The 115,343-nt window shown below is 60.9% G+C and carries 76 protein-coding genes, 5 tRNA genes and 13 pseudogenes (1 of these 94 running past the window's edge); 57 read left to right on the forward strand and 37 right to left on the reverse strand.

The window, feature by feature from the left end; translation table 11 throughout:
* The first annotated feature begins 206 nt into the window (after positions 1-206).
* On the forward strand, positions 207-632 hold the full coding sequence (locus IPM54_32205; GenBank protein MBK9264451.1) for a hypothetical protein: 426 nt from the start codon (positions 207-209) through the stop codon (positions 630-632).
* An 82-nt stretch (positions 633-714) separates the two neighbouring features.
* The gene (locus IPM54_32210) at positions 715-882 is read left to right on the forward strand and encodes a hypothetical protein (GenBank protein ID MBK9264452.1); all 168 of its coding nucleotides are present in this window, start codon (positions 715-717) and stop codon (positions 880-882) included.
* A 624-nt stretch (positions 883-1,506) separates the two neighbouring features.
* On the opposite strand, the gene IPM54_32215 is transcribed toward IPM54_32210, so the two are convergent.
* Positions 1,507-2,190 carry a hypothetical protein gene (locus IPM54_32215; protein MBK9264453.1) on the reverse strand — a complete coding sequence of 228 codons (684 nt, stop codon included), beginning with the start codon at positions 2,188-2,190 and terminating at the stop codon, positions 1,507-1,509.
* Between the two features lie 394 nt (positions 2,191-2,584).
* Here IPM54_32215 and IPM54_32220 point away from each other — a divergent pair, with 394 nt between their 5' ends.
* Entirely contained in the window at positions 2,585-3,151 is a 567-nt protein-coding gene (locus IPM54_32220) for a Rieske 2Fe-2S domain-containing protein (protein MBK9264454.1), read from the forward strand.
* A complete protein-coding gene (locus IPM54_32225) occupies positions 3,148-4,905 on the forward strand; it encodes a cytochrome b N-terminal domain-containing protein (GenBank protein ID MBK9264455.1) in 1,758 nt (585 codons plus the stop codon). The genes IPM54_32220 and IPM54_32225 overlap by 4 nt, the downstream gene beginning before the upstream one ends.
* A gap of 41 nt (positions 4,906-4,946) precedes the next feature.
* Here IPM54_32225 and IPM54_32230 read toward each other — a convergent pair whose 3' ends face one another.
* The 3 genes from IPM54_32230 to IPM54_32240 all read right to left on the reverse strand — a co-directional run bounded on the left by IPM54_32230 (position 4,947) and on the right by IPM54_32240 (position 6,571).
* A complete protein-coding gene (locus IPM54_32230) occupies positions 4,947-5,342 on the reverse strand; it encodes a GFA family protein (GenBank protein ID MBK9264456.1) in 396 nt (131 codons plus the stop codon).
* A 484-nt stretch (positions 5,343-5,826) separates the two neighbouring features.
* On the reverse strand, positions 5,827-6,201 hold the full coding sequence (locus IPM54_32235; protein MBK9264457.1) for a hypothetical protein: 375 nt from the start codon (positions 6,199-6,201) through the stop codon (positions 5,827-5,829).
* Complete coding sequence (locus IPM54_32240; GenBank protein MBK9264458.1) at positions 6,188-6,571, reverse strand: hypothetical protein; 384 nt, start codon at positions 6,569-6,571, stop codon at positions 6,188-6,190. The genes IPM54_32235 and IPM54_32240 overlap by 14 nt, the downstream gene beginning before the upstream one ends.
* Positions 6,572-7,171: 600 nt before the next feature.
* Here IPM54_32240 and IPM54_32245 point away from each other — a divergent pair.
* The 13 genes and pseudogenes from IPM54_32245 (at position 7,172) to IPM54_32305 (ending at position 15,076) form a co-directional block, all read left to right on the forward strand.
* A pseudogene (locus IPM54_32245) lies at positions 7,172-8,785 on the forward strand (hypothetical protein).
* A gap of 66 nt (positions 8,786-8,851) precedes the next feature.
* Positions 8,852-9,439: pseudogene (locus IPM54_32250) on the forward strand (DUF4215 domain-containing protein).
* Between the two features lie 42 nt (positions 9,440-9,481).
* Positions 9,482-9,886, forward strand: a pseudogene (locus IPM54_32255) (proprotein convertase P-domain-containing protein).
* Between the two features lie 108 nt (positions 9,887-9,994).
* A pseudogene (locus IPM54_32260) lies at positions 9,995-10,654 on the forward strand (DUF4215 domain-containing protein).
* Positions 10,634-10,756, forward strand: a pseudogene (locus tag IPM54_32265) (DUF4215 domain-containing protein). Before IPM54_32260 ends, IPM54_32265 begins: the two co-directional pseudogenes overlap by 21 nt.
* A pseudogene (locus tag IPM54_32270) lies at positions 10,754-11,431 on the forward strand (DUF4215 domain-containing protein). The pseudogenes IPM54_32265 and IPM54_32270 overlap by 3 nt, the downstream one beginning before the upstream one ends.
* A 93-nt stretch (positions 11,432-11,524) precedes the next feature.
* Positions 11,525-11,878, forward strand: a pseudogene (locus tag IPM54_32275) (proprotein convertase P-domain-containing protein).
* A gap of 135 nt (positions 11,879-12,013) precedes the next feature.
* Positions 12,014-12,541: pseudogene (locus IPM54_32280) on the forward strand (proprotein convertase P-domain-containing protein).
* Positions 12,542-12,745: pseudogene (locus tag IPM54_32285) on the forward strand (DUF4215 domain-containing protein).
* A 30-nt stretch (positions 12,746-12,775) separates the two neighbouring features.
* Positions 12,776-13,192: pseudogene (locus tag IPM54_32290) on the forward strand (proprotein convertase P-domain-containing protein).
* A 564-nt stretch (positions 13,193-13,756) separates the two neighbouring features.
* Positions 13,757-14,047 (forward strand): annotated as a pseudogene (locus tag IPM54_32295) (DUF4215 domain-containing protein).
* Between the two features lie 108 nt (positions 14,048-14,155).
* A pseudogene (locus IPM54_32300) lies at positions 14,156-14,500 on the forward strand (proprotein convertase P-domain-containing protein).
* A gap of 150 nt (positions 14,501-14,650) precedes the next feature.
* The gene (locus IPM54_32305) at positions 14,651-15,076 is read left to right on the forward strand and encodes a proprotein convertase P-domain-containing protein (protein ID MBK9264459.1); all 426 of its coding nucleotides are present in this window, start codon (positions 14,651-14,653) and stop codon (positions 15,074-15,076) included.
* 32 nt (positions 15,077-15,108) lie between these two features.
* Here the strand turns inward: IPM54_32305 and IPM54_32310 are convergent, their stop codons facing one another.
* The 3 genes from IPM54_32310 to IPM54_32320 all read right to left on the reverse strand — a co-directional run bounded on the left by IPM54_32310 (position 15,109) and on the right by IPM54_32320 (position 18,924).
* A complete protein-coding gene (locus IPM54_32310; protein ID MBK9264460.1) occupies positions 15,109-16,062 on the reverse strand; it encodes a hypothetical protein in 954 nt (317 codons plus the stop codon).
* A gap of 54 nt (positions 16,063-16,116) precedes the next feature.
* Positions 16,117-16,593 (reverse strand): DoxX family protein, encoded by a 477-nt coding sequence (locus IPM54_32315; protein ID MBK9264461.1) that lies wholly within the window; start codon positions 16,591-16,593, stop codon positions 16,117-16,119.
* 180 nt (positions 16,594-16,773) lie between these two features.
* Positions 16,774-18,924, reverse strand: a complete 2,151-nt coding sequence (locus tag IPM54_32320) for a hypothetical protein (protein ID MBK9264462.1) — start codon at positions 18,922-18,924, stop codon at positions 16,774-16,776.
* A gap of 349 nt (positions 18,925-19,273) precedes the next feature.
* On the opposite strand from IPM54_32320, the gene IPM54_32325 reads away from it, so the two are divergent.
* The 6 genes from IPM54_32325 to IPM54_32350 all read left to right on the forward strand — a co-directional run bounded on the left by IPM54_32325 (position 19,274) and on the right by IPM54_32350 (position 29,450).
* The gene (locus IPM54_32325; protein MBK9264463.1) at positions 19,274-20,950 is read left to right on the forward strand and encodes a hypothetical protein; all 1,677 of its coding nucleotides are present in this window, start codon (positions 19,274-19,276) and stop codon (positions 20,948-20,950) included.
* 13 nt (positions 20,951-20,963) lie between these two features.
* Positions 20,964-21,875: a tetratricopeptide repeat protein gene (locus tag IPM54_32330; GenBank protein MBK9264464.1), complete on the forward strand. Its 912-nt coding sequence runs from the start codon at positions 20,964-20,966 to the stop codon at positions 21,873-21,875.
* Between the two features lie 7 nt (positions 21,876-21,882).
* Positions 21,883-24,195, forward strand: a complete 2,313-nt coding sequence (locus IPM54_32335; GenBank protein ID MBK9264465.1) for a metallophosphoesterase — start codon at positions 21,883-21,885, stop codon at positions 24,193-24,195.
* A 23-nt stretch (positions 24,196-24,218) separates the two neighbouring features.
* Complete coding sequence (locus IPM54_32340) at positions 24,219-27,074, forward strand: beta-propeller fold lactonase family protein (protein MBK9264466.1); 2,856 nt, start codon at positions 24,219-24,221, stop codon at positions 27,072-27,074.
* 112 nt (positions 27,075-27,186) lie between these two features.
* The gene (gene egtD, locus IPM54_32345; GenBank protein ID MBK9264467.1) at positions 27,187-28,182 is read left to right on the forward strand and encodes an L-histidine N(alpha)-methyltransferase; all 996 of its coding nucleotides are present in this window, start codon (positions 27,187-27,189) and stop codon (positions 28,180-28,182) included.
* The gene (locus IPM54_32350; protein MBK9264468.1) at positions 28,179-29,450 is read left to right on the forward strand and encodes an SUMF1/EgtB/PvdO family nonheme iron enzyme; all 1,272 of its coding nucleotides are present in this window, start codon (positions 28,179-28,181) and stop codon (positions 29,448-29,450) included. Before egtD ends, IPM54_32350 begins: the two co-directional genes overlap by 4 nt.
* Here the strand turns inward: IPM54_32350 and IPM54_32355 are convergent.
* Positions 29,443-31,728, reverse strand: coding sequence for a response regulator (locus IPM54_32355; protein ID MBK9264469.1), 2,286 nt, complete (start codon positions 31,726-31,728; stop codon positions 29,443-29,445). The genes IPM54_32350 and IPM54_32355 overlap by 8 nt on opposite strands.
* A 293-nt stretch (positions 31,729-32,021) precedes the next feature.
* Between IPM54_32355 and IPM54_32360 the strand changes: the two genes are divergently transcribed.
* Positions 32,022-33,221: an acetyl-CoA C-acyltransferase gene (locus IPM54_32360; GenBank protein ID MBK9264470.1), complete on the forward strand. Its 1,200-nt coding sequence runs from the start codon at positions 32,022-32,024 to the stop codon at positions 33,219-33,221.
* A gap of 77 nt (positions 33,222-33,298) precedes the next feature.
* On the opposite strand, the gene IPM54_32365 is transcribed toward IPM54_32360, so the two are convergent.
* Positions 33,299-33,979, reverse strand: coding sequence for a hypothetical protein (locus IPM54_32365; protein MBK9264471.1), 681 nt, complete (start codon positions 33,977-33,979; stop codon positions 33,299-33,301).
* Here IPM54_32365 and IPM54_32370 point away from each other — a divergent pair.
* Entirely contained in the window at positions 33,978-34,193 is a 216-nt protein-coding gene (locus IPM54_32370; GenBank protein ID MBK9264472.1) for a hypothetical protein, read from the forward strand. The genes IPM54_32365 and IPM54_32370 overlap by 2 nt on opposite strands.
* 135 nt (positions 34,194-34,328) lie before the next feature.
* Here IPM54_32370 and IPM54_32375 read toward each other — a convergent pair whose 3' ends face one another.
* A complete protein-coding gene (locus IPM54_32375; GenBank protein ID MBK9264473.1) occupies positions 34,329-35,261 on the reverse strand; it encodes a CHAD domain-containing protein in 933 nt (310 codons plus the stop codon).
* Positions 35,258-36,865, reverse strand: coding sequence for a ribonuclease J (locus IPM54_32380; protein ID MBK9264474.1), 1,608 nt, complete (start codon positions 36,863-36,865; stop codon positions 35,258-35,260). The genes IPM54_32375 and IPM54_32380 overlap by 4 nt, the downstream gene beginning before the upstream one ends.
* A 299-nt stretch (positions 36,866-37,164) precedes the next feature.
* On the opposite strand from IPM54_32380, the gene sppA reads away from it, so the two are divergent.
* The 3 genes from sppA (at position 37,165) to IPM54_32395 (ending at position 43,598) form a co-directional block, all read left to right on the forward strand.
* Positions 37,165-38,895 (forward strand): signal peptide peptidase SppA, encoded by a 1,731-nt coding sequence (sppA, locus tag IPM54_32385; GenBank protein ID MBK9264475.1) that lies wholly within the window; start codon positions 37,165-37,167, stop codon positions 38,893-38,895.
* Between the two features lie 728 nt (positions 38,896-39,623).
* Positions 39,624-42,965: a vitamin B12-dependent ribonucleotide reductase gene (locus IPM54_32390; GenBank protein MBK9264476.1), complete on the forward strand. Its 3,342-nt coding sequence runs from the start codon at positions 39,624-39,626 to the stop codon at positions 42,963-42,965.
* A 162-nt stretch (positions 42,966-43,127) separates the two neighbouring features.
* A complete protein-coding gene (locus tag IPM54_32395; protein MBK9264477.1) occupies positions 43,128-43,598 on the forward strand; it encodes a hypothetical protein in 471 nt (156 codons plus the stop codon).
* 11 nt (positions 43,599-43,609) lie between these two features.
* Here IPM54_32395 and thiL read toward each other — a convergent pair whose 3' ends face one another.
* Genes thiL through IPM54_32420 form a run of 5 tightly spaced genes read right to left on the reverse strand, consistent with a single transcriptional unit; the run spans position 43,610 to position 49,537 of the window.
* On the reverse strand, positions 43,610-44,590 hold the full coding sequence (thiL, locus tag IPM54_32400; GenBank protein ID MBK9264478.1) for a thiamine-phosphate kinase: 981 nt from the start codon (positions 44,588-44,590) through the stop codon (positions 43,610-43,612).
* Positions 44,591-44,597: 7 nt separating this feature from the next.
* Positions 44,598-46,046 carry a PocR ligand-binding domain-containing protein gene (locus IPM54_32405; protein MBK9264479.1) on the reverse strand — a complete coding sequence of 483 codons (1,449 nt, stop codon included), beginning with the start codon at positions 46,044-46,046 and terminating at the stop codon, positions 44,598-44,600.
* On the reverse strand, positions 46,043-46,774 hold the full coding sequence (locus IPM54_32410) for a gliding motility protein (protein ID MBK9264480.1): 732 nt from the start codon (positions 46,772-46,774) through the stop codon (positions 46,043-46,045). The genes IPM54_32405 and IPM54_32410 overlap by 4 nt, the downstream gene beginning before the upstream one ends.
* Before the next feature lie 59 nt (positions 46,775-46,833).
* Positions 46,834-48,618, reverse strand: coding sequence for a dynamin family protein (locus IPM54_32415; protein ID MBK9264481.1), 1,785 nt, complete (start codon positions 48,616-48,618; stop codon positions 46,834-46,836).
* A 25-nt stretch (positions 48,619-48,643) separates the two neighbouring features.
* Complete coding sequence (locus IPM54_32420) at positions 48,644-49,537, reverse strand: M48 family metallopeptidase (GenBank protein MBK9264482.1); 894 nt, start codon at positions 49,535-49,537, stop codon at positions 48,644-48,646.
* Positions 49,538-49,751: 214 nt separating this feature from the next.
* Here IPM54_32420 and hflX point away from each other — a divergent pair, with 214 nt between their 5' ends.
* Positions 49,752-51,581, forward strand: coding sequence for a GTPase HflX (gene hflX / locus IPM54_32425; GenBank protein ID MBK9264483.1), 1,830 nt, complete (start codon positions 49,752-49,754; stop codon positions 51,579-51,581).
* Positions 51,582-51,664: 83 nt separating this feature from the next.
* Here the strand turns inward: hflX and IPM54_32430 are convergent, their stop codons facing one another.
* Complete coding sequence (locus IPM54_32430; protein ID MBK9264484.1) at positions 51,665-52,903, reverse strand: PEGA domain-containing protein; 1,239 nt, start codon at positions 52,901-52,903, stop codon at positions 51,665-51,667.
* Positions 52,904-53,026: 123 nt separating this feature from the next.
* Positions 53,027-53,632, reverse strand: coding sequence for a bifunctional precorrin-2 dehydrogenase/sirohydrochlorin ferrochelatase (locus tag IPM54_32435; protein MBK9264485.1), 606 nt, complete (start codon positions 53,630-53,632; stop codon positions 53,027-53,029).
* 130 nt (positions 53,633-53,762) lie between these two features.
* On the opposite strand from IPM54_32435, the gene IPM54_32440 reads away from it, so the two are divergent.
* Positions 53,763-55,970 carry a sigma-70 family RNA polymerase sigma factor gene (locus IPM54_32440; protein ID MBK9264486.1) on the forward strand — a complete coding sequence of 736 codons (2,208 nt, stop codon included), beginning with the start codon at positions 53,763-53,765 and terminating at the stop codon, positions 55,968-55,970.
* 36 nt (positions 55,971-56,006) lie between these two features.
* Here IPM54_32440 and IPM54_32445 read toward each other — a convergent pair whose 3' ends face one another.
* The 5 genes from IPM54_32445 to IPM54_32465 all read right to left on the reverse strand — a co-directional run bounded on the left by IPM54_32445 (position 56,007) and on the right by IPM54_32465 (position 62,432).
* Positions 56,007-56,678, reverse strand: a complete 672-nt coding sequence (locus tag IPM54_32445) for a hypothetical protein (protein MBK9264487.1) — start codon at positions 56,676-56,678, stop codon at positions 56,007-56,009.
* On the reverse strand, positions 56,675-58,204 hold the full coding sequence (locus tag IPM54_32450) for a BamA/TamA family outer membrane protein (protein MBK9264488.1): 1,530 nt from the start codon (positions 58,202-58,204) through the stop codon (positions 56,675-56,677). Before IPM54_32450 ends, IPM54_32445 begins: the two co-directional genes overlap by 4 nt.
* A gap of 24 nt (positions 58,205-58,228) precedes the next feature.
* The gene (locus IPM54_32455) at positions 58,229-60,145 is read right to left on the reverse strand and encodes a hypothetical protein (GenBank protein ID MBK9264489.1); all 1,917 of its coding nucleotides are present in this window, start codon (positions 60,143-60,145) and stop codon (positions 58,229-58,231) included.
* An 89-nt stretch (positions 60,146-60,234) separates the two neighbouring features.
* Entirely contained in the window at positions 60,235-60,897 is a 663-nt protein-coding gene (locus tag IPM54_32460) for a bifunctional phosphoribosyl-AMP cyclohydrolase/phosphoribosyl-ATP diphosphatase HisIE (protein MBK9264490.1), read from the reverse strand.
* A 2-nt stretch (positions 60,898-60,899) separates the two neighbouring features.
* The gene (locus IPM54_32465) at positions 60,900-62,432 is read right to left on the reverse strand and encodes a prolipoprotein diacylglyceryl transferase (GenBank protein ID MBK9264491.1); all 1,533 of its coding nucleotides are present in this window, start codon (positions 62,430-62,432) and stop codon (positions 60,900-60,902) included.
* A gap of 170 nt (positions 62,433-62,602) precedes the next feature.
* Here IPM54_32465 and IPM54_32470 point away from each other — a divergent pair, with 170 nt between their 5' ends.
* Together IPM54_32470 and IPM54_32475 are read left to right on the forward strand one after the other, a co-directional pair.
* Positions 62,603-63,316, forward strand: coding sequence for a hypothetical protein (locus IPM54_32470; protein MBK9264492.1), 714 nt, complete (start codon positions 62,603-62,605; stop codon positions 63,314-63,316).
* A gap of 4 nt (positions 63,317-63,320) precedes the next feature.
* Positions 63,321-64,955 (forward strand): hypothetical protein, encoded by a 1,635-nt coding sequence (locus IPM54_32475; GenBank protein ID MBK9264493.1) that lies wholly within the window; start codon positions 63,321-63,323, stop codon positions 64,953-64,955.
* A 39-nt stretch (positions 64,956-64,994) separates the two neighbouring features.
* Here the strand turns inward: IPM54_32475 and IPM54_32480 are convergent, their stop codons facing one another.
* Together IPM54_32480 and IPM54_32485 are read right to left on the reverse strand one after the other, a co-directional pair.
* Positions 64,995-65,252 (reverse strand): hypothetical protein, encoded by a 258-nt coding sequence (locus IPM54_32480; protein ID MBK9264494.1) that lies wholly within the window; start codon positions 65,250-65,252, stop codon positions 64,995-64,997.
* Between the two features lie 343 nt (positions 65,253-65,595).
* Positions 65,596-67,503, reverse strand: a complete 1,908-nt coding sequence (locus IPM54_32485) for a protein kinase (protein MBK9264495.1) — start codon at positions 67,501-67,503, stop codon at positions 65,596-65,598.
* Between the two features lie 349 nt (positions 67,504-67,852).
* Between IPM54_32485 and IPM54_32490 the strand changes: the two genes are divergently transcribed.
* From IPM54_32490 to panB, 18 genes are all read left to right on the forward strand, one after another.
* Positions 67,853-67,925 (forward strand) — tRNA-Thr (locus IPM54_32490).
* A 145-nt stretch (positions 67,926-68,070) separates the two neighbouring features.
* Positions 68,071-68,152: transfer RNA gene (locus IPM54_32495), tRNA-Tyr, on the forward strand.
* A gap of 87 nt (positions 68,153-68,239) precedes the next feature.
* Positions 68,240-68,315: transfer RNA gene (locus IPM54_32500), tRNA-Gly, on the forward strand.
* Positions 68,316-68,325: 10 nt separating this feature from the next.
* Positions 68,326-68,401: transfer RNA gene (locus IPM54_32505), tRNA-Thr, on the forward strand.
* A 58-nt stretch (positions 68,402-68,459) separates the two neighbouring features.
* Entirely contained in the window at positions 68,460-69,650 is a 1,191-nt protein-coding gene (tuf, locus tag IPM54_32510; GenBank protein MBK9264496.1) for an elongation factor Tu, read from the forward strand.
* Positions 69,651-69,724: 74 nt separating this feature from the next.
* Positions 69,725-69,826 carry a 50S ribosomal protein L33 gene (gene rpmG / locus IPM54_32515; GenBank protein ID MBK9264497.1) on the forward strand — a complete coding sequence of 34 codons (102 nt, stop codon included), beginning with the start codon at positions 69,725-69,727 and terminating at the stop codon, positions 69,824-69,826.
* Between the two features lie 37 nt (positions 69,827-69,863).
* Positions 69,864-69,936 (forward strand) — tRNA-Trp (locus tag IPM54_32520).
* Between the two features lie 352 nt (positions 69,937-70,288).
* Positions 70,289-70,687: a preprotein translocase subunit SecE gene (gene secE / locus IPM54_32525; protein MBK9264498.1), complete on the forward strand. Its 399-nt coding sequence runs from the start codon at positions 70,289-70,291 to the stop codon at positions 70,685-70,687.
* Between the two features lie 21 nt (positions 70,688-70,708).
* On the forward strand, positions 70,709-71,239 hold the full coding sequence (nusG, locus tag IPM54_32530; protein ID MBK9264499.1) for a transcription termination/antitermination protein NusG: 531 nt from the start codon (positions 70,709-70,711) through the stop codon (positions 71,237-71,239).
* 57 nt (positions 71,240-71,296) lie between these two features.
* Positions 71,297-71,740 carry a 50S ribosomal protein L11 gene (rplK, locus tag IPM54_32535; GenBank protein MBK9264500.1) on the forward strand — a complete coding sequence of 148 codons (444 nt, stop codon included), beginning with the start codon at positions 71,297-71,299 and terminating at the stop codon, positions 71,738-71,740.
* A gap of 162 nt (positions 71,741-71,902) precedes the next feature.
* On the forward strand, positions 71,903-72,613 hold the full coding sequence (gene rplA, locus IPM54_32540) for a 50S ribosomal protein L1 (protein ID MBK9264501.1): 711 nt from the start codon (positions 71,903-71,905) through the stop codon (positions 72,611-72,613).
* 2 nt (positions 72,614-72,615) lie between these two features.
* The gene (locus IPM54_32545; GenBank protein MBK9264502.1) at positions 72,616-73,152 is read left to right on the forward strand and encodes a 50S ribosomal protein L10; all 537 of its coding nucleotides are present in this window, start codon (positions 72,616-72,618) and stop codon (positions 73,150-73,152) included.
* A 125-nt stretch (positions 73,153-73,277) separates the two neighbouring features.
* The gene (gene rplL, locus IPM54_32550; protein MBK9264503.1) at positions 73,278-73,664 is read left to right on the forward strand and encodes a 50S ribosomal protein L7/L12; all 387 of its coding nucleotides are present in this window, start codon (positions 73,278-73,280) and stop codon (positions 73,662-73,664) included.
* A 235-nt stretch (positions 73,665-73,899) separates the two neighbouring features.
* Positions 73,900-78,027, forward strand: a complete 4,128-nt coding sequence (gene rpoB / locus IPM54_32555) for a DNA-directed RNA polymerase subunit beta (GenBank protein MBK9264504.1) — start codon at positions 73,900-73,902, stop codon at positions 78,025-78,027.
* Between the two features lie 6 nt (positions 78,028-78,033).
* Positions 78,034-82,365: a DNA-directed RNA polymerase subunit beta' gene (rpoC, locus tag IPM54_32560; GenBank protein MBK9264505.1), complete on the forward strand. Its 4,332-nt coding sequence runs from the start codon at positions 78,034-78,036 to the stop codon at positions 82,363-82,365.
* Between the two features lie 213 nt (positions 82,366-82,578).
* Positions 82,579-84,780 (forward strand): DUF4388 domain-containing protein, encoded by a 2,202-nt coding sequence (locus tag IPM54_32565; GenBank protein ID MBK9264506.1) that lies wholly within the window; start codon positions 82,579-82,581, stop codon positions 84,778-84,780.
* Between the two features lie 90 nt (positions 84,781-84,870).
* Complete coding sequence (locus IPM54_32570; GenBank protein ID MBK9264507.1) at positions 84,871-86,259, forward strand: DUF2330 domain-containing protein; 1,389 nt, start codon at positions 84,871-84,873, stop codon at positions 86,257-86,259.
* A gap of 111 nt (positions 86,260-86,370) precedes the next feature.
* On the forward strand, positions 86,371-87,300 hold the full coding sequence (gene panB / locus IPM54_32575) for a 3-methyl-2-oxobutanoate hydroxymethyltransferase (GenBank protein ID MBK9264508.1): 930 nt from the start codon (positions 86,371-86,373) through the stop codon (positions 87,298-87,300).
* A gap of 101 nt (positions 87,301-87,401) precedes the next feature.
* On the opposite strand, the gene IPM54_32580 is transcribed toward panB, so the two are convergent.
* Positions 87,402-88,433: a hypothetical protein gene (locus tag IPM54_32580; protein ID MBK9264509.1), complete on the reverse strand. Its 1,032-nt coding sequence runs from the start codon at positions 88,431-88,433 to the stop codon at positions 87,402-87,404.
* Positions 88,434-89,079: 646 nt separating this feature from the next.
* Between IPM54_32580 and IPM54_32585 the strand changes: the two genes are divergently transcribed.
* Together IPM54_32585 and IPM54_32590 are read left to right on the forward strand one after the other, a co-directional pair.
* Complete coding sequence (locus tag IPM54_32585; GenBank protein ID MBK9264510.1) at positions 89,080-90,249, forward strand: hypothetical protein; 1,170 nt, start codon at positions 89,080-89,082, stop codon at positions 90,247-90,249.
* Positions 90,250-90,277: 28 nt separating this feature from the next.
* The gene (locus IPM54_32590; protein MBK9264511.1) at positions 90,278-90,658 is read left to right on the forward strand and encodes a hypothetical protein; all 381 of its coding nucleotides are present in this window, start codon (positions 90,278-90,280) and stop codon (positions 90,656-90,658) included.
* Positions 90,659-90,685: 27 nt separating this feature from the next.
* On the opposite strand, the gene IPM54_32595 is transcribed toward IPM54_32590, so the two are convergent.
* Both IPM54_32595 and IPM54_32600 read right to left on the reverse strand, forming a co-directional pair.
* The gene (locus tag IPM54_32595; protein MBK9264512.1) at positions 90,686-92,710 is read right to left on the reverse strand and encodes a VWA domain-containing protein; all 2,025 of its coding nucleotides are present in this window, start codon (positions 92,708-92,710) and stop codon (positions 90,686-90,688) included.
* Positions 92,707-93,645 carry a DUF58 domain-containing protein gene (locus IPM54_32600; GenBank protein ID MBK9264513.1) on the reverse strand — a complete coding sequence of 313 codons (939 nt, stop codon included), beginning with the start codon at positions 93,643-93,645 and terminating at the stop codon, positions 92,707-92,709. The genes IPM54_32595 and IPM54_32600 overlap by 4 nt, the downstream gene beginning before the upstream one ends.
* Positions 93,646-93,860: 215 nt before the next feature.
* On the opposite strand from IPM54_32600, the gene IPM54_32605 reads away from it, so the two are divergent.
* Positions 93,861-94,211 carry a hypothetical protein gene (locus tag IPM54_32605; protein MBK9264514.1) on the forward strand — a complete coding sequence of 117 codons (351 nt, stop codon included), beginning with the start codon at positions 93,861-93,863 and terminating at the stop codon, positions 94,209-94,211.
* A gap of 40 nt (positions 94,212-94,251) precedes the next feature.
* Here IPM54_32605 and IPM54_32610 read toward each other — a convergent pair whose 3' ends face one another.
* Positions 94,252-95,547: an MFS transporter gene (locus tag IPM54_32610; protein ID MBK9264515.1), complete on the reverse strand. Its 1,296-nt coding sequence runs from the start codon at positions 95,545-95,547 to the stop codon at positions 94,252-94,254.
* A 287-nt stretch (positions 95,548-95,834) separates the two neighbouring features.
* A complete protein-coding gene (gene lon, locus IPM54_32615) occupies positions 95,835-98,228 on the reverse strand; it encodes an endopeptidase La (GenBank protein MBK9264516.1) in 2,394 nt (797 codons plus the stop codon).
* A gap of 222 nt (positions 98,229-98,450) precedes the next feature.
* On the opposite strand from lon, the gene IPM54_32620 reads away from it, so the two are divergent.
* Together IPM54_32620 and IPM54_32625 are read left to right on the forward strand one after the other, a co-directional pair.
* On the forward strand, positions 98,451-102,311 hold the full coding sequence (locus IPM54_32620) for a protein kinase (GenBank protein MBK9264517.1): 3,861 nt from the start codon (positions 98,451-98,453) through the stop codon (positions 102,309-102,311).
* A gap of 260 nt (positions 102,312-102,571) precedes the next feature.
* Positions 102,572-103,411, forward strand: coding sequence for a hypothetical protein (locus IPM54_32625; protein ID MBK9264518.1), 840 nt, complete (start codon positions 102,572-102,574; stop codon positions 103,409-103,411).
* 65 nt (positions 103,412-103,476) lie between these two features.
* Here the strand turns inward: IPM54_32625 and IPM54_32630 are convergent, their stop codons facing one another.
* From IPM54_32630 to IPM54_32655, 6 genes are all read right to left on the reverse strand, one after another.
* Positions 103,477-104,088 (reverse strand): TetR/AcrR family transcriptional regulator, encoded by a 612-nt coding sequence (locus IPM54_32630; protein ID MBK9264519.1) that lies wholly within the window; start codon positions 104,086-104,088, stop codon positions 103,477-103,479.
* Between the two features lie 81 nt (positions 104,089-104,169).
* Positions 104,170-104,592 carry a hypothetical protein gene (locus IPM54_32635; GenBank protein ID MBK9264520.1) on the reverse strand — a complete coding sequence of 141 codons (423 nt, stop codon included), beginning with the start codon at positions 104,590-104,592 and terminating at the stop codon, positions 104,170-104,172.
* Positions 104,593-104,882: 290 nt separating this feature from the next.
* The gene (locus tag IPM54_32640; GenBank protein MBK9264521.1) at positions 104,883-105,896 is read right to left on the reverse strand and encodes a metallophosphoesterase; all 1,014 of its coding nucleotides are present in this window, start codon (positions 105,894-105,896) and stop codon (positions 104,883-104,885) included.
* 295 nt (positions 105,897-106,191) lie between these two features.
* Positions 106,192-108,984 carry a hypothetical protein gene (locus tag IPM54_32645; protein ID MBK9264522.1) on the reverse strand — a complete coding sequence of 931 codons (2,793 nt, stop codon included), beginning with the start codon at positions 108,982-108,984 and terminating at the stop codon, positions 106,192-106,194.
* A gap of 219 nt (positions 108,985-109,203) precedes the next feature.
* The gene (locus IPM54_32650; protein MBK9264523.1) at positions 109,204-110,937 is read right to left on the reverse strand and encodes a DNA mismatch repair protein; all 1,734 of its coding nucleotides are present in this window, start codon (positions 110,935-110,937) and stop codon (positions 109,204-109,206) included.
* 140 nt (positions 110,938-111,077) lie between these two features.
* On the reverse strand, positions 111,078-112,427 hold the full coding sequence (locus tag IPM54_32655) for a DUF418 domain-containing protein (GenBank protein ID MBK9264524.1): 1,350 nt from the start codon (positions 112,425-112,427) through the stop codon (positions 111,078-111,080).
* Positions 112,428-112,516: 89 nt separating this feature from the next.
* On the opposite strand from IPM54_32655, the gene IPM54_32660 reads away from it, so the two are divergent.
* Both IPM54_32660 and IPM54_32665 read left to right on the forward strand, forming a co-directional pair.
* Positions 112,517-113,260, forward strand: coding sequence for a hypothetical protein (locus tag IPM54_32660; protein ID MBK9264525.1), 744 nt, complete (start codon positions 112,517-112,519; stop codon positions 113,258-113,260).
* Between the two features lie 134 nt (positions 113,261-113,394).
* Positions 113,395-113,892: pseudogene (locus IPM54_32665) on the forward strand (DUF2330 domain-containing protein).
* Positions 113,893-114,822: 930 nt separating this feature from the next.
* Here IPM54_32665 and IPM54_32670 read toward each other — a convergent pair.
* A protein-coding gene (locus IPM54_32670; protein ID MBK9264526.1) for a protein kinase crosses the window boundary here: on the reverse strand, positions 114,823-115,343 show its 3' end. The gene runs 3,325 nt beyond the window's last position; only the last 521 of its 3,846 coding nucleotides appear in the window; its start codon lies off the right edge, out of view; its stop codon occupies positions 114,823-114,825.

Raw genomic sequence — 115,343 nt, forward strand, 5'->3', positions numbered from 1 at the left:
ACTTCACGACGCGGTCGCCCGTGACGAGCGATGCCGTCGCCAAAATCGACGCCCGTCAGGCTGTCCGGAGACCGATGCAATGAGCACATATCCGTCGCCCGCCGTGAAGGCCGGCCATTTCCGTGTCGTCGTAGGTACGCACCAACGAAGGCGCGTCCATTTGCGTAAGTGTGGATGGAATCGGAGCGCCGTGATACCAATGCACCGTGGCGACGATATCCGAATATCGTGCACGTGCACGCAAGTACGTGATCTGCGTTGTCCGCGTCGTTCAGGGGCCGCATCCTCGACGACGCTCGCAGCGCCGATGCATCGAAGGTGAACCACCAGGGTTGCGCCCTGCGAAGGACCCGAACCGGCATCCAACCATTGAGGTCGATGGGTATCTTGGTCCGCTGCCGGACGACGCCATCGTTTGCGAGCGGCGTGATCAGTTCGATGTCGTGATGCTGTCGACGGTGGGCGAAAGAATGGTGGCCCATTCGAAAGGAGCGTTCGGTGTGGCGACGGCAGCGCACACTTCGTCGTCGCAAACGTGGCTCGAGCATTCCTGTCTTCCGGATGTGCACGGCGCGCCGGCATTGGATTGGCAGTTGCCTTGTCCATCCCCTCGGCGGCACGCCGACGGGTGACGAATTCGAATCGCCTTGCCCATTGACCACGTTCGAGCAGGTTTCCGAGCCGGTCCGTTGCACGCCATGCACGTTCCGGTGCATGCCGTATCGCAACCAGACGCGTCGACGCAGAAACCGGACGAGCATTCGCGCTGGTCGCAAGTACGATCCATTGTCGACCATCGTGCAAGCGGCTGCGCCGCTGCACGTACCGCTGCCGCCGCATTCATCGTCGGGATCGGTTCCCGCCATGATCACGCCGCATTGACCATTGATGCCGCCACCCTTCTTGGCAGCCGAACATGCTCTGCATGTCTCCGTACACGCGCCGCCGCAGCAATATCCATCCACGCAATACCCGGACAAACATTGCGCTCGCGTCACATACGACGCCGTTGTAGCTTTGGCACGTGCCCGTTCCGCTGCACGCACCGGCCGCGCATTCATTGTCGGGATCCTTGCTCGCTGCAATGGGACCACACGTCCCGTCGGAACCTTGGCTCTTCTTTGTCGCCGTGCAAGCCTCGCACGTTCCCGAGCACGCCGTATGCGCACAGACGTTGTCGACTCAATTCCCCGACGCGCATTGCGGATCCCGCGCTGCGCAGCTTATTTTTCGAGGCCCACGGGCGCCGTGCCACCCTGCCCGCTCCGGCGCCTGCTCGCCGGTGCATTCGTCGTCGGGATCGGTTCCCGCCGAAATCGGTCCACATTACCCGTTGACGCCGCCTCCCTTTTTGGCAGCCGAACACGCCTACAGCTTCCCGTGCAAGCGTTGCCGCAACAATATCCGTCGGCGCAATACCCCGACAAACAGTCGCCCGCCGAACTGCAAACCGCGCCGTTGTACCCTTGGCGTCCCCGATCCATGGACACCCACGCAAAAGATTCGTTATCGGGGTCCTTGTTCGCCAACGATCGGACCGCACGTCCCATCGGCCCCTTGGGACTTCTTCGCCGCCGTGCACGCCTCGCATGTTCCCGTGCAAGCAGCGTCGCAACAGACGCCGTCGGCGCAATTCCCGGACGAACATTGCGCGCCCATCGAGCACGCGGCGCCATTGCCGAGCCCCGCCATCACGCATGCGCCCGCGCCGTTGCATTCGCCGCCCGTGCATTCGTCATCCGGATCGGTCCCCGATGCAATTGCCCCGCATTGCCCGTTGAATCCACCTCCCCGTTTCGCAGCCGAACATGCCCGACACGTCTCCGAGCACGGAGCGCCGCAGCAATACCCATCCGCGCAATTGCCCGACAAGCAATCCGTCGTCTCGCCGCACGTCGCGCCGTTGTACTTTTTGCAGCTCCCGGTACCATCGCACGAGCCGGATGCGCATTCGTTGTCAGGATCCCCGTAGAGCGCAATCGGGCCGCACGTTCCGTCGTCGCCTTGACCTTTTTTCGCCGCCGTACACGCCTCGCACGTCCCGCTGCACGCACTGTCACAGCACACGCCATCGACGCAAAACCCGCTCGCGCATTCCGCGCCCGTGCTGCACGTTTGCGCATTGCTCGGTGGAGGAAGCACCGACTCTGCAGATGCTTTTTCCGCGCACCCCCGGCCCGGCAACTTCATCGGGTCCCCAAGGCACCGCCTCTTCGCTCACGGTATCCGTACTGCGAACACTGCCGCTCGTTCCGCCAGCACCTTCCGTGCTGCCCTGGTCTTCGGCGCCGCATCCGGTCGCGGCGGTCATGAGTGCCAAACAAAGGACGCCAAGTGATCCTCGGGTGGGCCCAAAAGGCACCCGGTGCCAAGTCGAATTCATTGTCGTGTGCCCTTTCTTCGTGGCGCAACCGTGCTAGCGCCCCAGTTTTCGAAATGCGCGCATCCGCGGCTTCTGCGTAGGATGTTATCAAACCACTGCTTGGTCTTCAATTGATTGATGTTCCCCCGCGCGCACTTCTCGCTATCTTGCTCGCGCCGAGCGCACGCGCGGCAAGAGGAGTGCGACGAGATGGCGGAAGAGATGCAGAACGAGCTGGTCGAAGAGCCTCCCAGGGTGGAACCTCCAGCAGACCTAGGCCGGACGACGAACCGTCGAGGTGCCCTCAAGGCGCTCGCTGCCGCGTCGGGAGCGATTTATGCCGGCGCGCTCATCGTGCCCGTCACCCGCATGCTCGCCCCCTCCTCCAACGGCGAAGCGGGAAAGGCTCGATGGATCCGTGTCGGACGCCTCGCAGACGTCAAGCCCGACGAACCCAAACGCGTCGTCGTGATCGCTGACGAACGCGATGCGTACACCATCACGCGCGATCAACTCCTCGGCTCGCTCTGGCTCGTTCGCAAGGGCGATCAAGTCACCGCGCTCAGCGCGGTTTGCCCTCACCTCGGTTGCTCCATCGACCTCAACGCAGACAAGCAAAGCTACGCATGTCCGTGTCACGTCTCCAAGTTCTCGCTCGCCGGTGAAGCCCTCTCGGGCCCGTCACCTCGCGCGATGGATCCGCTCCAAGTACGCGTCGTGGACGGGTTTGTCGAAGTTGATTTCCGACGCTTTCGGCAAGGCATCCCCACGAAGGAGGAAGTCGGGTGAAACTCGGCGATTGGATTGACGAACGCACGGGCTACCGACAGCTCGTGAAAAGCTTCGTGGAAGCGACCGTGCCTGGAGGCGCTCGTTTCGCTTACGCGTGGGGCACGGCCCTCGGCCTGATGCTCGTGGTCGTCGCCGTCACCGGCGTGCTTCTCTCCACGGTGTATGCGCCGAGTGCCACGACGGCGTGGGCCAGCGTTGCATACATCCAGCAAAAGGTGCCCGCCGGCTGGATCGTCCGCGGCCTGCATCAGTTCGGTGCGCAAGCGCTCATCGTCCTCGGCGCCGTGCATCTCGTGCACGCCATCGTCCGAGGCGCGTACCGAAGGCCGCGCGAATTCACCTATTGGCTCGGCCTTTTGCTCTTCGGCCTCATCGTCGCCTTCGCGCTCACGGGCAACCCCTTGCGCTGGGATCAACGCGGATTCTGGGCGCTGCGCGTCGAAACCGGCATCATGGGCACCGTGCCCGTCGTCGGCACCATCATGCAAGAAGCGCTTCTCGGCGGCAGTTTGCCCGGGAACCTCACCCTCACGCGCCTCTACGCCGCGCACGCCATCGTCTTGCCGCTCGTGACGGGCCTGCTCTTCGCCATGCACGTCATGATCTCGCGAAAGCACGGCCCGGCGCTCGAAACGCCCGCGGATGCGGTCAAAGTCGAACGATATTTTCCATCGCAAGCTGCACGTGATCTCGTCGTCGCGCTGCTCGTCCTTGCCGTCGTCTTCGTTCTCACGTGGAAGCATCACGGCGCGCCGCTCGACGCTCCGGCCGACCCGACGAGCGATTATCCGGCGCGTCCCGAATGGTACTTCCTCGCGCTCTACGAAATGCGCAAGCCGTTTCCGGGACGCCTCGAGCTCATCGCGACGGTCGTGCTTCCATTTCTCGTCGTCGGGTATCTCCTTTTGCTTCCGCTCTTCGACAAGAAGGCCGATCGAGGTGTCATGAAGCGCCTCCCGGTGCTCGTTCCGGTGGCGCTTTTTGGCATTGGCGCGGGCGTTCTCACGGGCGCGTCGATTAGACACGACGCGGCGGATCCCGAATTCGTCAAGGCCGTTGCAAAAGCCGAGACACACGCCAAGAAATCGCTTGCGATTGCATTCGAGGGGGTACCTCCCGAGGGTGCATTGGCGATGATGCGCAATCATCCTGAAACGCGGCGCGTGTGGCTATACGAGCAGCATTGTGCGAGCTGTCATCGCATGGGCGAAATGGGACCTCCGGCCGGCGAGGACACGGCGCCGGACCTCACCGGGTTTGGCTCGGCGTCATGGGCTACGCGAGTGCTCATGGAGCCGGATCACGATTCGATGTTCGGCAAGACGGCATTCAAAGGCATGATGCCGAGCATGACGACGCCGCCTGACGACCCTGAAATGGCCAAGGAATTCTCGCCCATGAAGCAGGAGGACTTGAATGCCATCGTGGAATTCTTGGCGGCGCAAGCCGAGGGTGAGGGCGCGGGAATGCCGGGTGAAAAACTCGTGCGACAGCGGTGCACGGGTTGTCATCGATTCGATGGGAAAACCGACGACGAAGAATCGCTTGCACCGGAGCTTCGAGGTTGGGGATCTGTGGCGTGGATATTGGCGCAGATTGACAATCCTGGCAGTGGCAAGACGTATCCCAAGGGCGCGATGGATCCGAAGCTCGAGGGCCACATGCCGGCATTTGCGGAAAAACTGAGCGACGCCGATCGCAAGCTATTGGCGTCGTTCGTGCAAATGCAGGCGAAGAATAAAGTGAAGTAACTCTGCTCCGCAGATTTCCCCGCCCGCCGTATTGCTTCGAATCAATCCATGTGCTCGATGCTTTCGGGCACGTTCACCCAGCCATGTTTTCGAGCCTCATATACGGAGAACGTGGGCGCTGGGAAGTCCGGATCCGCAAAGGCACCCACCGGCACCGCAATGACATCGGGCATATCGGCGATATCGTAAAACACGGTCGATCCGCATGTAGGGCAGAACCGAAACGTGACCGTCCCGCCGGAATCACCGATACGGACGAAGCTCGTAGCGACGCCTTCGATTTTCACTTTGTCGGCTGGCCAGCGCGCTTGTTGCCCGAAGGGGCTTCCCGTTCGTCGCTGGCACGCGAGACAGTGGCACATCGATACGCGGATCGGGTCGCCGTCGCATGTGACCCGTAGCTGCCCGCAACTGCATTGGGCGTGTCGTGAACGTATGGTTGGTTTCATCTGCGGCTTGTGAGTACCTCGAGGATGTGAGCGAGCTTGGTGCGTACTGTAGGCACGTTGTTCGCGTTGTGAAAAGCACGAAGTTGCGCGTGCTCGACGATTTTCCGGGCCTCGCGCAGGTCGGATCAGCGCATTCGAGGGGTCACGGGGACGTGGGATCGACGTTGCGTCTTCGGTTTGCGCCTCACGACGGCGTGGTCGCGCGAGGATGACTGGCGCGACGGGGTCGCAGAGGCGTGGCCTGCGAGTGCGCTTGGAGGTGGCTCGCTACGGGACGTCGTGAGGTGCCTCGGCTGGCTGGGCGGGGCGGTTCATGGCGTCGTGAGGTGGTCGATGGATGCGGCGCGGGCGGCTCACGAAGGTGCGGCTGGTGCGGCGCATGCTGGGAAAACCGCGCCACGAGCAAGGGAATGCGTGCGCGAGCGGAGGGAGGCGATTGCACGAGGGTGTGGGGTGGGTGACATAGCGGCAATCATGCCGCTTCGGGCAAGATGTACTTGATCGGCCGTACGGGCGGCACGGTCGAGGCCGCTTTAGCGAGCTCGGTGTCTGCCTCGGCGCGCAAGGCATCGAGCTTGGCCGCCGCTTCTGGAGAGACCCCCTCCGCCAGATAGAGATCCACGAGCCAGAGGGCGCGGAGGGGATCGGCCGCGCTCAGTGCGGCAGTGACCGCTCCCAGGCGCGCGATTTCGCCTTCTAGGTCATGCGCCGACGTCAAGTCGGCGATCGACTCTTCGATGCGCCCGACCTCTCGGAAGGCTTCCCGCGCCTCGTCCGAGCCCGCTGCAAGACGCTCCGCACGGAGGATCGCCTCGGTCACACGAACGTTCAGCTCATTCAGTTCCATCGCTGCTCCAAAAGAGTGCCTTCGGTTCGACGAAGCGTACCACGCACGCCGCCCGCGCGGTTCCCTTCGGCCAAGAGGCCCCTTGCGCTTGGGTGACCTTCCGTTTGTACAGCATTTCGAGGTCGCCTTCGTCCGTACCGCCGACCTCGACGATGACGTTTTGGCCACCGCTCCCTATCAACCAATCGGCCCCTTCCGAAAGCCGAGATTGGAGCCGCCGCTTCACCTTCCACCCACCGCGCCTCCCGGTCAATGCGAGCGCGAGAGCTTCCGCGCCCTCCTCCGTGACCCTATTGAAGTCTTCCATTTGGGCGAGCTGCAGCGGAATTTCTTTCCACTTCAGGGCCTCACGAAGATCTTTGCCGCGCATGGTCCCCGAGAGATTTATGCCCGATTGATGACGGCGCTCCAATGCAATCACCGCACGAAACTGGACCGCAGGTCGGTGTATGCGGCGCGGGCGGCTCGCGGTGCTGCGGATGGTGCTGTGCGGGCCGGGAGTGCCGCGCCACGAGCAAGGGAGTGCGCGAGCAAAAGAAGGGAGGCGATTTCACGAGGGTGGGGGGTGGGGAGGGCGCTGATCGGAGGTGGCTCAGTGAGGGTAGCGCGCCCGTAGGGCAGCGAAGGGAAAGCGACGGGAACCTTGTGCACTGTCCCATACGTGTGGGCTTCCTTGGTTCGTTCTGCTGGTGTATTGCTCACGCGGCTTGGCAAATGTGGACGGTTTGTCTGGAGCAGTAGACAGCCAAAGCCCTAACGGTTTCGACGAGTCACGTCACGCGCACGCTGTCAAGAGGCGAATATGTCGTCGCAGAAAAATTTGATGCTGCCGATCATGGTGTTTGCGGTTCTCGCCGGTGCTGGCGGTTGCGAGCTGATCACTCGTGTGGATCGGTCCCAGATCGACGAGTTGTACCAAGGAGCCGGTGCGAGTGCTGGCGCGGGTGGTGCCGACGGCGGCAGTGGCGGCATGGGTGGCGGCGGCACTGGCGGCATGGGTGGCGGCGGCACTGGCGGCACTGGCGGCAGTGGCGGCATGGGTGGCGGCGGCACCGGCGGCGGTGGCGGCATGGGTGGCGGTGGTGGCGGCGGTGGTGGTGGCGGCAATGGTTGCGTGCCCACGGACGACATGAACGATTGCACGGACGACGTGTGCAACATGGATGGCACGACGGCGCATCTGCCCAAGTCGGTCGGCGAGCCGTGCTCGAGCGATGGAACCGTTTGCAATGGCGTTGGTCAATGCGTTCAGTGCCTCGTATCTGCTGATTGTCCCGGCACGGATGATGCGTGTGGACAGCGCACCTGTATCGACGGTGCTTGCGGGATGGATTTCACGGCATCCGATACGCCGCTTTCGACGCAAAACGCCGGCGATTGCAAGGTTGTCGTTTGTGATGGCAATGGCGGCACCGCGAGCAAAGACGACAACGCCGACGTCCCCGACGACAGCAACGCCTGCACAACCGACGCGTGCGTCATGGGCACGCCATCCAATACGAATCTCCCGCAAGGCAGCGACTGCACTCCATCGGGGGGCGCCGATCCTCTCGTATGCAATGGCATGGGTCAATGCGTGGGATGCAATGTTCCCGCCAATTGTCCCGGAGTGGACGACGAATGCGGGACGCGAACATGCCTCGCCGGCGTGTGCGGCATGGACTTCACGGCGGCCGATACGCCGGTTTCGATGCAGAGCGCGGGCGATTGCAAGGTCATCGTGTGCGACGGTAGCGGCGGCACGACGAGCAAAGACGACAATACCGACGTTTCAGACGACAACAATGCCTGCACGGCCGACGTATGCATTGCGGGTATCCCGTCGCATTCGAACCTTCCGCAAGGCACCCAATGCGCAGCGCCTGGCGGAGGCGATCCATTCGTGTGCAACGGGATGGGTCAATGCGTGGAATGCAATGCTCCCGCGGATTGTCCGGGAACGGACGACGAGTGCAAGACGCGGACATGTCTCGCCAGCACGTGCGGCGTCGATTTCACGGGTGCCAATACGCCGGTTTCCATCCAGATGCCAAACGATTGCCTCGTGCGCGTATGCGACGGCGCGGGCAATGATGTCGATATCCCCGACGATACGGACGTGCCGGTCGATGACGGAGAGACGTGCACGTACGAGGCGTGCGCGGGAGGCATGCCAATACATCCGAACGTCGCCGATGGAACATCGTGCAGTGACGGCGAAGAGTGCACGATGGCCGATACGTGCATGATGGGCGCGTGCCAGCCCGGCACGCTCATCGTGTGTCAACCTCCGGATCAATGCCACGAGCCTGGGATTTGCAATGCGATGTTGGGAGCGTGCACGTACGCGGCCAAGATCGATGGTTTTGCATGCGACGACGGCAATGGCTGTACCTTGATCGATCAATGCACGGCTGGCGTTTGTACCGGCACACCGGCTCCGGATGGCACAACGTGCATGTTGGGCGGCGTGATGGGGGCGTGTCAATCGGGCATGTGCAGCACGTGCGGCAATGGCGTCGTCGATCCACCGGAGGAATGTGATGACCTCAATGCCGTGAGTGGTGATGGTTGCAATGCATGCATCATCGAATTGACGTGCTCAGCCGGAGAATCGCGCGTCGTCGTCCTGAACAACAATCCATTGCCGATCCCCGACGTCGGTCCTTTCATGTACAGTCCGGCCGTCATCAATGCTACGGGCGGCGTGACCAAAGCAATCGTCGTCGTACATTCGTTGACACACGAATATGCGGCCGACATCGACATGTTCTTGAGGTCCCCGCACGGATTGTATCGCGAGCTTTCGACGGACAATGGGTTCGTTGGCAACAACTACACGCGTACGACGATCGACGATGCCGCGGCCATATCCATTACGGACATCACGGCGCCGTTTACGGGCAAGTATCGGCCCGAGCAATCCATGGCGACGCTTGGAGCGGGTCTTGATTTCCTGCATCTGAATGCGTCTGGTTTTTGGTATCTGCAATTGCAAGACGACGCATCGGGCTTCGAAGGCATGCTGAATGCGTGGAGCCTCGCGCTGTGCGTGAACCCTGCGTCGTATTGCGGCGACGGCGTCGTCGATGCCGACGAAGAATGCGACGACGGCAATACGAACGGTGGCGATTTGTGCAGCAACCTATGCCGCCTCAACGACGGCTGCGGCGACGGCAATTTCGACCTCGGCGAAGAGTGCGACGATGACAACTTGGTATCGGGAGACGGTTGTTCCTCGGCATGCCAAGTGGAGGTTACCTGCGCGGCGGGTGAGACTCCGGTCATCGTGACGAACGACATGACCGCCGCCGTTCCGGATGACAATGCATACCATGCCTTCCCGGTCAATGTGTCGACGCCCGGCGCCGTCGCGAAAGTCGTGGCGGTCATTGGCAGCATCGCGCACACGAACGTTCAGGAGCTCGACATTCAGCTTCAATCACCCACTGGCTTCATTCGCACATTGTCGAGCAACAATGGCGACACGGGCGACGATTACGCATCGACGTTTTTCGATGACGACGCCGCGACATACGTCACTGCGGGAAGCGCGCCATTTCGTGGGTACTTCAAGCCCGAACAAACGTTGTCGACGACCGGTGACGCCAACTTCCGTGGGAAAAATGCCAAGGGCACGTGGAATCTCCGGATACGCGACGTGCAAACGACCAATTTCGCCGTCTTCAATTCTTGGACCATGGCGCTTTGTTTGAGCCATGGCGAATATTGCGGTAATGGGGTGATCGAAGCGGGCGAGGAGTGCGATGATGCCAATACGAACGACGGCGACGCGTGCAGCAACCTGTGCTCGATGAACGACGGTTGCGGCGACAATAACTTCGATGCGGGCGAAGAATGTGACGACGACAATATCGTGTCGGGTGACGGTTGCTCGGCAACGTGTCAGGTCGAAATCACCTGCGATGCAGGGCAGATGCCGGTCAAGGTCACGAATGGAACGGCAGCGACCATCAATGGCTCGTCCACGTTGAACCAGTTTCCCGTGAACGTGGCCGCCGCGGGCGCCGTGAAAAAGGCCATCGCGGTCATTGGCAACGTGCCCGACGTGCGCAACGACCGCATCACGATCGACCTGCTGTCGCCCATTGGAACGAAGAGGCATTTGTCGAGCGCCAATGGTGGAACCTCCATCGGTGGTTATACATCGACGTTTTTCGACGATTCGGCCGCAGTGCCCATTACGAGCAGCACACATCCCATGAAGGGACGCTACCAGCCGGAGGAGTCGATATCGACGACGGTGGGCACGGATTTCAGCAACGAAAACCCGCTGGGCACGTGGAACCTGCAAATCAAGCTCACGGGGTCCGCGGCCGGAACGCTCCAAAGCTGGACGCTGGGCATGTGCCTGGATACCGTCACCTATTGCGGCAACGGAACGCTCGATCCGGGCGAGCAATGCGACGACGGCAATTACAACAACAACGATCTGTGCAGCAATGCCTGCAAGAATCTGGGATGCGGCGATGGCCTATACGACGTCGGCGAGCAGTGCGACGATGGAAATACGGTGTCGGGTGACGGGTGTTCGTCTACCTGTACGCTGGAAATGGATTGCGCCCCTGGTCAGACGGAAGTCACGGCATTGTTCGAAACGCCGACACCGATTCCCGTGGGTGGCAGCGTTTATCACGATTATCCCGTGAACGTGGCGCCGACGGGTGGAGTCAAGAAGGTCAAGGTCGCGCTTGGCTTCATCGACAAATCCGCGACGAAGGACCTCGATCTCCGATTGCAATCTCCTTTCGGGACGATCCGCAACCTCTCCATGCGCAATTCCGGCACGAACAGCACGGTAGGGTACGATTACTTGTCGACGATCTTCGATGAAGCGGCGACGTTTTCCATTGCCTCGGCCCCATATCCGTTCAGCGGCACGTTCCGGCCCGAGCATTCACTGTCCACGATTCAAGGGAAAGACTTTCTCGAAGAAGCAGCCAGTGGCACGTGGAATCTCCAGGCGCGGATCCAACTCGTGAGCTCCTCTTCGGGAACGGTGTATAGCTGGACCCTGGGGCTTTGCGTCGATACCGTCACGTATTGCGGCAATGGCACCGTGGATTCGGGCGAGGAATGCGACGACGGAAACATCACGAACAACGATGGATGTTCGGACATCTGCGGCTTGGAAACCGGTTGCGGCAACGGAACCATCGACGCGGGAGAAGAGTGCGACGATGATGGCTTTCTATCGGGCGACGGTTGTTCACCGACGTGTCAGGTTGAAATCGACTGTGCGCCAGGACAAACCCGGGTGGTCGTTGCGGATTTGTCGCCGTCGCCGATCATCGACAACACCACCACGTATACGTCGGTCAACATGCCGACGGACGGCGCCGTCAAGAAGGTCGTCGTCACCCTGGGCAAGATCAGCCATGCGAGCGTTGGGCAACTGTTGATCAACCTCCGATCTCCGGCGAATACGATTCGTTGGTTATCTACGTTGAATGGTGGCACTGGCGATGATTACATAGCGACGGTTTTCGATTCCAATGCAACGATGCCCGTCACCGCCGTTGGTGCGCCATTCACGGGCGTCTTCCGACCGGAATACACGTTGACGCAATACGAGGGAACCGATTTCCTGAATCAGAATGCGCTTGGTTCATGGAGCCTCGGAGTGGCCGATAACACGACCGGAACGTCGGGCACGGTCGAACGCTGGAGCTTGGCGTTGTGTTTGGACACCGTCGTATTTTGCGGCAATGGGGTCGTCGATCCCGGCGAAGAGTGCGACGACGCCAATACGAACGATGCCGACGCGTGCACGCGCTTCTGCACCGCCAACGAAGGGTGCGGTGACGGAAACATCGACCCCGGCGAACAATGTGACGACAGCAATGGTGCAGTGGGTAATGATTGTTCGCAGACGTGCGAAGTTGCAATCACGTGCGGCGCTGGAGAGACGTCGATCGCCGTGACGAATGAAACGCCGACGTCGATCCCCGACAATAACTTGACATTCACGAGCTTGCCCGTGAACGTGGCGACGACGGGCAAAGTGCGAAAGGTGATTGCCACGATTGGCGGCATCAACCACACGGCAGATGCCGACTTGGACATTCAGCTACGTTCACCGAGCGGCACGGTGCGCATCTTGTCCGATGACAATGGTGGCACCGGCGACAATTACAACACGACGATTTTCGACGACTCGGCAGGTGGAATGGTCGTCAATGCGAGTGCGCCATTCAGATCGAAGTACCGTCCCGAGCAATCGTTGTCGACGACACCCGGGACCGATTTCCTGAGCGAGCCTGCCGCTGGAGAATGGGCGCTCGAGGTGCGAGACGACGCGGCAACCAATGTCGGCACGTTCCTGAGCTGGACCCTCACGATGTGCGTTGCGACCGAGTGCGGAGATGGCAATCTGGGGCTCGGCGAAGAATGCGATGACGGCAATATGGTCGACAACGACCTTTGCTCCAACGGTTGTCAGCTCAATGGGGGCTGTGGCAATGGCAAGGTCGATGTCGGCGAAGCATGCGACGACGACAACTTGGTATCGGGTGACGGCTGTTCCCCGACGTGCGACGTCGAATTGACATGCGCCCCTGGACAAACGTCGATCATGGTTGCAAACGACACGCCGTTCGCCATGCCCGATGCGAATACGTTCGTCGATGCGCCCGTGAGCATTCCGACGGCGGGCGCCGTGAAGAAAGTCGTTGCGGTCGTCGGAGGCATCACGCATCCGAATGCGGCGGACGTGGACATCCAATTGCAATCGCCCATCGGCACGACACGCGGCCTGTCCAATGACCGAGGTGGCACGGACGACAATTACAGATCGACGATCTTCGACGACTCGGCAACGACGGGCATTGCGTTTGCCACGGCGCCATTCTCCGGAAGATACCGGCCCGAGCAGACGATGTCGACGACTGCGGGAACGGATTTTGCCCATCAAAACGCATTGGGCATCTGGAACTTGAAGGTCAGGGACGACGCCGTGGGTTTCCTCGGTACGTATGAAAGCTGGCGTTTGCTCATGTGCCTCGATACCGTCACGTATTGTGGCAATGGCATCGTCGATCCGGGCGAGGAATGCGACGACGGCAATCAAGTGGATGCCGATGCGTGCAGCAATGTGTGCAAAATGAATGAAGGTTGCGGTGATGGCAACATCGACGCTGGCGAATGGTGCGACGACAACAACGTGACCTCGGGCGATGGTTGTTCGTCGACCTGCGAAGTCGAAGTCACTTGCGCACCCGGTGAAACGCCGGTCATCGTCTCGGATGACCCCGCGAGCCCCATTCCGGACAACAATACGTTCGTCGACTTCCCCCTGACGGTTTCCACGATAGGCGGGGTAAAGAAAGCCATGGTGGTCATTCGCAGCATCGTTCATCCGAACGTCGCCGACTTGGACATCCAATTGCTCGGGCCGAATGGGATGGTGCGTAATTTGTCCGATGACAACGGCGGAGTGAACGACAACTACGCGTCGACGTTCATTGCAGACTCGTTCACGTCGGCCATCACCGGTGGCGCGGCGCCGTTCAGCGGCAAATACCGGCCCGAAGCATCGCTATCGGTCAATCCCAGTGTGGACTTCTCGTTGAAGAACGCAGCGGGCACCTGGACACTTCAAGTGCGCGACGACGCAGCGACGAATGCCGGCACTTTCCACGGCTTTACGCTGGCTCTCTGCGTCGATGCCGCGAGCTACTGCGGCGATGGAATCACCGGTGCCGGTGAAGAGTGCGACGACGGCAATACCGTCGATAACGACGCGTGTTCCAATGGCTGCCAGTTTACGGACGGTTGCGGCGATGGGAACCTCGACCCCGGCGAACAGTGCGACGACAATGACGTGGTATCGGGCGACGGTTGCTCGGCCACGTGCCAATTCGACATCGCATGCGGCAACGGTGAAGTACCCGTCCTGTTGTCGAATACGACGGCTACGTCCATTCCCGAAAATCCGAACGGCGTATTCAGCACGATGGACGTCGCCCAGCCTGGTGTCGTGCGAAAGGTCATTGCGTCGCTCGGTATCACCCATGCGTCGAATTCCCAAGTCTTCGCCTTCCTCGATTCTCCCTACGGCGTCCGGCGATTGCTCGCTTCGGGACTCGCAGGCAGCAACCAGACTGCCACGATATTCAGCGACGATGCGGCCATCGCCATCACCGGTGGAACAGCGCCGTACACAGGTCGCTTCAGGCCTGCACAGACCATTTCGAATGCGGCTGGTTTTGCAAATCAAACCGCCATGGGCACCTGGCGTTTGCACGTCGGCGATGGCACGACAGGGACGGTCGGGACGCTCAATTCGTGGCGCCTCGCCCTTTGCATCGACCCGAGCGTCACGACGGTCTGCGGCAATGGTTATGTGGAACCCGGAGAAACCTGTGACGATGGCAATACGACGAGCGCCGACGGTTGCTCATCGACCTGTCAGCTCGAATTCACGTGCCCACCGGGCCAAGTGACCATCATGCAATCGTCCACCGACGGCCCGTTGCTCATTCCCGATAACTTGTCGGCCGGTGTTCAAAGCGTCATCAACCTGGGCGATGCCTACACGGTGACCCGAGCGGTTGTCGTGGTCAACTCGATTACCCACTCGGTCGTCGGCGATCTCATCACGACACTCATCTCGCCTGCGGGCACGTCGGTCACGTTGAGCGCGAATGTCGGTTCGAGCGGCGATGATTATGTATCGACGGTTTTCGATGCTGGTGCAGCAACGCCGATTGCGTCGGGGACTGCTCCGTTCCGTGGAGTTTACGCGCCGACGGGGGTCCTCCCCAACGTGACTGCTCAAACGTCGAAGGGCACGTGGACGCTCAAGGTCGCGGACGACAACAGCGGCGCTGCCGGCTTGTTGAAATCGTGGACCATTGCGCTTTGCGGTAATTAGCCGACCTCACCCTGCAGCTCGCTTCATCGCCCTCACGACTCGAGCTGCGCTCGTCCCAATTCCACTTTCGCTTTCGGTGCAACGCTCGTCGTGTTCTCTTCGGCCCCAAGCAGCCCGTGCACGTTCCGCTCGATCGTCGCGGAAATGTCGTCGAGCGGCAAGTGGCTCAAGTTCCCCAGTGCAAACGGATTTTGCAGCTCCACCGCGATTTGATCGAGCGACGTCAATGGATACGCAACCAGCATCGTCACGACCGGCACCGCCCATTGAGAATCCATCTTGTGCAAGAGAGCGAAAGGCAAAGAGACCAGGAAAAATAGAATGAAACGCCTGATTTTGATGGCATACACGAGTGGCAAGGGCGTCTTCAGAATTCGTTCGCACGCGCCGATGTGATCGATGAGCTGCGCTCGCTCCTTGTCCGCCTGCATGAAAGCGAACGCATCCATTCCGTGTTTTTCACGCGCTTCTCGCAAGAGCTCGGCCAGCTTTTGCGCGACGAACGACGGCATGTGACCCGATGCCCCAAGCCGCCTCGTTTCTTCAGCGCCGACGAGCGCCTCGACTTCGCTGCCAGGACGTTCGCCCCGGAGGCTTGCACGCGCAATGTGCGGAAATACCGCCGCCCATTTCACCATGCGCCTGCGCCAGTCCAGATCGGCCGGGCCATACGAAAGCGCAGTGATCGCAAGATTGCGCGATTGATTGACGATCACACCCCATATCTTACGCGCCTCCCACCAGCGATCATGCCCCGCATTCGTGCGCAAAATGAGGAGCAACGCAAGCGCGGCACCCGCCATCTCGTGCGGCCCGACTTCGAGCGCGATGGCGACTTGGAACCGCGATTCGATGGCGTCGCTGACGAGGCAAATGATCGAGGCGATGAAGCCGCACGCAAGGACGTGCGGAATCACGTAGGGCGTAATCGAACCTTCGATCGCTATCGCTTGCCGAAGGAAGGTCGAAAGGGAACGATGACTCATGGCCTCGTGAGGATATCGCAATGCGCGAGGCTCGCAACGACAAACGCTGTGTTTTCACGACTTCGACGCAGGGGAAGACTTGGCCAGCATCGAGTCCAAGGCATAACGACCGCCGCCCCAAATTACGAGCGGAATCCCGAGCGCCAGGGTGAGTAGATGATATTCGAATCCCTCACCCGATTTCGCTCCATGCCAATTCATGAAAAAACCCATCGGAGCGTGCACCAAGACGATGGCGCCGAGCATGATCAAGGTAATGCCAAAAGCGGCCAGGCGCGTCGCGAGACCCAATATGAGCAGCAGCGCGCCAAAGAATTCCCCGATGATCACGAGAAACGCAATGGGCGCAGGAAACTGCATCATGGTAAAGGTTTCCATGGTCTTGCTGAATCCCTGACCTCCAAACCAGCCAAGGACCTTCTGCGCGCCATGAGGAAACATGACGACGCCCAGCACGACACGCTGAATGAGTAGTGCGGAATTCGATGCGTCGGTGGCGAAAAACCTGCGAAGCCAGCCGTCCGAATTCATGCTTAGCTCCTCCCGCTTCGGTGAAATCTATGTGTCTGCGGGCTGCGGCGGCATCCGGCATTGGGTGCAGAAGCGCTCGAAGGCGAGCATGATCGAGCGGGCAGACGTTGGCTCGAAACTCGGTCAGCGGTACTCATGCGACTGTCATTCGAGAGAATACCGGGCGGGTGTCTTTCAGGTTCACTGGTTCAGAATGAGCGCATTCAGCGCACCTTGAATGATGGAGGCATCGCCCGCGCTGACGAGGGCCCCGCCGGGTGCATTGACCGAACCCGCAAGCCTCGCTTGCACCTTGATGGTATGCGTTCCGGGCGCAAGGTTGACGACCTGTCCCATGCCCCAGAAAGCCGTGGGACTCTGCCAGTTGGCAGCATTGTTGAGGCAATACAGGCGCTGGAAACCACCGTGCGGGAGCGCGGCGCCATCCACGATGAGCTGGATGTCCACGACCACGCTGCAGCTCGTCACGGTGCAGGTCAATGCCGGGACGACCCCGCCGTCGGTCTCGATGTAGACGAAGCTGCCGCCCGCTGAGGCGGGGACGTTGATCGTGGTATTGAGGCCCGGGACATCCGCGAACGTGAACGTGGTGGTGGTCAATGACCCGGTGCCCCAGGCATACGCCGCGGCTTGGCCGGTCGTACCCGTTGCGCCCGTGGGACCGGCGGGACCTTGCGGCCCGGTAGGTCCGACGTTGCCCTGGGGACCTTGAGCGCCGGTAGCACCCGTGGGCCCAGCGGGACCTTGAGGCCCCTGCGCACCGGTAGCGCCCGTAGGTCCGACGGGACCTTGCGGCCCCATGGGGCCCACGTTTCCTTGTGGACCCTGAGCGCCGGTGGCCCCGGTGGGCCCGATGGGACCTTGAGGCCCCTGCGCACCGGTAGCGCCCGTAGGTCCGATGGGACCTTGAGGCCCCGTGGGGCCCACGTCGCCCTGGGGTCCGGTAGGTCCGACCTCCCCTTGAGGCCCTGTCGGACCCATAGGCCCGGCAGGTCCGACCTCCCCTTGAGGCCCCGTGGGGCCCATGTTTCCTTGTGGACCCTGAGCGCCGGTGGCCCCGGTGGGCCCGACGTCGCCCTGCGGTCCCTGCGCACCGGTAGCGCCCGTAGGTCCGATGGGACCTTGAGGCCCCGTGGGGCCCACGTCGCCCTGGGGTCCGGTAGGTCCGACCTCCCCCTGAGGCCCTGTCGGACCCATAGGCCCGGTAGGTCCGACCTCCCCTTGAGGCCCCGTGGGGCCCATGTTTCCTTGTGGACCCTGAGCGCCGGTGGCCCCGGTGGGCCCGACGTCGCCCTGCGGTCCCTGCGCACCGGTAGCGCCCGTAGGTCCGATGGGACCTTGAGGCCCCGTGGGGCCCACGTCGCCCTGGGGTCCGGTAGGTCCGACCTCCCCTTGAGGCCCTGTCGGACCCATAGGCCCGGTAGGTCCGACCTCCCCTTGAGGCCCCGTGGGGCCCATGGCTCCTTGTGGACCCTGAGCGCCGGTGGCCCCGGTGGGCCCCATGTCCCCCTGCGGTCCCATTGGCCCCATCGGACCCATCGGTCCGATGTCCCCTTGCGGTCCCATTGGCCCTGTCGGCCCCATCGGTCCGATGTCCCCTTGCGGACCCGTTGGCCCCATCGGACCCATCGGTCCCGTAGGGCCGGTCTCTCCCTGAGCGCCCGTTGCACCGGTTGGGCCCATCGGCCCCGGATCACCCTGCAGACCCATCGGTCCCATCGGTCCAATGTCCCCTTGCGGACCCGTTGGCCCAGGCAAACCGTCCGCACCGGTTGGTCCGGCGGGCCCTGCGGCACCCTCCGCACCCTGTGGACCCGTCGCACCCGTCGCGCCGGTCGGCCCCACGAGCCCCGTGGGCGGGCCAACCCATTCGCCATTGTTGTTGATGACTTCCGTGCCCCCGATGGAAACGCTCGTCGGATGAATGTCACCGTTGACATCCTGCGCGAGAAGCGCATAGGGCACGCTTTGTATCGGCGCGCGAGGCAGAAGCTCGGGTTCGCTGCCGACGGTGATTCCGAAATAGCGCAGCGATCCGTCGAATATTTTGTCCCCAAACGGGTTCTTCGAGCCGAGCGAAACCGAGTAGTAGCCTTCTTCGAAGGAGACCGAGTGCGTCTCGCTCCAAATGGGCACCGTGGCGTCCACCGTGTCGTAGATGGCGAACACCACTTCGAGCGATCCATCGATGGGCGCGCCATCGACATCGAAGAGCCGGCCTTGGTTGGTGATGGTTTGCGGAACGGCGGCGAGCGCATGATCAGCGACTGCAAAAATGCTGGTGGCCAGGATGGTCGCCGCAGCCCATTGCCGAAGTTTGCGAATCCTCATGTCGCGCTCCACGCTCGAATCGCCCAGGGCACAAAGTCCCATCCGAGCTTTCCACGAGGCTACGTGAAACGTTCACTGGCGGTCAATGCCGGTGCGCGTGCTCGACCGTGAGTCTCGGGCCCCCCATCGTAAACAAGCCTCGCGCAGCGCGCGTCCCACGTGCGCTGCGCGAGCGTACAAATCAAGGCCCGCTCTCGATCCCCCCAGATTGACAATCAGGCCCCTTTACGTCTCCGAAAAACCCTGAGAAGATGACAACGTTGTGCGCTCGGGTCGATGACGACGCGCGGCGCCATTTGGGGCTCGGCTGCTTCGGCGTGCTTCGCCCTTGATTCTATCGGAGGAAACCATGCGCTTGATTGTTTCTCCCACGTTGCTTGCCATTTCTTGCGTCGCACTGTTCACCGCGGGCTGTAGTCCGACGGTCGATTCGTCTCCCTTGGCAACGGGCGGCGCTGGGGGCGAAGGTGGAGCTGGCGGCGCAGGAGGGGAGGCCGGCCAAGGTGGCGGCGGCGGCCCTTCGTGCATTCCCGAAGCCGAACAATGTGACGGGATGGACAACGATTGCGACGAGCAAGTCGACGAGGACTGTCCGTGCATCGATGGTCAAACGCAAGACTGTTATTCGGGGCCGATGAACACGAGCGGCGTGGGCGCTTGCATCGGTGGGCAGCAGACATGTAACCTTGCCGGCGAATGGGGACCGTGCATGGGCGAAGTGCTTCCCGGCACCGAAACGTGCAACAACGTGGATGACGATTGCAATGGTCTCGTCGACGACATGGGGACGACGTCGTGCGGCGTGGGTGCTTGCGGCGCAACGGTATTGGTGTGCGAAAACGGGCAGATGAATAGCTGCGTCCCGGGCAATCCGTCTCCCGAGCTATGCGATGGGCTCGACAACGATTGCGATCAGCTCGTGGATGAAACGTATCCCGGCAAAGGAAGCGCGTGCGATACCGGCGTTCCCGGCGCATGCGCGGCAGGGAAAACCGATTGCCTCATGGGCGCACCCATGTGCGTGCAAGACGTCATGCCGACGACGGAGATCTGCAATGGCGTCGATGACGATTGCAATGGCATGGCGGACGACAACATCGCGGGCACGGGCACGGCTTGCGGGACCGGGCTTGCGGGTGTGTGTTCGCAAGGTACCTATTCGTGCAAGTTCAACGTCATCGATTGTCATCCGGACATTCCCGCATCGCCCGAAATGTGCAATGGTCTCGACGACGATTGCGACGGCGTGACGGACGAAGACGATCCTCAAGGTGGCGCCGTGTGCATGACGGGCATGCCCGGCATTTGCGCGACGGGCATCGAGCATTGCAATGGCGGCGCGATCGCGTGCGTGCCCGATTCGCTCGGGAATCCCGAGCTATGCAACGGCCTCGACGACAACTGCGATGGCATGGTCGATGAAAACAACCCGGGCGGCAACGCCGCGTGCGGATGCGGCGGCACGACGCAATGCCAAAGTGGAGCGCTCAATTGCATCGGCGGCCCGACGACGTACTTCATCGAAGACTTCGCGGACAACGAAGCCGGCTGGACGCTCGATACGGAATGGCAGATCGCGCCCGCCGTGTCGGGCTGCAGCGGTTACGATCCCGGTACGGATACGACGCCGACATCGGACAATGGCATCGCTGGCGTTGCCATCGGTGCATGCGCAGCGACGTCGAGCACGCACCCATACTATTACCTGACGAGCCCCGTCATCAATACGGCAAATGCGCCTGCAGTATTCCTGCAATTCCGACGGTGGCTCACGAGCGACTATACGCCGTACATGAAGAACGTGATCGAAGTGTACAACGGCTCGAGCTGGGTGGTCGTTTGGGAAACGTTCGGCTCACCTGGAGTGACCGACACGTCCTGGCAAACGCCGGTGTACGACATTACGGCGCACAAAAATGCAAATATGCGAGTTCGCTGGGGATTCAATGTCGGATCGACCGGCGCATTCTCTCGCGGCCAATGGAACATCGACGACGTGCTCGTTGCGTCCGCCGCGTGCCCCTGATTCGCGACGTGCCATGTTGAAGCATCTCGCTCCGTGCGTGGTCGCCATCGTATCGCTATCGGCGATACCAGCGGCTGCGCACGAGGGCGTGAGCGCCGAAATCGTGGCGCTCGATATCAAAATCCAAAAGCACCCCAAAGATGCGTCGCTCTACATCGAGCGCGCCGCGCTGTACCGTCGCGAGGGCAAGTTCGTCGTGGCGCTCGACGACCTCGCGGCTGCGCATAAACTCGATCCGACGCGACGTGAAATCGCTCTCGAACGAGGGCTCACGCTCGCCGCAAAAGGCGATTCGAAAGAAGCCGAGGCGGCCCTGGGTGTTTATCTCGCGTCGGGTCCACCATCGGTCAAAGCGCTCGAAGCGCGCGGGAAAATCCGCGAAAAGGCAAAACGATTCGCCGAAGCTCGGTCGGACTATGCGGCTGCAGTCGTCCTGAAACCCGATCCTGAATTGTTTTTGGCTCGCGGCCGCATGGATGAAGCGCTCGGGCATTGGGACGCTGCGGTTCGAGGCTATGAAGAGGGATTGCGGGTGTTGTCGGGTGCCATCGTCCTTCGATTGGCGCTCGTCCGAGCCGAAGGCAAACGAGGCCATTACGATCGAGCCATCGCGCTCATCGACGAAGTTTTACCGGCGCTTCCTGTCAAGACCGAATGGCTGCTCCTCCGAGCGCAGCAGCATGCGGCGGCGGGCCGTGCCGAACATGCCCGCAAAGATCGGGAAGAAGCATTGCGCGAAGTGGACGCGCGCCTGTCTCGCCGCCCTACGGATCTCGCTCGAATATCGCGCGCCAAAGCGCTCCTTGCGCTGGGGCGCAAACAAGAAGCCATCACCGAGCTGCAAGGCGTGATGGCTCGGTCGCCCAAACTCGAAGAAGCTCGCACGTTGCTCGATGAAATCAACAAAATAACGAATCGAAAGTGAACCGGACATGAAACGACGGTCGAGTCTTTGGGGTTTTGCTGCCGCCTTGTTGGCCATCACATCGCTGTCGAGCGAGACGCGCGCCGAAGTGCTCGAGAGAGCGCCTTATCTCCAGTCGACGACGCACGATTCGACCACCATCGTGTGGACGTCGGACGTCGGGGCGGCGAGCGAAGTTCGTTATGGCGCGAGCCCGGACAATTTGAGTCAAGTGGCAGCGGCCGCCGCTTCGGTGACGCAGCACGAAATCAAAATCTCGAACCTCAATCCCAATACCAGGTATTATTACTCGGTCGGTTCGCCCGGGAACGTGCTCGCTGGAGGCGATGCCGATCATTATTTCGAGACGAACCCGACCGTGGGAGCTCGAAAGAAGTTCCGCACGTGGATCGTCGGTGATTCCGGCAATGGTTCATCGCGGCAGAGGGCCGTACGTGACGCGATGTTTTCGTTCGTCGGAGCATATCGCCCGCATTTGTATTTGCACATGGGCGACATCGCCTACGATACGGGCACGACCAGCGAGTTCACGAATAACTTTTTCGGTATTTATCCGACGGTGCTGCGCAATACGACGTGCTGGCCGACGCTCGGCAATCACGAGGGGACGAATTCGGATTCTGGAACGCAGACGGGGCCATATTATACGGCCTACGTGCTCCCGAAAGCGGGTGAAGCTGGAGGGCTCCCGTCGGGCACGGAAGCCTATTATTCATTCGATTATGCCAACGTGCACTTCATCGTGCTCGATTCGCATGATTCGCCGCGTACGCCCGCGGGGGCCATGCTGACGTGGATGCAAGCGGATCTCGCGGCGACCAATCAGGAATGGATCATTGCATTTTGGCATCATCCTCCCTACACGAAGGGATCGCACGACTCGGACACCGAAGGGCGATTGATCGACATGCGGGAATACGCATTGCCCATTCTCGAAGCGGGTGGCGTGGACCTCGTGCTCGCTGGGCATTCGCATATTTACGAGCGTTCGTACTTGATCGACGGGGCGTACGACACGCCGACGATGGCGCCGGGGCATATCGTCGATTCGGGCGATGGCAAACCGCTCGGAAATGGGCCTTATGTGAAATCGGCTGGAAATGTGGCACATCAGGGCACGGTCTATGTCGTCGCGGGGCATGGTGGAGCGTCGGTGTCGGGGTCGGCGGACCATCCGGTGATGTATTTCAGCGAAGTGGATCATGGCTCGTGTATTTTGGACATTCAGGAAAACCGTTTGTCGCTCGTGAACATTCGTTGGGACGGCGCGCTGACGGATAGGTTTGCCTTGGTTAAAGGTACGGGCATCGTCATTGCAGCGCCCGATGGCGGCGAGACGTTGCAAAAAGGCACGACATACGACATTCAATGGGCGACCGTGGGGAGCATCCCCAACGTCAAGATCGAATACTCGATCGATGACGGAAAGACCTATTCGACGATCGTTGCATCGACGCCCAACACGGGCACACATGCGTGGACCGTGCCGGCCGTCGATACGGCAAAGGCGCTCGTGCGGGTATCGAACGCAGCCAACGAAGCCGTGTTCGATGAAAGCAATGCTGGATTCACGATGGCCGCTAGTGCTCCTGTCGAAGTCATCACGCTTGGCAGCGAATGGAAATACCATGACGACGGCACCGATCAGGGCTCGGCTTGGCTCGATGTTGCATTCGACGATGCTGCATGGAAATCGGGCAAGGGCCAATTCGGCTATGGTGAAGGTGACGAAGCGACGACGCTCATCGACGAATCGCCCAATCATCCATCTGCGTATTTTCGCAAAAAAATCGTGGTGAATGGGGACGTCACGAAAGCCGACTTGACCGTGCTGCATGACGACGGCGTCGTCGTCTGGGTCAATGGCGTGCAAGTATTCTCCGAATATGTTGGAGATACGTCGTACGGTGCATTTGCGAGCGGTCAAAGCCAGGACAACGAAGTGGACAACGCGTCCATTTCGCTTGCGCCGAATCCCTTCGTGATGGGGGAAAACGTCATTGCTGCCATGGTGAAACAAATCAGCCAATCGTCGAGCGACCTGTCGTTCGATTTATCGCTCACGCTCACGACCGCGGTGCCCAATGCATCGAGTGGCTCGGGTGCTTCCGGTGGTGCTGGGGGCAATCCCGGCACGGGTGGAGCCGGTGTTGGAGGCAATGGCCAGGGCGGCGCGAATGCCGGTGGCAATGGTCCGTCTGGAGAAACGGGCACGTGTGGGTGTCGAATCGTGGGAGAAAGTGGATCGGCTGCGGTATGGTCTGCCCTTGGCTTTCTGTGTGTTGCGTGGTTGCGCCGCAGGCGAAATGCGGCTATCTGATGATGCAGCAAGGAACTTGAATCATGCGCATAACTACGTTCGCTTCCATCGCAGCCACGTTCGCCATTCTTCCCATTGCTTGTTCGGATGATCCAAACCCCATCGCCGCGACTTCGGCCGGATCCACATCCAGCGGGATGGGCGGCACTGGAGGTATGGGCGGCTCGGGAGAAGCTTCGAGCTCGAGCTCGAGCGGCATAACGACGTCGTGTGCGGATGATCTTCTTCCGCTCTTGAATCCGCGTTCGTTCACATTGGGAGAGACGTTTTATCTGCCGCGTATCAAGAGCCATCCGGGGTGTTCCCCCGTCATCGAATGGAAGTCGGCGTCAGCGCCATTTGGAAGCAAAAACGTTCCATGGATGCGCGGTGCCCCCGAACCTCGATTCACCCCGGACCTTCCCGGTGATTACCTGCTCACGCTCAACGACCCGGCCAATACGGGTGTCGTGCTTCGCGTCGTTGCTCGGACGCCTGCCGAACGGTTTCGCAATCATCACTTGACGCCGCTTTATGGCGCGGCTGCGGTCGATGGGGAATTGTGGATTGCCAATGGCGCGTCGTACACCGTGACGACGTTGACTGCTGGCGCGAATGGCACGTGGAAAAAGCAAGACGAAATTCCCGTGGGCAGTTGGCCCGCCGCCATTGCCCATCATCCGCAAAGCAATTACGTGGTCGTCGCACATCGCGGCAGCGATACCGTTGGATTCATCGACCGCACGCGAAAAGTGCTCGAAGATGCATTGTGGGTCGGTGACGAGCCGGTGGGTCTTTCCATGTCGAAGGATGGCAAATTGCTTTACGTGTCGCTCGCGACGATGCGTCAAGTGGCCGTGGTCGATGTGGAAAAACGCGAAGTGTCGGCGCGGATCGACGTTGGGTTCGATCCGCGAGCGGTCGTGCTTTCCCCAGACGGCAGTCGGCTTTATGTCGCGTCGTATCGTTCGGGGAACAAAATCAAGGATACGCGCGGCACGTACGGGCCGAACGACGATCAAGACGTTTGGATCATCGATACGCAGACGAACAAAGTAACGGAGACGATCACGGGCATTTCGGCGGACCTGCGCGCGATGGCCATATCCGACGACGGCGCCGAGCTCTACATTGCAGCGACCGACGGGGATCCGGAGCCTTCGCAAGCGGACCCCATGGCCGTGCCGTTCGTGCACGAAGTGGTCGTCGTGGGGGCTGACCCGGGCAAACCCGGATATGCGACGGTGCTGCGTCGAGCGGATCTGACGCGTCAAATGGGATCCGGCGGGCCGGTCGTCAATCCTTCGGGCGTGCTCGCCGTGGGGGATACTTTGTGGGTGTCATCGGAATCGTCGGACATCGTGGTCGCGCTCGATCGTGCGACGCTTGCAGAAAAGGCGCGCACGGTCGTGGGGCAGGGTGCTCGCGCGCTCGTGGCCGTGGGCGATCGCATTGCGGTGCATTCCTACCAAAGTCACGACGTGACCATTCTCGATGCGGCGGGTGCGGTCGTTCAACAATTGCCCGTCGCCGAGGATCCTCGTCCCGCCGAAGTGGCGCTCGGCGAACGCGTGTTCACGCGGCCGGGCAATGGATTTGCGGCCAATCATTCTTGTTCGAGCTGCCATATCGAAACGCAGAACAACGGAATGGTTTGGCGTTTTGGTCCGCAGATTTGGCACAATGCGCGTCCATTGCAGTTGCTCGATGCGACGACGCCACTCGAATGGGGCGCGTACGTGTCGAGCACCGACAATTTTGGTTATCAGGGGCCAAGCTCCATCGTCGCACGTCCAGCGACGCCGGAAGAAGCATTGGGCCTGAAGGCTTTCTTGGGCTCGCTTCTTGGAGCGCCGCGTGAAACGGGCCGCACGCGCCTCGATGGGAGCCTCACGGAAGCCGGCCTGCGCGGAGAAGAATTGTTCAATGGGAAAGCGGGCTGCTACGCATGCCATCTGACGCCGCTTTACACGACACGCGAATTCATTCCGGAAGGCAAATCGGGGGAACCTGCGGACGTGCCTTCGCTTCTTGGCGCATATCGGCACGGCATTTACTTCGTAAAGGGTCAAGCTCGGTCGCTCGAAGCCGCAGCCGATGTTGCCCTGGACTACGTGAAAGTGGTGCTCACGCCCGAAGAAAAGGCGGACTTGGTGCAATTCCTTTACGAGCTCTCGCCGAAGGGTGCGCATCCATTGGGGATTTGGCCGGACATCGACAGCGCCGAGGGCGTGTATCCGAACGTTCGCCCGAGCGTCGCGTTTGCGGATCCCATCGATGATTCGGTGCCCGGAAAAACCGCCGCGCAAGTTGCGGCAGACTATGTCGTCCTCGAAACCGCGTCGGGTGATAAGGTCGCGGGATCCGTGGAGGTCGATGGAGGTCGGGTCGAATTCATCCCCGCCGCGCCGCTCTCTGCTGGGCAGTTTTACCGATTCCGAGCTCTTCCGGGATTGCCATTTCAATCGGGCGGCGCATTGTCAGCCGAACGCAAGTCGGAATTCCAGGTTGCGCAGCCGGCGATTGCTGCATGGCCGAAGAACATGAAGATGACGGTGACCGTGCCTGGCCCCGGCGGTATGCTCACGCCGCTCGATTACATGCTCGAAGCCGTCGATACACCACACCCCGGAGGCATGACGCTCATCATAAAACCTGTTCTCTTCGGCAGCCAGCAGCGTCAACAGGTATGGGCGCGCGTCGATGGCAGCAATTTCCTCATGCAGAGCTTTGCATTGCCCATCAGCCCGTCCGGCGTAGGGGACGCAGCATTGGTGATGGGAACCGTGAAAACGGTCGACCAGGCGACGCAAACCATTTCGCTCGTCGAAGGGACGCTGCGAATTGGAGGACCGGGAATCAACATTCCCGGCGTCGTGTTCAAGATCGTCCCCATGTGAGACAAACCCCCTGGACAAACCCTAAGGCAAACTCGATCGTTCGGTTCCGAACATTTGGCGTGCAAACAATTCTTGACACGCTGGACTCCGTGGGTGTTAAGTTCGCCGAGTCATGGACGGAACGACCACGGATGGGCTGACGTTTGTCGACGTTTTACGGGTTTCTACGGATGACGGACCGGACGAACGGGCGGTTCTGCGCGAATCGCTGCTGCGGCCGCTCCCTGAAGTGCCGCCGCTCTATTTTTACGACGACGTTGGTAGTGCGCTGTTCGAGCGAATCACCGAGCTTGACGCGTACTACCAAACGCGCACGGAAATATCCATTCTCGAGAAGTTTGGCGCGGCCATCATGCAGGTTGCGTCGCCGCGTCACATCATCGAGCTTGGCAGCGGAGCTGGGCGGAAAATTCGATTGTTGCTCGATGCGTGGGCCACGCGCGATGCCGAGCGGACGTGCACGATGCTCGACATCAACGAATTGTTTTTGCGGCAATCGATAACGCGGCTCGGGGCGGACTATCCGAACATCCGTTTTCGCGGCATCGTGGGCGATTTCGTGCAGGGTTTGGCCGATTTGGGTCCACCCGGCGGGCGGCTCGTGGTGTTTTTCGCCGGGACGATTGGCAACCTCGATCCGAACGAGCGGCGGCGGTTTTTGCGCGAGCTTTCCCGGGGAATGGATTCGACGGACACGTTTCTCGTGGGCATCGATTTGGTCAAAGACAAGGCGCGGCTCGAGGCTGCGTATGACGATCCCGAAGGGGTGACGGCGGCGTTCAACATCAACATGCTCGAGGTACTCAATCGTCGATTTGCGGGAAACTTCGACGTTGGGGCGTTTCGGCACCGAGCGTGTTACGACGCTGAAAATGCGTGGATCGAAATGCGTCTCGTGGCCACGCGTCCGAGCCGAGTTCGCCTGGAAAAATTGGATCTCGATTTGGATCTGTCCGAAGGTGCGGAAATCCGTACGGAAATCAGTTGCAAGTTCACGCGCCAGTCGCTCGAATCGAGCGCCCGCGATGCGGGTTTGTCCGTCGTCGGTTGGTATTCGGATCCCGAATTGCTTTTTGCCGTGGCACTTTTGCGGAGAACCGACGCATGAACGACGATGCATGTTCGAGCTTCGAGCGCGCCTTCGATGCTGCATGGTCTCGCTCGGACGAGATTTTTAACTTGATTCCCACGGACAGGCTGCTCGAGCGGCCCATATCGCTACGACACCCTTTTCTTTTTTATCTCGGGCATTTGCCCGCGTTCGCGTGGAACCAAGTGGGAAACGCATTTCTGGGCGAAGGACAGCTCGACCCGTCGTTCGATACGCTTTTCGAGCGCGGAATCGATCCTGCCGACGACGATCGAGCGCGCGAGCAATCGATATCGAGTTGGCCCGGGATTGGCGAAGTCATAACGTATCGCGATCGCGTGAGGAGCGCCATTCGGCAGCGTATCCCCGAAGTCTTGCGAGCTGTGGACGACGTGTTGGGGCAGCATGGGCGCATTTTGCACGTGGCGATCGAGCACGAGCTGATGCACCACGAGACGCTCATGTACATGTTGGCCCAGTGTCCCGAAGGGACGCTCGTTCGTCCAAAATGGGCGTTGCCACCCGAAGATGGTCCGGGAAAAAAACCGGAATTGCGGGAAGTGCCTGCTGGAATGGCGGCGGTTGGCGCTGAATTCAATGATGTCGAATTTGGTTGGGACAATGAATTTGGCAAAGAAGAAATTTTCGTTCCAGCCTTTCGGATCGACTCTTTGCCCGTTCGTAATCGGGACTGGTTGGAATTCATCAAATCAAATCAGCTCGACGAACGATGGTTGCCGGCAGGGTGGTTGAAGCAATGGCGAGAGCTATTCGTGAGGACCGTGTTTGGTCTGGTTCCATTCGAGCTGGCCGAGGGGTGGCCCGTGCAAGTATCTCGCGAGCAGGCATGGGCGTATTGTGCTTGGCGCGGAGGTCGTTTGCCGACGGAGGCGGACCTGCATCGAGCAGCTTACGGAGATGATCACGAGAGAATGCGGCCATGGAGTGATGTTTCGCGCGATCGAGAGGCCGGCGATTTTGGTTTTTCGCGCTGGTACCCGTCACCCACGGGTCGTCATCCTGCGAGTGCGAGCGTATTCGGTGTCGAGGAGCTCGTGGGCAATGGCTGGGAATGGACGTGTACGCCGTTTTTGCCGCGGCCTGGGTTCAAGCCGTACATTCGATCGTATCCAGGTTATTCCGCGGACTTTTTCGATGGTGAGCACGACGTCGTGTTCGGTGCATCGTGGGCGACCGACCCCGTTTTTCTGCGGCGCAGTTTTCGTAATTGGTATCGGAGCAACTATCCGTATGCGTTTACGAAGTTCCGCGTTTGTTTCACGTAATCAGCGTGCGCAAACTCGCGACGGTCGCGACGAGCTCGGTGGGATCGACCGGCTTTGGCACGTGCAGTTGAAAGCCTGCATTGAGCGCTAGAACGCGGTCTTCGGTGCGCGTGTACGCAGTGAGCGCAATGGCGGGGACGCTCGCTACGCGGTCGGGCGCTCGAGCGCGTATCTTGCGCATGAGTGACAAACCATCTTCACCGGGCATGGCCAAATCGGAAATGATGACGTCCGGCGTGAAATCATTCAAAATGCGAATGGCTTCGGCTGCGTCGGCAGCGGGTTTGACGGATGCGCCTGCGATGGTCAGCACTTCTTCGAGGATTTCACGTGCATCGGGTTCGTCGTCGATGATGAGAATGCCAAGGCCCGTGAGTTTTCTGCCGTCTTGTTTTTGCGTCGCGGCGATGGGGTTTGGCGGAGTTATCGTTTTCGGTTTGGATATGGGCAGACGTACGGTGAACGTGGAGCCCATGTCGAGACCAGGGCTATGCGCTTGCACAGTGCCTCCATGCGCTTCGACGAGATGTCGAACGATGGACAAGCCCAATCCCAAGCCGCCTGAATTACGCGTCAGCGTGCCATCGCCTTGACGGAATCGGTCGAAAATATGTGGTATGAGGTCGGCTCGAATTCCGCGGCCATTGTCCGACACGCGAATCAAGCCTTCGTCGCCGTCGCGCAGGACGCGCACGTCGATGGCGCCTTCCTTGGGCGTGAATTTGATGGCGTTCGAAAGGAGGTTCCAGACGATTTGCTGCAGGCGGCTCGGATCGGCAAAGACGGGAAGGCTGGTCGATTCGCACGTCGTTTGAATGCGGATACCTTTGGCCGTCGCTCCGGGCGAAACCGATTGAATGGCAGCTTCGACGACTTGGCCGAGGTCGACGATGGTTGCATCGAGTCGCAGTTTGCCCGCGGTGATACGGGAGGCGTCGAGCAGGTCGTCGATGAGTCGAGCCTGATGGCTGGCATTTCGTTCGATGGCTTCGAGCGCGCGCGGTTGGGCGCCTTCGCGCACGGCTCCGGTGCGTAGCATACGGGCCCAGCCGAGAATGGCATTGAGCGGGGTGCGCAATTCATGGGACACGACGCCCAAAAATTCATCTTTGACGCGGTTGGCCTCCTGCGCTTCGTGATAGAGGCGAGCATTGTGGAGCGCCATTGCCGTTCGGTGCGCAATTTCTTCGGCAAATACCACGTCGGCGGGACTAAATTGACCCTGCGAATTGCCGAAGGCGAGCACGCCGACGGTTTCACCTCGCGCAATGAGCGGAACGATGATGACCGAACGCGGCGTGAGCCCGCGAAGGATATCGAGATGTCGTTCGTTGGCCGAAATGGTCCTCAAAATGTCGTCATCGACATCCGATAGAAGACGAGGTTTGCCGGTTCGCGCGGCCTCGCTGAGCGGGTGATGCGGGTCGAGCGGGTGCTCCGTGAATACTTCACGCAGGAGTTTTTCCTGCTCGGGATCCTCGTGAACGACGTTTTCGAACTGCGCTGCGCCGCCACCGGTCACCGTGCAAATCAAGCAAGAGTGAGCAAAGCTCGGCACCGTGACATGGGCCAGCGCATCGGTAATGGCGGAGGCGTCGAGGGAAGTATTCAGCACCGCGCTTGCTTCCGCGAGCAGACCGAGGCGCCGTCGTTCCGTGTCGATTTCCGCCCGCGCTGCGCGCTCGGCTTCGTGCAGACACGCGCGTTCGAGGCATTGTGTGCATGTTCGCGCGACGTGAAGAATGAAGTCTTGATCTTCGGCCTTGCGGTATTTCGAGGGGGAAAAGCGAACTGCCATACCTCCGATGGCGCGACCATCGACGAGGAATGGCACTGCAACGACGCTATCGACGTCCTCGCTCCCTGGCATCGATGCCAGCGCCGGATAGAGTGTGCGATAGTCCTCGGCACTTTCGAGAATGACCAGCGCTTTGTGGCGAATGGCGTCGGTCAAAGGCGATGAAAATGACAGAGATTTTCGATCGTATCGATCGATCGATTCTCGAGAATGTCCAATGCCCCGAACGCAATCGACGTAATCGGCGCCGGGGGACAATGTCGCCACCATGGCCTTGCAGTTCGGAAGCATGGCCCCGAGGTGATCGACAATAATCTCGGCCACGGTCACGCGGCTCTTTGCATCCGCGAGATCGGCGGTCATGCGTTGAAGCGCCATGAGGCGCGCCGTCGTTTCTTCAGCAGCGGCCTTGGCCTGCTCGAGCCGCTCGATGTTGCGAGCAGCAGCCGAATGTTCATCGTCGGTTGACCCAGACGCCAATGCTCGGTTCCGAGCTGAGTGCCCATTGCGTGTCATAATGTGCTGCGTCGATGCGCAGATACCCCCCGGTAATATCGTGCAAGCTCCATAATAGCGTCGGTTCAGTCGTCGTGCGTCGACAAAATCATCCCAAGGGGGCAGGAGAGCACGACTGCGGACGCGCTGTGTCCACGACGCTCGAAAGTGCCCCCCGCTGGCGGTCGCGCTGCCATTCTTTTACGTCCCGCACGTGGAAGCCTTTGCGACTCGTCGCGATACGGTACTAGATTCGCCGCATGATCGCCCAAAACAGTTTGCGCAAGGTCTTCGTCATCGACGCGGTTCGCACGCCGATCGGCCGTTATGCCGGAGGTCTAGCAACCGTTCGTCCCGACGACTTGGCCGCCCACGTCATTTCGGGGCTCGTCGCTCGTAACCAAGGTGTCGCAGCCGAGCTCGATCACGTGGTGTTTGGCGCGACCAATCAAGCCGGTGAAGACAACCGCAACGTGGCGCGCATGGCGCTGCTCTTGGCCGGGCTTCCTTATGAAGTGCCCGCGGTCACCGTCAATCGCCTCTGCGGCTCGGGCCTCGAAGCCGTCGCGGATGCAGCCAGGCTCATCGCCTTGGGCGAAGCGGACTGTGTGATCGCCGGCGGTGTCGAGAGCATGACGCGCGCGCCGTTCTCCATGCCGAAGCAGGGAGCCGCGTTCGATCGCACGCCGCCGCCGGTGTACGACACGACGCTCGGATGGCGTTATCCGAATCCGCGCATGGAGGCTCGTTTCCCGCTGATTTCCATGGGCGATACGGCGGAAAACGTGGCGCAGAAGCACGGCATCTCGCGTGAAGATCAGGACCGCTTCGCGCTCGAGTCGCACCGCAAGGCGGCTCGCGCTTGGCAAGAAAACGCGTTCGCGGCGGAGGTGCTGCCCGTTCCCGTGCCGCAGAAAAAAGGGGATCCCGTGATGTTTGCCCGTGACGAATGCATTCGGGCGGACGCATCAATCGAAGCGCTCGCGAAGCTCGCACCGGTGTTTCGCAAGGGCGGCTCCGTGACGGCGGGTAACTCGTCGCCGATCAACGACGGCGCCTCGGGCTTGCTGCTTGTTTCGAGCGACGTGATCGAGCGGGCAGGGATCACGCCGATGGCGCGTGTCGTTGCAAGTCAAACGGCCGGAGTGGATCCCTGTTACATGGGGGAGGGGCCCATTCCCGCGGTCGAGAAGCTGTGCAAGCGGCTGGGGATCCGTGCGAGTGACGTGGACCTCGTGGAGCTCAACGAGGCGTTTGCCGCGCAGTCGCTTGCATGCATCCGCACGCTCGGGCTCGATCCGGCGCGCGTGAACGTCAACGGTGGAGCGATTGCGCTCGGGCACCCGATTGGTTCGTCGGGAGCGCGTATTGCGTGCACGCTCCTGCATGCGATGCGTGCGCAGAACAAATCGCTCGGCTTGGCGTCGCTCTGCATCGGCGTGGGTCAAGGCATCGCGACGCTCTTCGAGCGCGCGTGATGTCGTGCGGCAGTTTGTCTTGATGTAAGCGGGTAAGGAGTGCGTCGGGACGAACGGTTGTCCCGACGCACCGGCTCTCAAGGCTGGCAAGTCTTGGTCATCATGCCTGCGCAGTTGTTGCTCGCGCACTCACCGTTGTTCATGCACGGCTCGTCGTTCTTCAGTCTGCAAGCGCCGGCCCCGTTGCAGACGCTCGTACCGTCGCAGGCAGGCGCGTCGTCGGTCATGCCGAGCGGAATGTTCGTGCACGTGCCTTTGGTCGCGTCGTTGACGTTGCACGACTTGCACGCGGTGTCGCAGGCATTGTTGCAACAGACGCCGTCGGCGCAGTCGTTGCTCCTGCACTCGTTGTTCGCTGCACACGTCTCACCGTTGCACTTTTTGCACTTGGTTCCGCCGCAATCGATGCCCGTCTCGTCGCCGTTTTGCATGCCGTCGCTGCACGAGACGCACTGCTCCTGAACGCAGCTCGGGTTCGCCCCATCGTTACAGTCGCCATCGTCTACGCAGTCGACGCACATGGCCATGGCGTTGCACACGCCCCCGTTGCAGTTTGACCCGACCGGATCGTTCGTGACCATGGGCGTGCCGTTGTTGCAGCTTTCGGTGGTGCACATGTTGCCGTCGAACGGTGGGAGATCGCTGTCGTCGTTCACCGTGACGATGTTGCCCATGTCGTCGCAAGCATCAGCCTTGCAGTCGCCGTTGGTGGGATCATCGACGATCTCGCCTTGGTTGATGAACATCTGAACGCACATGGAATTGCTACAGGACCAGTTGATGCAATCCGTGTCGTTCGGGCAGTCGCCATTGTTGCTGCAGGGCATTCCGCCGCTCGAGCTGCTCGACGACGAGGATGAAGACGACGAAGACGAGGACGAGCCGCCGCCCATGCCGCCCATGCCGCTGCTGCTGCTACTGCTTTCTCCCGCGCCGGCGCTGCCACCATCGTTCGGATTGGGTTCGAACTGATCGAAGTCCTGCACGCACGCGAATTGGATCAAGCCTGCCGCAAGAAGAAAAATCGAAGAAATTATCACGGAGCGTCGCACGACATCACCTCGCTTGGGCACACGTCAGCCCGGCCAAAAAGTAGGCAAAACGGTATCACGAGGACGGGCTTGGAAGGGGGTCGTTGGACGCCGACGCAAGGTGCGCGCCGGCCCCTCGCGCCTCGATCAAGTGCGGCTCGACTTTTGCCGCACGCACGCTCCTCGCCCCTCGCAACGCGGCGATCGTCGCTTGTTTCGCGGCGCTGGCGAGACTGCGCGCACGAGTGACCACGACAAGCGCTTCGTCGAGGTCGTGCAATTCACCGAGGCGACGTTGCATGCGCGTTGCTTGCTGCTGGAGCTTTTGCGCTTCTTCCCCAAGCTCGTTTGCAAACAGCTCCGCCGTGTATCGCAGGCGCTTCTCCCGAATACGGAGCGCGTGCATCGCATCAGCGTCGTCCACTTCGGCTTGCGCAGCTCGCCTGACGTCTCGAAGCGCCCGCTCGATCGCGTCTCGCGCTGCCTCACTTGCTGCGAGCGGTTGCTGCGGCTCCACATCGAGGAGCCGTTCGAGTTTGTCGAGCACGTCGTCGAGCGGACGGATTCTTTTGCTGCCAGCCGAATCCGCTTCTCGATTGGATGGTCCTTCGCGAACGATGCGCAAGATGGAGCGGCGTGCCGAGCGTGCCGCGTGCGCTCGACGCGCAAGCCAAGCATTCACTTCGTCAGCGGCGATCTGCGGCAGACCGAGCGATGCGAGCGTGCCGTGCAGAACTTCGTCGTCACGCAGCGCTCCGGTCACGCGGGCGTAGTACCGAAGCTCGTTCTCGATACGCTCGATACGTTTGCTATTCCAAACCCTTCGTGCCGTGCGCAAGTGCGTGCGCATTCGCCGCAAGGCGACGCGAAAGTCATGCAGCGCCTCGTCGTCCGTGCAGCCTCGATCTTCGGCGGAGACCAGCACGCGTTGTTTCGTGTCTCGGGCCGTCACGATGAGCCGTCGAAGAGCAGTGGCGAGCAGGACGTGGGCCGCTACTGCTTCGTTCATACGCGAGATATGGAGACCATGACGACCGGACGTCGTCCTGTCTTGTGCTCGATGGTGCGTCGAGCAGCCAAGCGGCAGATATCCGCGAGGGTTTCATCCTGCGAGCGCACGCGAGGATCGGCATCGCCAATCGCGCGCGAAACGGCGATGGCTGCGGCGCGGAGAACATCCGATGCACCTTCGGCGTGATCGATGACGCCGTACTGCACGACACGTGGTGGTGCGGCGGTGGAGCCTCGGCGATCGAGAACCACGGTAACGAACGCGATCCCCGTACGACCCACCGAGGCGCGTTCACGAATCACTTCATCGGGCAGATCCCCGCCGGCGTGCGTGGCCACTTTGCCCACGGGCACACGCTTTCCTTTGCTGAGCTTCTTGCCCGCGTCGAGCTCGACGACCTCTCCGTTCTCGGCCACGGCCACGTCCGATACGCCGACGTCTCGCGCGAGCTCGGCATGGCGCACCAAGTGATGGTACGTGCCGTGAATCGGCAGAAACGCTCGCGGCCGAGTGAGCTCGATCATGCGCGTTTGCTCGTCACGATGCGCGTGCCCGCTCGCATGCACGCGGCGATCGGTGATCCACGTGCGCAGTTCGATCCCCATGCGCAAAAGCTCGCCCATCAAGTCGAACACGGGCCGATCGTTTCCAGGAATGATGCGGCTCGAAAGAATGACGACGTCGCCTGGATCGAGCCGCAGAAGCGGATGCGTGCCTGCTGCGAGCTTCACGAGCGCCGACATGCGTTCCGCCTGCGTGCCGCTCGCGATGCAGAGCACGCGTTCTCGAGGAAGCGAACCGACGAGCTCGGGCGGAACGACGAGATCGCTCGGGAAACGAATGCGCCCGGATGCAATCGCCGCTCGCACGTGATTCTGCACGCTTCTCCCGAGCAAGCAGAGCCGCCTTTTCGTCTGCACGGCAACGCGTCCAAGCACCGACAGCCGCTGCACGTTCGATGCGAACATCCCCACGACCACGCGCGTCTTCGCACTTTCGATGATGCCGGTGAGCGTGTCGCCAACTTCGCGCTCGCTCATCGACCAACCTGGCGAATCGACGTTCGTGCTGTCGGACAAAAGCAGCTCGACACCTTCGTCACCAAGCGATGAGAAACGAGCTTCGTCGGTCAACTCGCCGTCGGGCGGGCTCGGATCGAGCTTGAAGTCGCCCGTGTGAACGACGAGCCCCGCCGATGTACGGATGGCGAGACCCACCGCGTCGACGATGGAATGCGTGACGCGAATCGGTTCGAACGCAAACGATCCAACCTCGTACGTCTTCCGCGGTGAAATGGGCAAAAGGCGCACCCGACCGCCACCCAGCTCGTGCTCCTCGAGCCGTTGTCGTGCCAGCTCCAGCGCATGCGGAGGCCCCCAGATCGGCACGTCTGCACCGATGCGTGCCAGAAGGTACGGCAAGCCCCCGATATGGTCTTCGTGGCCATGCGTCAGCACGACGCCGCGCACTCGACCCGTGTTCGTGAGCAGATGGTCGAACCGCGGGTGATAGACGTCGATACCCAGATCGGTGGTTGGAAACGTCACGCCGCAGTCGACGAGCAAGACGTCGTCACCTTGCTCGAACGCCATGCAGTTCATCCCAATCTCGCCGAGTCCGCCGAGGGGGACGATGCGAAGCGACGCGTGGTCTCTCGCCGAATCGTTCGACAACAAAACACTCCTTGTGCCGATCTAGGATCGGCAATCGAGCAGCCGGTCAGATGTCGCGCAAGTGTAGCGCGATGTGCAGAGCGAGCGGGCATCGCACTGCTACCGTTCCGTACTGTGTCGCTCTACGTTGCGCTTGCCTCCCCAATGCGACCGGCCATGCATCTGGAAATGTCGAGGCCCTGAACCTTTGCTGGCACCATAGATGTAGCTAGCGATCGGACACCACCTTGCTCCTCGCGCTCCTCACCAACCTCCTGCTCCTCGTCACGTCGCCACTGCGCCTTCTTCGACGCGCGTTCGTGTCGCCGCGCAAAGGCTACGTTCTGCTCGAAATCGATGGTCGCGTGGTCGACAACGCGCCGCCGAGACCGCGCCTGCTCGCTCGATGGACCCAGCCCCAAAAGCCGCCGCCACTGACGCTCGTCGCAATGCACGAGGTCGCACGGCTGCTCGCCGCGGATGCGCGTCTCGAAGGGCTCGTCGTCCGTGTGCGCTCGCTCGCAGCAGGCCAGAGCGTACTTGCATCGATGCGCGCCGTTCTCGCCAAGCTTCGCGATGCCGGAAAAGACGTCGTCGTTCACGCGCCCATGGGCGCCGACTCCGACGTCATGTTTCTCGCATCAGGCGCCAAGCGCATCGTCGTCGGTCCTGAAACGCACGTCGCCCCGCTCGGATACGCCGTCGAGATGAGCTTCTTCAAACGCGCGCTCGACCGCATCGGCGTCGAGCCTCAAGTGTTCGCTCGCGGCACGTACAAGTCCGCGGCCGAGCCTCTGGTGCGCGAGGACATGAGCTCGGCGCAACGCGAGCAGCTCGAGGAGGTCATCGGGACGCGCCATGCACTGCTCGTCGAAGCGCTCGCCGAACGTTGTGGGGGCGATCGCGCAAAAGCCGCCGAGTGGATCGACACGGGCCCCCATCGTGCCTCGCAAGCGGTCGAGCTCGGCCTCGTTGATCACGTCGCGTACGACGACGAGCTCGATGGGCTGCTCGGCGCGCCGCACGGAAAGCGTGCGCGCTTCGTCGCGTTCGGGCGTTACCACCGCATCAAGCGCCCAACGAAGTGGCGACCGCTGTGGCCGAGGCCGGTCGTCGGGCTCGTCGAAGTGCACGGTCCCATCGTGTCGCAAGTGCGCTTCTCGATGGGCGCCATCGCTTCCGAACACGCGGTCGTGCGGGCCATCCGAGCGGCACGCGTCAACCCGCGCATCGCCGCCGTCGTGCTGCACGTCGATTCCCCTGGCGGCAGCGCCATCGCCTCCGACCGCATCCACCACGAAGTCGAACGCCTCGCGTCGGAAAAACCCGTCGTGGCCTACTTGTCGAACGTGGCTGCGAGCGGCGGCTATTACGTGGCCGCGCCCGCACGCGCCATCGTCGCGCAGCCTCAGACCATCACCGGCTCCATCGGCGTCGTGGCCACGCATTTCGTGCTTCGTGGCTTGCTCGACAAGCTCGGCGTCAGCACCGACGTCGTCAAGCGAGGCGCGCGTGCCGACCTGAACTCCCCCGTACGTCCGCTCGAAGACGCCGAGCGAAGCGTGCTCGAGCGTGAGGTCGACGCGTTCTACAAGACTTTCGTTTCCGTCGTGGCTCGCGGCAGAAAGCGCTCGGTCGAGGACATTGAAAAGCTTGCTCAGGGCCGCATCTACAGCGGCACCGAGGCCCTTGCGCGAGGGCTCGTCGATGAGCTCGGCGGCCTCGACCGCGCCATCGAGCGGGCGACGGACTTGGCCGGCTATCGGCGTCTCGAACCGGTCATCGTCAGACCGACCCGGTTTTCGATACCCCCTCCACCGCCCATTCCTCGGGTTGCCGAAACGATGCTCGCGGCGGTTGGGCTCGACCGCATAGTGGGTGAACGCCTGGCGCTTGGACTGAACGTCGCCCAAACCGAGCTGGTTCTGCTGTACGAGCCCTTCGGTTCGGATGGACGAACTTGGCTCGATGTGACGTAACGTGCAGGTTTGGAATAAGGCAAATTTCGGGGGGGTATGGGGGGGCCGAGCCTCGCCGTGTTTTTGTGCGAAGCGCAAAAACACCGGGAGGCGAGCCTCGGCCCCCCCATCGTAAACAAGACTCTCGCGAGCGCGTGTCCCACACGCGCGAAGCGAGCGTCCAGGTCTGGCCCGGTTTCAAACGCGGTTTGGCCGGGTGCATTTCGAGCCTGATCCCGCAAAATTTGCGTTTGGCCGGGCGCCTCATCGCGCCGCATGCATGTTTTGCCGGAGAACCTCGAGGCAAGGAAAATGTGCATGTATTCCAACGCACTGCGTTGGGGTTGCCAAACCCTTGCAGTCGAAGGCGAGCATTGTGGACAAACTGCGCGAAATCTGTGCAGTTGTTCCGGTCAACCTGGGGGTCGAGGTACGGGTGTTCAGAAATCGCGTAGCGCCTTACACACCCTATATGTTGAGCCGAGTGTTGACACCTCGCGCTACCTGTAGAAGAGAATGGCTCCCCGGTGACTCCGGGACACCGACCGAGACGGGCCGATGGTTCGTCCCGGAGGAGTGATCTCATGTACCCCCTGAAAGCATTGACAGTGAGCAGCCGTGCAGACGGCTCATGCGTGCGGACGGGGAGGGGCGAGCCTTTTAGGGTTCTTGCAGGGCGATGAATTGAGAGGGGCGAATTGGGGCCTGGGGTCCCAAGGTGCCTTTTTTTGTCTGAGGAGACAATACTGATGGCGCAGCCGATGATCGTTGGGGATGGCGGAAACGGAAAGTTGGCAGCAGACGCAGTGCGTTCGGACAGCCGCCCACCGGAATCCGGTGCTGTGCGACGGGGTTCGAAGGCCAAACCCGCTGCCAAAACTGCCGGAAAAACCCCTGCCAAACGCGAAGCGAAAAAAGCTACGCGCCCCAAGGGCCTCACGTTCGACCGTCATTTCACGCGCCGAGGCACGGACCCGCTCAACGAAATCGTTTGGGAGCGTAGGTCCAGCGTCATCACCAATCCCGACGGCTCGGTCGTCTTCAAAATGGAAGGCGCTGAAATCCCCGCGAGCTGGTCGCAACTCGCCACCGACATCGTCGTCTCCAAGTACTTCCGCAAAGCTGGCATTCACGGCAACAAAGAGGTTGGCGAGACGAGCGTTCGCGAAGTCGTGCATCGGCTCGCGAAAACCATCCGCGAAGCGGGTGAGTCCTTCGGTGGCTACTTCGCCAACGGCAAGGAAGCGGACACGTTCGAGGCCGAGCTTTCACACATGCTCGTCAATCAGCTCGGCGCCTTCAATTCACCGGTCTGGTTCAACTGCGGTCTTTGGCATCGCTACGGCATCCAAGGAACCGCAGGCAACTACGCCTGGATCGAAGACCCGAAGGACGAAACCGCTCCGGGCACCATCGAAGAGATCCAATACGCCTACGAACGCCCGCAATGCTCGGCTTGCTTCATCCAGTCCATCAACGACGACTTGATGAGCATCTACGACCTCATCAAGAGTGAAGCGCGCCTCTTCAAGTACGGCTCGGGCACCGGCACGAACTTCAGCACCATCCGCGGCAAGCAAGAGAAACTCTCCGGCGGCGGCACGAGCTCGGGTCTCATGAGCTTCCTCGAAGTCTTCGATCGCGCCGCCGGCGCAACCAAGAGCGGTGGTACGACGAGGCGCGCGGCCAAGATGGTCTGCCTCGACATGGACCATCCTGAAATCCTCGACTTCATCGAGTGGAAGGTCCGCGAGGAGCGCAAGGCGCAGATGCTCATCTCCTGCGGCTTGCCTTCCGACTTCAACGGCGAAGCCTATCACACGGTCAGCGGCCAGAACTCGAACAACTCCGTGCGCGTCACCGATGAGTTCATGCGCGCCGTCGGCGTGGGCGGGACGTGGGAGACGCGCAGCCGAACGAACGGCGAGGTCATCGACACGTACAACGCTCGCGAGGTCTGGAAGACGATCGCCGAGGCAGCGTGGGCTTGTGCCGACCCCGGCGTTCAATACGACACGACCATCAACCGCTGGCACACCTGCCCGAACTCGGGCCGCATCAATGCCTCGAATCCGTGCTCCGAGTACATGTTCCTCGACGACACGGCTTGTAACTTGGCGAGCCTCAACCTCACCAAGTTCCTCCGCTCCGACGGTTCGTTTGACATCGAAGGATTTCGTCACGCTGTGCGTGTCTTCTTCGTTGCGCAGGAGATCCTCGTCGACTTCTCGTCGTATCCGACGCGATCCATCGCCCGAAATTCGCACGACTACCGCCCGCTCGGTCTGGGCTACGCCAACCTCGGCACCATGCTCATGCTGCTCGGCATCCCCTACGACTCGGATGAAGGACGAGCCGTTGCTGGTGCCATCACGGGCATCATGTGCGGACATGCCTACAAGGTTTCGGCCGAGATGGCTGCGACGCGTGGACCGTTCCCCGGCTACGCCAAGAACCGCGAGCCGATGCTTCGCGTGATGGGCATGCATCGCGACGCCGCGTACGCGATCGATCGTGACAAGTGCCCCGAGGGTCTCTGGCGGGCTGCTTGTGAAGACTGGGACGAGGCTTTGCGCATCGGCCAAGAGCATGGCTATCGCAATGCGCAAGCGACCGTGCTCGCTCCGACGGGAACGATCGGCTTGCTCATGGACTGCGACACCACGGGCATCGAGCCCGACTTCTCGCTCGTGAAGTTCAAGAAGCTTGCTGGCGGGGGCTATTTCAAAATTGTCAATCAGTGCGTCCCCGAAGCGCTTCGGCGCCTCGGTTATTCCGAGCACGAGGTTCAGGAGATCGTCGCGTACGTATCCGGCACGAACACGCTCTTGGCAGCGCCGCACGTCAATCGAGCGTCGCTGAAGGCTCGCGGCCTGACGCATGAAGACCTCGCGAAGATCGAGAACGCCATCCCTGGAGTCTTCGATCTCGAGCTTGCGTTCAGCCCGTGGGTGCTCGGTGAAGAAGCCTATGCGCGACTCGGCATTACGCCCGAACGACGCACGCCCGGCTTCTCGCTCCTGCGATCGCTCGGCTTTACGTCTGCCGAAATCGCGGAAGCCAACGAGACGATCGTCGGTCGCATGACGATCGAGGGAGCGCCGCATCTGCGCGAAGAGCACTACGCGGTGTTCGATTGCGCCAACCGTTGCGGCAAGATTGGCAAGCGATTCCTCGCGCCCATGGCGCACATTCGAATGATGGCGGCAGCGCAGCCGTTCCTGTCGGGCGCCATCTCCAAGACGGTGAACCTGCCGAATGAAGCGACCGTCGAGGAGGTGCAGCGAATCTACGAAGAGGGGCACCGCTTGGGGCTCAAAGCAGTCGCGCTCTATCGCGATGGGTGCAAGGCGTCGCAACCGCTCTCGTCGTCGGGTGATTCGAAGAAGGACAAGAAGGAGGAAAAGGTCGAGGCGGTCGAGGTCATGGCGCCGAAACCGATCGAGCCGGCTCTTCCGGTGCTTCGCCCGACGGGTGTGCGCGTGCGTCTACCCAAGAAGCGGACGGGGTTCACGCAAGAAGCGAAAGTTGGAGGTCATAAGATCTTCGTTCGTACCGGTGAATACGTCGATGGAACGCTCGGTGAGATCTTCATCGACATGCACAAGGAGGGCGCTGCCTTCCGGTCGCTGATGAACTGCTTCGCCATGAGCGTGTCGATCGGTTTGCAATACGGCGTGCCGCTCCAAACGTTCGTCGATCAGTTCACGTTCACTCGGTTTGAGCCCCAAGGAGTCGTCGAAGGGCACGACTACGTGAAGCTGTCGACGTCGATCGTCGACTACATCTTCCGCACGTTGGGCATCGAGTACCTGCATCGGTACGACTTGGCTCACGTGCAACCCGAGCCGAATGTGGCGATTCAGGATCCGACGGACACGCGTGCGCAGGAAAGCTCGTCTGGCGTGCCCGTTCTGCCTGCGGCCACGCGTGCCCCCTCGCATGAACGCACTGCGTCGAGCGCGCTCGATGCGCAGCTCGAAGACATGATGGGCGACGCTCCCGTGTGCGACGGTTGTGGTCACATCACCGTGCGCAATGGCGCTTGCTACAAGTGCCTGAACTGCGGCAACAGCATGGGCTGTAGCTGAGGCCAGTCGCGATGGGGGGGCTCGCAGGCGGCTCTGTGAGTGTTTTGGCCAAAGGCCAAATGACGGGCCGACTGCTCTGCCCCCCATACCCCCCCGAATGGGCCTCGTTTCAAACTCTTCGGTGTTCTAGCCGCAAGCTTGAAGAACGGGTAAACGGGATTCATGTCGACCCCTGCTCGCCTTCCGCTCTTGCTCGTCTCCATCGTCCTCATCGCCGCCGTGATCGTTGGTTGCGGCAAGAAGGAAGAGGAACCGGTGGTTCTCACGATGCCTTCGGCTGCTCCAACTCCGGTCAAAGCGACCGAGGATCCAGCGCCTGCAGCAGAGCCCGCTGCTGCCGCTGGAAGCGCTGCTGCTGCCACCGATACCGCCGCCGTTGCCCCAGCAAATCCTCCGCCGGTTGAAACGGCAAAAGCTGCCCCGCCTCAACCCATCGATGGTTGCTGCTCGGCGCTCACGGCCATGACGAAGGATGCGAAGGTCGATGCCGGCACGAGGTCGAAAGCGACCGCGGCGTCGGCGATATGCAATGCAACGGCAGCGCTCGTCAAAAGCGGCAAAACCTCGCGCGCATCGACCCTCACGCAGATCAGAGCGACGATGGCAGGCAAGGCACCAGCCGCCTGCAACTGATGACGCACACCTCAGCGGAAGTGGTCGTAACCTCGTTGTTCCACTGGGACAAACGCTGCTCCGGGGCCATCGAGCACCAAGTCGGAATCCGTTTTTTCTGACGGAAGCACGCGGCCGATGGGGATGAACCCCGGCGGAACCTGTCCCGCTGGGACCGTCATCACCAGCGCAAAGTCCTCACCGCCATGCAGCGCCAACTGCAACGGGTCGGCACCTACGATGCGCGCCGCGCGCTCGAGCTCCGGCGTCACGAGCTTCGTCGGATCGAGCGCGATGCGCACGCCACTGCCTCGAACCAAGTGTCCCACGTCTCTCGCAAGTCCATCGGATACGTCGATGGCAGCCGTCGCGACATCGCGCGCGGCAAGCCCATCCGCAATGCGTGCAACGGGACGCCTGTACGCGCGCAGTGCAGGCTCTGCATCAGGGTGCGCATCCGGACGAGCGTTCGTCTTGCCAACCGATGCTTGGAGCAGCAACAGTCCCGCCGCGGACAAGCCAAGCGGTCCAGCAAGCACGACCGTGTCTCCCGGACACGCTCCCGCGCGTGTGAGCGGGCGACTCGATTCACCGAGCACCGTCGTCGTAATGGAGACTTCGCTGCCACGTGCGAGGTTTCCGCCGACGATCGGCATGCCGAGCTCACCCGCCGCTTCGCTTTGACCCTGCAAGATGCCACGCAGGTCGTCGTCGCTGAAATCGGCTGGCAACACGAGCGCAGCCAAGATGCCGATCGGCGCCGCTCCCATCGCACCAAGGTCACTCGCTGCAGCCATCGTTGCGCGGTAACCGACGTCCACCATCGACACGAAGTCGCGACGAAAGTGGACGCCCTCGACTTGCGCATCGATGGTCCACACGAGCGGCGTCTTGCTCGGAGCAAGCACGGCTGCATCGTCACCGATGCCCACGAGTGTTCGGTCTGCATTACCCGTCGCGAACGTCGAACGGATGAGGTCGATCCGTGCTGCTTCCGAGCTGCGATGACTCATCGCCGTTCTATCCGTCGAACCGCACCGCAACGGCAGTCTGCGGCGACGTTTCCGACGCAGGCGCTGCTGGCAGGCGGACGACGAAGACCGCACCTTGAGGCGTGTTGCTCTCGATGTGCACCGTGCCGTGATGCCCATCGACCAAACGCTTCACGATCGAAAGGCCGAGCCCCGTTCCTTCGTATTCACGCGAATGCCGCTGATCGACTTGGTAGAACGGATCGAAGACCTTCGTGCGTTCCTCTTCTGGAATTCCGATTCCCGTGTCCGCCACGCGCACTTCGATCATCTGTCGCAATGGCGCGAGGAGCACCAAACCAGATTCGTCACCATCTTCGTCGTTCACTTCGACTTGCCTGGCCGATAGCGTGACGCGACCGTTTGTCGGGGTGAACTTGATCGCGTTCTCCGTCAAGTTGATGAACACCTGACGAAGTCGTTCGGGATCGCCAACGACGACAGGCAAATCTTCCGGCGCGTCGACCTCGAACGTGATGCCTTTCTTCGATGCTTTCGGAGCGAGCGTCGACACGGCTTCCATGAGCACCGACTTGATGAGCACGTCGCCGCGACGAATCATCACCGTGCCGCTCTCGAGCTTCGACAGGTCGAGAAGACTCATGATGAGCTCGAGCAAGTGATTGCTCTTGGCTTCGATGATCTTCACGAACTCGAGTTGCCCGGGAGTTAGCTCGCCGGCGATTCCACCGGAAAGCATTTCGCTGTAGCCGAGGATCGACGTCAGCGGCGTGCGAAGCTCGTGTGACACCGTCGCAAGGAAGTGGCTCTTGAGTTTGTCGAGCTCCTTTTGCTTGGCATAGGCCTGCTCGAGCGCAGAGGTCTTCTTCGTCAGTTCTTTGAAGCTCTCGCGCATCGACGCGATGTGCATCGTCGACGTCAAGTGCGCTTTGTGCCCACTCCAGAGCACGACATCGAGCACGGCGACGAGATGCTTGGCGACCGCCTCCGCAACGACCTCCGTCGCATGCGGCATGAGTGGCAAAAGCTCCGCGACCCGCGCCACGTCGATACGGCTGCTCACCTTGAACAGCGCATCGGGAATGGTTTCAATCGTCGGATCGACATACGGTCCGACGATCACGCGGCCGATGACGTCGCCTTCGTATTGAATCGGCATCAGCCGATACCGGGCGCCCGTAAAGCACGGATGCTGCGTGCCTTCCTTCGATACGAGGCGCAAGCGTTTGACCTCGGCGACGACCTTGGCGCATGCCCGCCGTCCCGACGGCTCCTCGTTCACCATCGCGCAGAGGCTGCATTCGTTCGTCGTGCTGGCCAAATTCGTGCCCGAGCCCGAAACGATGCGCACATGCATGCCGAAGATCTGCTCGAACGAACCCACCATCGTTCGAAGCGACTCGCGATCGACGAGATCCTCGAGTCGGGGCGGGCCCAAGCCAATCGCATCGGCGCCCGTCGAAGCTTCGTCATTCATGGCGTTCCCCCAGGCAGAACGTTCGACCCGACCGCGCCCATACGCGTCGCAATCAGCTCGCGGAACGGCGTCGTCACGCCCAATTGCTGCGCTGCCGTTCGGACCATTTCGTCGCCGTCGATCGACAACTTCTTCGCCAGTTGATGGCTCTGATCCAGCGAACGCCATGTGAGCCAGAGCAAACAGATGAACGTTTCGACTACCCCGATGCCTCGCGTCGCAACCGCTCGAAACACCGGCTCACTGCCTTTCGCAGCAAGACGCACGAGCTCTTCGTCGGTCCGAATGTCCGGCATGTCGCGCTTGTTGAACTGAATCACGAGCGGCATCTTTCTGATGTCGATGCCGCTCTCCTTCAAGTTCTGACGCAAATCCAAGAACGCCTCGGCGTTGCGGTTCGTCTCGGATATGCGCGAGTCGACGATGAGCGCGACTCCATCGGCACCTTGAAGCACGAGCTTGCGTGTCGCTGAGTGGATGGGTTGTCCAGGAACGGTGAAAAGCTTGATGCGAAGAGAGAAGTCACCATCCTTCGACTTGAACGTCAGCGGCAAAAGGTCGAAGAAAAGCGTGCGATCGTCCTGCGTTTCAAGCGTCATCAGGCGACCGCGCGTGTCGGACCCAGCGCGCGCGTGCAAGGCCACGAGGTTCGTGGTCTTGCCGCTCAACGCTGGCCCGTAATACACGAGCTTGATGGTGATCTCGCGAGAGGCGAAATCGAGCTGCACGAGAGGATTGTCGCACGCAACAGGGCCGCGCGTCTTGCTCGATCAGTCGGCCCGTTCAATCACGATGCGGCCACTTTCTCCTGCGATGCGCCCGACGCCCACACACCACTGCGCAGACTTTCCAGTTGTTCGATCACACCCGCGAGCGCCTTTGCTTCCGCATCACACGCTGCAATCGCCGTCTCCACGCTGAGCGCTGTGTTCGCTCGTTCAGCCTTCGCAGCACCGAGCACTTCGATGACCTCGCGATGCAGCTCTTCACCAGCCGTCACGACCCACGCATCGAGCCTTTGCGCGAACTCCTGAATCATCTCGTCGAGCTTCGGACCAACCTTCGTCGCAGCTTCACGCACGGCAATCGGCGCAAGCTCCTTCGCCCGCTTCTTCGTCTCCGTTTCGATCATTCCCTTCACGTACACGGCCAGCACCGGAGCCGCGACCGCGAGGATTCCACCAAGAAGCACGTTGAACGTCATCACCGCGAGGCCCGCGCCAAACAGCGCAATGACGCCGACGTCGTATCCGAGCGTGTCGACTTCGACGTTCGGTGTGCGAAGGTTTGCCCCGAGCGCCTCACGCACGCGCTTGGCAACCTCGTGCGCATCGTCGCGAACGAGCGCGATCGTGCGCTCCGCGAGCGCTTCGAGCGCGTTGGCAATTTCCTTCGTCTCCGCCTGCGCCCAATCCGCAAACGTTCGCTCCAGGAACGGCCCGAGGTGCACTTTCAATTCATCTGCCGGCGCATTGTCGACGACATCGGGAATCTGTCGCGTCACGTCGGCGACAAACCTTTCGAGGTCCCGCTGCACCCACGCCTGAATCCTCGCGACCTCTTCGCGAATCCCAAACCGCCGCTCCTCGATCGTCTTCGATTGTCCCGCGAGGTCTCGCTCCAGCATCTCGATCCGCCGGCTCAGCTCTTCACTCGTCATCGCCGCTGCCCGACGTCGCGCGTCGATGCCCTTGCCAAGCATGCGCGCCGCCTCGATGCCTTCACCGAGCGCGTTGTCGAGCAAGATGCGCCCGCGCTCTTCCGCCAAGAACGTCGTCAGGTGCTGCAGCAATTCGGGCATGCCGCTCTCCGTCGCTTGCCCATCGAGCGCCTTCCTCGCACACACCGGAAATACGACCGGACTTCGCACCAGCTTGGCCAGCTCCGAACGAATGTACGCGAGCGCTTCGACCTCTTCGTCGGAGCTCCAAATATCGCGCTTCGTCACGACGAAAACGATCTTGTCGCGCGATTGCCCGAGGAGTTTTTCATTCAAGAACACCCGCTCGCTCTCCTTGAGCGGCTGACCCGCATCGAGAAGAAAGAGCACCGCGTCCGAACGAGGAATGTAGCTGTACGTGATGTCCGCACGCTGAAGCGACAGGTCGTTCACGCCTGGCGTGTCGACCAAAACGATGCGCTCGCGAAGGATCTCCGCCGGGTAATACACTTCGAGCCGATTCACGTCGTTCGCGACGCTTTCGGTCCCTTTTTCCTGACCAACCGCAAACTTGCGCACTTCCTCGAACGCCATCGTTTGACGTTCACCCGAAGCTCGCACGAGCTCTGCGCGAGGCTCGGCCGCATATTCGAGGTGGTGAATCACGGCCGTCGTGGGTGTGACGCCGACCGGGAGAACTTCTGCTCCGAGCAGCGCGTTCACGAACGTCGTCTTGCCATGGTTGAACTCGCCGACGACGACCAAGTGAAACCTGTCGGCTTCGAGTTTGTCGACGACATCGGTGCCGATACGACCGGCAAGCGATTTGGCGCCTACGCGAGCGGCAATCGTCACGACGTTGCGCAGCGCCGTCGCAACCTCGAGCTGCTTCGTGCGAAATGATTCGAGCATCGCAAGCTCTCTTTCCTATCCAAACCTATCCAAAAACCTTGATGAATCCATGAACTTGGTCGTCGACTTCCTCCATCGACAAACCTTTTCCCTCTTGCCCCACGTGATGCATGTAGAGCTCGCTTTGCGCGAACGTACGTAGCGCCTTCACGCGCGTCGGTACCCACGGATGCGTCTGAAGAAGCTCGCGAAAACGTCCCACGCTCTCCTTGCCTTCTTCGTGCTGCGCCAAGAATGCTTCCAAGTTCAGCTCGGAATAAAGCTTGGCCGAGCCTAGTGCGAGCTTGGCAAGCGCGCGCGTCGAAACGTCGAGGTTGCGGGAGCATAGAAGGCTCGCGCGATCGCAGGTGATCTCCGCTCGTCGCAACCAGCTTCGGAGAGGAATCATCGCTGGATAAACGATCCACTGGACGAAGATCGAAACCATGACCTGCAAGTAGTGCATTGCGGTCAAGTACACGACGTGGCTGTTGTGGATGTGCCCGCACTCGTGACCGATGACGCTGCGCAATTCTTCATCCGTGAAGTGATCGACGAGCGCCGAATGGATCATGATGAAGGAATCGTCGTTCGTCCCGTACGTCGCAGCATTCATCTGCGGGCTGTTGACGATGTAGACCGTAGGCGTGGCAATGCCGAGCGTCTGCGCGCATTCGGCCGCTAGACCATGCACGCGTGGAAACTGATTCGGCCCGACTTTGACTCCGTGACCCAAGAGATCAGCCTTGCCTGATTCCTTGAAAAAACGAACCGACGCAGCCACCGCAAGCTCGACCGGCTTCATCCTCTCGAATGCCATGCGTGTCGCGTGATCGGACGCGTACGCGTACGCATGACCCCCACCGTCCGATCCACCCGCGCGTTGCTCTTTGCGGCTCGCGACGAAGCCTTTGAAATCGAGCGTTCCGACTTGTGCCATGAAGTTCGAACGTAACGGCGGGGATGCTGCGGTGCAACCGCACCTCCCGCTTCATCACGCAATTCGACGAGCGCTTTGCACACCCTTCACAGATGCCTTCACGCACGTCGTCATGAACGCGCGCGACCTGCCTGCCGATCACAACAACCTTTCGAAATTTTCTGCCCCTCCCAGACGAACAAGGCTTGCGTTATGAACGGAGAACCACCCCCGCATGCCTCAAATCTACGGAAACACGAACGGGCTCAGCCCCGCCGCACACAAGACACTCGAACGCATCTACCGCCGTAAAGTGCCCCTCGAGCACATCGCGACGCCGGAGCTCATCAAGTCGCTCGCTGAAGCATCCAAAGAGACGGGCCGCCAAGTTGGTGCTCTCGTTCATCGATCAGGCGCGATCGACTACGTCATCGTTGGTGATGCAACGAAACTCATGCTCCCCGACATCGGACGCCTCCGCGCGGCCGAAGGACGCTTTCGTGCACTGCGTCTCGTCCACACGCACCTCTACAACGAGCCGCTCACGCGCGATGACATCGTCGACCTCGTCCGCCTGCGTCTCGACCTCGTCGCCGCCATTCAGCTATCCGCCGAAGGCGAAGCGAAGACGATGGACTACGCGTACAACACGCCGCCTTCTCCCGTCGCTGCGGATGAAGATCCACGCAACCGACTGCCTTACAGGCGCGTCGAGCCGCAACCGATCGGTCGCATCGATACGGACTTCGGTGCGCTCATCGCCGCGCTCGAAGACGAATTCGCGAAACGTTCACGCACCGTTTCGACGACGGCCAAAGACGGTCGAGCCATCCTCGTGCACGTCGCGGAAAAGTCGAAACAAGGCGCATACACGAACGCAGAGGAGAGCTTGCGTGAACTGTCCGAGCTGTCACGCACGGCCGGTGTCGACGTCGCCGACACGGTCATTCAGCTTCGCGAAAGGATCGACCCGCGCCTCATCGTTGGTAAGGGCAAACTCGACGACATCGTCTTGCGCGCGGCCGAGCTCGATGCGGCCACGCTCGTTTTCGATCGCAATTTGAACCCGTCGCAGGCTTCGGCGATCGCCAAACATTCGGATCTGAAGATCCTCGATCGAACGCAGCTCATTCTGGACATCTTCGCGCAGCGCGCCGAATCGGCCGACGGCAAGCTTCAAGTGGAGCTGGCGCAACTCAAGTACGCGCTTCCGCGTTTGTCCCAAAAGGACGATTCACTCTCGCGTCTCACCGGCGGCATCGGCGGCCGTGGCCCTGGCGAAACCAAGCTCGAAATTGGACGTCGGCGCGCGAAAGAACGCGTGAGCTTTCTCGAGGACGAGCTCAAGAAATTGAGCCGTCAGCGTGAACAACGCAGGCGCAAGCGCTCGAGACAAGGCGTGCCGATCGTGAGCATCGTGGGCTATACGAACGCGGGCAAGAGCACGCTGCTCAATACGCTCACGGGTTCCGACACGATCGCCGAGGACAAACTCTTCGCGACGCTCGACACGCGTTCGCGAAGGCTGCGTTTTCCGGAAGAGCGTGAGGTGATCATCACGGACACCGTGGGCTTCATTCGCGAGCTGCCCAAGGACCTGTTTGCAGCGTTTCGCGCAACGTTCGAGGAAACGGCGGATGCGGATCTTCTGCTGCACGTGGTCGACGCGAGCGATCCTGCGCGGGATCAGCAGATCGCCACGACGGAGGAGCTGCTTGGGGAGCTTGGTCTGGCGTCGATTCCGCGCATCGTGGTGTTCAACAAGATCGACTTGATCGAGCCGGGTGAAGCGCGAAGGCTGCTCGTGGGACGCAAAGATGCGGTGATCACGAGCGCGCGCGATCGCGAATCCACGCGCGCGCTGCTCGCCATGATTGCTTCACGTTTGAAGGAACGATGGGAACGGTCGAGTTTGTCTGGGTACAGCAGTGCGACGGACGAACCGCAACTCGACGCGGGCGATGAAGACGTTGCAGCGGTAGCGATGCTGGAAAATTCGTCGCTCACGACGCTCGAAGAAATGCTGGCGAGCAAGCGGTATCGTCGGACCACGATTGGGGCCTGACCAATCGCGAAGCGTAAATGCGAGAGCGCCCTGCGTTCGCGATCGAGGCGAATGCAGGGCGCTTTGCGCTTCTGACAGATGGATCAGAACTTGAACGACGTTGCGACACCGCCACCAGTTGCAGTCGCCCAGGGAACGACGACCGGCTTGGTGGGCTGGAACAGCGACGCCTTCGCAGGATCTGCGGGTTTGTCATCGCCACCGAAGAGCAGCACGGCACCCGTCACGCCGAATGTGATCGCCACGGCGAACGACATGTCGGAGATGAGCGCGTTGCGATCGGTTCGATCGGCGTTGTCCACGGTCGGATTTTCCTCGAAGTCGCTCTTCGCACTCAGCGCGGAGACGCCGAAGATCGTGCCGACGATGCCACCAGCGCCTGCGAGACCGAGCGTCACGTACGCCGGAATGTTCGACTTGGGCGGCGGCGGAGGCGGCGGCGGAGGCGGCGGCGGAGGCGGCGGCGGAGGCGGCGGAGGCGGCGGAGGCGGCGGCGGGGGCTTCGGGGTCAACGTGACGTTGACGTCCTTCGTCTCCGCAAAGTTCACCTCGACGTCTTGCGTGAGCGGTTCGTGCTCGTCCGCGGTGAACGCGAGCGTGTGCTTGCCAGGCGGCAGGCTCAGCTCCTTGGCGGGCACCGGAGCCTGGCCATCGACCGAGACCATCACGTTCGCGGCGGTTGCAGGAGACACCGCGATCTTGAGCGTTCCGGGCGTCTTCTTCAGCGCTTCGATGCGGGTCTTCGACTCGGCGACTTTGTCTTCGTACTTCTTCGCGTCGAACTTCTTGTCGGTTTTCGCCTGTTCATCGATGGCATCGATGAACACTTGGTACGCAGCCGCTGCTTCGACGACTTTGTTCAGTTTGTCCAGCGAAACGGCCATCTTGAACTTCGGGTTGACGCCCGGGAGCATTTCGTCAGCCGTCTTGTAGGCAGCGTATGCTCCGGCAAAATCACCCTTTTCGAAGAGCGTCTCGCCTTCTTTGAACGCCTTCTTGGCCGCTTCTTTTTTCTGCGCTGCCGTGAGCGGCTTGGGCGGTTTCGCGGCCTTGTCGTCCGGCTTCGCAGCCGCCTTATCGGCCGGTTTTGCCGCGGGCGCTGCCGGTTTTGCCGCGGGCGCTGCCGGTTTTGCCGCGGGCGCTGCCGGTTTTGCTGGTGTTGCGGGTGCTGCCGGTTTTGCTGCGGGTGCTGCCGGTTTGGCGGCAGGTGCTGCTGGCGCCTTCGCGGTCTGCCCGTAGGCCGGCGAGGCAGCGAGCGCAGACAAACCCGAGAGCAGCGCTGCTGTGCAGAACGACGTCAGCCGGCTCGAACTCGATCGCATATCCAAAGCCCTCCTCAAACTCGACTCATCTTCGATCTTTGAGATCGGGAGACATAACCCTCACTGCGCTCTCGACACAAGAGGTTTGCGCACTTTGCTTGCGCTTCTTGATCTCGGGGTACGTCACGGCGGGTCGCGTTCGTCGAGCCACGTTGGAAATCGCAATGTGGCGTCGATGCCAAACCCCCGCACCGCTTCGGCCATCTTCGCCGCTCGCTCTCCCCGAGGCAGCCGAGCCCGCAGTCGCCCGAGCGCATCGAGGAACCGGCCGAACCGCGGATCCGCAAAGAGCACCTCGAGATCTTCGCGGATCCGCCGCAACGCTCCCGGCGCCGCGCCGCCCGAGGCGAACGTCATCGTCATCCCAGACGCATGCACGACCGCACGATTCGCGAACGTCGAAAGCTCCGGCCGATCAAGCGTGCAAAGCAGGCGCCCCTCATCGACCGCCCGCTTGTAAAAAGGCGCTGCACGATCCGCATCGGTTGTCGCGACAAACACCAGCACCTTGCCATCGACGTCTTCGAGCCGTGCCTCCCGCCGCTCGAACACCACTCGCCCCTCGGCCACCCACTGCTCGACCGCTGGATCCAGCGGCCCCGTCGTCACGACCAAGACCCGCGCGCCCGCATCGAGCAGCCGTCCGATCTTGGACACCACCTCACCACTCGCACCCACGACGAGCGCTTCGCGCCCCGCCACATCGAGCTCCACCGGGAAAAAACGCACGGCGCCGTCAATAACACACGTTGCGCTTGTCTATGGTTTGTTTATAGATTATCAAACATTAGACACACGTTGTCACAACGTCCGACGACGTGTCGTTGCGGTCACGCATACGAATTGAAGGAGGTCGGTCGTGGACAGAAGCAACCAAGCGCAAGCGGTCACTGCGATCAGTGCGACCGAACGCATCCCGGGCGCGACATTTCGCGCTGCGGTGGCGCGGTTTGTCGAGCGAAACCCAGGGACTTCACGCGAAGCGCTCGCACGCGCTCTGCGGCAGCGGCTAGCGACGCGCGGGATCGACTATCACCTGCGTACACTCAAGCGGCAGATCTCCGGCGCCGTCGCAACCATTCCGCCGGAAGTGCACTCCACGTTGCGCGACATCATTTCCGAGCTCGTTGGGGGCGATGCCGCTCATGACAATCATGAACGACTTGCGAGCATCGACGACGGTTTCGACATCGGCGCTGCGGACGTTCTTCCGATCTACATTGCCCGCGAACGAGCTCTCCCGCTCGCAAAGCTCTGGCTCTACCTGCATCCGGATCAGTCGAAGCGCGCGCTGGCGTTGCGTTTGCGCAGCGAGCTCGAACGTATGGGCATCCGCCTGAACATCGATTCGTTGCAAAGCATCCTCGCGGGCAAACAGCAGCTCGTGCGGCGCGAGATCAAAGACGTGCTGCTCGGGATGTTGCAGGCCGACGGCATCGAGAATGCGGAGCAGGCCGAAGCGCGCTGGAACGAATTGTCGAACGAGATCCACGCTTCGCACGAAGGTCGCTTCTTCGAGAACGCGCGGAAGATCCACGACGTCGCTTGCGCTTGGAAAGTCGTCCACAAAGAACCGTCGTCGCGCAAGCTTGCATTGCGGCTCAAGGAACGCCTCCGTGAACGCGGGATCGAGATGGGTTTGCCCCACATCCAGAAGCTCGTCGACGGCCGCGCTCGGCGAGTTCGTCATGGCGTAGCGACGGCCATCGAAGAGATCTTGCAACTCGATATGGAGGCGCAGCCCGCTGCCGTGCCGACACCAGCGGCATTGATTGCCAGCGAGCTCGACTTGGCGTGGGTGCGGGCCGAGCCGATTGCGGCGATGGCGCAGAAGTACGTGGCGGCCAATCCGGGCACGACGATGCGCAAGCTTTCGATCCAGATGTCGCATGTCGTCGAGCGGCTTGGTTATGCGACGAGCCCCAATACGATTCAGCCGATCCTTGGTGGTCACAAGAAAAAGACGCGCGGTTTCGTCTATCGCGCGATGTTGGAGATTGACGGTCAGTCCATGACGCCTGTGCCGATCGAGCACGTGATTGGGCATGCCGCGCGGCGAGATCGCGAGCGCAAGGCGCAGCCGTCGGCATCGGATGAAGCGCCTGCATCATCCGATCCTCAGCCACAGCCGGAGCCAATGCCAGCGCCCAAGCCAATGGTTCGGCACGTCGCCGAAGATGCTCCTGCGCCACAATCCGCCACGCGTTCGACGTTGGCGGCGTATCGCTTCGCCATTTCGCGTTGTCAATCGCTCGACAAGGCAACCGAGCTCGAGCTTGCGTGGCGTTATCGACGGGACGGCGACATCGCCGCGGCCCATGCGCTCGTCGAAAGCCATTTGCAATTCGTCGTGAAGGTAGCGTCGCAATTCCGAGGGTACGGGATGCAGCTCGCGGATCTCGTCGAAGAAGGAAACCTCGGGCTCCTCGAAGCCGTGCGTCGATTCGAACCGTCGCGCAATCTTCGTTTCAAGACGTACGCCATTTATTGGATACGTGCGTTCGTCGTGGAACACCTTTTGCGTGAATGGAGCATCGTTGGTGGCGGCAGCGGAGCGCTCGTGTCACGCACATTTTTTCGATTGCGTCGAGAACGAGCACGACTCGAATCATTGCTCGGCGAACACGACAGCACGATCGACGCGGCCCTTGCCAAACGTTTTCACACGTCCGAGGATGCCATTCGCACGATGACCCAGCGCGTGGGCAGCCGAGATACGTCGCTCGATGCGTCGCCGGGCGGAGACGGTCCTTCGCTTTTGGATCTGCTTTCGGATCCGATGTCGGATCCGGAAGTTCAAACGGCAACTGCGCAGCGCAATGCATTCGTGCGCAGCGTGGTGGACGATGCGCTCGAATCATTCGATTCTCGCGAACGGCTCATCGTTCAAACGCGGCTCTTTGCGGGCGACGATGAAGTGAGCCTCGCCGATTTGGGCAGGCGTCTCGGCGTTTCGCGCGAACGCGTGCGGCAGCTCGAGGAGCGCACGAAGTCGAAGTTGAAGAGCGCTTTTGAAGCGGTGGCGAACCAATCGCAATATTGCGGTGTCGAAGCCTTGTGTGCTTGACATTCCTCGAATCGTTGCCGCTTTTCCAATTCAAAACTACTTCTTTTCCGGTGGCGGGTTCGGCGGGTAAAACGATTGCGTACGAAACGCAAGCTTCCTGTCCGCGTCGCTGATGCGCGTCACGAAAAGGCCCACGAACGATCCGAACAGCGAATCACCTTTGCTCACCGAAGCCGTTCCATTCGGACGCGTCACCCACTTTTTGATCCTGTCGAGCGTCTCTTGACTGATCGGATTGACCTCCACGAGCGCGGCCACGAAAAACCGCGCACTGCTCGCCAATTCAGCACGCTCGACGAGGCGCAATTTCTTTGCTTCCGCACATTGCCGCAGCACGCCCTCCTGATTGACGGCAACCGAATTCGTTTGCCCACCAGGTTGGGTGATTTGTAGTCGATAAACTTCGTCCCACAAATCATATACGATCTTGCATGATTTCGCCGTAAGGGCGATGGGATCGCCGCCGTTGTCACGAAATAGCCACGCTCGCAGGACAATCACCGTCGGCAATCCACTCGCGAGCTTTTTCGATATTTCCGCGTCCACCACATCCCGAAATGCGACGCTCAAAAGGACGTGTTTCCCCTCGAGCGCTACTTCGGCATGACGACTCGGTAGCGCCGCCGGCGTCTTCGGAGGCTCCGCCCAAAGCGGCTTGGACCAAGCCAATAACAAAGCCAGCGTCACGACCGCCCGCCTCGCTTTCACTTGCGCTCTCCATTGCGCGACGCAATCAGTCCAATCAAATTGGAGAAGGCGAGCGTTATGCCGCCGAGCTTCGTATCGATACGTAATCCCAAATTTCCCGTCAAATCGATCGGAACCCGGCGAAACCCTTCGTAACCCGGCGGAGGATCCGTGAATTCACGCCGAGTCGCCACGGAATACACGCCGAGCGACCCGAACATATCCACACCGTACACGGATTCACGACCCACGTAGAGCGGAATTCGATATTCGGCTTCGAGCTTTGCGGCAAAATCGCCATAACGTACTTCAATGATGTCCGTATTCAAAAAATTGGGCGGCTGCCTTCTATCCGGTGCGAGATCGAGCAGGCGATCGGGCAAAAGATCCGTGAAATCGCCGACGTAAAACCTGCGAAAAAATGGTGCATCTCCCGCAATGACTCCAGCAAACGCTCCAAGGCGGAGCACGTGTTTTCGCGGCAATGGAAACCAGCGGCGAAAGCTCGCTTCGAAGCTTTGATAAGCATAATCGCTTCCGGGCAGCGTCAACGTGACGCCAGCTTGCGCAAACGTCCCTCGGGCCGTCAAAAAAGGTGCGTCGCGCGTGTCGTACGTGAGCGCTGCGCGAAGCTCCGAGAGCACGCTCCTGCCCGGCAGAATCGAAAACAATATGGGCTCGCGCGCATCTCCGCGCATGTGCGAGGCCGCGACGGGTACCGTCGCATTGACTTGCTCGAAATGGTATGCGAGCGAAAATGCCGAAGCGATTCCGAGGTCATGACCCGTGCCCACCGTGGCGCCAAAGCGACGATAAGCAACGACGGCATAATCCGTCACCTCGCGCTGCGGAATCTGCGGCGCCTCGAACGTGACATCCCGATTACCGAAAAAGTCGCGCCCATCGTTGTAAAAGAGCGTGGCCGCCGCCGACCAGCCCGTTCCCACGAAGGATGGATCCACGAAGCGCGTCTGCAATGCATATTGATCCGCAGCAATGGCAATACCCGCGCCGAGCGTGATTCCCGTACCCGCCAAATTCGTCTCGGCCACTTGTAGACCCAAAAACGCCGAAAGCGGTCGAGCATTGCCAGCGGTATCTTCATCCGCCGCGACGCCGGCAGAGAGATTCTCCACGATGAGCGTGTTGCGTTCGACGACTTCTATGACGAGCACCGCCGCGCCACGTCGCGAACCTTTGCGAAGGCCCATGTCGACGGTCGAGAAAAACCCCGTGCCCAAAAGCCGATATCGGGTCAGCTCCAATTCGGGATCGGCGACGTCGAGCAAATCCCCTGCGCGAAACTTGACGTAGCGCAAAATGACGCGACCCGCGGTGCGCACGTTTCCCCGCAGCTCGATGCCTTCGAGCACGTATCGAATATGCTGCCGATCTTGCGTGCCCGTCGCCGCGGTCGTGGAATCACGCGCCTCCGGCAACCGAGGTGCTTTCGCGTCCTCGCTGCGCGCGGGAGCCGTGATGGCCACGAGTGCCAAAAGCGGCGCGAAAAAGCGAGCGATCTCGACGCCGTCAAACACACACTTCATCGCCTGAACATGCCGGCAGCGCCCTCAGTTTGCCTTCGGAATGTATTGCGGAATGACGAAATATACGAGCTTGATGCCGTTTTTCCCGCCAAGCACTTGGCCTGCCGGCGTTTCGACGCGAATGAGCGCGCGCATCACGAGCAGTGACGGGGGTTTGACCGTGGTGTTTTCCGCATGCACGCGGAACGTGACGGGCGCGTTTCCACGCAACCCGAAGAACGTGGACTCCGAGCGACTCGAATAAGGAAGCGGCATGCCCGCGCTTTCCACCGTTGCAATCTTCGTAATCAGCGTGCTCGCATCGAAAGGACCCACGTCGACCACCGGGTTTTCGTACGCCGCGTCGGGCATTCCATCGCCCGTACAATCGACGTCGCCTGCACAAGAATAATTCGTGCGTGACGTCGTCACGTCCTGCAAACCTGCACCCGCCAAACGCCCGAGCAATCGAACGACTTCCTTCGATACATTGCCAGCTCCTACGTCGGCCGTTGGAACGAGCGGATTGATTTTCCCGCCAAACTGCGGATCGTACCACGTGCTGTCGGTCTTGATTGCAAGGTCGGTGAGATCGAGCCGTGCGGCATTGGGATTGTTTCCCGAAACTGGCACACCAACGACCTTGGCATGGATGCTCTTCAGCGCATTGACCGTATCGAGATACGATTTGACCGTGCCGCCGACTTTGGTCGGATCGTAGTTGTAATTCGAGTTCGACCCATTGTGGAATGCGGCGTCGGTGATCATCACGAAAATGGGCAATCCGCCCGGACGGAAACACGGAATGCCAATGCCTCCAGGGAGCGCGCACGAATAAGGCGTACCCGGATTCCAAATTCCCCCAATCGTCAGCGCAAACGTGTCGTTTTTCGCGGCAAGCCACAATGCTTGCGTCGTCGCCTCGGGAGCATCCCCGCCGCCTCCAGCCGTGAGCGCGCCGAGAATCGTCTTCGTTGCCGCGGGCGCCGAATATTTTTGACCGTCGAAGACCGGAGGCGCCATGTCGCCCTTGACGGTTTGCGCATTGATGTTGAATTGGTACCGATAAAGCTGATCCCCGTTCTCGCCATAAGGCAGCCACGGGACGTCCCGGAATTCACCGACGCCAATCCACGCATCATCGATTGCCGGAATCGGGGGATTCGCGGCGGGATCGCCATTCAAAATCGTCGGAATGATCTCCGTGTCGATCGATGCTTTGAGGTTGTCGATCGCCGGCTGCATCGACGCGGTCGTGTCGATCATGAAATAAATGTCCGCTTTCGCGATGCCCGTCGAAAACGTGAAATCCTTGGTTTGCTCGCCTTCCTGATACGGAAGCACGAAATAAAGTCCCGCATCCGCCGGCACCGACATCTCGCTCGTGGGATCCGAATTCGCTGCAACTTCGATGACGTCGATCACGCCGTCCTTGTCACAATCGATGGATACCCGACATCCCTTCGTGCCGTCGGGATCGTACGCTGATTCCTGTTTGTCCGGTACGCCATCGTTGTCGCTGTCGAGATCCCGTACGTCGGGATCACCATCGCCATCGGTGTCAGCGAGCGGATCACAGGAATCGTCGCGCGCTTGTCCCGGCGTATCCGGTGGCAAGAAAGGATTCGCCGCTTCGTCTTTGTCGAGTACGCCGTCACCATCGGCGTCGTCATCGAGCGCATCGGGGCTGCCGTCGCCGTTCGTGTCGTGATCGGGACCTTTCTCGAGCGAGTCCGCAATGAGGTCCTTGTCCTTGTCCGTAGGGTCGGCGCAGGCGTTGCCCGAATCGAAGAAGAGGATGCCGCCATCACCACCCATTCCGGAACTGGAACCGGACCCGGAAGCGCCGCCGGTGCCAGTCGTCGTCGGTCGATTGATCGTCGAATCGGGTGCGCACGCGGCGAGCACGACTGCGACAAACGATGCTCCGAGCCCAAAAGAACGAGTGCGGGAGAGCTTCATGGTGAACCTCTGCGCTCTGCCGAAAAAGCAAGCGTCGACTCGTGAGCGTATCACGATGAACCGGCCGTTTTCGCGGGTCGAATGGGCCTTCAGCGTGCTTTGTCGCGCTGGGCTTTCTCGACGATGCCGCTCGTTCCAGCGCGCGCAGCGAGCACCGCGAGGACATCGCGCACAGGCACGTTGCGCGACGCGAGGCCTACGAGCAGGTGGTAGACCACGTCTGCTGCTTCCGCTGCGACGCGATCGTAGGGCTCGTTTGCGATTGCTCGCGCAAGCTCGTCCGCCTCTTCACGAAGCTTGTCGCCAATCTTCGCAGCTCCACCATCGAGCAGCGATCGCGTGTAACTCTTCTGCGCAGTCGATGCTTTGCGCGACGCGATCTCGCGTTCGAGCAGCTCGAGAAACGCTGCGGCATCCGTGCCCGTATCTTCCGCAGTCCCGTCGGTTCGTACGCGCCGAAAGAAACACGATGGTTGCCCCGTGTGACAGGTGGGCCCTTTGGGATCGACGAGGAAAAGGAGCGCGTCGGCGTCACAGTCTGCGACGATCTCGTGGACATGCAGCGCGTTGCCGCTCGTCGCTCCCTTTTCCCAAAGCTCCTGACGTGATCGACTGAAGAACGTTGCGCGTCCTGTTTCGATGGTACGCGCGAGCGATTCCCGGCTGACGTACGCGACCATGCGCACTTGGCCGGTGAGGCGATCTTGCACGACGGCGGGGACGAGCTCCGATGCTGCCCAGCCGATTTGCACGATCAACTCTCCTCGGCCTCGGGTGGATTGCTCGTGCGCTCTTCGGTGCTCTTTTTCTTCTTGGGCGCGGCTTCGGCGGTTTCACCCGTTTGAGCACCAACGTCTTTCGACTCGGCAGGCTTGCGTGTCTTCTTCTTTTTCTTGCGCGGGGCCGCTTCGCTGTCGTCGGCCGCTTTCTTTTTGGGCTTCGCCTCGCTGGCGTCGTCATCGTCTTCGTCCGCGACCTTGCTGACGACTGCCGCTTCTGCAACTGCTGCTTCACCAGCTAGCAGCGATGGCGGCAAGACGATGGCCATTGCTGCCGCGGGATGAGCGAGGGCGGCTTGGTAATAAACGGAGAATGCCATGCACGCGGCGACGCCCGTCGAGAGAGCGACGGCTTGCGACGTCGAGAGCTGCACCGTGACCGATGTGCCGAACGACTCTGGTTTGAGTGCAAAGAAAACGACGATCGCGGGGATGAACCCGAGGACGCGTGTGACGCTGCGGATCGTCGGGTTTTCGATCATCTTCGACGGGCCGATGATGTAGCCGATCGCGAAGAGGATGAAGGACAGAGGCATCAGGACGTGCTCGGGAAGCGAAGGCGGAATCCACCCTCGTTCGTCGTCTGCACGCAGCATTTCGAGGCTGAAGCGGCAGATGCCGTAGGCGAACGTGAAGATCAAAAAGATTTGACCTCGAAACTTTTGGTAGCGACGCGAGATGAGCAGCAGCGCAAGCAAACTTGCGCCTACGAGTGACTCGTAGAGTTGTGTGGGATGCACGGGCAACGATGCCGTCGCGTCGTCGGAGATGAGGTGCTTCTTCAGGTGCTGCAGCCACGCGGGAGAACCCGAGGGGCCGCCACCGGAAGCGTCGATGAGGCCCGTGTCCCAACGGGGAAACGTGCCGAGTTTTTGCAGGAACGCGGGAGCGTCTTTCGGCAATTGATGCCCGAAGTCGCAACCGAATAGGTAACAACCGATGCGCGTGATCATCAGGCCCGATGCGAGGCTCGGGACGGCCACGTCGGCCCAGGGCAAAAGCGGGAGGTTGTATCGTCGCAGGTAAAAGAGCGATCCGAGGAACCCACCGATGAACCCGCCATACGCGACGAGTCCGCCCTTGCGCACGTCCATCATGGCCGGAAGCGAGTCGAATTCGTCGAGGTTCGTCAGGATGTACAAAATGCGGCTACCGGCGACGGCAGCGACGGCGGTGACGACATAGTTGTTTGCCATCACTTCCTTGGGCAAACCATCTCGTTCCGCGAGCCCCAGCGTCAGATACCATCCGACGACGAGCGACAAACCGAGCATCACGCCGTAGCTGTAGATGGGCAGTGGGCCTATCGCGAACGTCTTGCCTTGCATCTTGAAGGCATAAGCGGCGAGAGCGAGGGCGGCGACGCCGGCAATGATCGCGCCCCCCTTGCTTTGCGCGCGGAATTGAAAAAAGGCGACGACGAGTGCAATGGCCGCAGCGACGAGCAGAAGCCACATGAGGGGGACGTCTGCGTGCGGAATCGGAATGCGAAACAGGATGGGATGCACGGGCTCTCCTTACGCTCGCCGCAAGTGCCGGGCAAGCGCGCTGTCTCAATTGCGGCGGTTGCCCGCTACCGGGGACGACTCGATAGCCGGATCTTTGGTTCAGCGCCCAGCACTGCTACGATGCGCCCGTGCCTGCACGAGCCATCGTTCCAAGTGCATTTTTCCTCGTGATGCTCGTGTCTTGCGTGCCCGAAGGGCCACCTACGGGAGACCCGTTGGGCTCGACGGTTCGTCCGCCCGCGACGCTTCCTGCTCGCAAAGCCGCGGATTCGGCGCACGTCGCGCCAACAGGCCCGATGATTACGGCGCCCTACGAAGACTCGTTCGATCGCGCAGAGCTCGGTGACGACTGGAACGCACTCGCTCCGAAATGGCGCATCGACAATGGACGTCTCTGCGGACAAGGCGCGAGAAACAAGGGAATTTGGTTAAAGCGTAGAATTCCCACGAATGCGCGTATCGAGTTCGACGCGATTGCCGAAAGCGCCGTGGGGGACATCAAGGTCGAGGCGTGGGGCGACGGTCGGAGCGGCGCGACGAGTACGTCCTACACGAACGCGACGAGTTACATCGCCATTTTCGGCGGCTGGAAGAACTCCAAACACGTTCTCGCCCGAATCGACGAACACGGAAACGACAGGCTCGAGATCGACATCGATCCCCAGAGCGATGACGAACGCGAAAGAGCCGTATCTTCGGGGCAGAGTTACCGTTTTCGTATCGAACGTGCGGACGGCCGCACGGTCAGTTGGTCGATCAACGGCACGGTCTACTTCAACTTCGCTGACGACGATCCGCTTACCGGGCCGGGTCACGAGCATTTCGGGTTCAACGATTGGGAAGCCCCGGTCTGCTTCGACAACCTCCGGATTACGCCGCTTTGAACGCATGGATTTCAGCGAGGTTGACCACGCCCTGGAAGAGCTCGAAAGCCGCATCGAACGGCTGAAGGCGCTTTACGAGCAGTACTTCATGGGCATCGAGAAGCTCGAGCCGCTCGTGCCGCGCAAGGACGTCGATCGGCGCATCATGATTTTGCGGCGCGAGCAAGTTCGCAACACGGCGCAGCGTTTCAAATTCCAAACCCTCGTACAGCGTTACAATTCGTTCCAGCAGTACTGGGCGCGCGTGGCTCGCGAGATCGACAACGGGACGTATCATCGAGACGTCGCGCGTGCTGCAGCTCGTTTTGGGGCCAAAGAAACGCTCACGATTTTCGGCAGGAAACAAGCTGAAAAGTATCAGCGTCTCGTTGCAAATCAGGAAGCACGGCGAGCTCGCAGGACGACGACGCACACGATCGACGAAGAGATGCTCGCGGATGACGAGCTGTTGTTCGTCGACGACGAGCAAGAGGCCGAAGACATTGCCGACGCGGATGATGAATCGCGTCCGACGCCGGTGATTGCGAAGCCGACGCAAGGGTCCGCGCCGCCTCTTGCCATTCCGCCGCTTCCGCCACCACCGAGGGCGTCGAGTCCTGGAATGCCGTCGGTGCCTCCGCCGCTTCCACCCGTCGTGCGTGGGTCTGGGCAGATGCCGGCTCCGATCGTGAATGTAAAGGAGGACGTCCCCGAGGAGCTCGACCTCGCAGACGACGACATTCTCGAGTACATCCCGGACAAACCAGGCGGAGCGCGAAGGAAGATTCGGCCGGACACGATGTTTCCGATCATGATGCGGCGTCCGTCGGAGACGCTGCCGAAGGCGGAACCTTCGTCGCAAGAGCCTGCGCCGGCACATCGATCGCAGACGATGCCGCTCGATCCCGAAGCGAAAAAGCGGCGCGTGGCTGCGCTCGCGGCTCAGGTGAAGCATCGAGGCAGCCAGACGACGATGCCGCAAGCGGGGTCGACTCGTCCGCTCGATCTGGAGTTGGATCTTGGTGGGGGAGCGCGAGCGCGAGAGGAGCAAGGGGCGAAGGCGGAGCGAGCGCTGGATCTGGATTTCGACCGAGGCTCACAGCCGAAAGAGAAGCCTCCTGCGAAAGCAGAACGGCCGCTGGATCTGGCGTTGGATCAAGGCTCGCGCGTGCGTGAAGAGCAGGCCGCAAAGGTTGAACGGCCAGCGCCGCAGGTAGCTCCCGTGCGAGCCGAAGCGGAAGGTTTGGCTGGACGCACGGAGCCGCGTGAAGAGCGCATCGAAGCGCTTCGAGCAGCGGTCGCGGCAGAAGCTAGAGAGCAGGCTGCAGCGCAAGCAGGACGTGATCCCGAGGCTACTGAAGAACGGCGAGCGGCGGGGGCACGAGCAGCGGCTGCTGCGCGAGAGCGTGCTGCGAGTGCGCGTGATGCGACTGGAGAAGCGGCTGGTTTGTCGGATAAGCGCATCCGGCAGATTTATGGTGAGTACGTCGATGCGAAGCGTTCGGTGAAAGAGTCGACCGCGGGCGTTACGTTCGACACGCTTGCCAAGCAGCTTCGGCAACAAGCCGAGAAGCTCGAAGCGTCGCATCCTGGTCGAAAAGTCGACTACAGCGTGGTGATGAAGAACGGCCGTCCGACGCTGAAGCCCGTCTTGCGTTGACGAACGGGTCGAGCGATCGCTTTGCGTGCAAACGATCCGTCAGTGATGCATGGATCCGCTGCGTGAAGCTCGTTCGGCGCGAATGGCGCGACGGGTCATGCGCGGCGGTGAAGGGGTGTTTTGGCAGAAGAGAATGGCGCAAGCCGTTCTGTCTGCTTCGCGCATGCGAGTGCACAACTCTCCAAGGTCCTCATCGCTGTCGACGACGTCTGCCTCGTGCGGCTGCGTCGAGCTCGGTTCGTAGAGGATGTTGTCGAGTGCCACCCAGCGTCCGCGGTATTCCTCGGAACGACACATTTCGGGCCACGTCATACGAGCGGCCACGCGGCGTTTACTGCCCATTGCCTGTGAACGACCTTCTGCTCTGCTGCATCGACCAAGGGCGTTCGGGGCGAAGGGCGCCAAATGCGACCAGCAGTCCCGAATGACGAACTCGACTTCGTTGTGGTGGGTCGAGCTCAGCGGGCAACGTTCTTTCGTCGCCACGCGAACCTTGGCAATCAGAGCTGTTTCTGTGGCGTTTCATCGCCAATCGAGAATCCATCTAGCACCAGCGGGAGACGCGCGTCAAGCGCGCGCCATCGCTGTTGCATGTCAACTTCATGACGGGTTGCGATCGATCGCGTGGAAGCACGCGCGACTACTTGCACTCTTTCGGAAGTGCGTTCTTGCCGCTCGATGCGCCGATCGCGGCAGCTTGATTCGCGATACCTTTTGCTGCGCACTTTTTCCTTTGCACTTCGCGTGCAGCAGACGCGTCGATGGCGGCGAGCGCGCTGCTGCGCTTGGGCCCGGCGCACGAGCGGTATTGCGAGATCGCGAGCGATGTGTTGGTGCCGCGCGCAAGCGAGATGGCGGCGTCGCAAGCGGCGTCGGCTTTGGGATCCACCGATGGAGTTGGCTTCGATGTGGTGGTCGTCGTCGACGCCGTGGAGCCAGAGCCTGCGGTGGAGGTGCCTGCAGCAGTCCCGATCGTACCTGTGGAGGACGACGCAGGCTCGGCCGTTGCGCTGCTCGATGGTGTGGTTGGTGGATCCGATGCGACGACGACAGCCGTAGGCGTCGTAGCTGACGGCAAGGTGAGCACTTCACCGTCGCTGCCCGAGCTCTTGCTGCCGCTGAACGCGAAGATGACGCCGACGATGCCAAGCAGCGTGAGCACCGCGATGCCGGCGATGATGGGCATCATGTTGTTCGACTGTTTGCCCGCGGCTTGAGGTGGTGGAGGCGGAGCGGGATAGGCGGGGCCTCCCATGTGTCCGTGCATCGGCTGCTGATGCGTGTGCATCGGCATCGCTGGCATCGGCTGTGGCGTCATGCTCATCGCTGCGCTTTGCCCCGTGTCGACGACCGTGCGACCTGCGGGCGCATGCATGGGCTGCGGCTGCTGCTGCACGAAGAGCGGTTCGCCGATCTGGGTGCCGCCCGGACGCGCCGGCATCGGACCACTTGGCATGCCCTGCATTTGGCCACTTGGCATCGCGTGCATTTGGCCGCTTGGCATCGCGTGCATCTGACCGCTCGGCATGCCGGCCATGGCCATGCCTGCACCTGCGTGAGCGGCTTGTTGTCCGGTTATGGGTGCACCTGCGCGAGCACCACCCAGCGACAGTTCCTCGAAAAACTGCTTCACGGACGCTTGGCGTTTGTTTCGATCTTTCTCGAGACCACGCAGGATCGCGGCTCGCATCTTCGGCGGCACGTTCGCTCCGACCGGCGTTACTTCGAACGGAAACGGTTGTGCCGTCAGATGCTGCGTTGCCCATGCCCACGGCGTATCGGCCTCGAAAGGAAGCCGTCCGGTGAGCATTTCGTACGTCACGACGGCGAGCGAGTAGATGTCGCTGCGGGCATCGAGCTCTTGTCCACGAAACTGCTCCGGACTCATGTAGGGCGGTGTTCCGAGCACCGTGCCTTGCTGCGTGAGTTTTTGCTCTTTGGAGTCTGGTCGTTCGGCGCGTTTGGCGATGCCGAAGTCGAGCACTTTGACGTAGTCGTCTTCGCCGGCACGCTTGGTGAGGAAGATGTTTGCCGGTTTGAGATCGCGATGAACGATGCCTTTGTCGTGTGCTTCTTGGAGCGATCCGGCGGCTTGTCCGATGATGCGTTCGACGCGTTCGGGTTGCATCGCGCCGCCCTTCTCGAGGGCTTCTTCGAGCGACGTACCAACGAGCAGCTCCATCGCGATGTAGAGCTCGCCGGTGTTGGTTTGTCCGAAGTCGTAGACCTTGATCGTGTTGGGGTGTTCGAGTTCGGCGACGGTGCCGCATTCGCGGTTGAAGCGAGCGAGAACTTGAGGGTCTTTGGCGTATTGCGCGAGCAGCGTTTTCACCGCGGCTTTGCGCACGGTGGTGCCCATCTGTTGCTCGGCGGTGTACACGCGCCCCATGCCGCCCTCGCCGAGGATGTCGGTGATGCGATAACGACCGCCGACGATCGAGCCGATCAAGGGATCTTCATCGGACGTGGGTGTTGGGAGCGGCGCGCCGCATTTGGCGCAAAAGCGAGCTCCATCGATGTTCGAGTGGTGACAGGCGGGACACTCCATGATGCGTAAGACCCTCTACCCCAAGTCTTTGCGCGCCGCTCACATTCTTGCTTCGTTGCGGCGAGCTTTGCGTGTCGCGAGTGCTATTGGACGCGCAGGATCGCAAGTCGCAAGCATTCTGTGCAAGAAGTTGACGCCCGTTGTGTGAACGTGTTCGGGACGATGGTGCAGGGAGCGTGGACGGTTTGTGGTAGGGATGATGCTGAGGCAGAGATCGCGAGGATTCGTTGGGGACGGGTCGGAAGAACGGACGAACAACAAATCGTGCAACGACTCTTGACATGCCCATTGCAAGGGGCTAAGAGCCTGCTCCCCTTCGCCGGGACTGGTCTGTCTTCGAGGAGGACTCGCTGGCGTAGCTCAATCGGTAGAGCACCTGCCTTGTAAGCAGGGGGTTAGGGGTTCAAGTCCCCTCGTCAGCTCCGTGGGGTTCAGACGGGGGGCGAACCCGGTGGCAGATCATGAAGAGAACGTAAAGGCCGATTGAGGAACGGGAGAGACGAGAGCCAAGGAGACGCGTACTGAGACAAACCGTGAGTAGACACGGGATCGTTTGCATTGACATATGGAGGGTTGCCCGAGCGGCCAAAGGGAGCAGACTGTAAATCTGCCGGCGATGCCTACGTTGGTTCGAATCCAACACCCTCCACCGAAACGCCGAAAGGTGTTTCGACCAGCAGGGCCGGCTCGATCGTTTGAGGACGAAGCAAAGGGGAAACTCGATGCTTTCAGATTCGCGGGCGTAGCTCAGTTGGTAGAGCGTCAGCCTTCCAAGCTGAACGTCGCCGGTTCGAACCCGGTCGCCCGCTCCACCGGCCCATTGCCCACCTAGCTCAGTTGGTAGAGCACGTCCTTGGTAAGGACGAGGTCGTCGGTTCAAGCCCGATGGTGGGCTCCACGAAGGGAAGAATTGCTCGCGCGACCGAATTGGTCGGCAATCGTCAGGAGACAGCTCGATGGCCAAAGAGAAATTCAATCGAACCAAGCCCCACGTGAACGTCGGCACGATCGGTCACATCGATCATGGCAAGACCACGCTCACTGCAGCCATCGTCAAGGTCCAGTCCGAGGACAAGCTCGCCAAGGTGATCTCGTACGCCGACATCGCCAAGGGCGGTACGGTTCGCGACGAGACCAAGACGGTGACGATTGCTGCGGCGCACGTCGAATACGAGTCGCCGAAGCGACACTATGCGCACGTCGACTGCCCCGGACACGCCGACTACATCAAGAACATGATCACGGGTGCGGCGCAGATGGACGGCGCGATTCTCGTCGTCAGCGCGCTCGACAGCGTCATGCCGCAGACCCGCGAACACGTGCTCCTCGCGCGTCAGGTCGGTCTGAACCACCTCGTCGTGTTCCTCAACAAGTGCGACGCGGTCGACGACCCCGAGATGCTCGACCTCGTCGAGATGGAAGTCCGCGAGCTCCTCAACAAGTACAAGTTCGATGGCGACAACGCGCCCGTCGTTCGTGGTGCGTCGCTTCCGGCGCTTCAGGGCGATGCGAAGTGGAAGCTATCGATCAAGGAGCTCCTCAATGCGCTCGACAGCTACATTCCCGAGCCCGAGCGTGCCGTGGACAAACCCTTCCTCATGGCGGTCGAAGACGTCTTTTCGATCAAGGGCCGTGGTACGGTCGCGACGGGTCGTATCGAGCGCGGCGTGATCAAGGTTGGCGAAGAGATCGAGATTCTCGGCTTCAAGGACACGAGGAAGTCCGTCGTCACGGGCGTCGAGATGTTCCGCAAGCTGCTCGATCAAGGCCAAGCTGGCGACAACGTCGGGTGCCTCTTGCGTGGTGTCGAGAAGGACGAGATCGAGCGCGGTCAGGTGCTCGCCAAGCCCGGTTCGATCAAGCCGCACACGAAGTTCCTCGGCGAGGTGTACGTCTTGAAGAAGGAAGAGGGCGGTCGTCACACGCCGTTCTTCACGAATTATCGTCCCCAGTTCTACATCCGCACGACGGACGTGACGGGTACGGTGATGCTGCCCGAAGGCGTGAAGATGGTCATGCCGGGCGACAACATCACGATGAACATCGAGCTCATCGCCCCCGTAGCTCTCGAGGAGCAGATGCGGTTTGCCATCCGCGAGGGTGGGAAGACCGTTGGCGCTGGGGTCGTTACGAAGATTCTCGAGTAGCGGGTGACGAGGTGCAGGCCAGCGGTGGGCGCAAAACGCGAGAGACGGTTTCGTTGGCCTGCACCGAGTGCAAGATGAGGAATTACAAGACGACGAAGGCTCCCGGTAGCCACATAGAGATCAAGAAATTTTGCCCGACGTGCAAGAAGCACACTATGCATCGGGAGACGAAGTAGAGGTTCCGCTCGGCTCGCAAAGTGCCAAGCGGACTGAAGGGGTATAGCTCAGTTGGTAGAGCAGCGGATTCCAAATCCGCAGGTCGGGAGTTCGAGCCTCTCTGCCCCTGCTGGGGCCCTTTTTCAGTAGCGGTACGGCAGCGAGATAGGGCGCCTGCTCAAAGATTCGGGTTGGTTGTCGATGCTTTGGTGAGCATCGATGGTGTGGTCGAGACAAAGGCGATGGCAACACGAAAAGAAAAAGATGCGGCGAAGAAAGGCAGCGAAGAGGCTGCTGACGACGCTGCTCGGGACGAGGGCTCGGAAGCCTCGCTCGTGGTGCGTGAGTCGTCTGATCTCGAAGCAGCCGCAGGCGATTCGGAAGAAGCGGAAGAAGAAGAGTCGCAAGACGGCGAGCAAGACGAAGCGGCTGCGGATGACTCGGAAGACGCCGTTGCGCGGCCGCTCGGCGCCGACCGTTATGTGATGGCTGGGTTTTTCGCGGCAGCCATTCTTGGTGGGTACATTCTTGGCAAGGTGGTTCAGACCCTCTGGTCGGATCTTGCTAGCCGCGATTGGTTCAACCAATCCTTGCCCTCGCTTGCGGCAGTGCCCGAAGAGAGCCGGACGACCTTCGCGATGGTCTTTGGTGGCATCGTTGCTCTCGTGGTGGTGCTTCGAACGTATCGTCGTCCTGATGTGCGAACGTGGACCGACGAAGTGGCTTCGGAGCTCATGAAGGTCAAATGGCCGACGAAGAAGGACGTCACGAACTCGACGTTGGTCGTCATTGCAGCAAGTTCCTTTGCAACGTTGTACCTAGCGTTGCTCGACAGGTTGTGGTCGTTCGTGACCAGCATCGTCTACGGGACCGGGAGCTAGTCCGTTCGGGAGCCACGAATCATGGCGAAGAAGTGGTACGTCATTCACACCTACTCGGGATTCGAGGCGAAGGTGCGCGATGCGCTCCAGCAGCGGGCCAAGCAGCATGGGCTCGACGACAAGATTGGGGAGATCCTGATCCCGAGCGAAACGGTTACGGAGAACCGGCCTGGCGGTAAGACGCGAGTTCGTCAGAAGTTGAGCCTGCCGGGGTACATTTTCGTCGAGATGGACATGAGTGAGGTCGTGTGGCATCTCGTCAAGGACACGCCGAAGGTAACTGGTTTCATTGGCAACCAGACGCCGCAGGAGGTGCCGGCGCCGCAGATTGAGAGTTTGCGGCGAGGCATCGTCGAGGGGGCGGTCAAACCCAAGCCGAAGCTGACTTTCGAGGTAGGCGAAGAAGTTCGCGTGCTCGATGGGGCTTTCGCCAACTTCACGGGCACGGTGGATGACGTGAAGATGGATAAGCAGAAGCTGAAGGTGAAGGTGTCTATTTTCGGGCGCCCCACGAGTGTGGAGCTTGATTTTTCAGCCGTGGAGAAGCGTTGAGCGACGCTGCCGCGCGGTAGAGAACGGTTCATTTCCAGAACAGACGGGTAATTAGCAATGGCGAAGAAGGTCACCGGGTACGTCAAGCTCCAGCTTCCTGCGGGGAAGGCCAATCCTTCGCCGCCAGTTGGTCCTGCGCTTGGGCAGCATGGTGTGAACATCATGGCGTTCTGCAAGGACTTCAACTCGCGGACGTCGTCGCAGGAAGGGATGATCATTCCGGTCGTGATCACGGTGTATTCCGACCGGTCTTTTACCTTCGTTTTGAAGACGCCTCCGGCGTCGGTTCTTTTGAAGAAGGCTGCTGGGCTTCCGACGCAGAAGAAGCCTGGAGCGGGTTCCAAGGAGCCCAACAAGGTGAAAGTGGGTCAGGTTACCCAGAAGCAGCTTCAGGAGCTTGCACAACTCAAGATGCAAGACATGAACACGACAAACCTCGAATCCGCAATGCGGAGCATGGCGGGCACGGCTCGTTCGATGGGTATTACGATCGTCGATTGAGGGCGCAGGTCGCGCTCGTTGCGGGCTGTCGTACTCGCATTCGGCGCTTGTGCTGCGTAGTCGTGGAGCGGTAGAAGAGCACCCTCTCGTGATGAGAGGAACAGCACCACGGTTGAACGGCGCACCGTGGGAGGCGTAAGCCGATAGGGAATAGGAGGGCAGATGCCGAAAGTCGCCAAGAAACGCGCTGCGGTCCAAAGCTTGGTCGATCGTACGCGCAAGTACTCGCTTCATGAAGCGTGTACGCTTGTTAAGAAGGCTGCTACGGCGAAGTTCGACGAAACGGTCGACATCGCAGTGCGGCTCGGCGTGAACCCGCGTCATGCCGATCAGATGGTTCGTGGAGCTGTGGTTTTGCCGCACGGGACTGGCCAAAGCGTTCGGGTCCTCGTCTTCGCCAAGGGCGAAAAGGCGAAGGATGCGGAGGCAGCAGGCGCAGACTTCGTTGGCGAAGCCGATCTGGTGGCCAAGATCCAGGAAGGCTTCATGGACTTCGACCGGGTCATCGCGACACCGGACATGATGGGTTTGGTCGGTAAACTCGGCCGTATCCTTGGTCCGCGCGGACTCATGCCGAACCCGAAGGTCGGAACGGTGACTGTCGATGTGAAGACGGCCGTTTCCGAAGCGAAGGCAGGCAAGGTCGAGTATCGGGTCGAGAAAGCGGGCATCGTGCACGCTCGGATCGGCAAAGTCTCGTTCAAGGAGGAGGCGCTCGCAAAGAACGCTGAAGCCTTGATCCAGGCTCTGGTCCGCGCGAAGCCATCGACGGCCAAAGGGGTGTATCTGCGGAGCATCACCATGTCGTCCACGATGGGGCCCGGTGTGCGGATTGATCCGGTGCATCTCAGCGGTGCGGCGGAGGAGGGCTGAGCATGGAGCGCGCGGATAAAGAAGTTGAGATCGGCGAGGTCAAGCAACGCTTCGAGCGTATGACTTCGGCCGTTTTCCTCGACTTCAAGGGTCTCAACGTCGCGGTTGTTACCAAACTGCGCGACGAATTCCGGAAGGCGGGCGTCGAGTATCGAGTCGTGAAAAACACGCTCGTTCGTCACGCGATCAAGCATCACAAGTGGGCGGACAAGCTTGACGACACGCTGACTGGAATGACGGGGATCGCTTGGAGCTACGAGGATCCGAGCGCGGCCGCCAAGGTCGTGAAGGCCTTTCGCAAGGAGAAAGAACACGAAAAGCTGAAGATCAAGGCAGGTCTCATCGAGGGGCAGGTTCTCAATGCCGATGGCGTGGAGAATCAGCTTGCGACGATGCCTGGCAAGAACGAGCTTCGAGCGTCGCTTTTGGCAACGATGGCGGCGCCGATGCAGCAGTTCCTGCAGCAATTGAACGCTCCTCTTCAGAATTTCGTGTACCTGCTGAAGGCGAAGGAGGACGCGGCCGACAAGGCGGGCTGATTCAGCCTGCGTTTTTGCCGTCCGAACGTGAGAAAGGGCATTGCGCCCTCGAGGTTTTGTTCTAGAGACGCGGCCCAGGGTGAGAGCACCAGAAGGGGCGCGCAGAGGGTCGAAGGAGTCTTGTCATGGCTGAGATCACGCGGGAGCAGATCGTCGATCACCTTTCCAACTTGACGGTCATTCAGATCGCCGAGCTGATCAAGGATCTGGAGAACAAGTGGGGCGTCAAGGCTGCACCGGCGGCCGTTGCCGTTGCTGCAGGACCGGCGGCTGCTGCCGAAGCGCCGAAGGTTGAAGAGAAGACCGAGTTCGATGTCGTGTTGGCAACCGCCGGCGCGAACAAGATCCAGGTCATCAAGGCCATTCGTGAGATCACGGGCCTTGGTTTGAAGGAAGCGAAGGACCTCGTCGAGGCCGCACCGAAGAACGTCAAGGAAGGCGTTTCGAAGGCCGATGCCGAGGAAATGAAGAAGAAGCTGACCGAGGCAGGTGCGACGGTCGAGCTCAAGTAAGGATCTCGGCTCCCCTTCGAGGGGCAGCGTGATCCGCCGTTACGCGACGGCGGCAGGGGTGAAATGCCCCTGCCGCACGTCCAGTTTTGTATTTCGACGGGCTAGCGGACACATGAGTCCGGTTTGTCCGTCGGGACCTTTGATGGCTGTTTCGAAGCTTCGAGGCTGATGCTCGGTTTCGTGGAGCGCGATGGCGCATGAGGCGCGCGCACCCGTAGGAGCCGGAGGAATATCGATGCCGTCGGTCGTCCAATCCAACTTCCGCATCCGTAAGAATCTGGGGCGTGTTCGTCGTATCATCGACGTTCCCAACCTCATCGACATCCAGAAATCCAGCTACGACAAGTTTCTGCAAATGAGCATCCCGCCGCACGAGCGGGAAGAAGTCGGGCTCCAAGCGGTCTTCCGCTCGGTATTTCCTATCAAGGACTTCAATGGGACGAGCGAGCTCGTCTTTGTGTCCTACAACCTCGAGCCGCCAAAGTACGACGTCGAGGAATGTCGCCAGCGAGGCATGACCTACGCGGCGCCGATCAAAGTCACCAATCAGCTCATGATCTACGACACCCGTGACGGTGGCGAGCGCATCGTGCGCGACATCAAGGAGCAGGAGGTGTACTTCGGCGAGCTTCCGCTGATGACCGACACGGGTACGTTCATCATCAACGGCACCGAACGTGTCGTCGTCAGCCAGCTCCATCGTTCGCCCGGTGTCTTTTTCGATCACGACAAAGGCAAGACGCATTCGAGCGGCAAGCTGCTCTATTCGGCGCGCGTCATTCCGTATCGCGGATCGTGGCTCGACTTCGAGTTCGACCCGAAGGACATCATTTACGTGCGTATCGACCGTCGCCGGAAGATGCACGCCACGGTCCTTTTGCGCGCGCTCGGCTACTCCACGCAGGACCTGCTCAACTACTTCTATTCGACGGAAACCGTCTATCTCGAGAAGGGCGGCAAGTACGCCAAGAGCATCGAGTACGACCTTCTCGCCGGTCAGCGCGCGACGCGTGACATCAAGATCAAGGAAGATGTCATCGTCAAGAAAAACACGAAGTTCACGCGCGCCGCGATTCGCAAAATGAAGGAAGCGAAGCTCGAACGTCTCGGCATCGAGATCGAAGAGCTCGTCGGCAAAGTCGCCGCGCATGACGTCGTCGACCCGGAAACGGGCGAGGTCATCATCGAGGTGAACGAAGAGCTGACCGAATCGAAGCTCGACCGCATTCGTGATGCAAAGCTCGACAGCTTCCGCATCCTCTTCATCGACGGCCTCAACGTCGGCTCGTACCTGCGCGACACGCTGCTCGCGGACAAGGTGAAGACGCAGGAGGATTCGATCCTGGAGATCTACAGGCGTCTGCGCCCCGGTGATCCTCCGACGCTCGAGACGGCCAAGACGCTGTTCCAGAACCTGTTTTTCAACCCCGAGCGTTACGACCTGTCGAAGGTCGGTCGTCTCAAGTTGAACTACAAGTTTTACCGCGACTTGCCTGAGGGGCAGCGGCCGAATTTGGACCTCACGGTTCTCACGCCGCAGGACATTCTCGAGACCGTTCGGCATCTCATCGAGCTGAAGAATGGTCGCGGATCGGTCGATGACATCGACCACCTCGGTAATCGTCGTGTGCGTGCCGTCGGTGAGCTGATGGAAAATCAGTACCGAATCGGTCTCGTGCGCATGGAGCGAGCGATCAAGGAGCGTATGAGCATGTCGCAAGAGATCGACACGCTCATGCCGCACGACCTCATCAACGCCAAGCCGGTGAGTGCGGTCGTGAAGGAGTACTTCGGTAGCTCGCAGCTCTCGCAGTTCATGGACCAGACAAACCCGCTGTCCGAAGTGACGCACAAACGTCGTTTGTCCGCGCTCGGTCCGGGCGGTCTGACGCGCGAACGAGCGGGCTTCGAAGTGCGCGACGTTCACGCGACGCACTACGGGCGTATCTGCCCGATCGAGACGCCGGAAGGGCCGAACATCGGTCTCATTGCGTCGCTTTCGACATACGCACGGGTCAACGAGTTCGGGTTTGTCGAGACGCCCTATCGTCGCGTCGCGGATGGTCGAGTCACCGATGAAGTGACTTGGCTGAGCGCGCTCGAGGAAGAAGGCAAGTACATCGCGCAGGCAACTGCGGGGCTCGACGATTCGCGCAAGTTCCGCGAGACCGTCGTGAGCGCTCGTCTCAACGGCGACTTCAAGATCGTGTCGGCGGACATGATCGAGCTCATGGACATTGCGCCGAACCAGATGGTCAGCGTTGCCGCGGCGCTCGTTCCGTTCCTCGAGCACGACGATGCCAACCGCGCGCTCATGGGCGCGAACATGCAGCGTCAGGCCGTGCCGCTCATCAAGAGCGAAGCGCCGATCGTCGGCACGGGCATGGAAGCACGTCTCGCGCGTGACTCCGGCGTGTGCGTGGTTGCGCGTCGGAAAGGCATCGTCGAGAGCGTCGATGCAACGCGCATCGTCGTGCGAGCTGCGGGTGAAGGTGCCGAGGTGCCGGACATCTATCACCTGATGAAGTACCAGCGTTCGAACCAATCGACCTGTTACACGCAGAAGCCGATTGTTCGGACAGGCGATGTCGTGAAGGCCGGTGACGTGCTCGCGGATGGCCCCTCGACGGACATGGGCGAGCTCGCGCTCGGTCAGAACGTCCTCGTCGCCTTCATGCCGTGGCAAGGGTACAACTTCGAGGACTCGATTCTCGTATCCGAGCGCATTGCGAAGGACGACGTGTTCACCTCGATCCACATCGAGGAATTCGAGTGCGTCGCGCGCGACACGAAGCTTGGCAAAGAAGAGATCACGCGCGACATCCCGAACGTCGGCGAAGAAGCGCTGAAGGATCTCGACGACTCCGGCATCGTTCGGATCGGCGCCGAGGTTCGTCCGGGCGACATCCTCGTCGGAAAGATCACGCCCAAGGGCGAAACGCAGCTATCTCCCGAAGAGAAGCTTTTGCGTGCGATCTTCGGCGAAAAGGCCGGCGACGTGCGCGACAGCTCGCTGAAGGTTCCGCCGGGCGTCAGCGGCATCGTCATCAACGCTCGCGTGTTCTCGCGCAAGGGAACCGAAAAGGACGAACGAGCGCGGGACATCGAAGATCACGAGAAGATGCGCATCGAGCGCACGCGTGATGAAGAGATCAAGATCCTGCGTGATTCGTTCTATCGGCGAGTCCGTGAGATCTTCATCGGCAGGACGACGAACGGCAAGCTCGTCGACGACAAGGGCAAGGTGCTGCTCCAGAAGGGCGACGTGATCAACGACGAGAATTTGTCGGAGATCCCGCGCAAGTACTGGGGCGAAGTTCCTGTCGAGGAGACCGAGCAGGTGCAGCAGATCCTGCGCGATCTCGAAGACCTCGTGCGCACGCGCGAAGAGCACTTCCGGGACAAGATCGAGCGCCTATCGAAGGGCGACGAACTTCCGCCGGGTGTGATCAAGATGGTGAAGGTCTACATCGCCATCAAGCGCAAGCTCCAGGTGGGCGACAAGATGGCCGGTCGTCACGGCAACAAGGGTGTCATCAGCCGGATTCTTCCGGAGGAAGACATGCCGTACCTGCAGGACGGTCGTCCCGTGGACATCGTGCTCAATCCGCTCGGTGTTCCGAGTCGTATGAACGTCGGCCAGATCCTCGAGATCCACCTTGGCTGGGGCGCATTCGAGCTCGGACGGCAACTTCAGCAGATGCTCGAGGAGCAGCGAGCGGTGCACGAGGTTCGCTCGAAGATCAACGCGATCTACGCGGGTGATGTCGAGAGCGAAGCGACAGTGGAGCAATTCAGCGATGAAGACGTCAAGCGAGCCGCCAAGAAGATCGGTCGCGGTGTCTTCGTTGCATCGCCCGTCTTCGACGGTGCAAGCGAAGCGGACATCAAGGGTGCCTTGTCGCTCGCGAGCGTTCCTCGATCAGGTCAAGCGATCCTGTTCGATGGGCGCACGGGCGAGGCGTTCGATCAGAACGTCACGGTGGGCATCATGTACATGCTGAAGCTTCACCACCTCGTCGACGACAAGATCCACGCGCGCTCGATCGGTCCGTACTCGCTCGTCACGCAGCAGCCGCTGGGTGGCAAGGCGCAGTTCGGTGGGCAGCGTCTCGGCGAGATGGAGGTGTGGGCGATGGAGGCTTACGGCGCGGCATACGCGCTGCAGGAGTTCCTCACTGTCAAGTCGGACGACGTCATGGGTCGTACGCGGATGTACGAGGCGATCGTCAAGGGCGAGTACACGTTGGAGGCGGGTTTGCCCGAGAGCTTCAACGTGCTCATCAAGGAATTGCAGTCGTTGTGTTTGAACGTCGAACTGGTCGAGACGGGCCTGGAAGCCTCGGCCGCGGAAGAGGAGTGATGCCGAATGCGTGACATCTTCAGCTTCTTCGAGAAGCCCAAGGATCCGCTTTCGTTCAGCGCCATTCGCATCTCGCTCGCGAGTCCCGAGAAGATCCGGGAGTGGTCGCATGGCGAGGTGAAGAAGCCGGAAACGATCAACTACCGCACGTTCAAGCCGGAGCGTGACGGGCTTTTCTGCGCGAAGATCTTCGGTCCGGTCAAGGACTACGAGTGCAATTGCGGCAAGTACAAGCGCATGAAGCACCGCGGGATCGTGTGCGAAAAGTGCGGCGTCGAGGTGATTCAGTCCAAGGTTCGTCGCGAACGCTTGGGCCACATCTCGCTCGCCACGCCCGTCGCGCACATCTGGTTCCTGAAGAGCCTGCCGTCGCGCATTGGCAACATGCTCGACATCACGCTGAAGGATCTGGAAAAGGTCCTTTACTGCGAGGCCTACATCGTCATCGACCCGAAGGAGACGGGACTGCAGCGCGGCGATCTGCTGAGCGAAGAACGCTACATGCAGATCATCGACGAGTACGGTGACGACAAGGTCGTTGCGGGCATGGGCGGTGAGGCGGTCATCGAAATGCTGAAGCAGGTCGACGTGCATGCGCTCGCCGAGCTGCTTCGCGAAGAGATGCGCAAAGCCACGAGCGAGGCGAAGCGCAAGAAGCTCGCCAAGCGGCTGAAGGTCGTCGAGGCATTCCGCGAGAGCGGCAATCGCCCCGAGTGGATGATGCTCAGCGTCATCCCGGTGCTTCCGCCCGATCTCCGTCCGCTCGTGCCGCTCGATGGTGGCCGTTTTGCCACGAGCGATCTCAACGATCTCTATCGTCGCGTCATCAACCGGAACAACCGCTTGAAGCGGCTGCTCGAGCTGAACGCGCCGGAGATCATCATTCGCAACGAACGCCGCATGCTCCAGGAGGCGGTCGACGCGCTCTTCGACAACGGTCGTCGCGGTAAAACCATTACGGGTCCGAACAAGCGGCCGCTCAAGAGTTTGTCCGACATGCTCAAGGGCAAGCAAGGGCGTTTCCGCCAGAACTTGCTCGGCAAGCGCGTCGACTACTCGGGCCGTTCCGTCATCGTCGTCGGTCCGACGCTGCGCCTACATCAGTGCGGTTTGCCGAAGAAGATGGCGCTCGAGCTCTTCAAGCCGTTCATCTACAACAAGCTGGAAGAGCGCGGGTACGTCAACACGATCAAGAGCGCCAAGAAGATGGTCGAGAAGGAGCGTCCCGAAGTTTGGGACATCCTCGAGGAGGTCATCAGTGAGCACCCGGTGATGCTCAACCGTGCTCCGACGCTCCATCGTCTCGGCATTCAAGCGTTCGAGCCGGTGCTCATCGAAGGCAAGGCCATTCAGCTTCACCCGCTCGTTTGCGCCGCCTTCAACGCCGACTTCGACGGCGACCAGATGGCCGTGCACGTGCCGCTTTCAATCGAGGCGCAGATGGAGGCGCGCGTGCTCATGATGAGCACGAACAACATCCTCTCGCCCGCAAACGGCAGGCCGATCATCAACCCGACGCAGGACATCGTGCTCGGGCTCTACTACGCCACGCGCGAGCGCAAGTTCGCCAAGGGGAGCTTCCGCCCCGATACGTTGAAGTTTGGCGAGGATGGTCAGGCCAACAGCGCACAGGGCTACCTACGTGGCGTCTACGCCTCACCCGAAGAAGTACGCATGGCGTACGACGCGGGCGAAGTGCTGCTCCACGCGGGCATTCGCGTGCGTGTTCCGCATATCGACGAAGATGGAAATCCGGTTCGCGACGAACACGGAAACATCAAGCGTCGCGTCGTGAACACGACCGTGGGTCGCGTTCTCATTTCCGAGGTTCTGCCGAAGGGCGTGAGCTTCGATTATGTGAACAAGACGCTCGACAAGAAGGCCCTCAGCGCGCTCATCGACGTTTGCTACCGCGTGCATCGCAACAAGGAGACCGTTCTTCTTGCCGACCGACTCCGCACGCTCGGATTCGATCACGCGATGCGTGCAGGCATTTCGATCTGCATGGATCACATGGTGATTCCGCCGGCGAAGAAGGAACTCCTCGACGAAGCACAACGCGAAGTCGAGCGCGTTGTCGAGCAATACCAAGAGGGTCTCATCACGGACGGCGAGCGCTACAACAAGATCGTCGACATCTGGGCCGGTGTTGCAGATGCAGTCACCGCCAAGATGATGGACGGCATTGGCAAGGAGCGCGTCGTCGATCCCGAGGGGCTCACGAAGGAAAGCATCGAGCCGAGCTTCAACCCGATTTACATCATGGCCGATTCGGGTGCGCGTGGTTCGACGCAGCAGATCCGACAGCTCGCCGCCATGCGCGGTCTCATGGCCAAGCCCTCGGGTGAAATCATCGAGACGCCCATCACGGCGAACTTCCGTGAGGGTCTCAGCGTGCTGCAGTACTTCATCTCGACGCACGGTGCGCGTAAGGGTCTCGCAGATACCGCTCTCAAGACGGCAAACTCCGGCTACCTCACGCGTCGTCTCGTCGACGTCGCGCAGGACGCGGTCATTTCCGAGTTCGATTGCACGACGCTCGACGGCATTCGCGTGACCAAGCTCGAGGAAGCGGGCGAAGTCATTCAGCCGCTCGGCGATCGCATCCTCGGTCGCGTCGTTCTCGAGGACGTCATCGACCCGCTCACGGGCGAGGTGCTCATTACGGCGAACACCGAGCTGGACGAAGCTTCCGTCAAGAACATCGAGGAAGCGGGTATCGAGGAAGTGATGATCCGGTCCGTGCTCACGTGTCAGACGCGTCGCGGCGTCTGCGCGCTTTGCTACGGACGCGATCTCGCGCGTGGCTACCGCGTCAACATTGGTGAATCGGTCGGCATCATTGCTGCCCAATCCATCGGTGAACCCGGCACGCAGCTCACGATGCGTACGTTCCACATCGGTGGTACGGCCGCGCGTGGAAAGATCGAAGCGAGCTACCTCGAAGCACGCACCGAAGGCACCGTGCGTCTGCGTCGCGCCGTCGTACAGCGCAAGCGTGACGGCTCGATGGTCATCATGAATCGCCACGGCGAGCTCGTGGTGGTCGACGAGACGGGTCGCGAGCGCGAGCATCATCGCCTCGTCTACGGCTGCAACCTGAAGGTTGCCGAGGGACAGCGGGTCAAACCCGGCGAGCTTCTCGCCGAGTGGGATCAGTTCGCCACGCCGATCCTCACCGAGGTCTCCGGTGCCGTGAAGTACGGCGACCTCGTCGAAGGCGTCAGCGTTCAGGAACGCGTCGACGAAGTGACGGGTTTGTCCCGCAAGGTCGTCATCGAGTCCAAGGCTGCCGATCTTCGTCCGCGCATCTCGCTCAAGGATCCGACCACCGGAGGCACGCTCAAGCTACCGAACAGCGAGCTCGAAGCGCGTTACCTCTTGCCCGTCGGTGCTCACATCGTCGCGCAGGAAGGTGACGTCATCGAAGCCGGTGACATCATCGCCAAGATCCCGCGCGACACGACGAAGGTGCAGGACATCACCGGTGGTCTGCCCCGCGTCGCCGAGCTCTTCGAGGCACGCAAGCCGAAGGATCACGCCATCATCAGCGAGATCGACGGCGAGGTGTCGTTCGGCAAGGACACCAAGGGCAAGCGCAAGGTCGTCATCACGCCCTTCGCACCCGATGGTCACCAATTGCCCGATCAGGCACGCGAATACCTGATCCCCAAAGGCAAGCACATTCAGGTGCAGCCTGGAGATCGCGTACGCGCAGGTGATCCGCTCCAAGATGGCCCGCCGAACCCGCACGACATCTTGCGGGTCAAGGGCGAAAAGGAGCTCGCTGCGTGGCTCGTCAACGAAATCCAGCAGGTCTACCGCCTGCAGGGCGTCGGTATCAACGACAAGCACATCGAGGTCATCGTGCGTCAGATGCTCCGGCGCGTTCGCGTCAAGGACGTTGGCGACACGAACTTCCTCGTGGACGAGCAAGTCGAGAAGCACCTCTTCGAGCGTGAGAACGAGCGCGTCATCGAGCGCGGCGGGCGCCCCGCCATCGCCGAGCCGCTTCTTCTCGGCATCACGAAAGCCAGCTTGTCGACCGAGTCGTTCATCAGTGCATCGTCGTTCCAAGAGACCACCAAGGTGCTCACCGAAGCCGCAATCAGCGGTAAGGTCGACGACCTTCGAGGCCTCAAGGAAAACGTCATCATGGGCCGCCTCATCCCCGCAGGTACGGGTCTCCCCGCGTACAAGCGGCTGCAGGTGGTCGTCGATGGCGAGCCGGTGCCACGCGAGACCCGTGCCTCGTCGTTCGACCTCTCGCCGACGCACATGGCTCCACCACGGCATCGGCCCGAAGATCTGCTGTCCGCAGCCGTCAACGAAGAATGATGCGAAATGGTCGTTGGGTAGGAACGTTGCTCCGTAGGCGTAACGTTTCTACCCACCCATTCATCGTGTCTCTCTCGGCTTCCTTCGCCGGACACTTGCCGGTAAAGCAATCTGATGGACCGATCTGCCGTCTCGAGCAGCTTGTCTCCGCTCGACGACGACAGTCCCTAGCGCGCCTGATGCTACCGGATATGTACTATCTCTGAGTTCGCGATGGCTTCTGTGCACGGCACCAACCAGCGCGTCGCTGATCGTCTTCTCGCCGAAGGTCGAATCACGGCGGAGGATCATCGACGCGTCGTCGCGCATGCAACCAAGCTGCGCGGTCGCATCGAGGATGCCTTCATCGAATTGGGCGTCATCACCGAGGGCGAGCTGCTGAAGTACATTGCCACGCTGCACAACACGCGCTTCGTCTCGACCGAAAAACTCTCCAAAGCTGCCATCGATCAACGCGTGCTCGGCCGCGTCTCGCAGAAGACGGCGAAGATACACGAGGTTTTTCCCGTCCTGCTCGACGAGGCCAAATCCGTGCTGTCCGTCGTTACGGCGGATCCCGACAATCACGTCGCGCTCCACGAGGTAAAACTCGCAGCCGGCGTTCGCGAAGTGCGGGCGCTCGTCGCGCGCCCCGCCGCAGTGCACGCAGCGATCGCCCGTCACTACTTCAAGGACGCCGGCGCATTCGATGCACTTTTGCGCTCCGCGGTGATCGCACCTGTCACGGACTTCATCGACGTCGAAGGGTTTGGCGGCGGCAGCGCGACGCCTCCACGTACGTCCGGCGCTCCGGCGACTCCACGGCAGGGACTGCCGCCACCACCGCCACCGCGGCCAGTCTTGCCTACGTTGTCCTCGCCGAACGGTCACGCCGCGCGCGAACATACCCAGCCCTCGGCAGGCTCGTCGGCTCAGTCGGGTTCCACGCAGATTTCGCCGCTGTCGCAGGTGGCAGGGCACACGCAGCCTTCACCTGTTTCTCAACTACGCGCAGATCAGACGCAGAATTCGGCCACCTCCGACCCCAAGCAGGCTTCACCTCAAGCAGCCGCTCTCGCCATGGCCGTTGCTGCCGGCGCGCCGCCGCATGTACCGACGTCCATCCTCGAAGCGCCGGAATACCTCGAGACCCTCAACGTGCTCGTGAGTTTGCTCGAGGTGAATCGACAAGATCTGCGAGGTCACTCGGCAACCGTCGCGCGTCTTTGTCGACGTGCGTGTGAACGTCTCGGGCTTGCGCCCCCGCACATCTCGGCGTTTGCCATCGCCGCATACCTGCACGACCTCGGCAAGATGGGCGCTTATCACCTCACCGCGCTCAACGTCGCCGAATACGACGGACACCGACTTTCCGGCATCAAAGCCGTTGCGTTGCCCGTCGAGTTCATGAGCTCCGTCAACTTGCCCGTCGAGACCATCGCGGCGCTCTCGTCGATGTACGAGCGTTACGACGGAACGGGTTTTCCGCAGGCGTTGGCTGGCAAAGAGATCCCCCTCGGAGCGCGCATTCTTGCCGTTGCAGACACCTACGCCGATCTCACGCAGAACCCTCGAAATCCCTTTCGCAAAGTCCTCAAGCCGACCGAGGCGTGCGAAGTGCTCGCAGGCTACCGCGGCACCATTTTCGACCCGACCATCGTCGATCTCTTCCGAAGCGAAGCGACCGGAGACGACATGCGAGCTCGTCTCCTCTCGGCAAAGCACGTCGTTCTCGTCGTCGATCCTGGCGTCGAAGAAACGGCATTCCTCGAAAATAGACTCAACGAACAGGGCTTCGAGGTTCGCATGGCGAGGACATTTGCCGTCGCTTGGCGCGAGCTTCAAACGGGCGACATCACCGCGGTCGTCAGCGAAATCGACCTCGACGAGACCGAAGGTGGGTTCAGGTTGCGTGGCGATGCGCAGAAGGAACCTTGGGGGCGTGCGCTCACGTGGGTGATTCTCACGCGCAAAGGCGATCGACACAGCGCGCAGCGAGCCTTCGATCTCGGCGTCGACGACTTCGTCTCCAAGTCCACGTCGATGGACATTTTTGCCGCCAAGTTGCGACAGCTCATCGAGCGCCGGTCCGAGCGTAGTGGCAGCCGGGGCGTGTCCGGATCACTTGCCGAAATGAGCTTGCCCGAGATGGTTCAGGTGCTTTGGCACGGGCGAAAAACAGGCGCTTTGCGCATCCTCACGCCGCCCGGCAGCAAGGGCGAGATTCACTTTGCCGAGGGGCAAATCGTGCACGCGAGCTGGGATCAGCTCGTGGGCGAGGAAGCGTTCTATCGCATGATCACGTTGCGTGAAGGCGAGTTCCGACTCGAGTCCGGCGTCGAGCTTGCTACGCGCACGATCACGATTTCGCCCGAAGCGCTCCTCTTGGAAGGCATGCGCCTGCTCGACGAAGGACGCGCGGCCGCGAGCTCGTAAACAAGCTGCCTTTCCGGCTTCTCCGCTCGTTTCCTGTACAATTCGAGCGTGCGCACTCATGCGCGCCGCACCTCTTTTGGAGAAACCACCATGAAGCTCTCCAGCTTGCTTATGTGCTTGTTGCCGCTCGTCGCGGCGCCCGCGTTCGTCACGACAGACGCTCGGGCCTGTGGCGGATGCCTCGTCTCGGAGACCGAAACGACGCAGGTCACGAGTCACCGCATGATCCTTTCGGTTTCGAAAGATCGAACGGTCCTTTGGGATCAAATTACGTACTCCGGTGAACCCGAATCGTTTGCGTGGGTTTTGCCCATCAAGGGCACCGTCGACGTAGGTCTCTCCTCCGACGCGATGTTTGCATCGCTCGAACAAGCCACATCCGTCACCGTGAGCTCACCCGTCATCAACTGCTTGCCGCCTGAATGTGCCTTCGGTCCTCCCAATGCCGACGGTAGTGGCGCGAGCAGTTCCGCCGGTGGCGGTGGTGGCGTCACCGTCATCGCAGAAGAAGTGGTTGGTCCTTATGCAACCGTCCAGCTTTCGTCCCAGGATCCAAACGCTCTCAAGACTTGGCTCCTCGGAAACGGCTACAACCTGCCTCTGGACATTTCGCCCATCGTCGATGCGTACGTGAAGGAAGGATTCAACTTCCTCGCGTTGAAGCTCGTGCCTGGCGTTGGCATCAATTCGATGCGTCCCGTTCGCGTCACCTCGGCAGGAGCAACGCCTGTTTTGCCGCTGCGCATGGTTGCTGCAGGTACGGGACAAACCACACCCATCACGCTTTGGGTCATGGGCGAAGGACGTTACGAACCCTCGAACTTCGACAGCTTCACGATCGACGCTGAGAAACTCGTGTGGAACTGGGACACGTCTTCGAGCAACTACGCGCAGATCAAGCAAGACGAGTTTGCTGCTTCCGGCGGCAAGTCGTGGCTCGTCGAAGCGGCCGAGCAGTTTTCTCGTTACTGGCTCGAAGAGGGCCTGCGATGGGCGGCCGAGTTCGATCCGAAAAACAGCGGCTACGGTGGTGATCCCATGGGTCCGTCGGCGCTCGAGGAATGCAACGCGGATCTCGATGCGCTCTTCGGAGGCATTCCGGACAATACGCTTTGGGTCACGCGCCTTCATGCCGAGCTGTCTCGCGCAGCGCTCGTTACGGACTTGAACCTTCAAGCGTCTGCAAACCAAATCCCCGTCAATCGGTGGCTTCAAGTGACCAACTCGGTGGGAACCCCACCCGCATGTCCGCCTCCTCCGGACTGGTGCACGAATCCAGGAGGCGTGCCGCCTGTCGATACGAATCCGTGGGACAATCATTTTGGCAGTGGCAATGGCAGCACGTCGCAAGCTTCCGCGAGCTGCGCGATTGCGACCGAATCCAGCGTGCCTGCGGCCGTTGCGCTCATGAGCAGCGCGCTCGTTCTGTCGTTTGCACGCAAGCGTTCTCGGCGTTCACGCGTCGCGCGTTCTTCCTGACCGCGCACTTCTTCCATCCCCGCACGCGCTGTCTTGCCGTTCTCCGATGCGTGCTCTAGCCTCATCAGCGAGGCGTGGACCGCGCTTTGCGGCCGCGACCCGGAGGAATGCATGTACGGTCCCAAAGGTCAGGGAAGTGCTGGGCGTTCGGGTGGACTGCCCAAAAAAGTCACGGTACCGGAGATTCGCGCGCGCAAAGGGGGTTTGCCCCTGGCGATGGTCACCGCGTACGACTTCACCATGGCGAGGCTGCTCGATGCCGGAGGCGTCGACATGCTCCTCGTCGGCGATTCGCTCGGCATGGTCATTCAAGGCCATCCGACGACGTTGCCCGTCACGGTCGAAGACATCTGTTATCACGGGCGCGCGGTTGCTCGCGGCGCACGCAGAGCGCATGTCGTCGGCGACATGCCCTTCATGAGCTTTCAGGTTTCACCTGTCCAAGCGCTCGAAAATGCAGGCCGCATGATGAAGGACGGCGCATTCGAAAGCATCAAGCTCGAGGGTGGCGAAGAAGTCGCCGAGCATGTGCGACGCATCGTCGCGGCAGGCATTCCCGTGATGGGACACGTGGGCCTCACGCCGCAATCGGTGCATGCGATGGGCGGTTTCAAGGTGCAGGGCAAAGGCGAGCACAATGCCGCACGTCTCCTGCGTGATGCCCGAGCGCTCGATGAAGCGGGCGTTTACGCCATCGTGCTCGAAGCGATTCCTCCGGACCTGGCGGAAGAAGTGACGGCATCCGTTTCAGTACCAACGATTGGCATTGGAGCAGGAGCCGGTTGTGATGGTCAGGTGCTCGTTTGTTACGACATGCTCGGCATGTTCCCGGATCTCGAGCCCAAGTTTGCCAAGAGGTTTGCCCAGGTAGGCGAACAGATTGTCCAGGCCACGCAGCTCTATGTCGGCGAAGTTCAGGAGCGGTCGTTTCCCGCGCCAGAGCACACCTTCAAGCCGAACGATCCGCGAAGGGCGCCGCGTCCGGTCCAGCCACCGCCCGAGCCGCTGGAAGAGATCCCGCCTCATTGGCAGACGCATTGATTGGCGTCACACGTAAGCGTTGGTACGTTGTGCGCAATGGGGATTCACATCGGGCCGCGGTCGTGCTCACGTCCGGCGTCAGCCTGATCAATTGACCACCCTCATTCCTCTTCTTCTTCCTCCTCTTCTTCCGCTTGTTCTTCCTCCTGTACCTTGAAGTACGGTGCGATGGCTTGTTGCCATGAAGGACGCCCCGCGTAGGCTTTTTCGTAGGCCGCTTTTAATGCCTGCATCGATTGTGGCTGCGCTTGGGCCGTAAACTGATTGATCGCGCTGCTCAGCGCATCATACGCATCACGCCGCACAATCACCGTGGGTGCCGTATCCGTGGTACCGACCCCGCTGCGCTTGATGATGTCATCACCTATGAGCTTGAGCAATTTCCAATTCGGCGGGTTTGCGCGCTCCACGAATTTTCGCTGGACGTTGTATGGCGCGACGACTTGTCGGTGGGTCATTGCATCCGTAATGGTCTCTTTGAAGTGATCAAAGAGCATTTTGGCCGCTTCGACACTCAAATCGCTGGATGTGAGTGGCTTCATGCGCTTGCTCGACTTGATGGCTTTGTACAGTCGCGCGACGAGCTTTTTCGATTGTTTCCCTTCCATACCGCTCGAGCTGGGGAACTGTTCGGCCGCCTTGCAGAAACGCTCGACCCACTGCGACATTGCCGAACCCGCTCCCAATCGCGGAGGTGGAGCGGTCAAGGGCGCGGGTGGTGCGGCGGGCGCGGCGGCTGCCGCGGCCGGTGGTCGCGTGTCACCCGGACACCTCAAGTCGTTAAAAGGACTCGGAAACCGATCGACGACCGTCTTATTGGCCCGCGGATCGAACACATACACCCACTTCGTCCCCGCCTTTTGAACCTCGTGCTCGACATTGCTCTCAATGAGCCCCCCACTGTCGTTGAAGCCCCATTTGTGCAGGCCATCTCGAGGGCGCACGCACGCGCCCATTTCTTGCCGCCCCATGGGTATCTTCATCGGCTCGGGCTTCTTCTTGGCCGGCGCCGCTTTCTTGGGAGCCGTTTTACCCGGGACGTTCCGTTTGCCTTGACCATACACCTCGCCCGCCTGAACGTGCAAAAAACACGACGCCGCGAGGACCCAGAGATGTTTGGGACGAAGATGCATGATTTGCGTTTGTCACGACGATTCCTCGTCGTCAAGCCACGTACGACTGCAGTGGTATGGTAGGGAAAAACCTGAGTGTAAAAAATTACATCAGAACCACCCCCCGAAGCCCGATCGCTTCCACGTGCTCGTTCACGGTAGCTGCTCGGCGTGATCGATCCAATCGATTCCCGCCACGCATTGTTAGCGTATGTAAAACGCATTTGTGGATGACGAATTGCCGGCCGATGCCAATGGAAAATTTGAAAAATGGTACAGATGAGTCAGTAAATGTCCATCCATGGGGTTAAATGCTTTCTTTCGCATCGCGCGGGTGGTAGCCTGTTTCTGCTGCGGGCGGTTCCGCAGCGTAGGTGATCGGTTTTCTGCTTTCTTTGCATGACGATCAAGTTCGAACACGCGCAGATCGCGCGCTGCGATTGCTTGGCTGAGGAAATCGATCGAATGAACATGGCTTACTCACGAGGAGGCACGGTTTTTATGAACGTTGAAGCGCAAACCAAGCGCGGTGGATGGAAACGGCTTGTCGCTGCATTGGCAGTGGCAATCGGCACCATGACGGTCGTCGGCTGCGGACCCGATTCGACCTCGAACAATACGACGGGCGCCAGTGGCGGCGCTGGTGGCGAGGGAGGAATGGCGGGCGGTGGGGGGCTCGGCGGGCGCCGGAGGCTCGGCGGGTGCCGGTGGTACGGCGGGAGCTGGCGGCGGTGGCGGATCCGCTGGCATGGCTGGCATGGGCGGCGGCGGCGCAGGTGGCGGCGGTCCCGTTTGCCCGCCAGGACAAACCGAATGCGATGGTAGCTGCACCATTACCACATTCGACCCCAACAACTGCGGCACGTGCGGCACCAAGTGCATGAACGGCGAAGTTTGCGCCAATGGAACGTGCGGCCTTTCATGCGTCGGCGGGACGTCGCAGTGTGATGGCAAGTGTGTGGACATCCAAATCGATCCGCTCAATTGCGGTGCATGCGGGACCGCATGCGCGGTGGGTGAAGTGTGCACGGCCGGCAAATGCCAGCTCAACTGCGTCGGACAAACCACGAAATGCGGGAACCTCTGCGTGGACATCAAGACCGACGTCGCCAATTGCGGCGCGTGCGGAACCGTCTGTGCGCAGGGCGAGGTATGCTCGAATGGAACGTGCGGCTTGACGTGCGTCGGTGGAACGACGAAGTGCGGCACGTCCTGCGTCGACGTCGCCAATGACGGCTTGAACTGCGGCGCTTGCGGCACCGTGTGCGGCCCTGGCGAAGTGTGTTCCGGTGGCAAATGCGCGCTCAATTGCGCCGGCGGAACGACGAAGTGCGCCAATGCGTGTGTGGACACGAAAAATGACCCTGGCAACTGCGGCGCTTGCGGCATTGCTTGTCCCATGGGTCAAGTCTGCTCCAATGGCAACTGCGATACGCAATGCACCGGCGGAACGACGAAGTGCAATGGCGTCTGCGTCGACACGAAGCTCGATCCGAGCAACTGCGGCATGTGCGACACGGCCTGCGCCACCGGTGAAGTGTGCTCGAATGGCACGTGCGGTTCCACCTGCGGAATGGGCCTGACCAAGTGCGGCACCGAATGCGTCGACACGCAATCCGACGAAGCCAACTGCGGCGCTTGCGGCAACGTTTGTCCCGCCAGCGTTGCATGCTTCAATGGCACGTGTGCCGCCGCCGGCATGCGATGCTGCAATGGATTGCGGTACCTGCCAGGGCTGCGCTTTCGATGGCGTTTGCTTGGACGAACTGCAAACCTGCGCCCTCAACGTCGAATGCGTCGACCTCGTCAACTGCATCAATGCGTGTCCTGCCAATGACCCCAACTGCCCGAACACGTGTGCGCAGATGTCACCCAATGGCGTGAACGACTACATCGCCCTGACCGATTGCCTTTTCTGTCAGGAATGCACGGGGAGCTGCGGCGTCGACAAAATGGCGTATGGCTGTCCCGCAAGCTGCGACGGCGCCAACGATTGCGACACGTGCATCCAATGCTCCATCGGAGCTGGCGGATTGTGCGCCGACGACCTCGCAATCTGCTCGGCAAACCCCGAATGCGTTGCCCTCTCGAATTGCTACGGTGCTTGCCCGGCCGGCGACCAGATGTGCAACGACATGTGCGCACAGATGCACGTCGCCGGCATCGCCGATTACAACGCGCTCGCCATCTGCGCCGTTTGCCAAGAATGCAAAGGCGACTGCAATCAAGGCATGGCGTGCCCGTGATGTAATGGCGTGTTCGTTGCGCCAACCCTACGAAACGCTCGCCGCGTCCCGCCGCTGACCCCACGTCCGCAATATCAATTCGATCGCGAATAACCCCAAAAGCCCAAGCGCCACATATGGCGAGGCATCGAGCGCCGGCTGCACGCCTCCCTGCGTTTCCGCTCGCGACGCATCCGTGATTTTCCGCGGCCGCAAATCAATCTCGCGCTCGGGAACCGCTGCAATCCGCGTCGTCTGCTCACCATCCATGCGCGCCACGTAACGCCCCGCAAGCGACGTCACCACGAGCCGCCGGCCATTCTGCTCGGCCACATCCATCTTCTGCGACGGCTCGCCCGATTGCGCTGGGACGTACTCCACCACGACGTCCTTGTAACCATCGAACGTGAACGCATCGCCCACGTCCACCAAACGCGCGCCTCCACGCGACCGTGCGGTCCCGACAAACCGCTCGAGCAACGCCAGAAACGCCGGCCTCAAAACGAAATCACTCTCGTCCGTGGACAGCGGTAGCGACAACGCGAACACCGCTCCACGTCCCATCGATCGACGCCACAGTAGCGGCGCTCCATCGGTCCATCGCGCCAAGATGTCCGCGCCCGCCGTTGCTATGGGCTCAAACGATGCCCGCCCTTCCGGCGCGAGCTTGTTCAATCCTTCCGCGCTCGGTCCCAGGAAAAACGCACTCGATGGCTCGGCCCCTGTCGCGGGACTCGGAGCCCACCGCACCACACCCGGCACGACAGGATCGAAGCCCGAACCAAGCGGAGCTGCAGCCGCACGCTTGCCGAACGTCGCAAGCAGCACGCCTCCATGCTCCACCCACGCTGCGAGCGCCTTGCGCCCTTCCGGCGTCAATCCCGGCACGTCGTCGATCACGATGCCCGCAAACGCACCGAGCTCGTCGCCGTTATCCGGAACCGCAGCGAGCGGACGCACTTCGGCATCGAGCTGCAACGCGCTGAGCGCTTGCTCGATGGGAGGTGGACCTCCCGTGGCAACTTGCGACGTCGCCGCATCGACGACCACGCCAATTGGCAGCGATCCACCGACATGCACGACCGGCGCCACGTCGTCTTCGGCGATCGTATCACCCGGCGACAACTTCACGATCAGGTCGCTCGGTGCATTCGCCGGCACTTCGAGCACCACCTCTTCGGCACGGATCGACGCGCCGAGCGGCGCCGATGCGAGCTGTTTGTCTCGGTCGAACACTTGGATCGACCGCCCTGCGGACGCCGAGGTTTGTCCGGCAGGACCTTTCGCGTTCGACGCTGGGCTGCACACGATGCGTGCGCGCACCTTCACGCCACTTCGATCGGCTCGCGTGATCGCGCAGTCGCTCCCTTTCGCTTCCAGCTCGGGAAGCGGAATCCACACGGGAATGTCCGAGCCTTCGCCGATGGGTGGAGCATCGGGCGAGCCATCTGCGAGGTCCGAAAAGAGCACCACGCGTCGGTCGGCATGCGGCACCCCGCGCACCAGCTCGCGCCCCAAACGGATGGCTCCTTCGAGGTCCGTTGCGCGATCGGATGGCGTGATGCTGTCGAGCGTCGCCTTCACGGCCGACAGGTTCGTCGTCGCCGCGAGCGCCACGCGCGGAGGCGCGCCTGCAAGCACGATGGCCACCGCATCACCGCTGTTCAGCCCGTCGGCGAGCTCGCGCGCGGCTTCCAGCGCTCGCGTGAACTTGCTCGGTCTGCTCACGGAGATGGCGCGCTGATCGAGCGGTGCGCGCATGCTCAGCGAGTCGTCGATCACGAGCGTCAGCGCGGCCGATGCGCCTCCTTTGCGCGCGATGCCCAGCCGTGCGCAATTTACGAACGGAGTTGCCCCGAGCGCTGCCAGTAGCAGCACGCTGAGCGCACGCACTGCAAACAGCCCGCGATCTTCGAGCATGCTGCGGCGACGCGCCGCGGGTTTCGTGGGCGGAACCAGCTCGGCCGGCGGAAAGGGTTGCTCTTCGGCTTTTCGCCGGCGCAAGAGATGCGCTGCGATCGGAGCCGCGACGAAGAGGGCGACGAGCAATGCGGCGATGGACAGAAAGCTCACGCGCGCGCCTCCGACACGGCGCGAACGACCGCGCGCACGACATCCGCCGCTGGTTTGTCCGTTGTGGCATCGACAAACCTACCTCCACGCCGCGAAAGCTCTTCGGCGTAACGCTCCGCGATCGCGTGGATTTTTGCTTGATACGTCGCCCGCACCTCGTCCGCATCCGTTTCCACGACGGCGCTTCCTTCCATCGCTCGGAGCCGCACGTGCCCGGAAAAACCCAGCGAAATCTCCATCGGATCGAGCACGCGCACGACCACGAGCGATCGGCCGTTCGTTCCGAGAGCCGTGAACGCGGACAGCGCTTGTTCGGGCAAGTCCACGAGGTCGCTGATGAGCACGATGATCGACCCTCGCCGTGCACGCCTTGCGATGGGCGAAAGCGCTCGCTCCATCGCGCCTGCGTCGGCCTTTGCATCGCCTGCGGCCGTGATCGACTCGAGCGCACCGACCACGCGATCGAACGCTTCTCGACCGCCCGTAGCTGGCAGCGCAAGCGCGCCTCGACCACCGATCCACGCAAGTCCCACCGGATCACCGCTCGACAGCGCCACTCGGCCGAGCGCGGCACCGATGAGCGCGCCGTACGCCAGCTTTGCGCCCGGCGCTTTTGCGCTCCGGTACGCCATCGATGCGGTTGCATCCACGCAGAGCCACAGTGCGCGATCCGTTTCCGTTTCGAACTCGCGCACCATCATTCGGTCGTGCTTCAGCAATGCGCGACGATCGAAAAACCGTAAATCGTCACCCGGCACGTATGGCCTGTGACCTCCAAACTCGACGCCCGGCCCTTTGCGTGCGCTGCGGTGACTTCCGGCGTAGACGCCTTCTGCCAGTTGTTTTGCTCGCAGGCGTAAGGGACCCAGGGTTCCCCAATCGATGGGGATCCCGTCCGACGACGATCTTGTTGATGTTGGGCGGAGGTCGGCCATTCGCTCGGTTTGGGCTTTGGGGCGCAGGACGCCTGTGGCGATCCGAAGCCCCCAACGTTCACACTAGGAAATTCGATGCGGAAGCTCTCGCACGGAGACGAGCCTAGCACTAGCATGCGTTTGGCCGTCGTCTCATCGGCTGTGGCAAGGACCCGAGCGTGCACGTCCGTCGCGCTGATTTCGCGCCCCGGTTTGCTGTTGCTTTCGTTGTGCTCGTGGCTTCTTGTCAAGATTCCGCGGCGCCCGAGGTGCATGTCGCACCAGCGACCTCTGCTGTCCCATCGGCATCCGCAAGCGCTGCCGCGGCGCCTCGTCGTCCCACGTCGCGACACTATCTCGCGCGCACCACCGATCGTTGTGAGGTCTATTCGGTCGAAGGTGACCGGGTTTCACCTGCCGAACGTACCCCGTGTCCGCAGGACCTCGAAGTGGGCGAGCGCATCCGCGTAGCGGGCAAGACATGCTTGCGCGAAGGACGGCGCGAGAGAAGCCGCCCCGTGGTTTGTCCTGGCCCGCTACTTGCGCGCGGTCAACCCGACGCAGGTGGCGATGCCGCTACGCCTTGAGAACAACCCGCCAAGCGAGCAATCAAACCCAGGCTCGGCTTCAGCTCGTCGCCAGCTTTTTCCCTTTGCGGCTGGCCGGGTCGTCGTGAATGAAAATCATCGTGAACAGAACGAACGTCCCCCACAGCGCCACGTGATGATTCAGCATGGCCCCGCCGCCCCAGCGCTGGAAAATGACGCCCGAAATGGGCGGCCCGAGCAAAATGCCCGTGGCGTAAAACATGTTGTAAATCGAATTCGCGCGACTGTAATCGCGCGACTTGACCACCACACCCGTCAGCGCCAGCGCGATCGGTGACATCGAGGCGAATGTCCCGCCCGCGATGAATACGATCGTACACATCAACCAATACGGATCCATGTACACGAAGCCGAGCACTGCAATGAGCCCGATCATCGAAAGTGCACGCACCGTCTTGAGATGCCCCACCTGGTCGGCGATGCGCCCGGCAATGTTGGAACAGAGCAGCATGCCGAAACAGAAATACGCCGGGAAGACATTTGTCTTTATCGGTTCGATGCCTTTGGTCTCGATGACGAAAAGCGGCAAGAACAGCACGACGGCTGCTTGGAAGTATCCATACGAGAATGCTGCAAAGCACGACGTCTTGATGCGCCAGAGAATCTGGAGGCCCGACAATTGCGGTTCGCTCGTCGAAACGGCCTTCTTTTCGGTCGGTTCGTCCGAAGAAACGCCCTCTGCCGGCGGTATCGGGGGCAATACCGTGAGCACGAACATGGCTGCTGCCAGCTCGAATAGACCGCCAATGGCAAACGACACCGTATTCGGAACGACCTTGGCCAAACCCATCGAGGCGAACGGACCTATCACATAGCCGCTTGCCAAAAATATCGCATATAGCGTCGTGAGGTACGCCTTGTGTTCTTTTCGTGCATGCGCGAGCAGAATGGTTTCCGACGCGACCCATACCCCCACGGTGCCCATTCCATCGAAAAATCGGACGAACGCAATGCTCTCGTAGGTCGTTGCGTACGGGAATGCGATCAGCGTGAGGCCGTAGCAGAACAAACTCGCGGCCATGATTCGTTCCGCGGAAAACCGCCGAATGAGCACGCCCACAGGCAACGCGAAGAGCACGAGACCTGCTGCAAAAAAGACGGACAACGAGCCGATGTTCTGTTTGGTAAACCCGAGCTTGGGTAAATGTGTGGGCGTCAGCCCCAACGAGATGCCGCAGCCAATACCGAAAGGAACCGTCGCTGCATAAAGACGGCGTAGATGGGTAGGCACCTTGCGCTTCGTCATTGACGTCGGCGGTGCAGCTTGTGGGGCGTATGTGGAAAGCTCGCCGGAAGGAGACGGGTCTTGCGTCACGGCCGCCATCTACCACGGTCTTGACGTCCGAGCTATCAAGCGTTTGTGTTTCTCGCTGCCACGCGTGTTACGCGCCATGTGGTCTCAGTCATTCGCACCTGAAGTGCCCAGCAATTCAAGACTGGGCCATTCGGGGGGTATGGGGGGCAGAGCAGTCGGCTCGTCTTTTGGGTCGTAGACCCAAAAGACTTATAGAGCCAGGCGACCCCACCATCGACTGGCCTCGCTACGCGCGCGTCTTACGCGCGCGTAGCGAGGGTGCAAACACTGGCCCGGTATCTCTATGCTCAATGCACCGCTCGTACCTCGGGCGCCGCATGGTCCGCCGTCGCACCGAGCCCCCCGTTTACCTCAGCGTCACCGGACGCATTCTCGAGCGCCGCGGCGAGCACCTGGCTCATGTCTTCCGCGAATACGAAATCCAGGCTCTTGCGCACTTCTTCCGGCACTTCGTCCACGTCCCGCGCATTCTTCTGCGGCAAAATCACGCGCTTGATCCCCGCTCGATGCGCCGCCATCACCTTCGCCTTGATCCCGCCTACAGGAAGCACTCGCCCACGCAGCGTGCATTCACCCGTCATCGCCGTATCACTCCGCACTCGCCGCGACGAAAGCAGTGACGTGAGCGCCGTGAACATCGTCACGCCCGCACTTGGCCCGTCCTTCGGCACGGCTCCGGCCGGTACGTGAATGTGCAAATCCTGTTCTTCCAGTTTGTCCGTGTCGACCCCAAGCTCGGCGGCGTGGCTCTTTACGTACGAAAGAGCAGCTTTTGCCGATTCTTTCATGACATCCCCGAGCTGCCCCGTGATTTCGACGCGCCCTTTCCCCGGCATGCGACTCGTTTCAATGAACAGAATGTCACCTCCCACCGGCGTCCACGCCATACCCGTCGCTACGCCCGGCACCGCCGTGCGCTCGGCCATTTCCGCAAAAAACTTCTCCTTGCCAAGGTATTTGCGCAAATTCTCTGCGTCCACGTTCAGCGTCGGCTTTTCGTCTTTTGCGCGCGCCACTTCGAGCGACAATGCGCGGCAAAGCTTCTTGATTTCACGCTCGAATTGCCGAACCCCTGCTTCTCGCGTGTAACCGCGCACGATGGTCCCGAGCGCGTCGTCCGCAATGGTCAAGCTCCCGTCCGGAATACCGTGCGCCGCAAGCTGCTTCGGAATCAAATGCTTCCGAGCAATGTGAATCTTCTCGTCTTGCGTGTAGCCAGACATCTCGATGATTTCGAGCCGATCCCGGAGTGGCGCCGAAAGCTGACTCAGATCGTTTGCCGTGCAAATGAACAGCACCTCGGACAAGTCGAACGGCAGCTCCAAGTAGTGATCCTGAAACGTCTTGTTTTGCTCGGGATCCAATACTTCGAGCAGCGCCGCTTCGGGATTTCCCGCCCAGCCCACCGCCAGCTTGTCGATTTCGTCGAGCAGCATCACCGGGTTTTTCGCCTTGGCCTTTTTCATGCCGTGCAAAATTCTGCCCGGAAGAGCCGCCACGTACGTACGTCGATGCCCTCGAATCTCCGCTTCGTCGCGCACGCCACCCAGCGCAATGCGCACGAACGGCCGCCCCGTCGCTTCGGCAATCGATTGTCCAATCGACGTCTTTCCCACGCCGGGAGGACCCGCCAAACACAAAATGCTTCCTTTCGTCGTTCCCTTCAGACGCAAGACCGCAATGTGCTCCAAAATCCGACGCTTCACCTCGTCGAGCCCGTGGTGATCTTCGTCCAGTTTTTTCGATACCGCGTCGATGTCGTCTTTCGCATCCGCGTGAACGTTCCACGGAAGGTCGGCGATCCACTCCAAATAATTCCGAATCACGTTGTATTCGGCTTGTTGCGGCGATAGCGCGCTCAGTCGGTCGAGCTCCCGCTTTGCCACGGCTTTGGCATCGTCCGGCAAATTCGCTTTTTCGATCCGTTCGCGCAATCCTTCTACGTCACCGTCGGTTTTGTCGTCCCCGAGCTCTTTTTTGATGGCTCGAAGCTGCTCGCGCAAAATCGCTTCGCGCTGCTGATTCCCAAGCTCGCGCCGCACGTCCTGCTCGATCTTGCGCTTGACCTCCGAGAGCGATTTCTGTTCCAAGACAAACCCGGCCAGAAGCCGCAGTCTTTCCACCACGTCCAGCGCTTCGAGCACGCGCAAGTCCTTGTCCGACGAAAGCCCCAAGACGGCCGCGAGCCTATCGGCAAAAAGCGACGGACTTTCATCCGATGTCGTCACGCCAATCGAATTTTCGATGCCTCGCCCGAGCTCTCGTACTTGATCGAAGAGCGCACGCGCAAAAAGCCGCGCCTCCTCCGTATCACCGCCCGAATCCTGCACCGGCTCGGCTTCGGCCAGCCAAAACGGATCTTGCCGCACGATGGCGGACAGCTTCATCCGAGCGATCCCTTCAATGACGAGCCGCATATCACCGCTTGGCATGCGCCCCGTCTCGACCACTTTCGCATACGTCCCGAGCTCATGGATGTCGTCGCCCGACGGATCGGTCACGTTGCGGTCTTTTTGAGTCACCACGCCAATGACATCGCCTTTTGCAACCGTTTTGACGAGCGCGACCGAGCGCTCTCGGCCAATGGGCAATGCGATGACCGTACCGGGAAAAAGGACACCATTACGCAGCGGCAGGACGGGCAATGCAGACGTGGGCAAATGGGCGCTATCACGCGTCATCGTGAGACTCCTTCGACGAGGAAATGGGGGTTCCTCGTCCGGCCGACTCAGTCTGGCCGTATCGCGAGGAATGAACGAAGAATAAAATCGTTCAACGTTCTGTCAACGGGTCGACCTAACGATGCGTAACTTCGGTTGGATATGTGGCTTGAATCACTCAAACTAAGTAACGGTTGACCGTGTTTTGCCCAAGGCGCCCCAGACCTTGTATGATCGCCCGTGATGATCAGGATTGGCAGCGTCCTACGGCATCGATTCCGCATCGAGGAGCAGGCTCGAGCGGGGGGCATGGGACAGATTTTTCGTGCCACGGATCTGTCCACTGGCAAGAGCGTCGCTGCCAAGATCCTGCTTGATACGTCGCCTCAGCACCGAGCACGTTTTCAGCGTGAGACGGAGATTCTGGAACGCATCCATCATCCTCACGTCGTCGAATACGTGGGCAGTGGGGTGTCGCCCGATGGCGAAGCGTTCATCGTCATGGAATGGCTGGAGGGCGAGGACCTTTTGTCGGTGCTTACGCGCCGGCGGCTTTCGGTACAGGAAGCTCTTTCGGTGAGTATGCGCATCGCTTCGGCGATGGGGGCGGTGCATGCGCAAGGTGTGGTGCATCGGGATCTGAAGCCGGCCAATATTTTTCTCGTCGATGGCAACCTCGATCAGCCCAAAATACTCGATTTTGGCATTGCATATGTATCTGATGCGACGCGTGTGACCGCGGCCGGCACGGTGGTTGGCACGCCAAGCTACATGGCGCCCGAGCAAGCGCGTTCGGGAGGTAAAGTCGAAGCGACGGCGGATGTTTTTTCGCTCGGCTGCTTGCTTTTCGAATGTCTCACGGGGGAGCCGCCATTCGTTGCCGAGCATTTGGTGGCGGTGCTGGCGAAGGTCGTTTTCGAGGAAGCGCTGCGTGCGAGCGAATTGGCGCCCGATGTGCCGGATTGGCTGGACAGGCTCATCGAGCGGATGCTGGCCAAAGATCCTGCGCTGCGGCCGCAGGATGGTGCCGAGGTGGCGCGGCTCCTCGAAGCGGCCACAATGCCCATCGGGTCCGAAGGCGAGCGAATCGACGAACCGATTGGTCGTGATGAAAGGCGTTTTCTTGGCGTCGTTTTGGTCGGAAAACCGCCGACGATACAGCAGGACGCCACGGTCACCATTACGATGGACATGCCCGCGCCGTTCGACGTGAAGGTGGTCATTGAACGATTCGGCGCGCATCACGAATTGTTTGCCGACGGCACGACCGTCGTCATTTTCGATCAAACGAGCATTCCCACCGATATCGCCACCCAAGTCGCTCGTTGCGCGCTCGCACTTCGCACGCACGTGCCCGAGGCGCCCATTGCAATCGCAACCGGATGGGGCGAATTGGGGCGCGGTTTGCCGGTGGGCGATGCCATCGAACGCGCCGTGCAGCTTCTCTACACACCGCGCGAAGACGACATCGAAACGGAGCATCGCATCTTCATCGACGACACGACCGCGGGTCTTCTCGATGCGCGCTTCGACGTCATCGACCTCGACGAACACGGATTCGAGCTTCGAGGCGAACGCGACGTCTTCGACACCTCGCGCCCGCTGCTCGGCAAGGTCACCGCATGTGTGGGTCGCGAACGCGAGCTCGCGATGCTCGACCAGGCGCTCACCAACGTCATATCCGAACCGGCGGCATTTGCCGTCGTCATTTCGGGTCCCGCGGGCATCGGCAAATCGCGCCTCTTGCAAGCGTTTGTCGAACGAAACCGTCAAGCGGGCAAACCCCTCGCCATCTGGATCGGTCGAGGTGATCCCGAACGCGCAGGCTCGACGTACGGCCTGCTCGCCGATGCGTTGCAACGCGCGGCGGGCATTACGCCGGGCGCATCGATGGACGTTCGGCGTGAGAAGTTCGCGGCGTTCGTGAGTCGGTTTGTCGAGGAAGACGAACAACGTCGCGTGACGGAATTTTTGGGCGAGCTTGCGGGCGTACCGTTCCCGGACGAGGACAGTTTGCCCTTGCGAGCTGCGCGTCAGGATCCCGAGCTTTGCGGCGAGCAGATGAAGCTTGCGCTGCACGATTTCTTGCGCGCCGTGTGTGCGCGCCGCCCTCTGTTGCTCGTGCTCGACGACGTTCAATTCGGAGATCACGCATCCGTCGCTGCCGTTGGTGCAGCGCTGCGCGATCTTGCGGACGAACCCATTTTGCTCGTCGGCACCGCGCGTCCCGAAATCGACCAAGTTTTCCCAAACCTTTGGGCCGACAACGGTCGTCAGCTCATGACGCTCGGTCCCATCTCGCCGAAAGCGAGCGCGCGTCTCGTGCGCCAAGTGCTCGGCGAATCCGTCGAGGCATCACTCGTCGAACGCCTCGTTTCGCTGGCCGATGGGCATCCGTTTTTCTTGGAAGAGCTCGTTCGTACGGCGTCCGAAGATCGCGGCGGCGCAATGCCGAGCACCGTGGTGGCGATGGTTCAGACACGTCTCGAACGTCTCGAGCCTCTCGAGCGTCGGGCGCTCCGAGCGGCGAGCGTGCTCGGGGACGTTTTTTGGCGCAGCATCGTATCGCAAATGGTCGGCGCGGATTTGACGAATACGTGGTCGATGCTGGTCAAGAACGAAATCTGCGTTCGTCATCGCGAGAGTCGATTCGCGGGCGACGAGGAATACGCATTTCGTCAGGCGCTCCTTCGCGAAGGTGCTTATGGCTTGCTCACGGAAAAGGATCGCGAGCTTGGTCATCGTCTCGCGGGCGATCTTTTGGAGCGAGCGGGCGAGACGAACCCTTTGATCTTGGCGGGCCATTTCGAGCGTGGTGGGCTCGGGGCCCGAGCGGCGCAGTACTACATTCGCGGCGCCGAGCTTGCGAGCGCGCGTCGTGACGACTTGGATGCCGAGCGGTGGTATTCGCGGGCGCTCGAGCTTTTGGGTTCATTGCCGATTTCGGCGCAACGAGGTCGTGGTCTGGCGCGATTTCGTCTCAATCAACACGCGGAAGCGGTCGAGGTTTTGCATGCCGCGGCGCAGCAGGCTGCGGTCGAAGGAGACACCCTGGCTCAGATTGAACTGCTTCTCGACGAAGCAATGGTACTCGATTGGCTGAGCGAATATCGGAAGGGTGAGGAGCGCGTGCTCGAAGCGAAGGCATTGAAGCTCGAACGCCCCTCGCCACTCATCGATGCTCGATTGCTCCTGGGACTTGGTCGTTCGTCGGTGCGTTCGAGTCGCCAAGAGCAAGCGGCCGAGGAACTTGTGCGTGCAGCAGATGCCGCGGCAAACCTGGGCGAAGAGGGGCACGAGACACGCGTCATCGCTCTTCTCATGCTGGGCTTCCTTCTTCCAAGCCTCGGTCGATTGGAGGAAGCTGCATCCGTTCTCGATGAAGTCATCCGTAGTTGCGAGGAACGTGTCGACCTCTTGCACATCGGGCCCGCATTCAGCAATCGCGCACTCGTACGTGGGTATCGTGGTGATCGCGAGGGTGCGATAGCCGATTTCGAGCAATCCATCGCGCTCGGGCGCAAGCTCGGACAGCCACAAGCCGAATTCATCGCGCACTTCAATCTCACCGAGTATCTCTATTTCTTGGATGACTTGGAGACGGCAGAGTTTCATTTGGCGGCCGTGATTGCGCTTGCTTCCAAGCCGGCGACGGCCAGTTTATTGCACGTCGTGTTGATGCTTCAGGCGCGCATGAAGCTCTACCGCGGCCATGCGGACGAATCTCGCCGCATCATGGGGCAAGTTCGGCACTTGCAGACCGTCGCACGCGAAAGCCACAACGGGCACGAGCTTCTTTCGCCTTCGGACGACGTGCTCGCCGCCATGATCGAGACGGCGACGAGCGACGCGACGGATGCGCAATGGGACGACATCGAAGCGCGTTCGGCCATGTATTCGTTTGGACAAGAGCAGATCGAAGTCCTCGAGGCACGTGCGCGTTGGGCCATGCGCAATGGACGCCATGACGAGGCGAAGCGGCGCTTCGAGCGCGCGCTCGATCTTTCCACCCGCGTTCTCACCGTAATGATCCCTCGATTGCAGCGCGGGCTTGCGTCGCTTTCCCAAACAATGACCAATGTCACCATCGTGGCAGCTTCTTGACGCAACTTTCGCGTCACAATTTCGTCAGCGAAGCTCCTAATTCAAAGATGTCTGCGTGCGCGGTGCGTCGTCGCGTCACGCCCAAGCACAAATCGTAGGGCATGGTGGTAGTTGCAGCGACCAGACATTTTCCTGCGCACGAGTCTGGAAATAAGCAAAAAATCTGCTTGAGTTTCATGCTGCAGTCGGAGATACTCGAACTGGTCGATCATTCCCCGTGTACAACGACGGAGGTAGTCATGAGAATTCTCAATGCATTGATGTCCCTCGTGACTTTGGCAGCGCTGTCCGGTTGCGGAGCAGGTCCTCTCCCTGATGAGGCAGATGAGGAATCCTCGGGAGTGACTCAAGACGCACTCACGACGGAAAATGCGCTCACGGTCAACGCAATGACAGCCAACGCTCTCACACTCAACGCGCTCACAGCAAACGCGATGACGCTCAACGCGCTCACGCTGAACGCGATGACGCTCAACGCGATCGCCGCCATTCAGGCGCCCACTGCGCAGGGTGATCTCAATCGGGAACTGTTGCGATACATCGTGGCATGTGCGCTCAAGCCCAACCAATCGTTCGATTTCACCTGGACCGATTCAGGCGACGCCGTTCATGACGAACATTATGTGGGCCAACTAGGACTCGCTCCCAAATGGGCCAAGGGTCGTCTCGACAAAGATGGCCAAGAGATGGTGAGCGCATGCTTGGCCGCAAAAGTCAATTTCTATGGAGTGCAAGTCACCATTTCCGTTCGTTCAGGGGAAAAGCCGTTGAAGCTGCATCCGCACAATCCCGAGCTCGACGATTATCCCAATATCGAAGGCGCGTTCTGGGGCAACCTCTGGGCGTCGCAACCCTACCTCAATGCGTGTTACATGAGCTCCAACGTGGACAATTCGCGCGACCAGCAGCGCGATTGCGCCGCGGGCCATGTGCTCCCCGATGGATCGATTGAACAGTGCGGCATCATCGACATCGTCGGATCATGCTCGTCGGTCTGTAAAAAATTCAACTCTTCGCGTGGCTACTACGAGGACTGCAAACAGAAGCCGGGCGTGAGCCACAAGCGCACGGACAACGTCATCACCACCTCTCTTCTGTGACAAACCGTCATCATCGCCTCGTTCGACGCGTGATCATCCGATAACGCAGCACTCCGGCTCTTTTTTCATCCCCCATCGCGCTTGCGCCTCTGCGACCCGCGTTTCAGCACGCCACGCAAAACGAGCTCGTGCAGCGCCCGTGAAAGCGCCCGCGTCTCTTCGTGATCGCCACACAAAACCCACGGCGGCGCAAAGCTCGTGTACGCCCGCAGAATGATCCTTGCCGTCAGCGCGGGTTCTCCGACGTCAAACTCTCCCGCCTTCACGCCTGCATCGAGCAGCTCCGTCACGAGCGCCCGTTCCTCGTCGTGAAACCATTGCGACGCGCTCTTCACCGCCTGATTCGTGCAGTGCAGCAAATCTCGAGCATGCGCACCTCCCGAAGCTTGCGACAAATACGCCTCGAGCCGCGCATCCATCACCGCTGAAAGCCGCTCCGCCCACGACGAACCCGCCTTCTCCGCAGCAGCTCGCATCGAAGCAAGCACTGCATCGTGACGCGCTCGCGAAAGCGCTTCGATGATCGCTTCCTTCGACGGAAATTCCAGATAGACCGACCCGACACCGATGCCCGCTTCGCGCGCGACATCGGCAACCGTCGTCTTTTGCGGCCCGTAATGTTCGAGCAGGCGCTCGGCTGCCTGCAAAATCAGCTCACGTCGCGCCGCTTCGCTCATGGTTTCATCCGCCGAACCATGAACGAATTTGCCATGAGGTCACGCGTGCTGACAACTTTGTCATGACCAACCTGCAGGCGTTTACATCGTGTCTGCCGGTTTCGGTGTTCGAGGTGCCATGGGTCCAGGCGTTTGCGTGTCGACTCGAATGCCCGGCGAGTCGCCTGGAGCTTTGGGGTTCGCCGTCGCGGCCGCTGGCGGCGCTACAGCCGCGCTTGCCGTCGCCGCAACGGCTGCCGCAGAAGGTGCAAGTGCCGCGGCGCTCGAAGCGGGCGTCGTCGCCGAAGATGCGGTACCAGGCAATAGCTCCGGCGACAAACTCGGAGGCGCTAGCACGGCTTGATCCGTGAGCTTCGGAGGCTGTGCGGATGCTACGTCGACGGGCGCTGGCACCTGTGCCGATGGAGCCGGCTTCTGCTCGGCATCCGTGCGATTTTCGCAGCTCACGGAGCCGAGCAGCATCGCGAGCATCGCACATCGCACGAGCCGTTTCGTCCGGGTCACCGACGTGTGATGCGTACTCGAGGGGCGGGACAAACCAGCGTTCTCCATCCGCATCGATCTACCAGAACGTGGACCTCGCGTCATCGATCCTGCGAATGCCGTTTTCGCATCGGGCGAAGGAGCGTCGCAAGCGCTTGTCTTCAGCCTCGAGGTCGAACCGTGGCAATTCGTTGGTGGTCAAAACAATGGGACTGAACGACTGTTGCCCATCGGAAAAAAGTTTGACGTCAAACGTTTTGTGCATCGTGTGCGGCAAGATGCGCAAAACGTTTCGAGCAAGTGACGATGGTTCAGATGGGGGACGCGGGAAGCGTTGTCCCGAGCGCCGCGGCGAGCGTTAGCAGTTGTTGGGGCGATGCGCAACCCAAGTGTTCGCGTGACAAGCGGCCCGTGTGCCATCGATGCAGCCACGATGCTGCTGGATGAGCCGCTGCGGCACGGCCGAAATCGTCTCCGGTTTCCTGTACGAGCCGAGCGACTTCGGCATCCAGGCGATTGCGCAATTCCGGAATGGACGCCCGCAATTCGGCTGCCCATTGGGATATGCGATCGAGCACGTCGCGGTCGAGCTCAGGATCTCGCAAGGATCGCAATTTCTTGTCGATTTGCTCGAATGTCATCGTTTGCCACGGCAATGTTCGCAAAACGGGGGCTTGCCATTCTTGGCGAACTTTCGCCCAATGATCCATTCGCGCGGGGACCGACACGATGCGCATTTCGGGAAGTAGCAGCCCGGTCAAACGCATTCCGTGGCACGCTCCCGTATCGATGCCAAAAATTCGATCTCGCAAAACGAGCGGTTCGGCGCCGACGACCGAATGGCCGAATACCACGGGCTTGTCGTCGTCGTAGAAGTCGTACCAGGGTTTGTCCCCGTAACGTTCCTTCAATTTCGTATCGCCCGACGCCGTACCCGCAAGGACGTCTTCGGGCACTTGATCGAGCGGCACGCCTGGGAAAAGGCCCCAATGGACGACGCGTACATCGTCGCGTTCCCAATAATAAGGCAATGTTGCAAGCCACCTTGCGTGGTCGTCGTAATGCTCGCCTATTTGCAATTTCGCGACTTGCTGCGAATACGACAAAACGCCGCGAACGTGTTTGCGTTCATGGTTTCCGCAAAGAACGACGCTGTTTTTTCGATTGCGGAAAAACTCGATGCACGCGAGCGGATCGGGGCCGCGATCGACGATGTCGCCGACGCTGACGATGAGATCATCGTCGCCAATGCCCGCTTTATCGAGCAGGTCGAGTAACTCGGCGTGGCAACCGTGAATGTCTCCAATGATGATGGTGCTCGGCATGGCAGGTACTCCTTCGCGTAGGTGGATTCGAACGTGCGCGTCCTGTATGACGAGCGGCCGCCAAAATGACCCGGACAGGATTCCGGACAGCGATGCAATGACTCATCTTAACACGCACCTCACCCCCCCGGCCCCCCTCTCCAACTCCGCATTGCTCCGCAATGCTGCGTGGAGAGGGGGGAGAAAGGGCGTTGAACGGGTTTTTTCTTGTCTTTTTCCCCCTCTCCACGAAGCGAAGCGTAGTTGGAGAGGGGGTTAGGGGGTGAGGCGCGAGCGCGCAAATCCTGGCCCGCTATCAAGCCGCGCCGTTTGCTTCCGCCTTCGACGACTCGATGGCCGAACGAAGCGTATGCATCACCTTCGTCCCTCCGAGCACTTCGGAAAGAATGGTCCCCACGTCTTTGCCTTTGAAGAGGCTCACGAGGTTCATGTTTTCCGCGACCTCGGTCAAAAGCAGTTTGTCCCCGAGCGCCACCATGGCTTCCACGAGTTGCCTTTGCACGGCTTGACGTTCCGCCACCGTTGCAGCCGACTGCACTTCGATGAGCTTGATTTCGAGCTCGCGAATGCGCGTAGTGAATTCCACTTGCACCTGATTCAGCACGCGCTGAGCTTCGGCACGTGCATCGGCGTCTTTACGCACGGTTTCGAGCTCTGCTGTTTTGGATTCGGCATCTCGCAAAAGGCGTGCTTTCAGCGTCGTTGCTTCGCGCTCGTCCGCGAGTGTCTGCCGTTCGCGCCGCACCGCTTCTTCTTCGCGTGCCGCGGAAAGCGCAGCTTCGTGCGCGAGTTTGCGGCTGATTTCATCGAGTTTGGCCGCCCGAACCCGAGCCTCCCCGAGCAATTCCTGGGTTTGCCTTTCCACGTCCGCTCGCAATTTCGCCGAAGCGAGCGCCTCTTGTGCTTTTCGATCACCAATCGCAAGCGTCACGCTCTCCGTTTGCACCTTTTGCATCAACGCCGCGACTTCGCGATCTTCGATTTCCGCGCCGAGCACTTCCACTTCCGTGAGAAGCGTGCCATTTTCCGTGAAGAGCCTTCCCGGTCGCGCGCCATCTTTGCGTTCACCAAGCAGTGTGTCGCGTAAAACCGCCGGCAATTGCGGCCACAGCGTCGAAAGCGATACGGATCGACACCGGCTGCGCATGATCGAGCGCAAGCGATCCACGATGAACTGAATGTAGTTTTCGTGGTTGAACCAGCGGTCCTTGTGATCCGCCAAAAATTCCACCGCATACGACAGACGCACGCTGATTTTGACGAAATCCGCCGTTTCGACCGTGACCTTGTCCGAAATCCGATTTCCCACCGTACGCAAAAAACACGTATTGAGCGGGTTCTCGTCGCTCTTCGGCGTTCCCGTCGACAGCGACAATGCCGTGAGCGATTCTTCGTACCCGAGCAGCGTCACGCACGGCCCTTCCACGACGCGTCGCGAATTGGCACTCGTCACGAGCACCGCCGTATTGTTTGGCACCGTCACCGACAATGCCCACGGAGTCGTTATGGGTCTGTTCGTTCGTTTGTGCGGTTCATTCGCGGCGACCCACAAATTCCAATCGTCGGTCGGCACGGTGCGCGTCACTTGAACTTCTTTGCGCGGATCCACCAAATACGATTGTTTGCCTCGCACGAGCCGCACTTCGCCCGTGGCCAAGTCGCGCACGTAAATGCCACTTTTTTGATCGATTCCAAGCGCTTCGATGAAGACTCGCGCATGATCGTTGCCCACGACGGCTTGACCCGTTTCCGGCGAGAGCACTTCGATTTCGTTGAAGGGCACGAAGAACGTCGACACCCCCGTGAGCAACAGCTCGTCGCCCGGGAAGTATTCGTCCTTCGCCAGTTCGAACCCTCGAGGCAGTTTCGCAGCCAAGTCCGCTTTTTTGATGGGCGCGATGACGCGCAGCCAAAGCGCACGTTGCGGAAGTAGCTCGTAAGCGTCGTAAATGCGATTGCGCGACCCTTCGGTCATGAACGTGTCGTATGGTCCAGGAAAAACCCTCGCCGGACCCACTTTGATTTCGCGTTTCCCGTCGGCATCGACGATCACGCAATATTCTTTTTCGCTCAGCACGACGGCTCGTCGAATGAGCCGCGCTTGCCGCGCTTCTGCTTCGATGGCCCGACGCACCGTGCTCGATGCCAACAAATCTTGCATCGCCGCTGGCGAAACGATGGCTTGCTGTGCAGGAGCGGGCGCTGCAGCGGGCGCTTGTGGCGGCGGTGGTGCACCAGGTGCTTGCTTGCGCCCGCGCATGCGCGCCGATTGATCGATGAATTGGTTTGGCACTTTGGAACGAGCTTGCCCCTTGACCGCATACGATTCTTCCTCGTCGTATGCAGGCTCCGGCGCTGCCGCTGCGCCAACTTCCTCGCGCGCCACGTCCACACCCATTTGCCCGAGCACTTGACGAGCCACCGCTGCGCTGATGGACGCTCCGCTATCGTCGATCGACGTATCCGGTACGATGTCCACGCCTGTCGGCGGAATGTAAAACTGCGTATCGAGCCCTCGAATGACGATGAGCTGACCGCGTTTCAACGCCACCGGTTCGCGCGTTTGTTTGGCTTGCTGGGTTTCGTCCAGGTTTTCCTCGGTGGCTTTGGTAATCGTGGCCGAACGCGCCGTTACTTCGTAATACGGCGCGGTGCTGTCTGCTTCGCCGTATACTTTCACCACCAAATATTGATTCGACGCAAGCTCGTGGGCGTCGCGCACGTCGGCGCGCTGGCCCGGACGCAGGTAGAACGAACAAGGACCGGGAATCATCGACCGCGTGCCATTACGTAGCGGGCGAGATTCGTTGCGACCATTTTTGAATCGACCATTGGGACCGCTGTCCGCTTCCGCGAGTGGATTGAACAGCACCGCATATTGGTTGTCCCCGAGCTCCACCATGCTTTGCGGTTTGCCCGTCGTGTCTTCGCGAAACCCTCCCAGCCCGTCGTCGATCACCACGCGATCGGCGGCAGTCGGCGATACCATCGTGGGCCCGACGTGCAGCGTCACTTCGCCTTTGTCGTCGTCTTGAACCCACAGAAATTGTCGTTCGGTTACCGGGATTTTTCGGCTCGTTCGTTCCATGATCGCCTCGTGCGCGTATGTTAACGCGAACGAGCATGTGTGTGAAAGGGTGTTCCGTTTTTGATCAGGGTAAATTGATGGGGGTGTCCGCGCCTCGCGGTGCTTGCGCAAGCAAAAGCACCGGGAGGCGAGCCGCGGACCCCCCCATCGTAAACTAGCCTCGCGAAGCGCGCGTCCTACGCGCGCGAAGCGAGCGTGCAAGCCTGGGCCCGGATCCATTCATCTGAGTCGCGCAGGTCGCTGCAATCGTCGCGGCGCCGCCGAAACTCGCTCCGGTACCGCCGCCACTCTTTGCTTCACCGGCCGCTCCTCGCCCAGCGCATCGGCTCGCTTTTTCTTTGCTATCAGCGTGACCAGCTCGTCGCGCGTCACACCGAGCCGCGCAGCGGTTTTGTGCGCAAGCGACGTGCGCGCTACACCCGGCACGAATGCATACGTAGCGCGATCGTTTTCATCGAGCTGCACTTGGAGAAACTCGAGCGTCGGTACAGGCGGCTCTTCCGACAAATGACTCGCCAGCGTCAGCAAGTGCGTCGTCAAAAATACCGGCGATTCCAAGTCCGGCAAGAGCGAAATCACGAGCCGCGCTATCTCTTCACCCTCAGACGGGTTCGTCCCGGAACATAGTTCGTCCAGCAAAACCAGCGAGGAAAACCCGAGCTCCTCGAAAAGCCGCCGAATGCGCATGAGCTCCATGCCGAGCTGTCCTTCCGGCTGATCGCTCTTGGCTTCTTCGATGAGCGACACGAACATACCGCCAAGCATCGGAAGCGTCGCGCTTTCGGCCGTGACGAAGCAGCCCGTTTGTCCGAGCAGTTGTACGAGGCCGATCGATTGCAGCAGGCGCGTTTTTCCCCCGGAGTTCGGACCCGTCACCATCACCACGGCATCTTTGCGTTTCGTCGACAAGTTGCACGGCACGGGTTTCGATTTGCCCGCCAAAAGCAGGGGATTGTAGAGCCTCACGACGTTCATGCCCGCGATCGAATCGGGCACGATTTCAGGAAGACAAACGGGTAAACCTTTGTCTTTGGCCATGTCCGCAAGACCCAGACCGGCCAAGTAAAACTCCATGTCCCCCAAAAGCTGCACGAGAAACGCGACGGGCCGTTCCATTCCGCTGAACACGTCGTCGATGAGGCGCTCGAAGATCTCACCCGCCGTCAGCCGAAACCCGCGAAACAAAAGCCCGATGCGATTCCAAAACCGCATGAATGGCGAAACGTAGTGCGGATTCTCTTGGTTCTCGCGGACTTTGACGATGTCGAACTTGCGCAGCGTCCCGTCGGCCCCAACGCGCACTTCGAGGTTCACCGTGCCGAGATGACTATCGTGCTCGAGCAGCGTTTCGAGGCGCTTGTAGCCTTCGCTTTCTTTCGTCGCTCGGGCAAATGCAGGCAAGCGCTTCAGCGCCGATGTGGATCCGACGAACGAGGTCGAAAGATCGAGGATGATTTCCTGGATGGTGCGAAGAATCTCCATGCGCCGGTGCGTCGCGACCGAACGACGCGCCGATCCTTCCGAGGCAAGAGCGCTCTTGAGCTCGGCAAGGCGAACGTAAATACGCTCGAAATCCTGGCGCAATTGCGGTGAAGTCTGAAGTTCGGCGAAGACGCGCTGGCGCATGGTGACGATGCCAAGCTCGCGCGGAGGTTCGGAGATGACGCGGAGAAGATAGGGCAAACAGGGCTGAACGTGCTTGCCTGCGATGCGGATGCGCAAGGCGCGGCGCGCGAGATCTTCGAGGAAGATGTCGCGTTCGAATGCCGTGGGATCCCACGTCGAAGGAGGGAGCGATGCGGTCGCGAGCACGCGATCGAAGGCTTCGCTCGAGGTTCCAAGGGTAAAACCGAAGACGAGCGCTTCGTGAAGCTCGTCGAGATCGACGCGGAGTGCGGGGGATTCGCACAAGAGGTCGGGGATGGGCTCGTCGTAGGCGATCGCGTCGGTCATGCAGAAGTTGGGCGATGGTACATCGCGCGGTGACGAGTGGCGGGGGTTTTACGTCGCGGCGGAGGGCGGAGACACCGCGCCGACGAAAAGGTTCCGCCGAAGATGTGCTCATGCGGAGGCGAGTTTTGACGGGCGCTAGCTCACGCCGATCCGCTGCTCGCAGCCGCCACGTCTCCCTGCGGCTCGTCCGCTATTTCACCAACAGATTCGTTTGCCCTGCGGAGCGGCTGCACCTTTCCGTACGTCATCGACCGCCAGACCCATTCCACCGGGCCGAAGGCAAACCTGCTCAGCCAAAGGCGGCTGATGACCATTTGCACAATGAACACACCCAAAGGCATGCCAACGGTCCATATCGGCGAAAGGTTCCCCAGATGGCCGAGACCAATGCCGGTGAATACGAATACCGCGACGACACTCTGTGACAAGTAGTTCGTCACGGCCGTACGACCCACGGGCGCATAGATCGACAGAATGCGACGCCACAATGGTCGCTGGAACAGGAGCGTGATCGTTGCCATGTAAAACGCGGCCAGCCCCAATGTCTGAAGCTCACGCGCAATGGGCACGAACAAGGGCACGAGCGTTTGGTTTGTCACGAAATACTGTTTGCCTGGACCAACCATCCGCAGGAAGGCAAACCCGGCGCCTCCGATGATACCTCCGAGGAGTCCCCAGCCGACGAGGTGCCGGAAGAGTCGCCGGTATTTGTCGACATTGGTAAAGACGGCTGCTTTGCCGGCTGCATATCCCAGGAGAAAATTGCCGAACATTCCCAGGTAAAACCCAATCACGTGCAGCCGCGCGAAATGATGCCAATACGTGAGCAAGTTTGCGCGCACGTTGGAACCATAGGAACCGCTCAGGAACAGCGTTCGCGCCTGTTCGTTGACGGTCGTGAAGTGCGCTTGTTTCGCCTGCATGGCCTGTTTCAACACGTCGGGCGATGACCAAAGCCGCGGCAAGAATGATTCGAGCCACATCGTCACTGGACCCGCACAAAATGCGAGAATCGCGCCGATGATGATCAATTTTTTCGTCGACGTTCGGCGGAATAGCAATATCCCAAAACCGAGCAGCGCATAGACATGCAAAATGTCGCCGTACCAAACGAGCGCCATATGCAAGATGCCAAAAAGAAGCATCACCGCTGCGCGTTTCGAATACCGTAGTGCAGCCGAGTCTTCTCGATCATCTGCTCGGGCGAATTGTACGGCCAGTCCGAGGCCGAACAGAAACGTGAAGATCGTGATGAACTTGCCGAACACCAGATTGCGAAACGCATGCGCAAATGCCGCACGCACGCCCGTTTCCGGCGTTTGCCAGAACGTCGGGGGCATCAAGACGCGGCCGCTGAACCACAAAAACACGTTCGAGAAAAAAACGCCTCCGAGCGCAAAGCCTCGAATGACGTCGAGCAGGACGATTCGTTCGCCCGTATCGACGGGCCGCGGGGTTCGATCCGAAGGCGTGTTAGATGTGGTTTCCATGCCATCCAAGTAGACGACAGGCGGGACGTTTGTGACCGCGGATCTTGCTGTCACAAAATCGACCCGTGGTCCGATGAAGTCATGTGACCATGAAAATCAACGCGCATCGCCTCGTGTCCGAGCTTTTCGTTGCCAGCATCGTGGGAGCGCTCGGGTGTCAGTCATCTGCGACGAACCCCAAGCTCGAGCCGCCTGCGCTGCCTGCATGGATCGTCGATCGAGGGGCCATCGAAACGATGCACGAATCGGCTCCTTTGCTTGTCGATACGCAGCAAGCGAAGACGGTGCCGAATGAAATGGCAGCCGCTGCTCAGGAGCCGGCGACACCTGCATGGCCGGAGGGACCAAAATCCAAAATGCTTCCGAGTGGTCTCTACAATCCCATGCCGGGCGGAGTCATTTCGGGATATCGCGCTGATACGGGGCTCGACGTGATGGGGATCAAGATGCCCGTACACGCAATTGCGTCGGGTTTCATCGATTACGCGGAAACGGGGCACACGCTCTGGACGGGACCGCGGGACACGGCAAATTGTGTACGCATCGAATTGGACGAGCCCATCGCATATCGAGGGCGCAAGATCACGCACGTTTATTACGCGCACCTATCGAAGCTCGTGCACGTGCAGCCCGAAGGTCAATCGCCTCGGACTCGCGTCGAAGCGGGGGATTTGCTGGGCGTGTCGGGTGTTGCAAATGGAAGTTGGCATTTGCACCTTGGCTTTTTGCTCGATGGTGAAGTGGAACAATACCGCGGGACGTTCTTGTACGAGGACGAAATTCGCGACGTGATGGGCGGGTACCGTAACGGAAACCGACTGCCGAAAGAATGAGAACGCTTTTGAAAAATCTGGAATTGGTGTAGGCTCGGCCGAGAACGAAAACGCGCCTTTGGCTGCTGACGTTCTCGCGAAGGAGCTTGACCATGACCAAAACATCTCGATTTCTTGGGCTTGTCGGAGCGGCGATGCTGGCTGCTACGGGTTTTGTCACATCCGATGCGCATGCGTGTGGAGGGTGTTTTCATCAAGAAACGCCGGCCGGTCCCGAAGTGAGCGTCGTTACTGGTCACCGCATGGCGTTTTCGATTTCGCCGACGCAAACGGTGCTTTGGGATCAGGTCGAATACAGCGGATCGCCGCAAGAGTTTGCCTGGGTATTGCCGGTCAAACCTGGCGCGCATCTCGAGCTTGCGAGCGATTCCTTTTTCGAGGTGCTGGATGCGGCCACGACGACGCGTGTGGTGGCTCCTCAATTGAATTGCGCGCCGTTCAACGACGGTTTCGATCGAGCGGATTGGGGCGGCGACGAAGGTAGCTCGGGGTGTTGCGGGATCATTGCTTCGTCCGACGCGTCGTTTGGCGGTGCGGCGGGAGGTGTTTTTGAGGACGGGCCGATGGAGCCGCCGCCACCGCCTCCGGTAACTGTGGTGGATCGTGCGACGGTTGGGCCTTATGAAGTGGTGGGGGGGGGGGGGGGGGGGGGGGGGGGGGGGGGGGGGGGGGGGGGGGGGGGGACGGTTGCGGGGGGGGCGGGTGGCATTGGGGAGGGCCGTTGGGAGGCGCAAACTTCCAGCGGGCGTCCATTATGCCGAGCGGCGCAATGCTGGCGCTCGAGGAAGGGCGCGGGCTGTCCCAGCGGGCGCTGCCGACGAACCAAGGGCCGGTTTTCTACCAATGGGAGACGTGGAGTTCAGTTGCGCCGCAAAGTTCCCGCGAAGGCGGCGGGCCAGGGGGGGGGGGGGGGGGGGGGGGGGGGGCGGGGGGGGGGGGGGGGGGTGCGGGCGACATCAGCGGGGGGGGGGGGGGGGGGGGGGGGGGGGGGGGGGGGGGGGGGGGGGGGGGGGGGGGGGGGGGGGTGCGCAAGGCGCTGGAAGGATTTTCGGCCTCATGAAAAGCAGTCGGAAGTCGACAATTGGATCCTGGCGGGGCGAAAAGCGAATGTGCCGTGCGTCGAGGTATCCGATGGGGCGGCGCTGCCGCCTGCGGGCCATGATTCGAAGAATGATCGGCGAAAACGTCGCGAAGCCGCGGCCATTCTGCTGGGGCTCTTCGGTCTGGCATCGGCATTGGCCCGGCGAGCGAAGAGGGCCGTGCCAGCGTATTCGCATTCGTAGCAAGCGCACCTCACCCCGGCCCGGACGCGCCATTAAGCGTTGCGCGGGGTTGGACCGGCCACTGCCGTTCGGGGACTGACCGTATTCTTTCGTGCCACATGATCGTGTTCTGCTTCCGATCCGCAGCAGGTTTTTTCTCGTGCACGCAAGCGAGCCGAGCGCGGTAGCGCGAGGACCTCCCATCGTGTAGCCCCAGGTTTTACGCGGACACGCACGTATCTAACGCCAGGGGGGGGTGAGGTGTGCTCGAAATGTGACGAATGACCAGTGCGGAAACCCTCAAACCCGATAATGCGCGGCCAAGTCCATCGTGCGCTTGTGCTCGGGCACCATTTCCAAAAAGCTGCGGCGCCATTCGGCCCGGGTAATCATGTTCGCCCGCGCTTCGAGCCGTTCCTTCGCAATCGCCAGCGCCTGCCGAGCTCCCGCTTCGTCACCTCGAGCAACGCAAACCTCGATGTGCGCCAATCGCGCAATGCCTTCGCCTTCTTCCACCGTGCCCCCGTGAGCTTCCAATGCCGCGAGCGCACGCTGCGCCGTCCGTGCAGCTTCGTCAATGCGCCCGCGCATGATTTCCGACAGCGCGAGCGCTCCGAGCGCGTAAATGCCAATCGCTGCGTCTCCCATCGCGTCTGCCGCCGCGCGAGCTTCCGCGTCCGCAATTTCCAGCTTGCGAGCATAAAGCGCTGCAATCGCGAGGTACACGCGCGCTCCTGCCTCCAATCGACGATTGCGTTGCAGAATGGATTCTCGAATGCTGCGCGACAAGAGGAGCTGCGCTTCTTCGAGCCTTCCGGTGT

The organism is Polyangiaceae bacterium (assembly GCA_016715885.1).
Lineage (GTDB): Bacteria > Myxococcota_A > Polyangia > Polyangiales > Polyangiaceae > Polyangium.

What these genes read in the sequence shown, in the direction of transcription:
- IPM54_32210 (MBK9264452.1), top strand. Translation starts at nt 715, where the DNA reads ATGCCGTATCGCAACCAGACGCGTCGACGCAGAAACCGGACGAGCATT.
- IPM54_32215 (MBK9264453.1), bottom strand. Translation starts at nt 2,190, where the DNA reads ATGAAGTTGCCGGGCCGGGGGTGCGCGGAAAAAGCATCTGCAGAGTCG.
- IPM54_32220 (MBK9264454.1), top strand. Translation starts at nt 2,585, where the DNA reads ATGCAGAACGAGCTGGTCGAAGAGCCTCCCAGGGTGGAACCTCCAGCA.
- IPM54_32235 (MBK9264457.1), bottom strand. Translation starts at nt 6,201, where the DNA reads ATGGAACTGAATGAGCTGAACGTTCGTGTGACCGAGGCGATCCTCCGT.
- IPM54_32240 (MBK9264458.1), bottom strand. Translation starts at nt 6,571, where the DNA reads ATGCGCGGCAAAGATCTTCGTGAGGCCCTGAAGTGGAAAGAAATTCCG.
- IPM54_32305 (MBK9264459.1), top strand. Translation starts at nt 14,651, where the DNA reads ATGCAATCGTCCACCGACGGCCCGTTGCTCATTCCCGATAACTTGTCG.
- IPM54_32310 (MBK9264460.1), bottom strand. Translation starts at nt 16,062, where the DNA reads ATGAGTCATCGTTCCCTTTCGACCTTCCTTCGGCAAGCGATAGCGATC.
- IPM54_32315 (MBK9264461.1), bottom strand. Translation starts at nt 16,593, where the DNA reads ATGAATTCGGACGGCTGGCTTCGCAGGTTTTTCGCCACCGACGCATCG.
- IPM54_32320 (MBK9264462.1), bottom strand. Translation starts at nt 18,924, where the DNA reads ATGAGGATTCGCAAACTTCGGCAATGGGCTGCGGCGACCATCCTGGCC.
- IPM54_32325 (MBK9264463.1), top strand. Translation starts at nt 19,274, where the DNA reads ATGCGCTTGATTGTTTCTCCCACGTTGCTTGCCATTTCTTGCGTCGCA.
- IPM54_32330 (MBK9264464.1), top strand. Translation starts at nt 20,964, where the DNA reads ATGTTGAAGCATCTCGCTCCGTGCGTGGTCGCCATCGTATCGCTATCG.
- IPM54_32335 (MBK9264465.1), top strand. Translation starts at nt 21,883, where the DNA reads ATGAAACGACGGTCGAGTCTTTGGGGTTTTGCTGCCGCCTTGTTGGCC.
- IPM54_32340 (MBK9264466.1), top strand. Translation starts at nt 24,219, where the DNA reads ATGCGCATAACTACGTTCGCTTCCATCGCAGCCACGTTCGCCATTCTT.
- egtD (MBK9264467.1), top strand. Translation starts at nt 27,187, where the DNA reads ATGGACGGAACGACCACGGATGGGCTGACGTTTGTCGACGTTTTACGG.
- IPM54_32350 (MBK9264468.1), top strand. Translation starts at nt 28,179, where the DNA reads ATGAACGACGATGCATGTTCGAGCTTCGAGCGCGCCTTCGATGCTGCA.
- IPM54_32370 (MBK9264472.1), top strand. Translation starts at nt 33,978, where the DNA reads ATGGAATTGCTACAGGACCAGTTGATGCAATCCGTGTCGTTCGGGCAG.
- IPM54_32365 (MBK9264471.1), bottom strand. Translation starts at nt 33,979, where the DNA reads ATGTGCGTTCAGATGTTCATCAACCAAGGCGAGATCGTCGATGATCCC.
- IPM54_32375 (MBK9264473.1), bottom strand. Translation starts at nt 35,261, where the DNA reads ATGAACGAAGCAGTAGCGGCCCACGTCCTGCTCGCCACTGCTCTTCGA.
- IPM54_32380 (MBK9264474.1), bottom strand. Translation starts at nt 36,865, where the DNA reads ATGAACTGCATGGCGTTCGAGCAAGGTGACGACGTCTTGCTCGTCGAC.
- IPM54_32390 (MBK9264476.1), top strand. Translation starts at nt 39,624, where the DNA reads ATGGCGCAGCCGATGATCGTTGGGGATGGCGGAAACGGAAAGTTGGCA.
- IPM54_32395 (MBK9264477.1), top strand. Translation starts at nt 43,128, where the DNA reads ATGTCGACCCCTGCTCGCCTTCCGCTCTTGCTCGTCTCCATCGTCCTC.
- thiL (MBK9264478.1), bottom strand. Translation starts at nt 44,590, where the DNA reads ATGAGTCATCGCAGCTCGGAAGCAGCACGGATCGACCTCATCCGTTCG.
- IPM54_32405 (MBK9264479.1), bottom strand. Translation starts at nt 46,046, where the DNA reads ATGAATGACGAAGCTTCGACGGGCGCCGATGCGATTGGCTTGGGCCCG.
- IPM54_32415 (MBK9264481.1), bottom strand. Translation starts at nt 48,618, where the DNA reads ATGCTCGAATCATTTCGCACGAAGCAGCTCGAGGTTGCGACGGCGCTG.
- IPM54_32420 (MBK9264482.1), bottom strand. Translation starts at nt 49,537, where the DNA reads ATGGCACAAGTCGGAACGCTCGATTTCAAAGGCTTCGTCGCGAGCCGC.
- hflX (MBK9264483.1), top strand. Translation starts at nt 49,752, where the DNA reads ATGCCTCAAATCTACGGAAACACGAACGGGCTCAGCCCCGCCGCACAC.
- IPM54_32430 (MBK9264484.1), bottom strand. Translation starts at nt 52,903, where the DNA reads ATGCGATCGAGTTCGAGCCGGCTGACGTCGTTCTGCACAGCAGCGCTG.
- IPM54_32450 (MBK9264488.1), bottom strand. Translation starts at nt 58,204, where the DNA reads ATGAAGTGTGTGTTTGACGGCGTCGAGATCGCTCGCTTTTTCGCGCCG.
- IPM54_32455 (MBK9264489.1), bottom strand. Translation starts at nt 60,145, where the DNA reads ATGAAGCTCTCCCGCACTCGTTCTTTTGGGCTCGGAGCATCGTTTGTC.
- IPM54_32470 (MBK9264492.1), top strand. Translation starts at nt 62,603, where the DNA reads ATGCTCGTGTCTTGCGTGCCCGAAGGGCCACCTACGGGAGACCCGTTG.
- IPM54_32475 (MBK9264493.1), top strand. Translation starts at nt 63,321, where the DNA reads ATGGATTTCAGCGAGGTTGACCACGCCCTGGAAGAGCTCGAAAGCCGC.
- IPM54_32480 (MBK9264494.1), bottom strand. Translation starts at nt 65,252, where the DNA reads ATGTGTCGTTCCGAGGAATACCGCGGACGCTGGGTGGCACTCGACAAC.
- IPM54_32485 (MBK9264495.1), bottom strand. Translation starts at nt 67,503, where the DNA reads ATGGAGTGTCCCGCCTGTCACCACTCGAACATCGATGGAGCTCGCTTT.
- tuf (MBK9264496.1), top strand. Translation starts at nt 68,460, where the DNA reads ATGGCCAAAGAGAAATTCAATCGAACCAAGCCCCACGTGAACGTCGGC.
- rpmG (MBK9264497.1), top strand. Translation starts at nt 69,725, where the DNA reads ATGAGGAATTACAAGACGACGAAGGCTCCCGGTAGCCACATAGAGATC.
- nusG (MBK9264499.1), top strand. Translation starts at nt 70,709, where the DNA reads ATGGCGAAGAAGTGGTACGTCATTCACACCTACTCGGGATTCGAGGCG.
- rplK (MBK9264500.1), top strand. Translation starts at nt 71,297, where the DNA reads ATGGCGAAGAAGGTCACCGGGTACGTCAAGCTCCAGCTTCCTGCGGGG.
- rplA (MBK9264501.1), top strand. Translation starts at nt 71,903, where the DNA reads ATGCCGAAAGTCGCCAAGAAACGCGCTGCGGTCCAAAGCTTGGTCGAT.
- IPM54_32545 (MBK9264502.1), top strand. Translation starts at nt 72,616, where the DNA reads ATGGAGCGCGCGGATAAAGAAGTTGAGATCGGCGAGGTCAAGCAACGC.
- rplL (MBK9264503.1), top strand. Translation starts at nt 73,278, where the DNA reads ATGGCTGAGATCACGCGGGAGCAGATCGTCGATCACCTTTCCAACTTG.
- rpoB (MBK9264504.1), top strand. Translation starts at nt 73,900, where the DNA reads ATGCCGTCGGTCGTCCAATCCAACTTCCGCATCCGTAAGAATCTGGGG.
- rpoC (MBK9264505.1), top strand. Translation starts at nt 78,034, where the DNA reads ATGCGTGACATCTTCAGCTTCTTCGAGAAGCCCAAGGATCCGCTTTCG.
- IPM54_32565 (MBK9264506.1), top strand. Translation starts at nt 82,579, where the DNA reads ATGGCTTCTGTGCACGGCACCAACCAGCGCGTCGCTGATCGTCTTCTC.
- IPM54_32570 (MBK9264507.1), top strand. Translation starts at nt 84,871, where the DNA reads ATGAAGCTCTCCAGCTTGCTTATGTGCTTGTTGCCGCTCGTCGCGGCG.
- panB (MBK9264508.1), top strand. Translation starts at nt 86,371, where the DNA reads ATGTACGGTCCCAAAGGTCAGGGAAGTGCTGGGCGTTCGGGTGGACTG.
- IPM54_32580 (MBK9264509.1), bottom strand. Translation starts at nt 88,433, where the DNA reads ATGCATCTTCGTCCCAAACATCTCTGGGTCCTCGCGGCGTCGTGTTTT.
- IPM54_32590 (MBK9264511.1), top strand. Translation starts at nt 90,278, where the DNA reads ATGTCACCCAATGGCGTGAACGACTACATCGCCCTGACCGATTGCCTT.
- IPM54_32600 (MBK9264513.1), bottom strand. Translation starts at nt 93,645, where the DNA reads ATGGCCGACCTCCGCCCAACATCAACAAGATCGTCGTCGGACGGGATC.
- lon (MBK9264516.1), bottom strand. Translation starts at nt 98,228, where the DNA reads ATGACGCGTGATAGCGCCCATTTGCCCACGTCTGCATTGCCCGTCCTG.
- IPM54_32620 (MBK9264517.1), top strand. Translation starts at nt 98,451, where the DNA reads ATGATCAGGATTGGCAGCGTCCTACGGCATCGATTCCGCATCGAGGAG.
- IPM54_32625 (MBK9264518.1), top strand. Translation starts at nt 102,572, where the DNA reads ATGTCCCTCGTGACTTTGGCAGCGCTGTCCGGTTGCGGAGCAGGTCCT.
- IPM54_32630 (MBK9264519.1), bottom strand. Translation starts at nt 104,088, where the DNA reads ATGAGCGAAGCGGCGCGACGTGAGCTGATTTTGCAGGCAGCCGAGCGC.
- IPM54_32640 (MBK9264521.1), bottom strand. Translation starts at nt 105,896, where the DNA reads ATGCCGAGCACCATCATCATTGGAGACATTCACGGTTGCCACGCCGAG.
- IPM54_32645 (MBK9264522.1), bottom strand. Translation starts at nt 108,984, where the DNA reads ATGGAACGAACGAGCCGAAAAATCCCGGTAACCGAACGACAATTTCTG.
- IPM54_32650 (MBK9264523.1), bottom strand. Translation starts at nt 110,937, where the DNA reads ATGACCGACGCGATCGCCTACGACGAGCCCATCCCCGACCTCTTGTGC.
- IPM54_32655 (MBK9264524.1), bottom strand. Translation starts at nt 112,427, where the DNA reads ATGGAAACCACATCTAACACGCCTTCGGATCGAACCCCGCGGCCCGTC.
- IPM54_32660 (MBK9264525.1), top strand. Translation starts at nt 112,517, where the DNA reads ATGAAAATCAACGCGCATCGCCTCGTGTCCGAGCTTTTCGTTGCCAGC.